The organism is Pseudomonas moraviensis subsp. stanleyae (genome assembly GCF_036283065.1).
Classification (GTDB): Bacteria; Pseudomonadota; Gammaproteobacteria; order Pseudomonadales; family Pseudomonadaceae; genus Aquipseudomonas; species Aquipseudomonas stanleyae.
Genome location: NZ_JAADJI010000001.1, coordinates 345,233 through 460,575, shown reverse-complemented (window position 1 = coordinate 460,575; position 115,343 = coordinate 345,233). Strand labels below are relative to the sequence as shown.

Below are 115,343 nucleotides of genomic sequence, written 5' to 3'. Positions count from 1 at the left end.
GCCAACGCATCGTCCAGCGCCGGTTGCAGGGCAACGCTTTCCGGTGCGTGGCGATCGCGGCGGGCGAAGGCGCGCAGGTGGGCGATGATCGAGGCCATGCGCCCGGTCAGTTCGCTGATCAGCTTGAGGTTGCCGCGCGCATCCTCGGTGCGCTGATGATCGAGCAGCACTTCGGCGTTTTCCGCATAGCTGCGAATCGCCGCCAGCGGCTGGTTGAGTTCATGGCTGATGCTCGCCGACATGGTGCCCAGCGCCGACAGTTTGCCGGCCTGAACCAGATCGTCCTGGGCGCGCACCAGCTCCTGCTGCGCGTGCTCGCGCTCAAGCACTTCCTGTTTCAAACGGCGGTTGAGGCCTTCCAGATCGCTGGTGCGCTCGGCAACCCGGCCTTCCAGCTCGCGGCGGGCCTTGGCCTCGAAGGCGATGCGCTCCAGATAATGCCGGCGACGCTGCATCATCAAACCCACCAGCAGCATGACCACCAACAGCGTGGCGCCACCGATCGCGACCACCGTGCGCACCGGGCGGTCGATCAACGTGCGCGGGGCGAGGATGCTCACGCTCCAGCCGGTTTCGGCGATGTCGTGGGTCTGCGTGAGCCAGGCGTCGGGACTGAGATTCAGCGGTCGGGGTTCGCGGGTTGGGTAGGGCTGGATCGCGGTGATCGCGGCGCGCTCCGTTTCGCTCAGCTCACGGGTGGCGCGAAAACGCCATTCCGGGCGCGAAGTCAGGATGACCACGCCGTTATGGTCGGTCACCAGCAGTTGTTCCGGGGTTTTGCCCCACAGGCTTTCGGTGTGGTCGAGATCGACCTTGATTACCAGCACGCCGATGATTTTTTCGCCGTTGCGCACAGCCGCGGCGAAGAAGTAACCGCGTTTGGCCGAAGTGGTGCCGAGGCCGAAGAAGCGTCCGAGGCGTCCGGCCATGGCTTCGCTGAAATACGGACGGAAAGCGAAATTGCGGCCGACGAAACTGTCGCGTTTGTCCCAGTTCGACGCTGCCAGAGTCTGGCCGGACGTGTCCATCAGGTACATGACTTCGGCGCCGGTCTGCGCGGCGATGTTTTTCAGCAGGCGATTGGCGTTGCCTTGGGTGACGCCGTCGTCCGGCGCGCCAAGTACCGCACGCAGGGCCGGCAGGTCACCGAGGATCTGCGGCAACACCTCATAACGATGCAGAGTGCCGAGCAGGTTGGCGACGTAGAGGTCGAGGGTCTGGCGATTCTGCCCGGCAAGTTCGCTGCGGTAATAGCGTTCGGCGAGATGTTCCAGCGGCCACAGCAGCGGCGCCAGGCACAGGGCCAACAGCGCGAGGCTGCGCCAGCGAGGTCTGCGGGGAAGTGTTGGTTTCATAAGCCGAATGCGCCTGTAGAGACAGGCGCATTATGCCCGGCCTCAGTCGAAGACGTCAGCGTCCTTGAGCAGCGCGGCGGTCTGATCCTTGGCCGACAGTTTCGGTGCTTCGTCCAGTTGCCAGTCGATGCCCAGCGCCGGGTCGTCCCAGCGAATGCTGCGCTCGGAAGACGGGTCGTAGTAGTTGGTGGTCTTGTAGAGAAATTCGGCGAACTCGCTCATCACCACGAAACCGTGGGCGAAACCTTCCGGTACCCACAACTGACGATGGTTTTCCGCCGACAGGCGCACCGCCACCGATTTGCCGAAATGCGGCGAACTGCGACGGATGTCCACCGCCACATCGAGCACTTCACCAACGGTCACGCGAACCAGTTTGCCCTGGGTGTTCTGCAACTGGTAATGCAGGCCACGCAGCACGCCTTTTTGCGAGCGCGAATGGTTGTCCTGCACAAACTGCGTTTCCAGACCGGTGGCGTCCTTAAACGCCTTGGCATTGAAACTCTCGTAGAAAAAACCGCGCTCGTCGCCGAACACCTTGGGTTCGATGATCAGAACACCGGGCAGATCGGTGGTGATGACATTCATGAGGATTTCCATAGACAGGTGTGAATGGCCGACATTCTTGCGCAAAGCGCTGCGGGGCGCGAGTGTTCGGTTGGAATTGGGCCATTCAGTGGCGCTGGGGCTTGCGTAACCGCCAAGGCAATGGCGATATAAGTGCCTAATAAAATTTCAGGGGTCGTTTCATGCCGCTCGCCACGTTGATTCATCGCGCCAGTTTGCCCGGTCCGCAGGTTTCAGAGGCGCAGGCGCTGCAATGGCTGGCCGAATATTACGGGCTTGTCGGCACGTTGCAGGCGCTGGGCAGCCAGCAGGATCTGAATTATCGCGTCGACAGCGAGCGTGGGCGCTTCGTATTGAAAGTCTGTCGTGGCGACTACGCGCTTGTGGAGCTGCAAGCCCAGCACGCCGGCCTCAAGTATCTGGCCGAGCACTCGGCGATCAAAGTGCCTCGCGTGATCGCTGCCAATAACGGTGAAGACCTGTTGTCGCTGCAAGCCAATGGCGAAGCGGTACATGTTCGGTTGCTGGAGTACATCGACGGGCAGCCACTGACTGATTTCGATCATCTTGGTCAGGACGTGGTCGCCGGTTTTGGCCGGCTCTGTGGCGAGATGGATCTGGCGCTGGCAGGCTTCGATCACTCGGGCCTTGAGCGCACCTTGCAATGGGATGCGCGTCACGCCAACGCTTTGATCGGTCATCTGTTGCCGGTGATCAGAGACGAGCAGCAGCGTGCGGCGATCAGCGTGGCTGCCGAGCAGGCCGAGCGCCGTTTGCGGCCGTTGCTGGACACGCTGCCAATGCAGGCGATTCACATGGATATCACCGATGACAACGTCGTCTGGGCGCGCGACGCCCAGCGCCATTGGCAGTTGCAGGGCGTGATCGATTTCGGGGATCTCGTACGCACCTGGCGCATCACCGATCTGTCGGTAACCTGTGCGGCTTTGCTGCATCACGCCGATGGCGATCCGTTTGTCATCCTGCCGGCCATCAAGGCTTATCACGCGGTCAATCCGTTGCACTACGCAGAACTGCAAGCGCTGTGGCCGTTGATCGTCGCGCGAGCGGCGGTGCTGGTGCTCAGTGGCGAGCAGCAAGTGAGCATCGATCCGGGCAATACCTACAGCCGCGACAACCTCAGTCATGAGTGGGAAATCTTCCGCGTCGCTACCTCGGTGCCACTGGCGCTGATGGAGGCGGCAATTATCACCGCCGTGGGCCAGACCTTGGCGAAGGACGAACAGGCAGAATTTGCGCCGCTGTTGCCCGGACTGGTCGGGCGCGAATTTGCCCTGATCGACTTGGGCGTGTTGAGCCCGCACTTCGAGGCGGGCAACTGGGAGCAGCAGGGCATCGATCAACGCTTGCTGTCAGAAGCCGCAGCGGTGCATGGGCTGGCGGCGACGCGTTATGGCCAATACCGCTTGTCACGCACGCGGCCGGACAGCGCGACTGAACCGGATACGTTGCCGTTGCATGTCGAATTACGCGTGCCGACTGGAAGCGAAGTGCAAGCACCGTTCGCGGGCGTCCTGAGTCAAACGGCGGACGGTGCGCTGCAACTCTGTGGCCCGCTGTTCAATGTTCGTCTCTGGGGCGTGACGGCAATCCTTGAGCATGGCGCGACACTGGATAAAGGCCAGAAACTCGGTGGAGTCACTGGGCCGCTGATTGTGCAATTGTGCCGAGGAGCAGAACTCGACGCGCCGCTGTTCTGCACGCCGTGCCGTGCACCGGCCTGGCAGGCGTTATGCCCGTCGCCGGCGACGTTGCTCGGGCTGGCCTGCGACGCCGAACCGGAGCTGGACTCGCAAACCCTGCTCGAACGCCGCGATGCCAGTTTCGCCCGCACGCAAAAACACTACTACGTCGACCCGCCGCGCATTGAACGCGGCTGGCGCAATCACCTGATCGACATGCAGGGCCGTTCGTATCTGGACATGCTCAATAACGTCGCCGTGCTTGGCCACGGCCACCCTCGGATGGCGGCGGTCGCAGCACGGCAGTGGTCGCTGCTCAATACCAACTCGCGCTTCAACTATGCGGCGGTCGCTGAGTTTTCCGAGCGCTTGCTCAAGCTCGCACCGAAGGGCATGGATCGAGTGTTTCTGGTCAACAGCGGCAGCGAGGCCAATGACCTGGCGATTCGCCTGGCCTGGGCCTACAGCGGCGGGCGCGACATGATCAGCGTGCTCGAGGCCTATCACGGCTGGACGGTCGGCGCCGATGCGGTGTCGACGTCGATTGCCGACAACCCGAAGGCCTTGGAAAGTCGCCCGGACTGGGTGCATCCAGTGACCGCACCGAACACCTATCGCGGCGAATTCCGCGGCCCCGATTCGGCGCCGGATTACGTGCGCAGCGTCGAACATCATCTGCAAAAACTGGCCGAGCAGAAGCGCCAACTGGCCGGCTTCATCTGCGAGCCGGTGTATGGCAATGCCGGTGGTATTTCTTTGCCGCCGGGTTATCTGCAACAGGTGTATGCACGGGTGCGCGCGCAGGGCGGGCTGTGCATCGCTGACGAAGTGCAGGTCGGTTACGGGCGCATGGGCCATTTTTTCTGGGGTTTCGAGGATCAGGGCGTGGTGCCGGACATCATCACCATGGCCAAAGGCATGGGCAACGGTCAGCCACTTGGCGCGGTGATCACCCGCCGGGAGATCGCCGAGGCGCTGGAGGCCGAGGGCTATTTCTTTTCCTCAGCGGGCGGCAGCCCGGTGAGTTGTCAGATCGGCATGGCAGTGCTCGATGTCATGGAAGAAGAAAAGCTATGGGGAAACGCGCAGGTGGTCGGAGGCCACTTCAAGGCGCGGCTTGAAGCGTTGATCGATAAACATCCGCTGGTAGGCGCGGTGCACGGCTCCGGGTTTTATCTGGGGCTTGAGTTGATCCGCAATCGGCAGAAGCTGGAGCCGGCGACCGCCGAGACTGCGTTGCTGTGTGATCGTCTGCGTGATCTGGGGATCTTCATGCAGCCGACCGGTGATTACCTGAATATTCTCAAGATCAAGCCACCGATGGTGACGTCGCGCCAGAGTGTGGATTTCTTCGTCGACATGCTGGATCGGGTGCTTACCGAAGGCGTGTAAGCAAGGCACATCCCCTGTGGGAGCGAGCCTGCTCGCGAAAGCTGTGTATCAGTCACCACATGCCGTGACTGACACAGCGCATTCGCGAGCAGGCTCGCTCCCACATTTGTTTTCGGCCTTAAATTCGATTTGTATCGGTTTACTAAACGTTTAAATAGAATATTTCCGGATCTATAGCTTTTAAAGTCGATATTTATCGGCTATAAAGTCGCCATTGCCCCGGCATGGCGATCTCTTGTCCGGTGCGCGCGTTTTCTTTTCGGTCGAATTTCTTGACCGTCAAAGCACAAGCCCGGAGATGATTCATGAGCCGTATCGTTACCGTCGCCGCCACGCAGATGGCCTGTTCGTGGGACCTTGAAGCCAACCTCGAAACCGCTGAAAGGCTGGTGCGCGAAGCCGCCGCCAAAGGCGCGCAGATCATCCTCATCCAGGAACTGTTCGAGGCGCCGTACTTTTGCCAGAAGCCGAATCCGGATTACCTGCAACTGGCGACGACGGTTGAAGAGAACGTGGCCATCAAGCATTTCCAGAAAATCGCCAAAGAGTTGCAAGTAGTGCTGCCGGTTAGCGTCTACGAACTGGCCGGCCGGGCGCGTTTCAACAGCATCGCGATCATCGACGCCGACGGCAGCAACCTCGGGATTTACCGCAAGAGCCACATCCCCGACGGCCCGGGCTATCACGAAAAGTATTACTTCAACCCGGGCGACACTGGCTTCAAGGTGTGGAACACCCGTTACGCGAAAATCGGCGTCGGCATCTGCTGGGATCAGTGGTTCCCGGAAGCGTCGCGCAGCATGGCCCTGCAAGGTGCGGAGATTCTCTTTTATCCAACCGCGATCGGCAGCGAGCCGCACGACAAGAGCATTTCTTCGCGCGATCACTGGCAACGTGTGCAGCAGGGCCATGCCGGCGCCAACCTGATGCCACTGATCGCCAGTAACCGCATCGGCAACGAAGAACAGGACGGCTACGACATCACCTTCTATGGGTCTTCGTTCATCGCCAACCAGTTCGGCGAAAAAGTGCAGGAGCTGAATAAAACCGAAGAAGGTATTCTTGTGCACACGTTCAACCTCGACGAGCTGGAACATATTCGCAGCGCGTGGGGTTCATTTCGCGACCGCCGGCCGAATCTGTACGGCGCGTTGAAAACCCTCGACGGTTCCCTGGAGTCCTGATGACCACATTGAAAAGTACCCCACGCGCCGACGGCTTCTACATGCCGGCCGAGTGGGCGCCTCAAACCCAGACCTGGATGATCTGGCCCGAGCGCCCGGACAACTGGCGTCTGGGTGGCAAACCGGCGCAGGCCGCGCACGTCGCGGTAGCCAAAGCCATCGCCCGTTTCGAGCCAGTGACCGTTGCGGTCTCCGCCGGCCAATACGAAAACGCCCGCGCGCGCCTCGATGTGCCGAATATCCGCGTGGTGGAAATGTCCAGTGACGACGCCTGGGTTCGCGACAGCGGCCCGACCTTCGTCATCAACAACCAAGGCGAAGTGCGCGGTGTGAACTGGGATTTCAACGCCTGGGGTGGTTTCGATGGCGGCCTGTATGCACCGTGGAACCGTGATTCGCAGGTCGGCGGCAAGATCCTCGAGATCGAGCGCAGCCCGCGTTACCGCACCCAAGGTTTCGTGCTCGAAGGCGGCTCGATTCATGTCGACGGCGAAGGCACGCTGATCACCACCGAAGAATGCCTGCTCAACCGCAATCGCAACCCGCACCTGAGCCGCGAAGAAATCGAAGCGGTGCTCAGCGACAAACTGTCCGTGGACAAAGTCATCTGGCTGCCGGATGGCTTGTTCAACGACGAAACCGACGGCCATGTGGATAACTTCTGTTGCTACGTGCGTCCGGGCGAAGTGTTGCTGGCGTGGACCGATGATCCGCAGGATCCGAACTACCCGCGCTGTCAGGCCGCGATGCAAGTGCTGCAAAACAGCACCGACGCCAAGGGCCGCCCGTTCACGGTGCACAAAATGCCGATTCCGGGGCCGCTGTATGCGACCGAAGAAGAATGCGCCGGAGTTGATCCGGTGGACGGTTCGCAGGAGCGCAACCCTTCCGTGCGTCTGGCCGGTTCCTACGTAAACTTCCTGATCGTCAACGGCGGCATCATCGCGCCAAGTTTCGACGACCCGATGGATGCCCCAGCCAGGGAAATCCTGCAGAAGCTGTTCCCACAACACGAAGTGGTGATGGTGCCGGGGCGCGAACTGTTACTGGGTGGCGGCAATATTCACTGCCTTACCCAACAACAGCCAGCGCCGCACAAAGAGTGAGTTGAGTCGTAACAGCTTGAGTTGGTTAGCAAAACAACCAGGCAATGATTAGCTCGCTACGCATGAAAGCAAGCCCGCGGCCCGTCAGGACCGCGGGCTTGTTTGTATCCGCCGGTCGACATTCAAATCGCTTTGGCATAGCTCTTGTATTGCTCCTGATGCACTAGGGAGGGAGGGGAACTTCAACAGTTCTGTCACAAACCTTGGATAACGTAGCCGCTCATGAACGGGGGAGAGCGCTGAAATGAACGCCGAAGTGAACGTAGTCAGCGAGCGGACTGTGCATCCCATGGCCGTCAACGGCGAATCGCTCCAGCTTGTCGCGCACTGGTTGAAGTCCAATGGAACGCGTCAGATCAGAGAACCTGATCCGCGCCGGATGATGATCGAGCGCTACCCCGCTGGCCTGTTCAGCGAGGCCGAGCTGGAAGCCTTGTGGGATGTGATGGAAGGATAAGAACAATAGGGATTGGTAAAAGCGCTGCCGGGATGGCGGCGCTTTTTTTTGCACTGACATTTGTACACTTCGGTTCAATGTGGGAGCGAGCCTGCTCGCGAAGGCGTCAGCACTTTCACTGCCTTGTTGACTGGCCACCGCTTTCGCGAGCAGGCTCGCTCCCACAGACCAAAACTCCCTGCTCAACTCCATTTTTCTGCAATCCGCCCGCTAGGAATTTACGTTTCTTAGACGTTTTTCGCCTATTTAAAGACGATTCTTGAAATTGACACACTGTTCAGGGCGCGGCTACGATTCGGCCCAGCGCCTGTGGCTAACCGCCATGACTCAAAACAAGGAGCAGGCCCGCCATGACGTTTTCGTTGGCGGGTCTTTTTGTTTCGGGGTGAATACAAGAGTGCAAAAGCGCCGTTTCAGCCGTTCGACACAGCGCGTTTCAACCCGTAATAAGGAAAACAAAATGTTGAACAAGCGAATCAGTCTGATCGCACTGGGGATGTTGAGTGCTACACAGGGCATGGCTAACGACCAGGCCGAATCCAAGGGTTTCGTTGAAGACAGCAGCCTGAAAGTGCTGTTGCGCAACGCCTACATCAATCGTGATTACAAAGACGGTCGCCCGGACAAAGCCGAGTGGGGCCAAGCGGCGATCGGCACGTTCTCGTCCGGCTTCACCCAGGGCACCGTCGGTGTCGGTGTTGACGCCTTTGGTCTATACGCGCTGCGTCTGGACGGCGGCAAGGGTCGTACCGGCGCGCAGGGCATCGACTTCTTCAAGCAGGAAAACGACGGTCGCGCGAACCACGACATCGCCAAGGGCGGCGCTGCGGTCAAGTTCCGTGTGTCCAACACCGTACTGACCTACGGCGACCAGATGCCGGCCCTGCCGGTGCTGAGCTACGACAACGTACGTCTGCTGCCGGAAAGCTATACCGGGACTTTGATCACCTCCCGTGAGATCGAAGGCCTGGAATTGAACGCCGGTCGTTTCACCGCCGAGTCGCGCAAGAGCGATGAAGGCCGTGACAGCGGCGGCCTGAAGTCGATCAACGTGCTGGGCGGCAGCTATCAGTTCACCGAACACTTCAAAGGCGCACTGTACGCGTCCGACGTTGAAGACGTCTTGAAGAAACAATACGTGAACGCCAACTACGTGATCCCGTTCAACAAGGACCAGTCGCTTACCCTGGACTTCAATGGCTACCGCACCAAGCTCGACAGCTCGTACGTGCGCGAAAACACCATACCGGGCGAAAGCATCGTCACTGGTCGCGACAACAAGATCTGGAGCCTGGCAGCCACCTTCGCCACCGGCCCGCACTCGTTCACCGTGGCGCACCAGCGTTCCACTGGCGACAGCAACCTTGGTTACGCCTATGGCGGTTATCAGAAAGACCAGCACCGCGTCGGCGACGGTGGCAACTCCATCTACCTGGCCAACTCCTACTGGTCCGACTTCAACGCCGAAGACGAACGCAGCTGGCAGCTGGGCTACGGCCTGGACTTCGGCTCGTTCGGCGTACCGGGTCTGAGCTACAACTTCGCTTACGTGCGTGGCGACAACATCACCACGTCCACCAGCGAAGGCGGCACCGAGCGCGAGATCTTCAACCAGTTCAAGTACGTGGTGCAAAGTGGCCCGGCCAAAGATCTGAGCGTGAAGCTGCGCAGTTCGATCCTGCGTGTCTCGCAGAAATCCAGCGAGTACAACGTCAGCGGTAACGAAGTGCGAGTATTCGTGGACTATCCGATCAATATCTTCTGATGATCGAAATGCTGTAAGAAAAATGAGAAAACCCCGATTCGTTCGGGGTTTTTTTTCGACGGTTTCTCAGCCGAAACCGGAAAAAACCCGTGTTTTTGTCATGTAAAAGTTGCTTTCGATGCCCTGCAGGTTTCGTTTCAAACAACACTTCAAATGCCTGAAATTCTTTCTCATGGACGCAAATTCTCCACCTAATAGATTAGGGCGTTCAACGCAGCGGAGAATCTGGTAATGATCGTTTTGAACAGAGAAGTGGGCGAATCGCTTCGGCGCGACAAGTTTGTCAACGTCCAGGGTGGTGACTTCAATCTCTACGGTCATTTTGCCGACTTCGTCAGACTGACCAAGAGTTGGGAAAACATGGAGCCTGACAGCTACTACGGTCAGGCCGAAGCCGGCATGCGCTACCGTCGTTACAGCGACTTTGAATACAACCCGAAAACCCGTGAGCTCAAGCAACTTGAGCATCGCGCCTACGTGCAATCGAAACAGAACAACGCCTATGTCGGCGGCGTGGTACGGCACTTTCAGGACTTTTCCGAGGAAGTGATTACATCGCCGGTGATGCGCAGCCTGATCGACACCGATTTCGAAGTGTACAAAAGCGTGCTGCCGGAAGAGTTGCATGATGAAATCTGGCAGTGCCAGATCCATCAGATCCGCATCGAGATCAAACCCGGCAAGCAGCTGGAAATCACCCCTGAAGGCATTCACTGCGACGGCTATCCGTTCAGCGGCGTGCACTTCTGGGGGCGCAATAACGTCGAGGGCGCGGAGAGTCGTCTGTACGACATCCATAAGCAGCAACTGGCGGCGACCACCTACGAGGAAATTCTCGACACCACATACTTCCTGGATCGCGACATGCGCCATTACGTGACCCCGGCGCGCAATACTCACACCCATGCCATGGCATACCGGCAGATTCTGGCAATTTCCTTCTCGCGGCCCGGGACCGCTTTCGACATTGTTCGCTAATCAGATCACCCCAATCGACGGCGTCGAGTGCTCGACGCCAGTGGTATTGCGCCGCGCCACCGCCAAGGATGCGCAACGCATGGAACGCTTCTTTCGCCAGTTCGACGAAGTGTCGTTCTGCGAATGGCAGGACGCCAAGTGCCTGCGCGGCGTGTTGATCCAGAAAACCACCACGGCGTACCTGGCGTTCGATGTCGATGGCGAGATCGTCGGCGCGGTGCTCGGCGGCATGCTCGGCAGTCGCGGCACGATCAACCATCTGGCGGTCAGTCCGCGCTACCGCAGCCAGGGCGTTGGCCAGCGCCTGGTCGAAGCGGCATCGTCCGACATGAAACGGGTCGGGGTGCTGCGGATGTTTCTATTCGTCGACGATGCTAACCTCGCGGGCAAGCGATTCTGGACCGCCCAGGGTTTTTGCGAACCTCACGGCGAACGGACATTTGAGAGGGATCTATGAATGAAAGGTCCGGCAGTGCACCGCTGATGGCGACTCATCAGCCGTCGCGCACGTTTGCCGAAGCCAGCCCGGTGGTCGCCGGGTATTTCACTGTGTCGTTTGTCTTCGGGCTGATGGCGGTCAATGCCGGCCTGCCGATGTGGCTGCCGGTGGCGATGTGCTTGTTCGTCTATGCCGGCGCTTCGCAGTTCGCCGCGCTGGCGCTGATCTCCAGCGGCGCGTCGCTGACCACCATTGTGCTGACCACTTTCCTGATCAATGCGCGGCACATGCTCATGTCGGTGTACATGGCCAAGGCCTTGCGCGCGCTGGGTTTGAGCCGCATGGAGCGTTGGGCTTACGCCGGTGGCCTGACCGATGAGTCCTTCGCGTTCCACAGCGTCAAGCTCGGCACGGGCGCACCGGTCAATGTGCGTTATCTGATCGGTTTCAACCTGTTCTGCCACACCTCGTGGGTACTCGGCGGTCTACTCGGCGCGGTCTGCGCGCAGTACGCGGCGCACCTGATCAAATATCAGCTCGACTACGCACTGACGGCGATGATGCTCTACGTGCTGGTCTCGCTGTGCAACACGCGCAACAAGCTGATCGCCGCCGCTGCCGCCGTGATCTGCATGGGCGCGCTGAGCCTGATCGGCAGTTCACCCTTCAATGTCTTTATCGCCACGTTTGTGGGCTGCGGAGTGGGTGTATGCCTGACCAAACGTTCCTGATTCTGGTGGTGGTGCTGATGATGGCCGTGACCTTCCTGCCACGCGCCTTGCCATTGCAGATCAACACCGAACACTGGCCGCCGTTCGTAGCGCGGGCGCTGGAATATCTGCCGGTGGCGATCGTCGCTGCGATCAGCCTCACGCCCTTGTTGATCAAGGATCGGCAGATTCAGCTCGATCGCCCGGAATTCTATGCCGCGATTCCGACGTTGCTATGTGCGTATTTCAGCAAAAACCTCTTTCTCAGTGTGGCGGTGGGGACGGCTGCGTACATTGCGCTCGGCTCGCTCATGTAACGGCAGATCGACAACATCGCTCAGGGCCTGGTGCGACAACTCCGGATTGTTCACCGCCAGGCGCACTTCGAGAAAATCCTCGAAACCGGGGAAGATCGTCAGGCCGTTCTTCTGCGCCGCTTCACGCGAGACCATACCGACCGCATCCATCTGTGTGATCAGCGACAGCGTCAACGTTTCACTGCACGAATAGACCATGCGCTGGCCGTTCTCGTGATTGCCCAGTCCGGCGTCGAGAAAACGCAAAAAGCTGTGGGAATACGGACAGTCTTCCGCAGGACGCACCTGAAACTTGTTGCCCAGCAATGTCAGCGGATCATTCTCCTGACCGCAATGCGCACCGACCACCTGCACCTGCACATCCGGCAACACGATGCTCGGCAAGCCGGGACGCTGCGGGCCGATCAGCACGGCGAGATCGAAATCTTCGTTCTTCAACTTGCTGAGATTTTCCATCGACTCGGCGTAGCTGAATTCCATCTGATAATCGGGAAACACCTCGATCAGGCGTCCGATCATTCGCCGGTTGAAGTCAGGCGACAGCGTATTGTTCAACGCCACCTTCAACGTCCGCTGCCCGGGCACTTTCAGCGCTTCGACCTTTTCCTCCATCTGTCGCGTGGCGATCAACACTTTGTCGATGTAGGGCGTGAGCTCCGTGCCTTGTGGCGTCAGCGTCAGGCCCTTGTTGGAACGGCGAAACAAGCGGAAACCGAACTGCTCTTCGACCTTGTTCAACTGTGCAGCCAACGCCTGCACGGTCAGGCACGAATGCTCGGCTGCAGCCGACAACGAGCCGGTCTGCACGATGCGCATGAGGTTGCGTAAGGTTCTGCTATCCATGGGTAATGCCCTCTGAAGTGGGCTGGGTATTGTTGTTTACGAGACGACCGAAACGGCGCCATATGCCGGCTATATTCCTGCACCTGAGCATAGTTGTCGCGGATTTAGTAGCGAATTGATTTCCCCGCCGATGGCTGGAGGCTGACAGAGGATCGGGGTTTTTGCTGGGGTGGGGATGATGGAGATCAAAAAATGCGTGCGAGAAGCATGGATTTTTAAGTCTGCACGGTTGTTCATCAGTGTATTAATTTTGATTAAATGTACAGATATGTACTAACCTCAAAGCATGATGATTTCTCTGGAGGCGGCCACATGCCAACTTCATCTACTGCGTTAAACCCACGCGAACAACTCGACGCCCCCGAAGCCGGCCGCGTTGCGCTGAAGTTCTTCTTCAGCCTCATGGAGCATTGGGGCTGTAGCGCCGAGCAACAACGCACCCTGCTCGGTGGAGTCGGCAACACCACGTTCTATAAATACAAACACCTGCCAAACATACGCCTGCCCCATGACACCCTCGAGCGCATCTCTTATCTGATGGGCATTCACAAGGCGTTGAGCATCATCTTCAGCAACAGCCGCGACCGCGCCTACGCTTGGGTCAGCAGCCCGAACACCGCGGCACCGTTCAATGGCAAGACTGCGCTGGATTACATGCTGGCGGGCAGGGTGGTCGATATCGCCGATGTGCGCCGCTATCTCGACGGAGTCCGCGGTTGAAAGTGCCGGCGCTGGTCGATGTGCAATGGCCGCGCGCCTATCGCATCGTCAACAGCAGCTTCCCGCCGATTGCGCTATTTGAAGATGTCCTCGACCCCGAAGACCTCGAAGTTGCGTACGCCATCGAAGCGCTGACCAATGATCGCCTGATCGAACAGGCCGGTGTACTCGCCCGCGTACGTCCCGAAGATCGCCTGTCTGGCCCCGGTTCCAGTCCGGTTATGGCCGCGTTCACTCACGTCGGCAAACGCAGCCGTTTCAGTGACGGCACCTTCGGCGTCTATTACGCCGCCAGCAGCCAGGCTGCGGCCATCGCCGAGACCTGTTATCACCAAGAGCGATTCCTCGCTGCGACTCAGGAAGCGGATCTTGAGCTGACCATGCGCACTTACGTCAATCGTGTGGTTAAACCGCTGCACGATATTCGTCACCATCACCCCGAGCTGCACAATCCGGATCCGGAGGCTTATGGGCCGTCTCAGGTTTTCGCCCGGCAACTGCGCGAAACCGAGTCGTGGGGACTGCTCTACAACAGCGTTCGCCTGCCGGGCCATGAATGCGTCGCCGCGTTTCGACCTCCAGCGGTATCGATTCCGAAGCAGGGCAAGCATTTGCGCTATGTGTGGAGTGCGAGTCAGCAGAAGATTTCGTTTGTACTTGAGATCAGTCAGGTCTGAAACGCAAAAGGCCTCGCATCAACGAGGGCCTCACGTGGCTGATTACATCAACGGCTTGTCCGGCGGCGTATCCATCACTTTCACGACATCATCGATCAGCGCTTTGCTCAATTCCTGCAAATACTGCGAGGCATAAGCGTGAAGATCAGGATCGCGCGCGACTGAAGAGTCCGCAGTGAGCAGTCGTGAAATGTGAAGCAAGTGTGAGGCATGGGAAAGGGCGGCGATTACGGGCACACCACGATTGGTGCGGAACAGCGCTTGATTGGCCTGGAAGGAAAAGTGCGTGAGGCCTGGGGTTCTCAGATCGAGGTAGTTGGTCATTTCGCTTCACCTGCCGTGGTTAAGGAAGTGGAGTGAGGTGACCGGTGCCACTGCGAGGCGGATTACGGATGGATCATTGGCATTCATTTGTGAACTCCCTGTATCAAATGAGAGCTGCCGATTCGTTATCAGGCGAATAGGTGGCAGCTATGCGCGGGCTGATAAACCGGAGATACAGGAACCCGGCAGACCCGAAGGTCTCCCACGCACAGCCGCCATTGCACGGTAATGCAGACACAAAAAAGCGCCGGCAAACGAGAATTGGGGCGCTGGTGCGCCTGTATCTTACCCGGGTTATCAGGCCCGGTCGCTGAATTGGCAGCGACGGGTTTGACGGTAGCTTGCGGAAGAGCCGATGCACAATCGTGGCCAGTAGTGGCTTTGTGTGGCTTCTCGTTACAGCAAATTTCTCAGCATTTCCCGCTACACGTTTCGTCGCATTTTCCTGGAAAACGTTTATCGTTTGTTTATACGGCATGGCCGTATATTGCGGTTCATGTATACAATTATCGAAACGGACATTTTCAAGCGCTATGCCGACGCCATATGGGGCGATGGTGAGCGCGATGAATTCATAAATTGGCTTGCTGCAAATCCGTTGGATGGTGATGTCGTGCCTGGCAGTGGTGGTATGCGCAAGGTGCGCTGGACTCGTAGCGGCATGGGTAAACGAGGTGGCACACGGATCATCTATTACAATACGCTTTCTGAAGGCTCGATCTGGTTACTCATTGCCTACACCAAGGCAAAGTTTGACGATTTGCCCTTAGCCTTCCTTAAGCAACTGAAGGAGGAAATCAGCGATGGTCGATGAACTGGAGCAATTCCAGCAGGACTTGCTGGAATCTGTACGTCAGATGAAGGCTGGAAAGGCTGCGCGCGTGACTCAAGTGCCGCTCTCTGCGGCAGCAGAAGCGCGTGCCAAAGTGGGCGTTTCTCAAAGTGCGTTTGCCAAACTGATCGGTGTGAGTCTGCGGACTTTGCAGGATTGGGAGCAGGGGCGTAGGCAGCCGACGGGTGCGGCTCAAACTCTCCTTAGGGTCGCCAGCCAGCATCCGGAAGCGTTGCGGGATCTGCATCCTGCTTGATACCACTTAAAACCTTTGGGCTGACTTCTGCTACAGAAAACAACGAAGCCCCTGCATTTCTGCAGAGGCTTCGTTTTGTATGGCGTCGGCACTAAAATCGTAAAAAAGAATTCAGGTTACGACTCTCTATTAACTGAAAAACGTGGTCTGTCTACAATTCTCCTCAGCTGTACCCATGAGAGGAATCGTGATGTTCGAATATGCGTTGGAAGTTCACGAAGAGCCGGACAGTGTCTGGTTGTCCTGCGCAGAAATTCCAGAGATGCACGCTGTTGGCGACACCTTTGAACAGGCGCTCGACAGTGCTATCGATGCCATCGAGACCGCCCTGTCGATATACGTCGATGATCGTCGATTGATTCCGACGGGGCAGGCGGGGTAGGCGGGAGAACAGCAAAGTGACGTCGTGTTGCGTCTGCCTGCGCTGACCGCAGCGAAGGTTGCGCTTTGGAATACGCTCTTGGAGTCCGGTGTGAGCAAAGCCGAACTGGCGCGTCGTCTCGGCGTGCAACGGCCGCAGGTAGATCGATTGGTGGATTTTCTGCACCACTCCAAGATCGAGAATGTTGAGCGTGCGCTGCAGCAACCTGGGCGAAGGATTTCGCTTTCGGTTGAAGCAGCGTAGGTTCCGCATTTAACGTTGGGAAACGCCGCAATAGCCTCAGCTTCAGAGAATCTGTTCGGAAAACGAGGTGTCCGGTGTTTTTTTACAGCAGACTCATTAATGTTCAATTTGGTAGCCGACCGCTTTTACTTAGGCAAAGTCAGCAACCTGTCCGTAGCCTTCCTTAAGCAATTGAAGAAGGAAATCAGCGATGGTCAATGAAGTCGTCTCGTGTCTCGTCTAGACTTCGCAACCCGCTTTCGGCGTCTTCAAAGCTCTTCATGCAGGTTTTGCCATAGGCCGACAAGGCCAATTTGCTGCGTTGGGTGAGTTGAACGTCGGATGTACACAAGTCGATGAATAACGAGAGTGAGTGCCCGGCCTCCTCAAATGCTTTGCGGATTTCCGTGGCGTTTTTTCGTTTTGACATCACTTGCTCCCTAGGCGACGTTGTCCGTGGCGAGTTTATGCGTAAATTTCCACGTCAAAACCAACTTCGCGTATCAACTTGTAACCCAGCAAGCTTGAATACTGGCGGTGGGACAGTTCGAGGTCTCAACGGCTGACAAGGGACTGAGTGGAGTCTCTTCATGTTTTCGTTGTTGCTCTATGGGCGAGGATTTTTGCAGGATGATGAAGTCATGCGGTCCTGTGGTGGATTGCCGATCTACTCCAAAGATCTTTTTAGATCTTGAGGGGGGCACCGCTCACAGGCTGAGGGACAAAGCAGTAACCACTCGGCTATTGCACTTCCATATTCAAACGCCAGAAACAACGAAGCCCCTGCATTTCTGCAGGGGCTTCGTTTTGTATGGTGCCGGCACCAGGAGTCGAACCCGGGACCTACTGATTACAAGTCAGTTGCTCTACCAACTGAGCTATACCGGCGTGTGGGCGACGATTATAGCGATTGGGCTGGTTCTGTAAACCCCTGAATTCAGACTATTTTTGAGCAAACATCAAATTGGCTTTTACGCGGGTTGCGATGCCAGGGGTTATACCGTGGAAATCGATGAGTCCGATCCCTTGCGCTGTTGGAAATGTCGCGCTGCAGGGCTCGGAAATCATGGAATTTGCCCCTTATTCCTTTTTCACAAGGAGGTTATGCACAACGCGGTACCCCCAGGCGACGTTGCAATCCATTTCCATAGACCGGTTCTCATGTTGTACGCAAATCGCTGTTCTCGCAGTTCTTTATTAGCGTGAACAAAAAATGACCAATAGTGATAAATGCTTGAAACAGGCGCGGGGATTGGATCCATAAAGATTTCATCAACAGAGTTATCCACAGGCTGCTGCGCGTTTTCACCGCTCGGCCAGCAGTAGCAGGTTGCGTGGCGTGAGCGGTGATTCGCAGAACGTGCCGAGACGCACGCTGTAGCCTCGCTCGACAAGAAACAGCGCCCGATCCAGATTCAGCCGAAGCTCGAGCGGTCGACGGAAGAGTCCACGCAGTAATTCCAGGTTGCGAACTTCGGCCAACCGCTGCCAACCGGCGGCTTCCAACGCCTGCCAATCGGGCGTGCCGGTTGTGGATAACTCTTTAAACGCTGCCAGATCGCGACAATAGTCAGCGAAGGATTTTTCCAGCCAAGCGCTAGGCAGTGATGGGGTTGGCAAGTATTCGTCGACGCCGCGCACTTGCCGTTGCAGCAGGTCGAAGGCCAGACGACGGGCCATGGAAGTATCACGCTGGCGTCGGACCCGTGCACCGGCGGTGACGGTTTCGCTCATTGGTAGCGCCAGATCTTCCAGCGATAGCTGTAGGACCGATCGCGAACCAGCCGATGACAACGCCTGATACTCGCTGCGACTGATGCGGTTGTAGCAGCAGGGGGCGATCGCCATCTGCCGGCATCCAGCAGCGCTGGCCAGTTGCATCAGGCGCACGTGCAGCTCACCGCAGGCATGGAGGGCAACGGGGGTATGCTGAGCGCCTAAAACGATCGCAGCGTCCGCCGCCAGCACATCCTGTTCAATGTGTAGTGCATGCAAGTGGTGACGCTGACTCAACGCCTGACCGCTGGCGACCAATAAAGGATCGTATTCAACGCAAGTCAGTTGTTGCCCCGAGCCCAACAAGCGCCGCCCCAAATGTCCCTTGCCCGAGCACCAGTCCAACCAATGCGTCGGTTGCGCGGTGAAGGACAAACGGCTGGCAAACGCCTCGATCTGCTGCCACTTGCGCCCCGGAACATCGACATTCAATCGATGGCCCGCAGGTTCCAGCGCATGCTCCGGCAACTCACCGACCGCGCTCAACTCAGCCGATAACTTCGCCAATGAAGCGAACGGCTCAGGCGCGTCGACAAGATCAGCGGGATGGTTATGTGCGCGTTCTGCATCTTCCAGCGGCCGTCCGCGTAGCCACGAAGCCAATTCCGGCCAGGACGCTTCCCAGTCCAGCGAAAGATGGGTGAACGGTCGAGGCTTCCATAGCGCCTGATGCTCAATCAGAAAGGCATCCAGCGCGGTGAAGCGGGCGAGTAGGTTCTCGCCCGTCAGCACGTCGGAAATTTCAGCGGCCTTGGCAGGCATCGACGCGCAGCCAGCGCTCCAGCAGCTTGAAGCCGCGTACCAGCACGTAAGCCATGACCAGATAGAACACACCGGCGGCGAAGAAGATCTCAACCGGCAGATAAGTGCGGGCGATGATCGTACGAGCCATGCCAGTCAGTTCCAGCAGAGTCACGGTGCTGGCCAGCGCGCTGGCCTTGAGCATCAGGATCACTTCGTTGCTGTAGGCCGGCAGGCCGATGCGCGCTGCCCGGGGCAGGATGATGTAGAACATCGTTTTGGGCTTGGACATGCCCAACGCCCGCGCCGCTTCGATTTCGCCGGGTGGAATCGCCTGAATCGCCCCGCGCAAGATCTCGGCGATGTACGCCGCCGTGTGCAGTGTCATGGTCACCGTGGCACACCAGAACGGATCGCGCAGGTACGGCCACAAAGCGCTTTCACGCACCGCATCGAACTGCGCAAGGCCGTAGTAGACCAGGAACAGCTGAACCAGCAACGGCGTGCCACGGAAAAAGAAGATGTAAGCGTAGGGCAGCGAACGCACGTACCACAGCTTCGACGAGCGGGCGATGCCCAGCGGAATTGCCAGCAGCAGGCCAGCGATTACCGCGATGGCTACCAGTTCCAGAGTCAGGGTCGCGCCCTGCGCCAGTTTCGGCAGCCACTTGATAATGACTTCCCAGTTCATCAGGCGCTCCTCGCAAAGCCGCGGGCGGCGCGTTTTTCCAGGAAGTGCATGCCGGTCATCGCCAGCACCGTCAGGGCGAGGTACATGACCGCCGCGACCATATAGAAGGTGAACGGCTGTTTCGACACGGTCACGCCGATCTGCGCGTGACGCATGATTTCTTCCAGACCGATGACCGATACCAGCGCGGTGTCTTTCATCAGGATCATGAACAGGTTGCCCAGGCCGGGCAGGGCGATGCGCCACATCTGCGGCATGATCAACCGGGTAAAAATCCGCCACTTCGACAGGCCCAGGGCCTGGCCGGCCTCACGGTGCCCCTTGGGAATGGCAAGCAGGGCGCCCCGAAACACTTCCGTGGCGTAGGCGCCGAAGCACAGGCCCAGTGCGATCACACCGGCGGCGAAGGCGTTGAGTTGCAGGTCGGGATTGCCGAAATACTCACCGAGTGCGCGCATGAGGTTGACCGTACCGAAGTAGATCAACAGCACCCAGAGCAATTCCGGAACGCCGCGCACCAGCGTCGAATAGGTACCGCCAAGCCATTGCAGCGGCTTGTACGGGGAAGTCTTGGCCAAGGCGCCAAGCAGGCCGAGCACCAGGCCCAGGCACAGGGCGGTAAGAGCCAGTTGGACGGTCATCAGCGCACCGGCGGCAAGCGCCGGGCCGAATCCGTAGAGGTCGATAATCATGGGTTTCTGTTCAAATTGCGGCAGGCAAAGTCGGGAGCCGGCGCCGCTCGATCACGGCGCCGGTCCCACAGGTCAGATCAATAGATGCTGAACGGGAAGTACTTGTCGTTGATTTTCTTGTAGGTGCCGTCAGCGACTATTTCCTTCAGTGCGGCGTTCAGCTTGTTGCGCAGTTCGTTGTCACCCTTGCGCACGGCGATGCCGATCTTGTCGCTTTCCACCACCGGGTCGCCTTTGAACTCGTAGTTCTTGCCGGCGTCGGTTTTCAGCCAGTCATAGTTGGCGTACTTGTCGGCGAGGATCGCGTCGACACGACCGGAGGTCAGGTCGAGGTAGGCGTTTTCCTGGGTGTCGTAGAGGCTCACCGAGATGTCATCACCGTAGGTGTCTTCCAGCCAGGTGCCGGCCAGAGTTGCGCGCTGAGTGCCGATCTTCTTGCCTTTCAGTGAGTCCTTGTCGGTTTTGAAGTCGACGTTTTTTGGCGCGATGAACTGCAGCTTGTTCGAGTAGTACGGGTTGGTGAAGTCCACCGCGGCTTTGCGCTCTTCGGTGATCGACAGCGAGGAGATCAGGAAGTCGAACTTCTTCGCGTTCAGCGCCGGAATGATGCCGTCCCAGTCAGAGGTGACGACCGAGCATTCAGCTTTCATCTTCGCGCACAGGGCGTCGCCGATTTCCTTGTCGAAGCCGACCACCTGGCCGCTGGCGTCTTTATTGTTGAACGGCGGGTAAGCGGCTTCGATGCCCATTTTCAGGGTTTCAGCCATGGCACCGGCGCTGAACGCGAGGGTGACGGCGGCGGCCAGGAAGATCTTCTTGAAATTCTGCATGCATGTTGCTCCGTTAGCGGTTGCTGGACATGAATTGTTTGCAGCGCGCCGAAAGCGGGTTGTCGAACACCTGCTGTGGCGATCCTTGCTCTTCTATGAGGCCCTGGTGAAGGAACACCACTTCGCTGGAGACCTGACGGGCGAAGCCCATTTCGTGGGTCACGAGCAGCATGGTGCGGCCTTCTTCGGCCAATGCGCGGATGACACTAAGTACTTCCTGAACCATTTCCGGGTCAAGCGCGGAGGTGGGCTCGTCGAACAGAATCACTTTCGGCTGCATCGCCAGTGTGCGGGCGATCGCTGCGCGTTGTTGCTGGCCGCCGGACAGTTGCGCCGGGTAGGCGTGGCGCTTGTCGGCGATGCCGACCTTGGCCAGCAGGGCTTCGGCGACTTCGATGGCCTCGGCCTTGCTCTGGCCGAGCACCCGGCGCGGGGCTTCGATGATGTTGTCGAGCACGCTCATGTGCGGCCACAGATTAAAGTTTTGAAATACAAAACCAATCTCCGAGCGCAGGCGATTGATCTGCTTGCCGTCGGCGGCAACCAGTTCGCCATTCTTGGCGGCTTTGAGCTTGAGTTCTTCACCGGCCACCAGGATCTGGCCCTGATGCGGGTTCTCCAACAGGTTGATGCAACGCAGGAACGTGGACTTGCCGGAACCGGAAGAGCCGAGGATCGAGATCACGTCGCCGTCGCGGGCGGTCAGCGAGATGCCTTTGAGCACCTCCAGCTGTCCGTAGCGTTTGTGCAAGTTGCGGATTTCAAGCGCGGGCGTGGCCTCAGCCATGTGCGTTCCTCATATATGTTGCGCTCCTGCTGTTGGCGGGCCTTCCTGGCGAGGCGGCCAAGCTAGCATAGCGTTTCTATGGCAGCCAACAGCGCTACGAGCGGTAAACGGGTGGCCTGTGGCGGGTTGTCGCATCGGCGCAGCAGACTGTCGCCCCATCAACAACCGAACGGGTGTTTGATCATGCAGACCCGTAGGTGTCGCGTAAAAAAAGGCGCGATGTTGCCAGCTTTGGCGGGGTGTTGGAAGCGCTATCCGGCCGAACGTTCCTTATTCGCCCTTTTTCTGTGCGTCGCACACTTTTTCTGTGTGTTTCTGGTGCGCGGATTCGTCTTCAAAGTGAGTCGCAGGGTAACGTTCTGGCGAATAGCCAGTAAACTCAAGGACTTGCATCGGATGCCAGAGCCCGCGGCCTTCAAGGACTTGAAACATTTTGGCGCAAATATTGCGTGCAGAATAAGGAACAGGCCGTTGGATTCTTTTTACGAGAAAGAATTTTCAGATGTGCCGGATGCACTCGCTTTCCTTGCAAAGGTAGTCTCTATGAGCAGTACCCCAAGCTCCACAGGCCTCGAACAGGGGCTCAAACCGCGTCATGTGACCATGTTGTCGATCGCCGGTGTGATCGGTGCCGGTCTGTTTGTCGGCTCCGGCCACGCCATTGCTGCCGCCGGCCCGGCCGTGCTGCTGGCCTACGCCGCTGCCGGTACCCTGGTGGTGCTGGTGATGCGCATGCTCGGCGAGATGGCCGTGGCTTCGCCGGACACCGGTTCGTTTTCGACGTATGCCGACCGCGCGATCGGTCACTGGGCCGGTTTCACCATCGGCTGGTTGTACTGGTGGTTCTGGGTGCTGGTGATTCCGCTGGAAGCCAACGCCGCCGCGACCATCCTGCATGCCTGGTTCCCCGGCGTGGACATCTGGGCCTTCGCGCTGGTCATCACCATGCTGCTGACAGTAACCAACCTGTTCAGCGTAAAGAACTACGGCGAGTTCGAGTTCTGGTTCGCCCTGATCAAAGTGCTGGCGATCATCGGCTTTATCGGTTTGGGTCTTGCGGCGATTTTCGGCTTTCTGCCGACCAGTCAGGTCAGCGGTGTCTCGCACTTGTTCGACAGCGGCGGCTTCCTGCCCAATGGCATGGGCGCCGTGCTGGGCGCAATCCTGACTACCATGTTCTCGTTCATGGGCACCGAAATCGTCACCATCGCGGCGGCGGAATCGAAAGACCCGGGCAAGCAGATTTCCAAGGCGACCAATTCGGTGATCTGGCGGATCGGCCTGTTCTATCTGGTTTCGATCTTCATCGTCGTGGCGCTGGTGCCGTGGAACGATCCTACCCTGGCCAACCTTGGTTCCTACCAGACCGTGCTGGAGCGCATGGGCATTCCCAATGCCAAGATGATCGTCGACATCGTCGTTCTGGTCGCAGTGACCAGTTGCCTGAACTCGGCGCTCTACACCTCGTCGCGCATGCTGTTCTCCCTCGGCAAGCGCGGCGACGCCCCGGCCATGTCGACCCGCACCAACAAAAGCGGCACGCCTTACTGGGCAGTGATGCTGTCCACCGGCGCCGCGTTCCTCTGCACCTTCGCCAACTACGTGGCTCCGGCGGCGGTGTTCGAATTCCTGTTGGCCAGCTCCGGCGCCATCGCCCTGCTGGTGTATCTGGTGATCGCGTTCTCGCAACTGCGTATGCGTAAACAGCGCATGGCACGCGGCGAGAAGATTGTCTTCAGCGTGTGGCTGTTCCCCGGCCTGACCTGGGCGGTGATCATCTTCATCGTCGCCGCGCTGACCATCATGCTGTTCCAGGAAGCCCACCGCGTGGAAATCCTTGCCACGGGCCTGCTGAGTCTGATGGTGGTAGCCGCTGGTTTGCTGGTGTCGCGCCGTCGCAAGCTGGAGAAGCGTGGTGCGGTGGTGTTGAACTGATCCGCAACCAGTAATGCAAAACGGCCGCTGTCAGGGATGACTAGCGGCCGTTTTTTGTTTCTGAGCTGCTCAGTCAGGTTGAACCCAGTCCTCGATTCGCAAACCGGAAACGCGTTCAAACTCCCGTACGTTGTTCGTCACTACAATGAGTCCAAGTGACCGCGCGTGGCCAGCGATCATTTGGTCGTATGGCCCGATCGGCGTTCCAGCCTGCGCAAGTTCAGATCGAACCATCCCGGCCTGTGCGGCTGCGTCGTTATCGAAAGGCAAGACATCCAGTCGCGCGACAAACCCTTCGACAATCGCCAGATTCTTCTCCGGGACCGCTGACTTTTCAGCACCGTAAATAAGCTCCATGAGCGTGATAGCGCTGATGCACAACTGCCCGGAATGTCGATTGAAGGCTTCCCGGACAATTTGTGGTTTGTTCTTGATGGTGAAGATGCAGATGTTTGTATCCAGCATGTATTTGATCATCAGAACGACTCGCGCTCCTGATCAGTGGGTTGCTCACGGTCAGCCATGAAATCAGGGCTGACGCTGTCGCCATCAAACCAGCTATCCCAGCTTTCTCCAGCAGGCGTAATGACGCGTGTTCTGCCAATCGCGATAACTTCCACGCGTTTAACGTCGCCGGGCATCGCAACTGCCTTTGGCAGGCGGACTGCCTGACTTCTATTGCTCATGAAAATTGTGGTCTGCTCCATATCCGACCTCCGGGCCTGATCCTGTGATTGGTTCAGGATAGGTTGTGCTGGGGATATGTCAACGGGATATACATTGTCATTGGGCAAAGAGTGCTAGGCCATCCAAACAAAAAAACGGCCGCTGTCAGGGATGACTAGCGGCCGTTTTTTGTTTCTGAGAAGGGCTTATTCGCTCTTGTCTTCCTGGGTGTCTACCGACTTCCCATAAGCATCCAGCGCCACCCCGAAATCGGTGATGAACTGCGGCTCGCTCAGCCAGGCCTGGGCTTCTTCAATGGTCATGCCGTCGGCCCACATGCGGTAGTCGATGAGCATGTCGGCGGCCAGGTGGGTGGCGGCCATGCCTTCGTTGTCGGCGTTTTCCATGTCGAGCAGTTCAGGATGGTCGACGATGATGAAGGCCAGTTCGCGCAGCAGGGTCAGCAGCATTTCGTTGCGGCTGACGGCTTCGGCGTCGCGCATTTTGCTGAACATTGCCAGGGTGTATTCCGGGATCGGCTCGGCGAGGGGGCCGAGGTCTTCATCCTGATCCAACGGTTTGCGCCCGACCATGCGGATCTGCTTGGCCTTGGCCTTGGCGCGTTTGGCGCGTTTCTGTTGCTTGTTCAGGGATGCCATGGGAGCTCAGTTCTTCTGTTGGGTTTGTGCAGCGATCGCGTCGGATGCCGCTACATAATCAGCCTGGAACGCCGGGGATTCGATCCACGCCAGCGCGCCAGCCTCGTCGGTTTCCTGCGACCACTGGCGATATTCGATCAGCGCGGCGAGGATGAAATCCATCGCGCCTTCTTCGCCTTCCTGCTCATAGACCAGTTCCAGCAGCGGGTCTTCGAGGAACGCCGTGCACATGGCTTGCTGGCTGATCTTCTCGGCGTCGATCATTTTCTTGAACAGCTCGGTCAGGTCCACCGATTCGAAATCGATGCGGTCGTCGTTCGGGTCCAGCTCGACCGGCGCTTCGGTGCGCTTGGTGCGGTTCTGCTTGGCCTTGGCTTTGGCCCGGGTGGCGCGTTTCTGCTGCTTGTTGGCGGAGGCCATGATGTGTTCCGTCGTGCGTGGAAAAGGGCTCAACTGCGCGGGACTGGCCGGCCGGGTGTGTCGTGGGCCAGTGCACCGGTTTGCAGCCAAGTCAGAGCGATGGGCCATAGTGTGGCTTGGTATGCGCTGCGAAAAAAGCCGAAATGTCCGACTTGTCGTTCGCCGATGTCCTGCGGCTCGATGCGCAGGTGAGTTTTTGCCGCGTTGCTGAAGTAGCCGAGCAGGCGTTCGATCGCCGGGATCGTGCCGTATGGATCGTCCCTGAGGCTGATGGCCAGAGTCTGGGCGCGGACGTTGGCGAAGGGCAGGGCGCCCGCTTTTTTCATCAGCGCGCGACCGCTTGGACGATCCTCGTACCGTGCAGTGGGTGTGCACCAGTCGCAGACAACGCCGGTTGGCGTGTCCTCCAGCCAGCCAATTCGCTTGCCTGGAAAATAGCCGTAGAGCAGCGCCATCAAAGGCATGACCACATGCCACTTGCCGAACATCCGCCAGCGCTGTTCAGGCGCGTAATCGCGCCAGTAAGCGAACTGCGCACCGACGGTTACCAATCGTCGGATCACCTTGCCCGACTCGGCCAGACCCGCCGCGCAGCCGCCGAAACTGTGGCCGACCACATCGATTGGCTGACCAGGAAACTCCCGCTGCGCCCGTTTGAGCATCGCTTCGAAATCCAGCGCGCCCCAGTCGCTCCACGAGGCGCGCAGCCCTCTGATCGACTCACCGCGCGATTCGCCGATACCCCGATAGTCGTAGGTCATCACGTCGAAGCCGTGGCGGAACAGATAGGCTGCGAACCTTGAGTAATGGCGACAGCGCACGGAGGTGGCGGCATTGATGATGACCACCGGGCGCTGTGGATCCTGCGCACTATGGCGCCAGGTGAAGCCGCCGAGTGCGTAGCCGTCGGCTGCGTCCTCTATGAACGGTTCGCCAATGGTTACCGGGTCGGTCGAAAAGCATTTGTTCATGAGGGTTCGGCCTTTGCGAGGCTGGGTCGAGAATGAGCCTGAAATTAGCGACGAGCAACGATTCGAGGCGCAGTGCGTCTCGAATTGGGAGTGAACGATACTTTGATGATTCGTGACGCACTGCGTCACGAATCACGTACCCCCTTCCCTGCCAGTGGATGCCGCCGTGGATACAATCTTGTTGCCCGTCGATTACATCAACACCCTGTGAAGTTGGAATGCACTATCGACCTGTGCGCTTGCCCTTCGGCCTCTGCTCACGAACCCGCCCTTTGCGATAAACCCACAGCCCGAACACACCGATGGCCAACATGAACGAGGTCCAGAAGCTCTGCCACACGAACTCGAACCAATATCGCCGAGGTTGCAGTGCCAAGGTGTAGGTGCTGCGCGGCCCGCGATTGCTGGTGGTAATGGAACCGCTGATCCAGCTTTCGATGAGCATGTAGATCGAAAGACACACGGCAAAGGCGATCAGCACGCCAGCGAGCACCGTCAGCCAGAATGTCCAGCGGCTCGGCCTGTACGGCGGGGGATGCGGCAAGCGAATACGGGTTCTTTTCTGATTCATGAAGCGGGACTCGCGCAAGCCGGTCAGGAAACTGCCGGCTCTTGAAGTTGCTCAATCGGCATCGGCTGCAGGCTGGTTGGGCATGCGGCAAGGTGGGCGCATTCGGCAATCACCTTGAGAATCCCGATCACCGCCGGGGTCAGTGCGGTGCCGAGGCAGATGCGCACGCCTGTGGAAGCCTGGCCGTCAGCGAAAAAGATCCCGCTGCCAGCCACGTGGCAACCGCGCTCCGCGGCCAGTTGCTGCAATGCCGGCATGTCGGTGTTTGCGGGCATTTCGATCCAGTGGATGAAGCCACCGCGCGGTGGCACATAGCGGGTCCCGGTGGGAAAATCCGTGCGCACCAGCGCTTCGACGAAACTCGCCAGCGAGGACAGTTGCGATCTCAATCTGGCGCAGTGTTCTTCCATGTAGCCACGGCCGATGAATTCATTGAGGACATTTTGCGCAAGGCTGGACACGGCCAGGTTGCGCGAAAACATCTGCGCGAGGATGGCATTGCGGTAGTTTCCGGCCAGACACCAGCCGACGCGATAACCCGGCGCGATGGTTTTGGAAAAGGACGAGCAGTAGATCGTCTGGCCGCTGGTGTCGTAGCTCTTGATGGCTCGCGGCCGATCAGCTTCGGGTACCAGGTCGAAGAAGATGTCGTCTTCGATGATCGGCACATCCGCTTCGCGGGCGATCCGTGAAAGTCGCGCGCGCGCTTCGTCGGGCATGATGAAGCCACGCGGATTCTGCAACGTCGGGTTGAGAAAAATCACCGCGACTTTTTTCTGTTTCAGTGCTTCTTCCAGATGATCGACATCCAGGCCGGTCCGGCCGTGGGTGCGGATCGGCAGGGCGCGCATGCCCAGGCGTTCGATGGTCTGCAAAATGCCGTAATAGGTCGGGGCTTCGATGGCGACTGTAGCGCCTTTCGACGCGACGGCTTCGAGGGCCAGTTCGAGAGCGATAGTGTCGCCCGATGTCACCAGAATGTCGTCCGGCCCGCATACCACTCCGCGAGTCAGCATCAGGCCGGCAATACGCCTTCGCAGGGCGGGAAGGCCGGGTGGCGCGACCAGGCCGCTCAGCGCGTTGTCAGTCTTGGCGGCCAACACCGAGAGGCATTTGTTGAGCAACACGTTGGGCGTGAGATCGCCGTGCAGCACGGCCGAATTCAGCGATGCGGTGGTGCGCGAGGCCGCTTCGGAGAGCATCGCGACCACCGCATGATTGACGTTGACGGTGACACTGGAAAAATCGAAGGCGCCGGACGGTTTTGTCCGCCCTGATGCCGAGACGAAGTAGCCGACGCGCGGCACCGTCGAGACGTAGGCGTCGGCCTCGAGGTCGGCCAGCGCCCGTTGCACCGTGGTAATGCTGGTCTCGAACATCCGCGCCAGCACCCGAATCGACGGCAGTTTCGCTCCGGCCGCCCAATCGCCACTGTCGATCTGGCGAATAATCCAGTCCTTGACTATCCGCCAGCGCTTGTCCGGCAAATCAAACCTGTCCATAAGTTCTCTGTGATGATTCGAAACAATTCACAGAAAGTAGAGCAAAACGATCCCCGTTGCAGCAACTATGACGATGTTCAGCGCCACCAGACCGAAAGCGAAGCGGATCAGGCTGTTTTCTTCCTGGCGGTTGGCACCGGCAAGACCGGTGATCAACGACAGGATCGACAGCGAGCCAAGTGCGCCATGCCCGGCGGCGCTGTTGACCATTGCCGCCAGCCATGCCCCGTGTTCGCTGCTCAGCGCGGCAATGGACGGCATCACCAGCGTGTTGCCGCCGACGTTGGAGCCGGTGACATAACCGGCAATCCCTGCGAGCAGGGCGATCGTCGGCGCCAGCGAAATACCCGACATGGATTGCAACGCGCTTTGCGCCTCGACGAGGAATCCGGCGTTGACCATCACCTGGGACAGGAGCAGGAACAGGAAGATTGTCGTGACCGGAAACTTCGCCCGGTTGAACAGCGTTTGCCAAGGGAAACCGGCGCCTGCGGTTTGCCTGAACGCCATCAGCAACGTCACGATCAGCAGCGCCAGCCCGGGAGACGCCAGCGGCTTCCACGAAACGTGTTCGCCCCGCACCACCCACAGGCCATCCCAGCCAGACAGCACGAACAATCCGCGCGAAGCCACAATCACTCCCAGCAAGGCCAGATAAGGCCATGCCGCGCTCGGCCAGCGCACCAGTTTTTTTCGTTGCGCCCAGGAGATGCCCAGACCGACGCAAGCTACGGCCAGCCCGGCCAGCACACCGGAAACTTCCGGGCCGAGCCACAGGTTGACGCCAAACAGCACGGCAACGAACAGGGCGGTCACGACGATCAGCCCCAGCCAGGGTGCAATCCGGCGGATGCCGGCCTGCCACAGGGCCAGCGACGCCAGGCAGAGGAATACCGGCGCGCTGATCAGCGCCGAATGGCTGCCGAGGGTTTGCGCCGGCAAATGTGCCAGCAAGGCACCAATCACCGTGGCCAGTCCCAGCGTGCCCCACGGCATGATAACCATGCCGGCGAGAGCGATTTTCATCCCCGACTGACGGGTGAAAAGCCCCATCAGCAGCGGCACCGTGGCGATCAGCGAAACGCCGAAGCCGGTCATCGCTTCCAGCAGCGGTGCCAGCCCCAGCACGATGAAAATCACCTGCGCCGGCGGTGTCCAGCCGAGTTCCTTGACCCACGCGCCGATGGCCTGTGGCGCGCCGCCGCGCTCGACCAGAATTACGAAGGCCAGCCCCGGGACGATTACGCACGTAGTGCTGAGAAACAGGATCGTGGTGTCTTGAAAAATCGCCGAGGAGATCGCCGCCGACACCGGCCCGGCAGCGCCCAGTGCCCACAGCACCAGCACCAACACCACACCGGCCAGCGCCGCCTGTACCGGCGGACGCCGGACGATCAGAATCAACGCGATCACCAGCGCGATCGGTGACATTTGCAGCAAGAGAGAGCTCATAGCGATTTCCTTGGCTTAATCGTGCGTCTGTCCGCTGTACTCGGTGGCCCGCATGGACGCGCGCTGGCAGAACGTTTGATACCACTCGCTCAGGCGTGCCTGCGCTGAGAAGTCCGACAGTTGACGGAAAGCGATCCAGTCCAGCGCCGTCGCCAGGGCGATGTGGCCGACGGTGATCGGGCCATTGAGGTCGACGTGTTCTTCGATGAAGCGGTACGCCTCCTTGAGTTTGTACGCCTGCCCCTCGGCATACGCCGGATAGCGCAAAGCCTCGGGACGGCGCTCGACTTCCCAGCGCAGCTTGATGCCGACGTCGCACATGCCCTGCGCCAATGCCTGCAGGCGCAGCGCCTGGTAGCGCTCGGGGCCGCTGGCCGGGATGAATTTGCGGCCGTCGCTCAGGTCATCGAGGTATTCGCAAATCACGATTGAATCAAACAGTGCGGTGTCGTCGGGCAGCATCAGCACCGGCACTTTGCCCAGCGGATTGGCCTGGTAGATGGTCGCGTTTGGCGAAGTCGGACTGGTCTCGTGATGAATCACCTCAAGGCTTGAGGCGATGCCGAGTTCGTGAGCCAGAACCAACACCTTGCGGGCATAGGGCGAATGCGTCTGGTAGTAAAGTTTCATGCGTGAGCTCCTGTCTCAAGGATTGCGCTAGCGACTCGATGGGCGTCCATGAATAGCCGCGAAGGTGCGCCCGCCGAGGTGACGTAGTGGTTGTAGTAGCAAGAGCCTTCAGCGAGCGGACCCAGTACCCAGATGTCACGCACCGTTTCGTCGCCGGTCGATTTCGGGTGGCAGGCCGCGTCGACATCGATGCCGTCGATGCCCGGCACATCGGTGCGCGGGCGCACAAGGCCCAGGCGCGCGAGGTCGCGCACAGGTGCGCAGTCGCTGTGGCTGACGCCGCTGCTCTGGACGTAACCGGCGACTCGCTTGAAGTGTTCGATCGCGGGGCGTGAGCCGGGCTTGAGGAAGGTCAGCAGGCCGGCATCACACAGCGCGAGCAGATCGGCGTGGCGCTCCTTCTGCGGGCCGGCGACCAGACGATTGATCGCTTTGTGCCAACGGCCATAGAACTGCCGATGCGAATCTTCGCTGAGTCCGTCGAAATCGACCGCCTCGCGCAGCCGGTCACGCAAATCGCGCCAGACTTCGATAGCGGCTTTGATCGGCGACGCGCCGCGTCCCAGACGCGCTTCCAGCAAGTCGGCTTCGAGGGTGTCGTAAATCCATGCGTGATAGTTGTAAGGCGTGACGCTGTCGGGCAGTTTGTGGCTGATCAGCTCCAGCGGACTGATTGCGCTGGCAATCGCTTCGAACTCGCGCAGCAAGGCTTCACAAGCAGCCACACCCGCAGGGCCGGCAACGCTGACGGTTCTGAGCTGCTCAAGCAGCTGTTGTGGCGCTGAGGGTTTATGCAGGACGGCGACCGCAGCGGCACGCATCTCCAGCAGCATCAGCGGCAGAATGTCCCGTTCGAAATCCAGCCGGCGGTTGTGGGCGTTGACCCGCAACGATTCGATGCGCTCGCTGGTCAGCAGCACGGCGGTGTGGCGCGGGCAGCCGATCAAACCGTTGGGCCGAGTACGAAACGGCAGCCCGTCCCGCGACTGGATGAAAATAACCGGCTCCTGACCTGACGGCTGATAAGTGTGACTGCCATCGGCCATGCGCTTGTAGATCCCGCCCCTGCCAGCAGTCAGCGCCGCCAAAGTGTCCATGGCGCCCAGGCCCAGCCCTTCGATCAACACCGTTTCGCCGGGCTCGACAGCCGCGAGGCTGCCGGGCAGTGGATAGACGTTGTCGACGCGGTTTTGCCCTGCCAGGCGCAAGCGCCCGGTGTGGCCGACGGTCAGCACCAGACGATCCACCGTCACCGCAGCGCCGTCGGCGGTTTGCAGAATGTATTGCAGATTCTCGTTGCGCTCGACCGCCGTAACCTCATGCCGATGCAGATGCACCGTGACCCAGTCGGGTGCGCTCGCGAGTATTTGCGCAAAAGCGTCAGCCAGATAAGCGCCAAGCAGATGCCGCGGCAGAAAATCCTCCGGCTCGACATCGCGACCTTTGGCTGCGAGCAGGCCACTGTCGGGGTCAACCTTGACGTGCTGTGCTTGGCACCACGCGAGAAAGTCCGGCCCTGGCCGCTCCCGGGCGTCGCTCAGATCCCCGAACGCTGCTGCGTCTGGAAATACCCCGAGCTGACCGGCGACGGTATTGAGCAACAGGTAATCCGGTTGATCGGGCCAGTGCGCGCCGCTGCCAAATCCGTTGCGGTCAAAGATGTCGATGACGACCGCTTGTTCCGGGCGTTCCTCGGCGCGGCTCAACAGGCGCTCGAAAATCGACAATCCGCGCGAACCGCAGCCGACCAGGCCGATGTGCACAGGCGCCTTCACCATCTGCGCTCCTCGCCAAAAAATGACGGGATGGCAATTGCCGTACCGGCCGCGACCGCAATGTCGTGAATCATCCGGCCAATCGCGAGATCGAGAATGCCCATGCCGAATGGCGAATAGATCAGCGGTTTGTCTTGGGCGACATGCAGGTCGCCGCGAATCAGCTGCGCCACTGTGCCAGTGACAAAGTCGCGATGGCCGTATTGCTGCTCGGCCAGATGCGGTGAAGTATTGGCCTTCAGGCAATGGGTGATGTCGTCGAAGTAGTTGTAACTTTCCTCGATGATTTCGGCGCCGATATCCCGCAGCGAGATGTTCAGAACAATCTGCCCCGGGCGGAACGTACTTTGGCCTTTTACGTACGGCTCGCCCGCGCTGGTGGCGAACACCACGATGTCGGCAGTCAGTGCTTCTTCGAGCGACAGCAGGCGCACATCCGGCAGGCCGAGTTGTTCGCCAAATTCCGCGAGGGCCTGCGCCGACTCGGCGTTGAGATCGTGAATACCCACGCTGTCGAAGGACCAGTCGTCGGCGATAAATGTCTCGAGGATATTCCTCGAAATCACCCCGCCACCGATGATCGATAGCTTCGGCGCATGCCGGTTCCGGCCATTCAGCCACCAGGCGCCCAGCACTGCCGACGCTGCCGTGCGCACCGCGCTGATCAGTGCACCTTCGAGCAAGGCGTAGGGGTAACCGGTCTCGGGATCGTTGAGAATCAGCACGGCAGATGCGCGCGGAATGCCTGACTTGATGTTGTCGGGATAACTGGCAATCCACTTGATCCCGGAGACGGATTGATCGCCCTCGCTGTCGACGATGGCCGCCGGCAGCGCAATAATCCGGTTCGCCGGTTGCGCAGGGAAACGCAAAAAGTAACTGTCGGGGTTAACGGTTTCGCCACGCTCGTGGGTCAGGTAGGTCTGCGCGACCATGTCGATGGTTGCATGCCGCAGCCCGTTGAGAATGTCTTTGACGACAGCGCCGGGGATGACGTGGAACGGTTGGATCGGATTCTGCTTGGTCATGAGGGTTACGCCGAGAGTGCCAGAGCGATTTCAGGGAAAAGGGGCTGCAGTGCGGTTGCGCCGATCCGCTGGGTGACCCAGTCGTCGCAATAGATGGTTTCCAGGTAGCGCTCACCCATGTCCGGGGAGATCGCCACCACGACATCGTCGGGCCGGATATGCGGCGCCCACTGGCGGATGCCGGCGAGCACAGTGCCGGTGGAACCGCCGAAGAGCAGGCCGTAGCGTTGCGCCAGCCAACGGCAGACTTTGATCGTCTGTTCCTCGGGAATCGACAGGAAGTCGTGAATGCCCGACGACTCGAATATCTCCGGCAGGCGGCTGGTGCCGAGCCCCGGAATATGGCGCGTGCCGCCCGGCAGGCCGAACGTCACCGAGCCAACGGTATCGACGGCAATGACTTTGGTCTGCGGATGATGTTCGGCGAAGTAGTTCTTGCAGCCCATCAGCGTGCCGGTGGTACCCGCGCCGACGAACAGGTAATCCACTTGGGGAAACTTGTGCGCGATGGACTTGGCAGTCGCTTGATAGTGGGCGAGAGGGTTGGTCGGATTCTTGTACTGGTTGAGCCAGATGTAGTCGGCATTGTCAGCGACCAGTTGTTCGATCAGGCGAATCCGCGAATTCAGGTATCCGCCATTCTCGTCACGCTGATCGACCGTGAGCATTTGCGCCCCGAGGGCGTGGATAAGCTTGCGGTTCGGCGCGGAAATATTCGGGTCGATTACGCAAACGAACTTGTAACCCTTGGCGGCGCAGACCATGGCCAGCGCAACGCCCAGATTCCCCGATGAGGATTCGATAAGGCGGGTCTTGTGATTGATCAGGCCGCGGACTTCAAGATCAGTGATCAGCGCGTGCGCGGTCTTCAGCTTGATCGAGCCGGCGGGGTTCAGTCCTTCGATTTTCAGCTGGATCGTTGCGCTGCAAAGATCGCCGATCTGCACATAACTGTCTTCATTGATGAGTTGCTTGATCATACGTCGTCCGTTTCGCTCTTTTGCCGGGCGCACGGGGGCGCCAGCATTCATCCTGGAGTGTTTGAAAAGCAGTAACTGCAGTTCGCCTGTGGGTTGGGTTTCGGATTTTTTGCTGGACAGGAAGTGACCTTGCAGGCGACGCCGATCGATTCAAAAAATCAGGTTTTGCGCTCTGAGGGCTACAGGAACCCAGAGTGTTGCGGGGGCGCAAAGTAGAGCCAGTCATTGGCTCGCCAAGGCTTGCTTGAAGTATTGGCGAAACGCCATCTGCGCGGAGAGATACAGATTTCCGGTTTTTTCCAGTACAGCTGGAATCCGGGTGTATCGAAGGGCGAAGAGAGGAGGGGGATCAAATCGCAGGCATAAAAAACCCTGAATCTTGCGATTCAGGGTTTTCGCATTGTTGACCGATTGCTTCTATGGCGGTGTTCAGACTCCAGCACGCATTTCCATCGCCGTAGCGCAGTGAATGGCAAGATGATGCGGTCGAACTTGGCTGCTTGAAATCGCCGCGCAGTACGTCGGCAACGCTCAAGCAGGCCAGATTCTGCTGATTAAAAGGCTTTCTCTCAATGCTGCGGCCGCAGGCAGCGAGAGTAAGGCGACGTTACTCAGTTGGCGAACGATCATCCCTATGCAGAAAGGCCCTGCAAATGACGGGCGCCATCTGAAGACTTGATGGGCGCTAGGATGCCAGTAAATGGAGGGTGAGGCATCTCCTCAGGGCATATGTGTTGTGCCTGGGTCAGATGCGGGGGGATAAAGAAGCCAGGGGCTTAGGTTCGGGTGAAGCTTTCGGCACAAAGATCCTTGTAGAAAGGATTGAGCTGCTGGGGATTTTTACCTTCAGCTCTTGATTCGCAAATTGCCACTTCATCACAGTGGTACTGCCCATCGACCAGATCACGTGCACGTCATTCAATGCGCAATTGCTTTTGATGCCATAGCCTTCAATGGCTTTGTATTTTTCGCAAAGGTCATTACTCAGCAAAACCTGTTCAGCTTGGTAGTTACCTAGACCCAGCAATCGGACGATTTTTTCTGGTAGCACTCCCCACGTGTTGCTCCATAGCATTAAAACGATTGCTACCAACGGGCCAACAATCAATACATAGCGATGGTTGCTTCTGATGATCGCAGCGACAAGGGCGAACAAGAACAGTGAGGCTGTGAAGCAGAATGCTCTGAGTACAAATTCCCACGGGGTTCGAGAAGCCTCAGGGAGTTGCTTGACTAATTCCTGAGCAGTAAAAAATGCGATCAAATTACCGATAGAAAAAACCACGAACGCCGTAAGGGTAAATTTCAGCCAGCTGTAGCTTGGAAGCGCGTACTTTCGCTGCAGCTGTGAGCCGAATAACAAACCGACTATCAACGGGCCAAGCAGCAATCCGGCCATGAACATGTCGAAACCTTTGCCCAAGTAGAGTGCAGTCCAAAAAAAAGCGAGGCAGCAGAATCCCGGGGCAAAGAAGTAGTGGTTTATCAGCCTACGATCTAAGTCTTCCTTCGAGGCTTTGCTGCAAAATGCTGCCTCCAAAACTGTGCATACTGGTTTGTCCCTAAAGAATGATTGTGACCAGATCCAGCCAGGTGCTGAAAAACCGAAGCCGATCAGCAATACAATCAGGCCGCCAAATAACGCTGCTGCAGTCAGAAGCGAAAGGAAGCTGAAAAGGTCGAAATCGGGGTAGAAGCGGTTTTGGCAAAAATAGATGAGGAATATCAAAAAACCGAATGCGAGTGAGGCTATCCGGAAAAGCTTCCAGTTGTGCGTTTGGATGAATTCGAAAGCTTTGTCCAGTAGCGGTATTTGAAAGTCGCTACCTGGAGCATCGGAATCTTCTGCAGGTTTACTTGGGGTCTGCGTGTCCATAGGCTTGATTCATCCTTGCAAGAAACAGGGCCCGCGTTTGGGTGGTGTGAGAGCCCTCACTTTCCCGCAGGCATAAAAAAACCCTGAATCTTGCGATTCAGGGTTTTCGGTATTTGGTGCCCAGAGACGGAATCGAACCGCCGACACGGGGATTTTCAATCCCCTGCTCTACCGACTGAGCTATCTGGGCAACGGGGCGCATTAAAAGGGTTTTTCGAATTTACGTCAACGACTTTTTGAAAATTTCTTAAATTAATTCCGTCGCTTACGAAATATGCAGGTTATTCGGCTGGCGGCACGTAGCCTTCGGCCTTGGCGTATTCCTCGCCGGAGAAGTACTTGTCCATTTCGCCCTGCAGGTATTTGCGATCTTCGGCGTTCATCATGTTCAGACGCTTCTCGTTGATCAGCAGGGTCTGGTGCTTCTGCCAGTCCGCCCAGGCCTTGGCCGAGACATTATCGAAAATATCCTGGCCCTTGGCGCCCGGGAACGGGGCGCGTTCCAGGCCTTCGAGTTGTTCTTTGTATTTGCGGCACATTACGGTGCGGGTCATGGCGACTCTCCTGCATTCAAGACGGCGGCCGCGCGTTCGAGCAAGGTCTTGACCGGGGCAGCAAGGCCCAGGCGCGGCGGGGTGGCGAGGTTATACCAGAGCCAGTCGGCCTCGGCCACGTGATGGCTGGCTTCCTGCACCTGAACCAGCCACGGTTCGATGGACAACTGGAAATGGCTGAACGTATGGACGAGGCTCGGCAGCGCCTGCTGTTGGCCCATGGTCAGCGAGTGCTGATCGGCCAGATGTTGCAGATCTTCGAGGTCGTCCAGTTCCGGCAGGCTCCACAAACCGCCCCACAGTCCCGTCGACGGGCGGCGATAAAGCAGAATCGCACCTTCGCCGTTGGCCAGCATTGGCATCAGCGTGCGTTTCTGCGGGATGGCCTTGCGCGGCTTGGGAATCGGATAACGGGTTTCCAGGCCCAGCATGTGCGCTTCACAGCCACGCTTGAGCGGGCACAGCAGACAGCTCGGCTTGCTGCGCGTGCAGAGTGTGGCGCCAAGATCCATCATCGCCTGGGTGTAGGCGTTGACCCGATCATGTGGAGTGAAGCGCTCGGCGTTGGCCCATAGCTGTTTGGCCACCTTCGGTTCGCCGGGGTAGCCCTCTTGCGCGGTGAAGCGCGCCAGTACGCGTTTGACGTTGCCGTCGAGGATCGGCGCGCGCAGGCCCATGCTGATGCTGGCAATCGCGCCGGCGGTGGACAGACCGATCCCCGGCAACTCGGTGAGCTTCTCCACGTCACGCGGGAATTCGCCACCGTACTGGCTGACGACGATCTTCGCGGTCTTCTGCAGATTGCGCGCGCGAGTGTAGTAACCCAGCCCGGTCCACAGGTGCAGCACCTCGTCTTCCGGCGCTTCAGCCAGCGCTTCGACCGTCGGCAGCGCTGCCATGAAACGCTCGAAGTAATTGAGCACGGTGCTGACCTGAGTCTGCTGCAACATGATCTCGGACACCCAGACCCGGTACGGATTGATGTCCTGCTGCCACGGCAAATCGTGACGGCCATGGCGGTCGAACCATTCCAGCACCGCCGTGGAAAATTGCTCCGCTGTCATCGCTTGAACAGCCCCTTCAACGCGTCTTTTAATTCCGGGCTGACTTTGTCGCCGAGTTTTTCGTCGATTTTCTCGCTGAGCTTGTTGCCAGCCATTTTGCTGGCGACCTGACCGAGACGGTCATTGTCGACGCGGCAGGCCTTGGCGCCCAGTTCCAGCGGGCCACGGCAGCGCAGCGGCCACTCGATGCCGACGAATTTGTCGCCGACCTGACAGGCCGGATCAGGCATGGCGCTGGTGTCGCCCTCGACGATGATGCCGACGCGGTAATCCATGCCCAAAACGCGCAGGTCGATGTCGCCGTCACCGTTGACGGTCATGCCAGGGATGCGCACTTTCAGGTCGGGGTTGCTGGCGACGCCGTTGCGCACGGTCAGGTTGCCCTTGAGCTCCTCGAACGGTGTGTCCTTGCCGCGCGGCTCGCCGCTGAGGGGCTTGCGGTTGAGCGTGGCGATGCCTTTGCACAATTGCTGTTCAAGATTGGCGTTGAGCAGCACGCCGTTGTTGATGACGAAACTGGCGTTGCCGTTGAGCGTATCGATCAGCGCCTGTTGGCTGTTGCCGCTGCCGGTGAGGCTGCTGGTCAGCGTCACCAGGCCTTTGACCGGCGGGTTCTTGCCCTGGCTTTCGATGATTTTTTCCGCCGGGACGCGATTGAGGCGGGTCTGCAGGTTCAGCACCGGCGCGCTCGGGCGCACGTCTAGGGTGCCGTTGGCGACGAAGCCGCCGTTGTACAGATCACCGCTCAGGTTAGTCAGCGTCAGCAAGCCGCCCTGGCCGGTGGCTTTGAGCGCGGCGTTCTGGATCGGCAGTTTGTCGAGAGTCAGCTGGCCGAAAGTCAGGTCGGCATCTACGTCCAGTTTCGCCAGGCGCTCGACCGGCAGCAGGCGCTCAGTGCTCCAGGCGGTTTTGCTCGGTTTGTCCGGCAGCGGCGTGCTGCCTGCGACGGCGCCGGCCTCGGTGCTGGCGACTTCGGCCTGACGCGTTTGCGTGGCGCTGTTGGCCTGGGCCGATTTCGGTGGCAGGTAACGGTCGGCGTTGAACGTGTCGGCCTTGAGGATTGCGCGCAGCGATTGTTTGGCGAAGTCCTCGATGGCGATTCGGCCGCTGAAGCTGCTGTCATCGAGTTTCAGGTTGATGTTGTCGAACGACAGACTGGTCGGCGTGGCGGCGACGCGGCTGACCAGTTCGACTTTGCTCAGGCTGCCTTCGCCCATCGCCGGCAATGTCTGGCCGATGCTGTCGACGAATTTCGCCAGATCGAACTGGGCGATGGAAATGCCACCGCTGATCTGCGGCGTCTTGTCGAGGTCGTTGGCTTTCAGCTCACCCAAGGCACGCAACTGGTTGGCGGAGATCTTGATGCCGGTCCATTCGGCGACGTTCGCTGCCTTGTCCAGCAACAACTGGCCCTGGGCCGAAAAAGTCATGGTCTTGCCTTGCAGCGGATCGCCAGCGAGTTCGCCGGTCAGCTTCAGGTCTTCGAACTTGTAGCGTTGCAGGGCGCGCTCGAAGCGCAACTCGCCGTTGAGCTCGGTACGCACGCGCAGCACCGGTTGGTTGGTGCCGAGGAACGCGGTGGCTTTCACCGGGATATTGGTCGAGTCGTGCACCGGGCCGGTGCTCAGCTGAATGCTTTCGGCGCTGAACTGCTTGCCGGTCAGCTCATCGGTGTATTCAACACGGGCGTTGTTGACGGTCAGGCTGTCGATATCGAGGCGGATCGGTTGCGCCGGTTTTTCCACGGCGACGGTCGGCTCGCTGGCAGTCGCGCCCGGTGTGGCGGGTGGCGTCGAGCCGGGCGCCACAGGCACCTTGCCGATATCTTCCCAGTTGCCGTGGCCGTTCTTGTCACGGTTCAGGCGCAGGTTGAGGCCTTCGACGCGCACATCGCTCATCTGCACTTCACGGCGCAACAACGGCAGCACGCGCACGGACAGGCCGAGCATCTGCAGATCGGCAAACGGTTCGGCAGGCTTGGCCAAGGTGGCGACGCTGGCTTCGTGCAGTTCCAGGCCGAGCCACGGGAACAGGCTCCAGCCGATATCGCCATTGAGCGTCAGCTCGATGTGGGCCTTGTCGCGGGCTATCTGGCGGATCTCGTCTTTGTAGTCGTTGGGATCGAAGAGGTGGGTCAGGGCAAAACCTGCCGCCACAATGATCAGCAACAGCCCGAGAAGTACCAGACCCAGGATTTTGCCGAACGCTTTCATGGGCGAGTCCTTTGTAGTTAGTCGAATTCGTCATTTGGCCGGGGAGTATAGCGCTGCAAGCACCCGGTTCGGTGTGGCGTCATCTGCCGAGGGTCGGCAACAGCACCTGCAACTACGCCACCGGTGCCTGCGCTTGAGGATGCCCGGCGGGAGCGAGCAGGCGCAATTCGGCCCCCGTTTGCGACGTCATTTTCTGCGCTTGGTTCACCAGTCGTTCAGTCACGCCAGGCGCCGGGTAACTTTTCGCACGCATAAATGGGACAAGCACCAGATGTACATATCTGTCGTCAGGCACCTGAACAACGCCCCGCATGCTAACCCCGTTGAAATGCCGACTGTAGAAGCTGCGGAACGCTGCGATCTTTTGATTTTGGCACGTTCAAAAAGATCAAAAGATCGCAGCGTTCCGCAGCTCCTACAGGGGGCGAACACAGCTGACAGAAAAAAGGTGATATCAGTTTGGTTTTTCTGTCACCTGAGAATGGTAACCTTCGCCAGTTCGTCCGCCCGTCTGCGACTTAACGTCGCGCCATCAAGGAGCTTCACCTGAAAAAACGGTCATGCCTGCGTGCATAAGGCCGAGGGTGAGCAGTGGCTGGCGAACCATACTGACAATTGGGGGATACACAATGAGCACGAGCATCACGGCGGACGGCCTCAAGGCCGACCAGCCTGCGTTCCTGTCCAAGGAACGCATCATCGCCAAGCCCGGTTTCAACCGCTGGCTGGTTCCACCGGCCGCTTTGGCCATTCACTTGTGCATCGGCATGGCCTACGGCTTCTCGGTGTTCTGGTTGCCGCTGTCCAAGGCACTCGGCGTTACCGCGCCAGTGGCTTGCGCACCGGACATGAGCTTCATCGCACAGGTATTTTCGTCGAACTGCGACTGGCCGATCTCCATGCTCGGCTGGATCTACACGCTGTTCTTCATCTTCCTCGGCTGCTCGGCAGCGATCTGGGGTGGCTGGCTGGAACATGCTGGCCCGCGCAAGGCTGGCGTTGTTTCGGCGCTGTGCTGGTGCGGCGGTCTGCTGATTTCCGCGCTGGGTATCTATACCCACCAGATCTGGCTGATGTGGATCGGCTCGGGCGTGATCGGCGGCATCGGTCTGGGCCTGGGCTATATCTCGCCGGTGTCGACCCTGATCAAGTGGTTCCCGGACAAGCGCGGCATGGCGACCGGCATGGCAATCATGGGCTTCGGTGGCGGCGCGATGGTCGGTGCACCGTTGGCGACTGCGCTGATGAGCCACTTCGCTTCGCCAGAAGGCGTGGGCGTATGGCAGAGCTTCGTCGCCATGGCGGCCATCTACTTCGTGTTCATGATCGGTGGCGCATTGTCCTACCGCGTGCCGCCAACCGGCTGGAAGCCTGAAGGCTGGACCGCTCCGGCGAAGAAAGCTTCGAACGCGATGATCACCAACCGTCACGTTCACGTGAACGTAGCGTGGAAAACTCCGCAATTCCGTCTGGTCTGGCTGGTGCTGTGCCTGAACGTTTCGGCGGGTATCGGCATCCTCGGCATGGCTTCGCCACTGTTGCAGGAAGTGTTCGGCGGCAAGCTGCTGGGCGTTGATGTGCCGTTCGGTCAACTCGACGCTGGCCAACTGGCCTCGATCGCCGCGATCGCAGCGGGCTTCACCGGTCTGCTGAGCCTGTTCAACATCGGTGGCCGCTTCTTCTGGGCCTCGTTCTCTGATTACCTGGGCCGCAAAAACACCTACTTCGTGTTCTTCGCTCTGGGTTTTGCCCTGTACGCGCTGATTCCGAACCTCGGTCACTTGGGCAACGTTGCGCTGTTCGTGGCGGCGTTCTGCATCATTCTGTCGATGTACGGCGGTGGCTTTGCCACGGTGCCGGCCTATCTGGCCGACCTGTTCGGTACGCAGATGGTCGGTGCGATCCACGGTCGTCTGCTGACTGCCTGGGCTGCTGCCGGTGTGCTTGGTCCGGTGCTGGTGAACTACCTGCGTGAATATCAGTTGAGTATCGGCGTGGAACGCGCAGCTGCTTACGACATCACCTTGTACATCCTTGCCGGCCTGCTGGTGCTGGGTTTCCTGTGCAACCTGATGGTGCGCCCGGTGGCCGACAAATACTTCATGACCGACGCTGAACTGGCTGCCGAACAGGCGCTGGGCCACGACAAGGGGGCTGATGCCAGCACCGTTCTGGAGTGGAAAGCGGCGCCCGGCAGCAAGCCTTTGGCGATCGCGGCATGGCTGGTGGTGGGTATTCCGTTGGCGTGGGGTGTGTGGGTGACCCTGCAGAAGACGGCGGTATTGTTTCACTAAGCATTGGTGCACCTGAGAGTTAGTGTCAGGTGCATTGGATTCAAGCCGAAAAGATCGCAGCCTTCGGCAGCTCCTACATTCAGTGTTCCCATGCTGAAACAGTAGGTGCTGCCGGAGGCTGCGATCTTTTTGCTTGTATGGACATGTCTACCCGCGACAGCCGGGCGTTCTATCCGTCAGGCATCTCACCTCTCGTGTTTCTGTTTACGCCCCGCGTGCCTATAATGGCTGCCTTTTTCGCCCAATGATTTTGCGGAGCTGGTGATGGCCGAACGTAAGGCGTCTGTCGAGCGCGACACTCTGGAAACCCAGATCAAAGCCTCGATCAACCTTGATGGCACCGGAAAGGCCCGATTCGATATCGGCGTTCCTTTTCTTGAGCACATGCTGGACCAGATCGCCCGTCACGGGTTGATCGACCTGGATATCGAATGCAAGGGCGATCTGCATATCGACGACCACCATACGGTGGAAGACGTCGGTATCACCCTCGGCCAGGCCTTCGCCAAAGCCATCGGCGACAAGAAAGGCATCCGTCGCTACGGCCATGCCTACGTGCCGCTCGATGAAGCGCTGTCGCGCGTGGTGATCGATTTCTCCGGTCGTCCGGGCCTGCAGATGCACGTGCCGTACACCCGCGCCACCGTTGGTGGCTTCGACGTTGACCTGTTCCAGGAATTTTTCCAGGGCTTCGTCAATCACGCGCTGGTCAGCGTGCACATCGATAACCTGCGCGGCACCAATACTCACCACCAGATCGAAACCGTGTTCAAGGCTTTCGGCCGCGCGCTGCGCATGGCCGTCGAGCTGGACGAGCGCATGGCCGGGCAAATGCCATCGACCAAAGGCGTCCTGTAATGCAGACGGTTGCAGTTATCGACTACGGCATGGGCAACCTGCACTCGGTGGCCAAGGCCCTGGAGCACGTCGGCGCCGGTAAAGTGCTGATCACCAGCGATGCTGCGGTGATCCGCGAAGCCGACCGCGTGGTGTTCCCAGGGGTTGGCGCGATTCGCGATTGCATGGCGGAGATCCGTCGCCTCGGCTTCGATTCGCTGGTCCGTGAGGTCAGCCAGGATCGGCCGTTCCTCGGCATCTGCGTCGGCATGCAAGCGTTGCTCGACACCAGCGAAGAGAACGATGGCGTCGACTGCATCGGCCTGTTTCCGGGCGCGGTGAAGTTCTTCGGCAAGGATCTGCACGAAGACGGCGAACACCTGAAGGTCCCACACATGGGCTGGAACGAGGTGAAGCAGAACATCAGTCACCCGCTGTGGCATGACATCCCTGATCTGGCGCGTTTCTACTTCGTGCACAGCTATTACATCGCCGCCGCCAATGCGCGTCAGGTGGTGGGCAGCGGTCATTACGGTGTCGATTTCGCCGCCGCGCTGGCCGATGGCTCGCGTTTCGCCGTGCAGTTCCACCCGGAGAAAAGCCATACCCATGGCCTGCAATTGCTGCAGAATTTCGCCGCATGGGACGGTCGCTGGTAAATGGCTGTCAAGAAGTCCAAGCCGCCGATTCTGACCCTCACTCCCGAGCAGGAGAGCGAGGCCAATCGCAAGATTCAGCGGTTCATGGAGGATCGTTTCGAACTGGACCTGGGTTCGTTCGAGGCGGCGGAAATTCTTGAGCTGTTTACCCGCGAAATTGCTCCGCACTATTACAACAGGGCGATTTTCGATGTGCAGACCCACCTCAAGGAGCGGTTTGAAAGCATCGAAAGCGACCTGTGGGCGCTCGAAAAAAGCAGCTGAAAGCTACAAGCTTCAAGCTGCCAGAGTAAAACGAACACACGCATGCTTGCAGCTTGTGGCTTGCAGCTTGCAGCTCTTTTGACGAAGGAAAAAGCATGCTGATTATTCCCGCTATCGATCTCAAGGACGGTGCCTGCGTACGTCTGCGCCAGGGCCGCATGGAAGATTCCACGGTGTTCTCCGATGACCCGGTGAGCATGGCTGCCAAGTGGGTGGAGGGCGGTTGCCGCCGTCTGCATCTGGTCGACCTGAACGGCGCGTTCGAAGGCCAGCCGGTCAACGGCGAAGTGGTCACGGCGATCGCCAAGCGTTACCCGACCCTGCCGATCCAGATCGGTGGCGGCATCCGCTCGCTGGAAACCATCGAGCACTACGTGAAGGCCGGCGTGAGCTACGTGATCATCGGCACCAAAGCCGTAAAGGATCCGGCTTTCGTCGCTGAAGCCTGCCGCGCATTCCCGGGCAAGATCATTGTCGGTCTGGATGCCAAGGACGGGTTCGTCGCTACCGATGGCTGGGCGGAAATCAGCACCGTGCAGGTCATCGACCTGGCCAAGCAGTTTGAAGCCGACGGCGTGTCGTCGATCGTTTATACCGACATCGCCAAAGACGGCATGATGCAGGGCTGCAACGTGCCGTTCACCGCGGCGCTGGCCGCAGCGACGAAGATTCCGGTGATCGCTTCCGGCGGTATCCATAACCTCGGTGATATCAAGTCGCTGCTCGACGCCAGGGCGCCGGGCATCATCGGCGCCATCACGGGCCGCGCGATCTATGAGGGCACGCTGGATGTGGCAGAAGCCCAGGCTTTCTGCGATAGCTACCCGGCCAGATAAAAGCAGCTTCAAGTTGCAAGCTGCGAGCTGCAAGTTAGAAGCGCGACCGCAATCCGCCCTTTCTTGCAGCTTGAAGCTTGAAGCTTCTTAATCGGAGATTAAGTCTTATGGCGTTAGCCAAGCGCATCATCCCTTGCCTGGACGTGGACAACGGCCGGGTCGTCAAAGGCGTGAAGTTCGAGAACATCCGTGACGCCGGTGACCCGGTGGAAATCGCCCGTCGCTACGACGAGCAGGGTGCCGACGAGATTACCTTCCTCGACATCACCGCCAGCGTCGATGGCCGCGACACCACGCTGCATACCGTCGAGCGCATGGCCAGTCAGGTGTTCATCCCGCTGACCGTTGGTGGTGGTGTGCGCACCGTGCAGGACATCCGCAATCTGCTCAATGCTGGCGCGGACAAGGTCTCGATCAACACCGCTGCCGTGTTCAACCCGGAATTTGTCGGCGAAGCCGCGCAGCATTTCGGCTCGCAGTGCATCGTCGTTGCGATCGACGCCAAGAAAGTCTCCGGCCCCGGCGAAGCGCCGCGTTGGGAGATCTTTACCCACGGCGGGCGCAAGCCGACCGGCCTCGACGCAGTCGAGTGGGCGAAGAAAATGGAAGGCCTCGGTGCTGGCGAGATCCTGCTGACCAGCATGGATCAGGACGGCATGAAAAACGGTTTCGACCTCGGCGTGACCCGCGCGATCAGCGATGCGCTGGGCATTCCGGTCATTGCTTCCGGCGGCGTCGGCAACCTGCAGCACCTGGCCGACGGCATTCTCGAAGGGCACGCCAGCGCGGTGCTGGCGGCGAGCATTTTCCACTTCGGCGAATACACCGTGCAGGAAGCCAAGGCCTACATGGCGCATCGCGGCATCGTCATGCGCTAAAGCGTACAGGCCAGTGGACAGCATGGCGCGCCCAAGGCACTCTTGGGCACGCCATGGATTCCGGTAGCCCGACATGATCAAACGCCTGCTTGTTGTTCTCGCCAGCGCCTCATTGTTGTTCATCAGCAATGCCCGGGCACAAACCAGTCCCGACACCGATCTGGTGCTGCTCACGGAAAACTTCCCGCCGTACAACATGGCGAAGAACGGCAAGAATTTCGCCCAAGGCGAAAACATCAACGGCATTGCCACCGACATCGTTCGCGAGATGTTCCAGCGCGCCGGCCTCACTTACAGTCTGACCCTGCGGTTCCCCTGGGAACGTGTCTACAAGCTCGCCCTGGAAAATCCCGGCTACGGCGCCTTCGTCATGGCGCGCCTGCCGGATCGCGAAAGACTGTTCAAATGGGTCGGTCCGATCGGACCCGATGACTGGATCCTGTTGGCCAAGGCTGACAGCAAGATCACCCTGGAAACCCTCAATGATGCACGCAAATACAAGATCGGCGCCTACAAGGGCGACGCGATTGCCGAAACACTGACCAAGCAAGGCCTCAAACCGGTGGTGGTGCTGCGCGATCAGGACAACGCGAAAAAACTGCTCAACGGCCAGATCGACCTGTGGGCCACCGGCGATCCTGCCGGCCGTTATCTGGCGCGGCAGGATGGCGTGACCGGTCTGAAGACTGTGCTGCGCTTCAACAGCGCCGAGTTGTACCTGGCGCTGAACAAGGACGTTTCCGATGACGTCGTCGCCAGGTTGCAAACCGCACTGGATCAGTTGCGCAAGGAAGGCGTGGTCGATGAAATCATGGCGCGTTATCTGTAGCTGCTGTCTCGTCGGGCTCTGGCGGCGGGGCGCTGATTTCGCCCTCGGTCGCAGACGCAAGCACCGTCTGATCTTCGACCGCCTCCGGCTCCGACGCGACGATGATTTCAGGCTCGGTTGGCGCGTACTGACTGATGTGCAGGCTGTTGCCATCGGTGTAGCTGAAACCTTCCGTCACTGAGGTGCCGTCTGCACGTACCAGACGGTAGTCGCTCTGCACCAGATAGGCGGCCACGGACCTGTTTTTGTCCACCACCGCAACCACTTCGATGGTCGCCGTATTGAGCCATTCATTCGAATGCAGTTCGCATTGGGTGAAATCATGGCCCAGCCGTGCGGAAAACATTAGCGAGTTGTGCTGATTGGTTTGCCATTGGGCGCCGAATTCGACGCAAGTGGTCTGGGTGAACGTCCGCAAGCCGGCAGTACGCTGAGCACGAGGCGCAGTCCATCTGAATATCTGACTGTCGTTGCCACTGTTGCGTGCATGCCCGACGAGGATGTACTGATCCGTGCGCTCCAGCAGATAAAAGGGTGAATGACGCAATTGTTCAGATGCGGTGTAGCCCGGATCCTTGATCGTGAACCACGGAAGAATTGCGGTGTAACAAGGAACCTCCGCGGTGTCTGAAGGCGTCGGCGTTTCCCCGCACAGTACGGGGGGCGATGGGCGTGTGTACAACTGCAGGCCAATCTGCAAGCGCAAGCAGTAGACCGGAAAACTGGCCGGTCGGGTGTAGTCACTCAAGCTGAAAAAACTGCCCGAAGCCAGGTAGACCTCGCCCGGCAAAGCGGCTGGAGGAACGGCGCTCCAGGTGCTGACGCGCTGTCGGGCCTTGCTTCCCTTGTCGTCCCAGATAAGATCGGTGGTATTCGACGCGATCACCAAATCTGCGCGAACGCAGCGCACCGCGTTGAGCGACGGTTTGTCATGATCGTTCGAGCACACCGACCCCAGCGCTACGTAGCCTGCGGGAGCCAGCGGTCGCCAGATCGAAAGATCTCTTTTTGAGCCTGAACCGGAATCCTTCCAGACCAGCTCGTAATCATCGGGACGTCGCAGTGCCCTGCCTTTGGTGGGATCTGTGCTGGCAATGTCTGCCTCGCAAACAACCGCCACCACGCGTTCGCCGTTGACGTTGCCCAGGCCTCTGGTGACGATATCGCCCAAGGGGAAATAACCGGGCAGCGCGTCAGGGGCGGGAGTCGGGCGCCAGAACGACGCAGATTTTGCCGACAGACCGTCGGTATCCCAGATGCGCAGAAATTCTGTTGTGAAGTTGATCAGCAGGTTATCGATGCGGATCGGTTCAGTCCGCCCAACGGGCGGGATAATCGGGGTGTTGTTTGTCATGGGCACTCCTGATAGTTGAAAGCGACTCAAAGGAGCCGCGACCTGTAGCAGGTCTCACTATCCGGAACGGGGTGAGGCGTTCGGTGGTAACTGTGCATTGCAACGTGACCGGATGTTACCGGTAAACGCCGTCCTTGCCATGCCCGGCCATGGCGCGATTGCTGCGCACGCTGATCATCTGGCGGATATCGATCCAGTCGATGCCCTGCGCTTTCAGCTTGGGTAACTCGCGCTCCAGCACCGCCAGGGTCTGCGGATACGGATGGCCGATCATCACCGCTGAGCCCTGTTTGTGGGCCAAGGCGATCGCGGTCTGTAGCTGGGTGGCAATCGCCGCTTCGGTGCGCTCATCATCAAGAAATACGTCCCGCGAAACGCTGGCCAGGTCGATTTTCTGCGCCTGCTGCGCAGCGACCGTTTGGGCGCTGGTGCGGCTGTCGACGAAGAACTTGTGCCGACGCTGCAACTCAGCCATCAACCACGCCATCGCCGCAGGCTGCGCGGTCATGCGACTGCCCATGTGGTTATTGATGCCAGCGGTGAAAGGGACTTTTTCGAACGCGGCATTCAGGCGTTTCTGCAGTTCTTCGATGGGCAGTTCGGGGTGCCAGGCATACGGCCCGGTGGCCGGGTCCATCGGCATGTGCAGGATGACGATCTTGCCGGCGCGATGGGCTTCGCGGGCAAAGTCGGTGGCGTGTGGGGTGTCGGGCATGATCGCCGCCGTGACCGGGCCGGGCAGGGCAAGCACGCGACGATCCCGGGGCAGGTTCTGCCCCAGGTCGTCGATGATCAGTGTCAGGTAGGCTCTGTGCGGCGCAGAGCTGACGGGCTCTGCATGAGCAGCACCCGCCAGACAGCACAACAGGACGCAGACGAAACGCAGAGACATCCTCAACGGCCGGACGTAATGCTCAGCCCTTTGAGCAGGCTCAGGGCCTGGGCCAACTGGTAATCGTCATCCTGTGGCATCGCTTTGGCCTTGCCGGCCGAACCACTTGGCTTGTCGGCGCCGCCGTTGCCGTTGCCCAAGTGGCCTTGCAGGTCCGCTTCCTTGAAGTACTCACTGTCGGCTTCATTGGTGATCTTCGCGCGGCGCACTTCGATGTCCGGCACGATGCCCTGGGCCTGAATCGAGCGGCCATTCGGCGTGAAGTACAGCGCGGTAGTGATCTTCAGTGCGCGATCGTTGTTCAGCGGCAGCACGGTCTGCACCGAGCCCTTGCCGAAACTGGTGGTGCCCATGACCACGGCGCGTTTCTGATCCTGCAGGGCGCCGGCAACGATTTCCGAGGCCGAGGCACTGCCACCGTTGATCAGCACGACCATCGGCACCGCTTCGCTTTCGTCCTTGCCGGTGGCGGAGAAGCGCAACTCGGAATTGGCGATACGGCCCTTGGTGTAGACGATCAGGCCTTTGGTGATGAAATGGTCGACCACTTCCACCGCCGATTGCAGCACGCCACCCGGGTTGTTGCGCAGGTCGAGAATGATGCCGTTGAGCTTCTTGCCGTTGTCCTTGCGCAGTTTGGCCAGGGCCTTGGAGACTTCTTCGCCGGTCTTGACCTGGAACTGGGTGATGCGGATATAGCCGTAGCCCGATTCCAGCAGCTGTGCCTTGACGCTTTTCACCTGAATCACTGCACGGGCCAGGGTCACGTCGAACGGCGTGCCGCCGTCGCGAACCAGGGTCAGGGTGATTTTCTGGCCGATCTTGCCACGCATCTTGTCGACGGCTTCGGTCATGGTCTGGCCGCGGGTTGGCTGGCCGTTGATCTTGACGATGAAGTCGCCGGCCTGGATGCCAGCCTTCGACGCCGGGGTGTCATCGATCGGCGAGACGACCTTGATGAAGCCGTCTTCGGCGCCGACTTCGATGCCCAGACCGCCGAATTCACCGCTGGTGCTTTCCTGCAGCTCGGTAAAATCTTCCGGGCCAAGGTAGGCCGAATGCGGATCGAGGTTGCTCAGCATGCCCTTGATCGCGTTTTCCAGCAGGGTCTTGTCGTCCACAGGCTCGACGTACGCGGCTTTGATCCGGTCCATGACCTCGGCGAAGGTGCGCAGCTCTTCCAGCGGCAACGGCGCCTTGGCGGTCGCAGTAGTGCCTGCCGGAGCGACGGTCGGGGCCGGTTGCGCGGCGAACGCCAGAGGCGCGCCGATCACCAGGGCGATCGTCAGGGCCAGCGAGGTAAGGCGGGACAAATGCAGCATGTCGAACGAACTCCTGAATTAGGTGGTGCGCTTATCCTTGCGCACGACACCATTGCGCCGGATCACTCGGGTGACCCTGCTGACGAATTGCGAAATACAGCGCCGGCGTGTCCTGACCGCCACTGTTACCGACAGTGGAAATCGACTCGCCAGCCTTGACCACATCACCCGCCGACTTGAGCAGCGTCTGGTTGTGGCCGTAAAGACTCAGAAAACCGTTGCCGTGATCGAGAATCACCAGCAGCCCGGCACCGCGCAGCCAATCGGCAAACACCACGCGCCCGCCATGTACGGCGTGCACCTGACTGCCGGCGGAGGCGCTGATCATCACGCCATCCCACTTGGTGCGGGCGTCATCGCCACGGCTTTCACCGAAGCGCGCGAGTAATCGACCATCAACCGGCCACGGAAGTTTTCCCCGGGTTGCAGCAAAAGGCCCGCCAAACGTTTCGCCGCTGCTCGAGACCAGCGCGCCGGGGCTTGATCTGACGGGTTTTCGTGGGGCGTCGCTGTTTTCAGCCTGCGCCTCACGCAAACGCTTTTTTTCTGCTTCCTGCTGGGCGATCAGCGCTTTTTGCCGCGCCTCTTCTGCCTCACGAGCCTGGCGGGCCAGGGTTTCTTCAATGGTTTTAAGGACTTTAGACAGGTCTGCCTGATCCTGCTCGCGGGCGGCCAGTTTCTGGTCGCGGGCCTTCACGTCGTCATTGAGTCTGGCGAGAACCTGCTGGCGCTCCTTGCGGACTTTCTCGAGTGCTTCGCGCTGCGTGTCGAGGTCGCTTTTCTGTACCAGCAATTGCGCTTGCTGCAGGCCGATGTCTTTTTCGACATTGGCCAGTTGGCGCAGGGTTTCGTTGAAGTTCTTCAACTGCTCCAGGCGTGCCTGGCTCAGGTAGTCGTAATAGGTAAGGGTGCGGGCGAATTTCTCTGGGTTCTGCTGGTTGAGCAGCAACTTGAGGTATTCCTGGCGACCGTTCTGATAGGCCGCGCGGGCCTGAATGGCGATCAGTCGCTGCTGTTCAGTGCGCGCGCTCTGGAGTTTTTTTTTCTCTGCATCGAGCCGTTGCAGCTCGGATTCGCTCTTCTGCAGTTCTTTCTGCAGCGCGTCGACCTGCTTCTGCAGCTTGCCCATCTCGGTTTCAGTGCCCTTGAGCTCTTTCTGCACGCCGGATTTTTCTTCCTGCAGCTTGCCCAGGAGCTTCTTCAGCTCGGCAATATCCTGACGCGTGGCGTCCAACTGCTGTTGGGTTTGCGCGCGCTCGTCGGCGAAGGCCGGCTGGAGCAGACAGGTCAGAGCAAGGGCGATCAGGACGCGAAGCATAGGGGCGGGCGGCACCAGGGTAAGGGACGGCCTAGTATGCCCGCCCGAGGCTGCAAAAAAAACGCCCAATTGGGGCTGTGTGATAACTGGACAGAAAAACCCCGCAAACCCAATGTGGGAGCGAGCCTGCTCGCGAAAGCAGTGTTTCAGGCGACATCGCTGTCGACTGATCCACCGTATTCGCGAGCAGGCTCGCTCCCACAAGGTTAGGTGTGGTTTACACGAGGATCGAAGTCCCGGTCATCTCCGCCGGTTTTTCCAGACCCAGCAGCATCAGCATGGTCGGTGCCACGTCCGCCAGCACGCCGCCTTCGCGCACTTTCAGGTCGCGCTTGCCGACGTAGATGAACGGTACCGGCTCGGTGGTGTGCGCGGTGTGCGCCTGGCCAGTAGATTCGTCGGCCATTTGCTCGACGTTGCCGTGGTCGGCGGTAATCAGCGCTTCGCCGCCGACTTTTTCCAGCGCCTCAACGATGCGCCCGACGCAGGTGTCCAGACACTCGACCGCTTTCACTGCGGCGTCGAACACACCGCTATGTCCGACCATGTCGCCGTTGGCGTAGTTGACCACGATCACGTCGTAACGCTGGTTTTCAATGGCGTCGACGATGCGGTCGGTGACTTCCGGCGCGCTCATTTCCGGCTGCAAATCGTAAGTAGCGACTTTCGGCGACGGGATCAGGATGCGCTCTTCGCCCGGGAAGGGTTCTTCACGACCACCGGAAAAGAAAAAGGTCACGTGGGCGTATTTCTCGGTTTCAGCGATGCGCAGTTGGGTCTTGCCGTTTTTCGCCAGGTAATCGCCGAGAACGTTTTCCAGGCTGCCGGCGGCGAAGGCCGATGGTGCCGGAATGCTGGCAGCGTACTGGGTCAGCATGACGAAACCGGCCAGTTGCGGCTGGCGGGCGCGCTCGAATTCCTTGAAATCGTCTTCGACGAACACCCGAGTCAGCTCGCGGGCGCGGTCGGCACGGAAGTTCATGAACACCACGGCATCGCCGTCCTCGACTTTCACCGGCTCGCCGATGGAAGTGGCTTTGACGAATTCGTCGCTCTCACCACGGGCGTAGGCGGCTTCGAGGCCTTCCTGAGCAGTGGCAGCGTTGAATTCGCCGTTGCCGTCGACGATCAGGTTATAGGCCTGGGCAACACGGTCCCAACGATTGTCGCGGTCCATGGCGAAGTAGCGGCCGATGATGCTGGCGATACGGCCCTTGCCGAGGGCCTGGAAAGTCGCGTCGAGCAGTTCGATCGACGAAGCAGCGCTTTTTGGCGGTGTGTCGCGGCCATCAAGGAAGGCGTGCAGATAGATTTTTTCAGCGCCGCGCTTGAAGGCCAGTTCGGCCATGGCGATCAAGTGGTCCTGGTGGCTGTGCACGCCGCCATCGGACAACAGGCCCATGAAGTGCACGGCTTTGCCGGCGGCCACGGCTTTATCGACAGCGGCGCAGATGGTCGGGTTTTCGAAGAATTCGCCGTCGCGGATGGCTTTGGTCACGCGGGTGAAGTCCTGATACACCACGCGCCCGGCGCCGAGGTTCATGTGGCCGACTTCGGAGTTGCCCATCTGGCCGTCCGGCAGGCCGACGTCCATGCCGCTGCCCGAGATCAAGCCGTTCGGCACGGTGGCCCACAGACGATCCAGCACAGGTTTGTTCGCCGCAAACACGGCATTGGATTCAGGGCTGTCGCTGTGACCGAAGCCGTCGAGAATCATCAGGACCAAAGGTTTGGGCGTAGTCGTCATGGAATCCACTCGTGGCTGATAAAGAAGAGGGCGATGGAAAACGGAGTTGGAGTTTAAAGCGAAGTTCCGACCGCGTCACCGCCGGACGGGGTTTGGCCGACCATAGTGGCTGTGTATACTGGCCGACATTTTAACGCCCTGGAACCTCCTTCGATGGTTGCTCACCTGATTGAATTTGCCACTAACCACTACATTCTTGTCGGTATCTTCGTCGTATTGCTGGCTCTGTTGCTGGCGCATACGATGCAGGGCGGCGGTAAAAGCCTGAGCACCGGCGAGCTGACCGCACTGGTCAACAAAGATGCAGGCGTGGTGGTGGACATCCGTCCGGCCAAGGATTACGCCGCTGGCCACATCGTTGGCGCGGTGAACATTCCCCAGGACAAACTGGCCGCCCGCGTCGGTGAGCTGGAAAAGCACAAGGCCAAGACCATCATTCTGGTCGATGCCCTCGGTCAGACCGCCGGCACCCACGCCCGCGAACTGATGAAATCCGGCTTCACCGCCGCCAAGCTGTCCGGCGGGATTTCCAGCTGGAAGGGCGATAACCTGCCGCTGGTGAAATGACATGAACAAGGTCATCGTCTACTCCAGCGATTACTGCCCTTACTGCTCGCGCGCCAAGTACCTGCTCGAGAACAAAGGCGTGGCCTTCGAAGAGATCAAGGTCGATGGCAAGCCGCAGCTGCGTGCCGAAATGACCAAAAAGGCCGGGCGTACGTCCGTGCCGCAGATCTGGATCGGCGAAAAGCACGTCGGCGGTTGTGATGATTTATACGCCCTGGAGCGCGCCGGCAAACTCGACGCACTGCTCAAGGGCTGAACGGCTGCACCCACGTACAGCACTCCCTAAAAGACCCAAGATCGATAAGGATCTGAGATGACTGACCAACAGAACACTGCAGCCAGCGAAGAAGAAACCGCACCGCAATTCTCCTTGCAGCGCATCTACGTACGCGACCTGTCCTTCGAAGCCCCGAAAAGCCCGGCGATCTTCCGCCAGCAGTGGGATCCGGCGGTCGGTCTGGATCTGAACACCCGTCAGACAGCCCTGGAAGGCGACTTCTACGAAGTCGTGCTGACCCTGTCGGTGACCGTGAAGAACGGTGAAGAAGTCGCGTTCATTGCTGAAGTGCAACAGGCCGGTATCTTCCTGATCAAAAACCTGGATGCGGCTTCGATGAGCCACACCCTCGGCGCGTTCTGCCCGAACATCCTGTTCCCGTACGCTCGCGAAACCCTCGACAGCCTGGTCACCCGTGGCTCGTTCCCGGCGCTGATGCTGGCCCCGGTGAACTTCGACGCCCTGTACGCGCAAGAGCTGCAGCGCATGCAGGAAAGCGGCGAGACCCCGACCGTTCAATAACGGTTCAGCCTCACCCATGTGGGAGCGAGCCTGCTCGCGAAAGCGCTGTATCAGTCGACAAATCCGTCCTCTGATACGCTCTCTTCGCGAGCAGGCTCGCTCCCACATTTGTTTTGCGGCGTTATTTGAAGTCGTTCTGCCGCCACGCTTCGTATACAGCAACGGCCACGGTGTTGGACAGGTTCAGGCTGCGGCAGCCTTCGCGCATCGGCAGGCGCAGGCGCTGTTCGCCAGGCAGGGCGTCGAGCACGTCTGCCGGCAGGCCACGGCTTTCCGGGCCGAACAGAAACGCATCGCCGGGCACGAATGCGGCATCATGGAACGGCCGTGAGCCCTTGGTGGTGAAGGCGAACACGCGCGGGTTGCCCAGGCTTTGCAGGCAACTGGCCAGGTCCGCGTGACGTTGCAACGTGGCATATTCGTGATAGTCGAGACCGGCACGGCGCAGGCGCTTGTCGTCCATCTCGAAACCCAGCGGTTCGATCAAATGCAGGTGGCAGCCACTGTTGGCGCACAGCCTGATAACGTTGCCGGTGTTCGGCGGAATTTCTGGTTGAAAAAGGATGACGTGAAACATGCACGGCTCCGAAGGTAAAGATGAGCGGCATTCTACGCCGCCTGTGGACAACCGTTCGAAACTATTCCCGCGAGTCATCGGCTCGCTGGCGATTGTCGGCTTGATGATCGGCTTGATGATCGGCCGTCTGACCACGCCGGACCCGAGCGTGCTGGAGCGGGTCGAGGTCACTGATGGTGGCCTGGTGGTGTGGTTCAACAACGAGCCGAAGCTGCACGGCGAGATCATCGACGGCACCGTCGCGCTGTTGTTTCAGGCCGAAGGTCGGCCGCAGAAAGGCCAGCTCAAGCTCAACGGCAAAGATGTGAATTGGCGCACGCGCAAGAGTGACGGCGGATTGTTGCTGACGGTGCTGGCGGCGCGCCCGTTGCAGGGCGACTGGGTCGGCAGCGAGGTTGATGACCGCTGGCGACTGGAGATCCGTTTGAGCGAGCCCTAGCGGATCGTCATCATTCCCGCTGTTCCCTCCGACACTGTTTGAGGTCGTTTCCCACTGCGACCGTGCCCCTTTCCCATCTCCATCCAGTGCCTGTCCACGCTATCGTTCGCCCTTTCAAACGGCAGGATGCCGAAACCCTTCGTCCCTTGCGTGAATGCGAGGGGCACCGCTTTCAAGGATGAAGATATGCCAGTAAAACCACCTCGCGGCGGCAGTACCCACGTGGACGCTCCGGGCAGCCCGCATCGGACTGCGGACGTGGACACTTCGCTTCCCGGCCATTTGGGTCGCACAGGCGTCGATGTGAGTATCGCTCAGGACATTTCGCAGCCGCGCGCCGGATCATCCAGTGACGCGACCCTGGGTGCCGTCCCCCCCGCCGCGGCCGTTGTGGTTCGGGCAATCCAGGAGGGTATTGGCCCTCCCGAAACCCAACCTTCGCTGGACAATTACGTCACCAACGCCCGAGCGATACTTCCACAGGTCAACGGCGAAGGTTTACGGGTGATCAGTCGGCGAACATACGCTGACCTGGCCAACGGTGACCTGGTGCCTGTCGCAGTGGATCCAGCCACGGGTTTGTATCGAGCCGGTCGGCCAAGCGAGTTGTTCCCATCAGGTCCGGTGATGCTGCGCGATGTAGACAGCGGACTCTGGTATGCGCGCGAAGTCGTGGAGCCAACTACCCGGGAGCAGATCCGCAAATACCTTCCGGGCACGACTGATGACGACGCGGATGCCTTCATCGCCCGGTTTGATGACAAGGATGTGGCAGAGCTTGAGCTCAAGAACATTCAGCTTGGGCTTGCGCAACTGAACTCGACGCGTTTCAGCATGCCATTCAGTCCAGCCCGCATTACATCTGACCAGGAGTTCCGTGACGCGGCAAAGGCGTGGACGACGCTAGGCCAGTTGTACAAATGGCAGGGCCAGCCTGATCAGCGGGTTTACAGTGGTGGGCGGCTTTTGGGCTTCAAGCTGGAAATCGATCTCACGATATGGCCAGTTGAAAAGCCGCTTTCGTTGAAATTCAACTCAGTCGTTTCTCTGACGCTAAGAGGTGGTGGTCCGGTAGCTCCGGACGTGTTTTGCGCGCAATTTCCCAACCTTGAAAGTCTGACGATTACCAGTCAGGAAATTAGAGTAAAAGGCCGGTTCCAGGGGTGGGACGTAATAGAAAACGTTCATTCAAAATTAAGTATGGATTCGCGCTTTGCCGAGCAATTGAAAAAATTTCCGCGCTTGCGGAAGCTGCACCTGCAGGACTGTGAATTAACGGCTGACTTTTCGCTGCGAGGCCTTACCAGACTTCATGAATTATGGCTTTGCAATACATTCGAGGCCCCGGTGCATAGCCTGGACATGCAGATGCGGCATCAGGAGCAAGTCAACCTTTTGCAAGTGGCAGCTGACGTCAGAGGAATGACTGAACTGCGGGTGCTGGATCTGAGCCGCACCGGAATACACCTGTTGCCTTCCGGGCTTGATGCCATCGACGTGGCGTCGACGCTGGAAGTGTTAAGGCTTGCTGGCAACCCGCTTTCGATCAGCCCCTCACTCAAAAACATGACCGCACTGCAGGAATTGGATCTTTCCAATACACGATTGCAAAGTTTTCCCGAGGGCATTACCGACACGATTCCCGCCAAAGAACTGAATCTTGCGAACAATCACATCAGGTCGATCCCCGAATCCGTCGAACTCAGAGCGGGCTTCAATCTCATCGGCAATCCGATAATGGACCCGGCCTCTCTACGGCGGTTGATACGAGCACGTGTAGAGACAGGCAACGATATCTGGCTTGGGCAGGAAAGCAGCGATGTCTCTGTCGATCTCTGGTTACGCAATGTGCCGCAGGAACAGATAGCGGAAAAACAAGCACTGTGGGACAGGCATAGCACCGGAATGCCACCAGTGACCGGAGTCCTTCGTAAGCTGAGTCGAACGCCTGAGTTCCACGTTGAACGCCCGCTCCTGCAGCGGCGCGTGTGGTGGTTTCTGGAAATGTATGACAGGGCCGAAGTCAACGAGCGGACCAGGCTCGACGCCATTCTTCATACGGAAACGAGTCCCGGGAAGATGCTGGACAGGCTGGAAGAAGAAATTCGCAAGTATGACGCAGGGCGCCAGAATCAGCCGGTGCCTCCACTGCCCAAGCGCCCCAGATTCGAGTAACTCGCAGGAGCAGGCAATGCCAATGTAGAAAACGGCAAAGCTCGGCCTGCCTGTATCCGCAAATGCCAACCTCCATCGTCTCTGGCATTTATGCCAGGGGCGATTTTCAAGGATGAAAAATATGCCAGTAAAACCACCCCGCGGCAGCACTCGCATGGACACGGATGTGCACACGGCTACGACCCGACATCTGGACAAGGATTTCCCACAGGTGCGCATTGCCGACCTCGATGGCATCGCGCTCCGGGTTCGTGGCGATGATCCGAAGCTTCGAAGCACCTTGCCCGGCGATGATATCGGCGCGGACATGACCTTGCCGGCGCCGATGGTCGAGGTTCGCTCTGCGCCGCACACGGCTCAAAACCCTGTCGTCATCCACAGCTCGCTGGAGAGTTACGCAATGCAGTCACCGGCCGGGCTGCCGGAGGCTGACAGTGATGGCTTCAGGCTGTACAAAAATCGCCAGTATGTGGATGTGACTGATGGTGGCATCGTTCTGGTAGGGGTGGATCCGGACAGCGGATTTCATCGTGCTCGCCGCACCAGCGAATTGCTGCCCTCCGGCCCATGGATGTTGCGGGATATCCCGAGCGGCCTCTGGCACCCGCACAACGACTTCAATGCGCGCACCGACCCTCTGACCGATGCGAGTTTGCAGGCATTTCGCAGCGGGCTGGATCTCAGCGGCGTAGAACCTGGCAGCGACGGCGTGTTTCGCCACGACGGCAGGCTCTACGTGGTGATTGATGAACAGGCGTATCAGGTCCTGCAGGATCTGGATGCCTCGCGCCCGGAATACAAGATCTGGCGTCTGGTTGATCCCAGGGTTCCCGTCGCCAGCGACAGCGCAAACATTTATCGCGCCAGCCTCGGCGGTGAGACTCTGGCCATTACCCGCAACGAGCAGAATGACTGGGTTTCCATCCTCCCCGGTTTGCGCGGCGGCATGGAGCGCAATGATCCGGCACATGCCAACCCTTTCAACTTTCATCGACCCTGGCTTATCGGCGCTGGCCCTTCGGCAAGGCAGGCACCGGTCGTAGTCGCAACCACACGGGCGCAGGTGAAACGCTATTTCGCAGACGCTACCGATCAGCATGCCGATGATTTCATTGCCCTGTTTGCTGACGCAGGTGCAGCAGAGGTCGAGCTCAGACGGCTGCAGCTTGAGTATCCTCAACTGAACCGTGAGGTCACTGCGTGGGAGACGGCCTACAGGGGCGACAACAGTGCCGAGCGCGGTCGGCGACTGGCAGTCGGTGCCAGCGTGCGTCGACTGTTCAAGTGGCAGGGCGAGAGCTCCGAGAAGGTCTACCGGAATGGGCTGCTGATCGGCTTCAAGTTGAAACTGAATTTGGGAGAGCGCGGGAATTTCGCCCTGCCGGCTTTCTCGACTCGACTCAGATCTGTTGTTTCTCTTGGCCTGGAGGGGAGAACCTCAAAAAATCTGGGAGATCTGTTTTCGATGTTTCCCCGTATGGACACCCTCGAAACACGAAGAATCAACGGGCACAACCTGCTTGTCGAGCTCGACAAGCTGCCGCAGCTGAGAGTGCTGGAAATCCGTGAAAGCAGTCTTTTGCTGTCGTCGATCGGCCTCGAACATTTCGCCAAATTGACCGGGCTGCAAGAGTTGAGCCTGTTGAACTGTGGTATCTGGCCGGATCTTTCAGTGCGAGGGATGACCGGGCTACGGGTATTGCGCGCCCGCTCCTGTGCTTTACTCCGTCTGCCTCTCGGACTGGATGATTTGCCCGTGGCGTCACAGTTGCAGGTGCTTGATCTGTACCACAATCCTGAACTGCGAAATCCGCCTGATGTGAGCCTCATGTCCCAATTGCGAGTATTGGATCTGTCCCATACCCGCATACCAGCGCCGCCGCTCGGGCTTGGTTTGCAGAGTGGACCTTCGCGGCTTCAGGTATTGAATTTATCCAATACGCCACTGGCTGTGGCGCCGTCGCTCAGGGGAATGCCAGCGTTGCTGGAGGTCGATCTCAGCCACACTTGTGTAACAACTTTCCCGGCCGGCGTGACTTTCGAAACGCCCAAAACACGTTTGGACCTGAGCTATACCTGGATCAATTCAATTCCCGAAGCAGTTGAACTCAGAAAAGGCTTCAACTTGTCCGGCACACTGATCTCCGACCCCGCCTCCTTTCGGCGGTTGATTGCTGCCCGTCGGCAAACAGGTACGGACGTCTGGTTGGCACGCGCCTCAAACCATTTGGTAATAGACCACTGGATGCACAATGTCCCACAGGCGCAACGCGCCGCGAGAACTTCCCTTTGGGACTCGTTAACCGATCAGACGAACATTGCCATGATGGCGAAAATCAGAGAACTGGTTCGCACGCCCGAGTTTCAGGTGGAGCGTGCACTTTTGCAGCGTCGGGTCTGGTCGTTTCTGGAACATTTCCACAAGTCGAGTCTGGGAGAGCAGGACGCGTTGCGAGATATCGCGTTAACGGAGCCCAGTCCCGGAAGGATGCTGGAAAGGCTCGAGGAGGAAATCAAGAACTTCGACTCCAGCTGGCAGCACCAGCCCTCGCATCATTTACCCAAGCGGCCGCGGCTTGCCTAGGGTGATATAAACAACAGACGGCAGGATGCCGAACACCATCAGCCCTTGCGCAAATGCAGGGGCAACTATTCAAGGATGACAACATGCCAGTAAAACCAACGCGCGGTCGCGGCACCCACGTAGATGTCACCACCAGCCCGCCGCGTTCGCTGGATGCAGACGCGTCTCAGCCCGGCCCGTCGGGCCGCAGAGACTCCGATTGGGCAACCCCTGTCGATAATTCGGCGCAGCAGACCGGGATCTTCGCCTCGCCAGAGGTTATTGCCCCGGTCCAGCTGCCCGCCGTCGTCATACGTGCGGCTACCGTTGATCATCGGTCTCCTGCATCAGAACCGTCGCTGGATCATTACGTAACTGAAGCGCCCGTAAAATTTTCACAGGCCAATAACGAAGGTTTGCGTGTAATAAAGCAGCGAACCTACGCTGAGCTGTCCGATGGGCGGGTGGTGCTCGTCGCGCTTGATCCCGATACAGGCTTTTATCGGGCCAGACTGCCCAGTGAGTTATTACCCTCCGGACCGGCGCTGGCCCGCGACAGCAAAAGCGGCTTCTGGAACCTGCATGAGCTTTCAGGCTCAACTACTCGAGCGCAGATCAGACAGTATTTGCCGGATGCGAGCGATCAACACGCGGACGATTTTATTTCCCGCTTTGGCGACAGCCAGGTCGCTGAGGCGGAGCTAAAGCGCATCGAGCTGGGATACCCGCAGCTGGATCGAGAGGTCGGTGCCTGGGAGGCGCTTCATAATGACGAGAGTGATAAAAACCAGCGTCTGGCAACCGGGGCCAGGCTTCGTCACCTGTACAAATGGCAAGGTGACCCCTCGGAAAAAATCTATCGTGATGGCCAGTTTCTCGGTTTCGAGTTGAAATTGCATCTTGGAAGTCGACAGGCTCAGTTGCCTGGCGAATTCCTGGCTTCGACGCGGCTCGATTCTGTCGTTTCTCTTCACCTTGAAGGGCAAGTGGAAACCATTGGCAATCTGCTGCTCAGTTTCCCCCGTGTTGAAAAACTTGCGTTTCATATGCGCAGGGCGGCGCATTTACCTGTTGGACTCGAGACGCTTGCTCATTTGAGAGTCCTGCAAATACAAGGCACCCATTTATCGGCGGAAGATGCAGGCGTGCTCGGACGACTGACCCGGTTGCAGGAATTGGACATCTCCTTCTGTACGCTGGCGATTGCTCCATCAGTGCGTGCAATGGCTGACCTGGAAACGCTCAGGATTGCATCGTCGGAATTGACCGCATTGCCCGCCGGACTGGCTGAGGCGGACGGGCCGACTCGCTTGCGGGTGCTGAGCCTGGAGCAAAACCGTCGTTTACGTGTCGCTCCCTCCGTGGCGGGGATGTCCGAGTTACAAGTGCTGAACCTGTCCCTTACGGGAATTACGCAGTTGCCGGCAGGGCTTGGCACTGAAAACGGACCTTCGCGAATGCAGATATTGATGCTTTCGAATAACTCGCTGCGCGAAGCGCCCTCTCTCGAAGCAATGCCCGACTTGCATGTGGTCTTTCTGCAAAACAATCAGATTTCCAGATTTCCGGAAGGGGTCACTTCTCGAATTCCCAGATTCCATCTGGGCCTGGAATCGAACAGGATCGAGTCGATCCCTGAAACGCTTGAGCTCAGAGAAGCATTCCATCTTTCACGTAATCCGATTAACGACCCTGCGTCTCTGAGGCGGCTGCTCGCTGCCCGGCGACAAACCGGTACTGATATCTGGCTGGGAGATAACGAAACGAATCTGGGTATCAATCATTGGCTGAACAACATTCCACAAGAGCAGCAGCAGCCAAGGAATGTCCTGTGGACCACGCTGGCGACGGATCAAGCAAACGCCTCGCTCATGGCAAAAATCCAGAATCTGGTCCGCACGCCGGAATTCAGGGTTGAGCGTCACATCCTGCAGCGTCGGGTCTGGAGTTTTCTCGAGCATTTGCGAGCAGCCAGCCCGGACGAACAAAGCACGCTACGGGAGATCGCTGCCTCTGAGTCCAGTCCCGGAAAAATGTTGGACAGGCTGGAAGAAGAGACAAGAAAGTTCGATCCTGCCTGGCAAAATGATCCGCGGCATGATCCGCCGAAGCGACGTCGGCTCGAATGACGGGATGTCGGGCGTGGCTTGAAAGCGGCGGTTGATGGCTTTCAGCCTGCCTGGCCAGTCCTACCCCGGCTAGCGTCATTTCCCACCTGAGCCGTTTGCTTTTCCGCTCTGCGTCAACGTTTGCGCAGGCTATCGTTGACTTCCCCAAATACCCGGCACGATGCCGAAACCCCGCCTGAATGAGTGGCGGGCAACTATTCAAGGATGAAAAAACATGCCAGTAAAACCACCGCGCGGTGGCAGCACCCACGTGGACGCTGCGGGCAGCCCGCATCGGACTGCAGACGTGGACACTTCGCTTCCCGGCCATTTGGGTCGCACAGGCGTCGATGTGAGTATCGCTCAGGACATTTCGCAGCCGCGCGCCGGATCATCCAGCGATACAACTATCGGCGGCGTACTCCCTTCTGCGGCCGTTGTGGTTCATGCGATGCCGGAGAGCGCCCGCCCTTCCGAGTCCCAGGCTTCGCTCGACAATTACGTCACCAACGCCCGAGCGATACTTCCACAGGTCAACAGTGATGGTTTGCGGATGATCGGGAAGCGAATGTACGCTGACCTGGCCAACGGCGATCTTGTGCCTGTCGCAACGGATCCGGTCACAGGTTTGTATCGTGCCCGGCGTCCAAGCGAGTTGCTTGCGTCCGGACCGGTGCTTCTGCGCAACCCCGATACCGGTTACTGGTACCCGCGCGCGGTCGTTGAACCAACCACCTTGGTGCACATCCGGAAATACCTACCGGAAATCAACGAACAGGCCGCGGATGCTTTCACCGCCCGATTCGATGACAAGGACGTGGCAGAGCTTGAACTCAAGCACATTCAGCTTGGGCTTCCTCAACTGGGCAGCAAACACGTCAGCATCCCGGAACATCAGAATCACACTGTACAGACCCATGAGGTAATTGAGGCGTTTGCCATGTGGGACACGCTACGCCGAGTGTACAAGTGGCAAGGTGAGCCTGATCAGCAGGTTTATAGTAATGGGCGGCTATCGGGTTACAAACTGGATATTAATCTCACGCTATGGCCAGTCGATAGGCTGCTTTCATTGAAATTCAAGTCAGTGGTTTCTCTTACGTTAAGAGGTCATGCACCGCTGGACCCCCAAGTGTTTTTTGCGCAATTTCCCAATATTGAAAGTTTGACGGTAACAAGTCAGTTAATTACCAGAAGAACCTTCGGGGTCCCTATGTATGAGGATGTTTACTCAAGATTCGATATGGGTTCGCGCTTTGCCGAGCAATTAGCGCAGCTCCCCCGTTTACGAGAATTGAACCTGCCGGATTGTGATTTTCAGGATGATTTTTCGCTGAGGGGCATGACCAGATTGCAGGTGTTGAGGCTAGGTAAAATACAGGCGGCAAGTCTGAATTATTATCCCGACGACTTGCGCGCTCGGTTGTCTCTTCAACACCCGAGCGTTGTTTTGCTAACGGATCCTGACATCTCCGGGATGACCGAGTTACGCGTGCTGGATCTGACAGGAGCCGGAATACAGCGAATTCCTATCGGGCTTGATGCCGACAACGGGCCGTCAAGACTGGAGGTGTTAAGACTGGGTGACAACGCGCTTTCTGTTGGACCTTCACTCAAAGGAATGACTGCACTGCAGGAGCTGGATCTTTCCAATGCAAGGCTAGACAGATTTCCGGAGGGCATCACCGACGAGATTCCCGGGAAAGTGTTGAACTTGGCGAACAACCGCATTACGTTGATTCCCGAATCCGTTGAACTCAGAACAGGTTTCAACCTTGCTGGTAATCCGATAGCGGATCCGGTTTCCCTTCGGCGGTTGATTGCTGCTCGTCGGGAAACAGGCACCGATATCTGGCTGGATGCAGTCTCGGCTGATCAGGGGTTAAATCATTGGATGCACGATGTTCCAGAGGCGCAGCGCCCTGAAAAGACTGCTCTTTGGGAAGCATTGGCTGTTCAGGAAAACGCCACGATGCTGGAACAAATCAGAAACCTGGTCCGCACGCCCGAATTTCAGGTTGAGCGTCAACTTTTGCAGCGTCGGGTCTGGTCGTTTCTTGAGTTTTTCCAAAAGACCCACGCGGCCGAGCAAGAGCATTTGCGCAACATTGCGGCCGCTGAAACCAGTCCCGGGAAAATGCTGGAAAGACTGGAAGAGGAGATAAACAAGTCTGATCCCCGGTGGCAGAATCCGCCGCTTCATCATTTGCCCAAGCGCCCGAGGTTGGAATAACACTGAAGTGCGCAATGATGTAAAAGCGGGAATCCCTGACCTGCCTGTATCAGGGTTCCCAAAACGGGGTGGACCTCGCTTGAGCGGCGATCCGGTATAAAGAGGGAACCCCCGGCCTGCCTGTACCAAGGATCCCAAAAGGGTGGGCTCGCCGCGTTGCGCCGTGAGCCCGATGTAAAGAGGGGAATCCCCGGCCTGCCTGTACCAAGGTCCCCGAAACGGGTGGTGAAACGAATCACCTGTCAGAGGTGTTGCAGGGGGCGTGCCAGGTTTTAATCTATTGAAACAAAAAAGCGCCTGAGAGACGTGAAAGCCCCGGGACTCGGGGCTTTCGCGTTTTTGAATAAAGGGTTCTTCAGTGTTTTCAGGAGTGATTGTGGCGATACGGTTGTGCGCGATCGCGGGTCATTGTGCATTGATGCGGTGCACCGTAGCCCTCACCCTAACCCTCTCCCAGAGGGAGAGGGGACTGACCGAGTTGCCCGGTCAAGTTACGCCGACCTGAGATACCGAGCCGAACTCAGGCATCGAAACCACCCGAGATCCGCTCCCTCTCCCCCTTGGGGGAGAGGGGGAGCTCCTGACTACACAATTCTTAAGCGTTAACCCTCATCCCCCTCATCATCATCGCCACCATCCACCTTCATCCCCAGTTCCTTGATCTTGCGCGTCAGGGTGTTCCGCCCCCAGCCCAGCAACACGGCCGCATCACGTCGACGGCCCGCCGTGTGCTTGAGCGCCGTCTCGATCATGATCCGCTCGAACGCCGGCACCGCGCTGTCGAGCAGGCTCGACTGGCCTCGGGCCAAAGCCTGATCCGCCCATTGGCGCAGGGCCTGTTCCCAATTGGTCACGGGCGCCGAATCCTGCGGCAGGTTGAGCAGTTCCGGCGGCAAATCGCTGATGTGCACTTCACGGCCGGAGGCCATGACGGTGATCCAGCGGCAGGTATTTTCCAACTGACGCACGTTGCCCGGCCACGGCAGGTTTTTCAGGTATTCCTCGGTCTCGCTTTTCAGCAGCTTCGGTTCGACTGCCAATTCCTGCGCGGCGCGGCTGAGGAAGTGCCGGGCCAGGGTCGGGATGTCTTCGCGACGATCCGACAGGCGCGGTATGTGGATACGGATCACGTTGAGGCGGTGGAACAGGTCCTCACGGAATTTGCCGGCGTGGACCAGGGTTTCCAGATTCTGGTGCGTCGCGGCGATGATGCGCACATCGACCTTGACCGGCACATGCCCACCGACGCGATAGAACTCGCCATCGGCCAATACGCGCAAGAGGCGGGTCTGGGTATCCGCCGGCATATCGCCGATCTCATCGAGGAACAGCGTGCCGCCATCAGCCTGCTCGAAGCGGCCGCGACGCAAATTCGCCGCGCCGGTGAACGCGCCTTTCTCGTGGCCGAACAGTTCCGATTCCATCAGATCCTTGGGGATCGCCGCCATGTTCAGCGCGATGAACGGCGAAGCTGCACGCGGGCTGTGGCGGTGCAGGGCGTGGGCGACCAGCTCTTTACCGGTACCGGATTCGCCGTTGATCAGCACGGTGATGTTGGAGTGGCTCAGGCGACCGATGGCGCGAAAAACTTCCTGCATCGCCGGCGCTTCGCCGATGATTTCCGGGGTGCGCGTCAGCGCCGGAACGACTTCCAGGCCTTGCTGTTCCTGGGCGTGCTGATTGGCGCGCTTGACCAGCGACACCGCTTCATCGACGTCGAAAGGCTTGGGCAGATACTCGAAAGCGCCGCCCTGATACGAGGCGACAGCGCTGTCCAGATCGGAGTGAGCAGTCATGATGATGACCGGCAGCCGAGGGTGCTGTTCACGAATCCGCGCCAGCAGATCCAGGCCACTGGCACCGGGCATGCGGATATCGGAAATGATCACGTCCGGCTGCTGCCGGGCCAGACGACTCATCACGCCATCGGCGCTGTCGAAGCTCTGGGTGGTCATGCCTTCCTGCTGCAAGGCCTTTTCCAGAACCCAACGGATAGAACGGTCGTCATCGACGATCCACACGGTTTCACTACGGCTCATGTCGATGTGGCTCCTTGTTCCAGTGGCAGGAAGATCGAGAACGTGGTGTGGCCTGGATGGCTCTCACACTCGATCAGGCCCTGGTGCTGACTGATGATGTTCTGGGTAATGGCCAGGCCCAACCCGGTACCGTCCGGGCGACCGCTGACCATCGGAAAGAAAATGGTTTCCTGCAGTTCCGCCGGGATGCCCGGGCCGTTGTCGATGATCTCGATCTTGGTCACCAGACGATGGCGGATGTGGCCGATGGTGAACTGGCGCATGGCGCGGGTGCGCAGGCTGATGCGGCCCAGGCGCAGCTCGTTCTGGCTGCTGATCGCCTGCATCGCGTTGCGCACGATGTTCAACACCGCCTGGATCATTTGTTCGCGGTCGATCAACACATCGGGAATGCTTGGATCGTAATCGCGCACCAGAGTGATGCAGCCCTGGCTTTCGGCTTCGACCAGATGGCAGACGCGTTCGAGCACCTCGTGAACGTTGCACATCGCCAGCGACGGCAATTTGTTCGAGCCGAGCATGCGATCGACCAGATTGCGCAGGCGATCAGCCTCTTCGATGATCACATTGGTGTAGTCACGCAGGCTTTCTTCCGGCAGCTCGCGCGCCAGCAACTGTGCCGCACCGCGAATGCCACCGAGGGGATTCTTGATCTCGTGGGCGAGGCCGCGCACCAGCATCTTGCTGGTTTCCTGTTTGGACAGTTGCGCCTCTTCCTTGGTGATCCGCAGCAGGCGATCCCGCGGATGCACTTCGAGCAAAAGCAAAGTCGCACCGTTACTGAGGATCGGCGTCACTGCGTAATCCACGGTCAGGGTCTGGCCGGTGAGGGCGGTGAGCATCGCTTCGCGCTTGGTAAAAGGGTGCGCCTGCTCGACCGCCTGACGCAGGGAGTTGAGCGCCTCGGGGGATTCGGTGAACAGCTCGCTGATGAACTGGCCATGGCTGCGCTGACCGCTGACGGCCAACAGCATTTCCGCCGCCGGGTTCATGTACTCGAGGCGCAACTCGGCGTCGAGCAGGATGGTCGCCGTGGTCAGGTTGTCGAGCAGCAAACGGTGAATAGCGTCGCTTATGGTCATCTGGACCCCTTTTGGAGCAAGGCGTGCGCGAGAACAAAGCGCTGATAACGGGAAAATGCAAAAACCAAACCAAGGCTCCGAAAAGAAGCGTTCAAGCCCTGAAACAGGCGTTTGACGCGCGTTTGTATGGCACGAAGCCAGCTCAAACGGGAAGTTTCGAACCAAAATGGGATGGGTTGTGGGCGAGATGCAGTTTAGTGCACCAATAGAGTGCGCGCGGCTGGCCGGCGTTAAAAGAAGCGCAGGAAGGGATTTTTCGGCTCTGCAGGTTTGTCCTTGAGCGGGCATTCCGGGCGCACGCCATAGTCGTCGGCGACACAGGGTTTGACCTGGCGTTTCTGCGCCAGGGAAATGCGCAGCATGTGGAACGGCTGATTGGCGGTGCGCTCCACGGTACGCCCGGCGGCGTCGAGTATCTCGATCGAAAGGCTGTGGCTGCCGCGATCGATATTGTTCAGCGCAAATACCGGACTGACGCCGGGCTCACCAGTGGCCTTGCCATCGAGCAGCAGGCGATAACGATGGCCACTTTGCAGGCCGGGCTCGCTGGTGACACTGACGATCAGCTCGCCAGCGCTGCTGCGCAGAGTCGCGTCGGGCTCCGGGATCAGGATGCGCAGCATGTCGTAACGGAAGGGCGCTGGTTCGACGGATTTTTTCGCCGTGGTGATAGGCGCGGCGCTGCTGGCAGGGACGGCCATGCGATTGCTCTTCGCGATCGGCACTCGCTTGGCGTTGGCGCGTGGCTGGTCGGTGTAGACGCGGTTGCCCTGTGCGTCGATATAGGTGAAGACCTCAGCCGTGGCGGGCAGCGCCATCAGCGCCAGGATCAGCAGCAGTCCGCGGCGGATCATGGTTTGTGCACCCGTTGCAGGTTGAGCACGGCGGGCGGGCTCTGCTGGATGACGGTCTGACCGTCGATCACTTGCACGGCCAGGCGATGCTCGCCGCGATCGATGTTGACCAGTTGCAGAACTGGCACGTTGCTTGGCTGGCCATAGGGCTCATCGTCCAGCACCAGTCTCAGTTGATGGGGCGGTTGCAGGCGCGGCTTGATCAGGACGTTGACCGTGAAGGTGCCGTTGTTGGCGCGCAGGGCCTCGTCAGTGGGCAGGCCGGCGAGCTCGAGGATTTCGTAGGCGTTGCGCGGCGGTTGCGATGCTTCGGCGCTGGGTGCTTGCGGCGCGCTCGGCGCTTGCGGCTCGACCCGATTGAGTGGCGGCAAATCGACCGGTTGCGCCTGCACGCCATCCGGCGGCTGATTGCTGTACGCGGTGTTGCCGTTGGCGTCGGTGTACTTGTAGATCTGCGCGGCGGCGGGCAGGGCGATCAGCAGCAGAATGTAGAGGAGCGTGCGACCCATGAAATCGACCGGGGTTGGAAACTGTGGGTAGCAGCATAGGACAGGTGGGGCGGTTGGCCCAGCCCGGTGCAAGTTCCCAAAGCGCCCTCACCCTAACCCTCTCCCAGAGGGAGAGGGAACCGACCTTGTTGTTTGCATGAGTTACAGCGACCTGAAATTCCCCCGTGAACTCAGGTTTTGAAGAGCATAAGATCAGTTCCCTCTCCCTCTGGGAGAGGGTTAGGGTGAGGGGCTTTTGATCTGCAATAAAAAAAGGCCTTCCGAAGAAGGCCTCTTTTGTCACGCCACTTTACGCAGCGCTACCGGATCAGCAGCTGTAGTACAGCTCATATTCCAGTGGGTGCACGAAGGTGCGAACCTTGATTTCCTCTTCCGATTTCAGCGCGATGTAAGCGTCGATGAAGTCGTCGGAGAACACGCCGCCCTTGGTCAGGAACGCGCGGCCCTTGTCCAGCTCTTCCAGGGCTTCTTTCAGGCTGCCGCAAACCTGCGGGATCTCTTTCGCCTCTTCAGGCGGCAGGTCGTACAGGTTCTTGTCGGCGGCGTCGCCTGGGTGGATCTTGTTCTGGATACCGTCCAGACCGGCCATCAGCAGTGCTGCGAAAGCCAGGTACGGGTTGGCAGCCGGATCCGGGAAGCGTGCTTCGATACGGCGGGCTTTCGGGCTCGACACGTAAGGAATACGGATCGAAGCGGAACGGTTGCGAGCCGAGTAGGCCAGCATTACCGGAGCTTCGAAGCCTGGCACCAGACGCTTGTAGGAGTTGGTCGCCGGGTTGGTGAAGCCGTTCAGGGCCTTACCGTGCTTGATGATGCCGCCGATGAAGTACAGAGCGGTATCGGACAGGCCGGCATAGCCTTCACCTGCGAAGGTGTTCTTGCCGTCTTTCCAGATCGACATGTGTACGTGCATGCCCGAACCGTTGTCGCCGTACAGTGGCTTCGGCATGAAGGTCGCGGTGCGGCCGTAGGCGTCAGCAACGTTGTGCACAACGTATTTCAGGGTTTGAACTTCGTCGGCCTTCTTCACCAGGGTGTTGAACTTGACGCCGATTTCGTTCTGGCCGGCAGTTGCCACTTCGTGGTGGTGAACTTCAACCGACTGACCCATTTCTTCCAGTGCGTTGCACATGGCGGTACGGATTTCGTGGTCGTGGTCGAACGGTGGCACCGGGAAGTAGCCGCCTTTCACGCCTGGACGGTGACCCTTGTTGCCGCCTTCGATGTCCTGGTCGGACATCCACGAACCTTGCTCGGAGTAGATCTTGAACATCGAGCCGGAGATGTCCGACTTGAACTTCACCGAGTCGAAGATGAAGAATTCTGGCTCTGGACCGGCGAATACGGTGTCACCGATACCGGTGGCTTTCAGGTGCTCTTCGGCGCGCTTGGCGATCGCACGTGGGTCGCGGTCGTAGCCCTGCATGCTCGAAGGCTCGATGATATCGCACACCAGAATCAGGGTTGGGTCTTCGGTGAACGGATCGAGCACGGCAGTTTCGTCGACCGGCATCAGGATCATGTCGGAGGCTTCGATGCCTTTCCAGCCGGAAATGGAGGAACCGTCGAACATCTTGCCGACTTCGAAGAAGTCGTCATCCAGCGCATCGCGAGCCGGCATGGTCACGTGGTGCTGAGTGCCTTTGGTGTCCGTGAAGCGCAGATCAATCCACTTGACGTCATGATCTTTGATGAGTTGAACCGACTTCGACATAGTGTCCTCCGGGTGAATTAGGGCGGGTAGTGGATGCCCTTAATAATGGTGATGCCGGCGCGAATACTCTGCCAAGGCAACCTGCCTCACAAGGGAGCAAATTGCATGCCAGTGCCCCAGCATGGGTTTTTTGCCCCAAATTCACGCTTATTAAGGTGCGCGAGATACAGAATCGACAAATCTCGCCCCGTAATGTTGCGTTTGAATTCACAAATGACCTGTTTTGGTGCGCGCAAAACCTTCTGCACATTAACTGGTTAAACCTTGAGCAATTTCCGCTATAATCCGCGCCCCCCTTTTTCGGCTGGCCGTTCGCGCGCTGTTTTCATGAAACTTATCGTAAAAGTCTTCCCCGAGATCACCATCAAAAGCCGACCTGTCCGGACGAAATTCATCCGCCAGTTGGCCAAGAACATCCGCACCGTGCTCCGTGACCTGGACCCGGCCGTGGTGGTGAATGGCGTGTGGGACAACCTCGAACTGGAAACCCGCGTTACCGACCCGAAAGCCTTGAAAGAGATGGGCGAGCGTCTGACCTGCATGCCGGGCATCGCGCACTTTCTGCAGATCGACGAGTACCCGCTGGGCGACTTCGACGACATCACCGAAAAGTGCAAACAGCACTACGGCGATGCGCTGGCCGGGAAGATTTTCTCGGTGCGCTGCAAGCGTGCGGGCAAGCACGCGTTCAGCTCGATGGACGTGGAAAAATACGTCGGCAGCAAGCTGCGTCGCGAGTGCGGTGCAGCCGGAATCGACCTGAAAGCACCGGAAATCGAAGTCCGTATCGAAGTTCGCGACAAACGGTTGTTCGTGATTCACAGCCAGCACAACGGCATCGGCGGCTACCCGCTGGGTGCGCTGGAGCAGACGTTGGTATTGATGTCCGGCGGCTTCGATTCGACCGTGGCGGCTTACCAGATCATGCGCCGCGGCCTGATGGCGCATTTCTGCTTCTTCAATCTCGGCGGGCGTGCCCACGAATTGGGCGTGATGGAAGTCGCGCACTTCATCTGGAAGAAGTACGGCAGCTCGCAACGCGTGCTATTTGTCAGTGTGCCGTTCGAGGAAGTGCTGGGCGAAATTCTCGGCAAAGTCGATAACAGTCATATGGGCGTGGTTTTGAAGCGTATGATGTTGCGCGCCTCGTCCGAGATCGCCGAACGCCTGCACATCGATGCGCTGGTGACCGGTGAAGCGATCTCCCAGGTGTCGAGCCAGACGCTGCCAAACCTGTCGGTGATCGACTGCGTCACCGACAAGCTGGTGCTGCGGCCGCTGATCGTCGCGCACAAGCAAGACATCATCGACACCGCCAACGAGATCGGCACCGCCGATTTCGCCCGGCACATGCCGGAGTACTGCGGGGTGATTTCGGTCAACCCGAAGACCGCCGCCAAGCGTGGCCGGGTTGAGCACGAAGAGAAAGAATTCGACATGGCGGTCCTCGAGCGTGCGCTCGCCAACGCCAAACTGGTGCCGATCGATCGGGTGATCGACGAATTGGGCCAGGATTTGCAGATTGAAGAAGTCAGCGAAGCGCTGGCCGGTCAGATCGTCATCGACATCCGCCACCCGGATGCCGCCGAGGATGACCCGCTGGAACTCGCCGGCATAGAGGTACAGACGATGCCGTTCTATGCAGTGAACGCACGTTTCAAGGAACTGGACCCTACTCGCCAGTACCTGCTGTATTGCGACAAAGGCGTGATGAGTCGCCTGCATGCCCACCATTTGCTCAGTGAGGGGCATGCCAATGTGCGCGTTTATCGACCGAGCTAAGTGCCCGGGGCTGTTTGCCTGTGGCCTGCGTCACCGGCCCCCCGACACCGCCGTCAAGCTGTAACGGCCATGCCGGACACTACTGCTAATCGCTGCCATGACTTGTCAGCAAACCGAATCCTCTGATCGAGATACACAAGTGATCGAAAATCTACGCAACATCGCCATCATTGCCCACGTTGACCACGGTAAAACCACCCTGGTAGACAAACTCCTGCGTCAATCCGGCACCCTGGAGCGCAACGAGCTCAACGACGAGCGCGTGATGGACTCCAACGACCAGGAAAAAGAGCGCGGTATTACCATTCTGGCGAAGAACACCGCCATTAACTGGAACGGCTACCACATCAACATCGTGGACACCCCGGGCCACGCCGACTTCGGCGGCGAAGTTGAACGCGTAATGTCGATGGTCGACTCCGTTCTGCTGCTGGTTGACGCTCAAGACGGCCCTATGCCGCAAACCCGTTTCGTGACCAAGAAGGCTTTCGAAGCCGGCCTGCGTCCAATCGTGGTGATCAACAAGGTTGACCGTCCGGGCGCGCGTCCGGACTGGGTTCTGGACCAGATCTTCGACCTGTTCGACAACCTCGGTGCTACCGAAGAACAACTGGACTTCCAGGTTGTTTACGCTTCGGCCCTGAACGGCATTGCCGGTCTGGACCACACCGCCATGGGCGAAGACATGACCGCGCTGTACCAAGCGGTAGTCGACCACGTTCCGCCTCCGGCCGTTGACCGTGACGGTCCGTTCCAGATGCAGATCTCCGCTCTGGACTACAACAGCTTCCTGGGTGTTATCGGTGTTGGCCGTATCGCTCGTGGTCGCGTCAAGCCGAACACTCCGGTTGTCGCGATCGGTGCCGATGGCAAGCGTCGCAACGGCCGTATCCTGAAACTGATGGGTCACCACGGTCTGCACCGCGTTGACGTTGAAGAAGCTGCTGCCGGCGACATCGTCTGCATCAGCGGTATGGATTCGCTGTTCATCTCCGACACCCTGTGCCACCCGGACACTGTCGAGGCGATGAAGCCGCTGACCGTTGACGAGCCAACCGTTTCCATGACCTTCCAGGTAAACGACTCGCCATTCTGCGGTAAAGAAGGCAAGTTCGTGACCTCCCGTAACATCAAGGACCGTCTGGACAAAGAGCTGCTCTACAACGTTGCACTGCGCGTTGAAGAAGGCGACTCGGCTGACAAATTCAAGGTTTCCGGCCGCGGTGAGCTGCACCTCTCGGTACTGATCGAAACCATGCGTCGCGAAGGCTTCGAACTGGCCCTGGGCCGTCCTGAAGTGATCATCCGTGAAGTTGACGGCGTGAAGCAGGAACCGTTTGAAAACGTGACCATCGACATCCCTGAAGAATCCCAGGGCAAGGTCATGGAAGAGATGGGCCTGCGTAAGGGCGACCTGAGCAACATGGTGCCGGATGGCAAGGGCCGTGTACGTCTGGAATACAATATCCCTGCTCGCGGTCTGATCGGTTTCCGTAACCAGTTCCTGACCCTGACCAACGGTGCTGGCATCCTGACCTCGATCTTCGATCGTTACGACACCGTCAAGTCGGGCCACATGTCCGGCCGTCAGAACGGCGTTCTGGTTTCGGTTGAAACCGGCAAGGCACTGACCTACTCGCTGGAAACCCTGCAGGCTCGCGGCAAGCTGTTCGTAGAACACGGCCAGGAGATCTACAACGGTCAAATCGTTGGTCAGAACAGCCGTGACAACGACCTGGGCGTCAACCCAACCAAAGGCAAGAAGCTCGACAACATGCGTGCTTCGGGTAAAGACGAAACCATCGCTCTGGTACCACCGGTGAAGTTCACCCTGGAACAGGCTCTGGAATACATCCAGGAAGACGAGCTGTGCGAAGTTACTCCTAAGTCGATCCGTCTTCGCAAGAAGATCCTCGACGAAAGCGAGCGTACCCGCGCTGCGAAGAAAGCCAAGGCGTAATTCAGCCCTGGAATAGAAAACGCCCCCGGTCGCGAGACCGGGGGCGTTTTTGTTTGTCTGGGGGGAAGGAAATGTGTGAAGCCTGAAAAGCCCCTCACCCTAGCCCTCTCCCAGAGGGAGAGGGGACTGATTGGGGGACGCTCAGGAGATGCATCGACCTGAGTGAATTCTGCCGAATCCAGAATCGATTTGGCGGGCTTCACCGAATCCATAATCGACTGGTTTTTTCAGGTCGGTGTATGGCGCCAGACACCTCGGTCGGCTCCCTCTCCCTCTGGGAGGGGACTGATTGGGGGACGCTCAGGAGATGCATCGACCTGAGTGAATCCTGCCAAATGCAGAATCGATTTGGCGGGCTTCACCGAATCCATAATCGACTGGTTTTTTCAGGTCGGTGTATGGCGCCAGACACCTCGGTCGGCTCCCTCTCCCTCTGGGAGAGGGCTGGGGTGAGGGTTTGCTGTTAAAACTTCTCAATCGCCCGGGAATTCTGCACCCGCTCGACTTCTTTCGGCTTGTACGCGCAATACCCCGGCCGCGGGCCGATTTTCGGGTGGTTGCGGCAGGTATCCGGGCGCTTGTCATAAATGGTGCACAGGCGGCTTTTACGATCGAGGTAATAGCAGTCGTTGTTGCTCATGCGCTGCAGGGTGAAGATCCCCGACTTCTGATTGAAGCGCTCGACCAGACCTTCCTTTTGCAGGCGCTTGGCGATGTTCTTCGGCGGATCGCCCAGTTCGAACTCGTCGACCACACCGATGCGCACCAGGTCCTTGATCTTGACCTCGACCGGCAGCGTGCAGCAGCTGGACATGCACGAGCCGCACATCGGCGCCGAGTATTTGGCCCACGTATCGAGACGGTCTATCTCGGCGGCGGCGATCAGGTTGGGCTTCATCATCGGGAGTTACCAGGCGTGTGTGCATCAGGGCGCGCGATCATACCGGGAGCGGTGGAATTTTGAACAACCTTTCGCCGGATATTTTCGCAGCGACCGCATTTTGCCCGAGAGGACGGCACGGCCCCTGCATTCATTGGCTCATCCGCCAAGGTTATGTCGCACCGGCGCACAGTCCGGGCAAATACTGCCGAACCAGAGCCGTAACCGCCGGTCAGACCGTCTAGGCTCAGAAAATTCCCGCTCGCTTGAGGTCCTGTTGATGACTCAAGAACCACTAGTTCGCGAAGCAGAGGTGGCCGCATTCCGCGACGCCGTCCTGACCAAACTCACCTATGCCGTGGGCAAAGACCCCGATCATGCCTTCGACCATGACTGGTTCGAAGCCATTGCCCTGGCGGCGCGTGATCACATGGTCGAACACTGGATGGACCACACCCGGCAGATCTACCGCAAAGGCCAGAAGCGCGTTTATTACCTCTCGCTGGAATTTCTCATCGGCCGCCTGCTCTACGACAGCCTGAGCAACCTCGGCCTGCTCGACGTCGCCCGTGAAGCGCTGACCGAACTGGGCGTCGATCTGGAGCGCATCCGCCTGCTGGAGCCTGACGCGGCGCTTGGTAACGGCGGCCTCGGTCGTCTGGCGGCGTGCTTCATGGAAAGCATGTCGACCCTCGGCATCGCCGGCCATGGCTATGGCATCCGTTATGAGCACGGCTTGTTCCGTCAGGCGATTGTCGATGGCTGGCAACAGGAACAGACCGAACACTGGCTGGATTTCGGCAACCCATGGGAGTTCGAGCGGCCGGAAGTGGTGTACCCGATCGGTTTCGGCGGCAGCGTCGAAACCGTCACCGATGCCAATGGCAAAACCCGTCAGGTCTGGTCGCCGGCGGAAACCGTGCGTGCGATTGCCTACGACACGCCAGTGGTCGGCTGGCGCGGGGCGAGCGTCAACACCCTGCGTCTGTGGCGTGCCCGCGCCATGGAAGACCTGCACCTGGAGCGCTTCAACGCCGGTGACCACTTGGGCGCCGTGGCGGAAGTGGCCCGCGCCGAAAGTATCTCCCGCGTCCTCTATCCGGCCGACAGCACCGAAGCCGGGCAAGAGCTGCGCCTGCGCCAGGAATACTTCTTCGTCGCCGCCTCGCTGCAGGATCTGCTGCGCCGTCACCGCAACATGCACACCTCGGTGCTGACCCTCGGTGATCACGCGGCGATCCAGCTCAACGACACTCACCCGTCGATCGCCGTGGCCGAACTGATGCGCCAACTCGTCGACGTCTATGACGTGGCGTGGGACGCAGCGTGGCAAGTCACCGTCGATACACTGTCGTACACCAACCACACGCTCCTGCCGGAAGCGCTGGAAACCTGGCCGGTGGGGCTGATGGAGCGCATGCTGCCGCGGCACATGCAGATCATTTATCTGATCAACGCCCAGCACATCGATTCGTTGCGGGCCAAGGGCATTCACGACTTCGATGTATTGCGCGCCGTGTCGCTGATCGAAGAAGACAACGGCCGCCGGGTGCGTATGGGCAACCTCGCGTTCCTCGGCTCGCATAGCGTTAACGGCGTGTCCGGTCTGCATACGCAGCTGATGCGCAAAACCGTGTTCGCCGAACTGCACAAGCTCTATCCGGAGCGGATCAACAACAAAACCAACGGTATTACCTTCCGCCGCTGGCTGTATCAGGCCAACCCGGAACTGACCTCGATGCTGGTCGATGCCCTCGGCCCGGACGTGCTCGACCATCCCGAGGAGCGCCTGCTCGACCTCGAACCGTTCGCCGAGAAAACCGCGTTCCGCAAAGCCTTCGCCGAGCAGCGTTTGCACAGCAAGAAGGCGCTGGCCTATCTGATTCACGAGCGCCTGGGGATCGCAGTCAACCCGGCGGCGATGTTCGACGTGCAGGTCAAACGTATCCACGAATACAAACGCCAGTTGCTCAACCTGCTGCACACCGTGGCGTTGTACCAGGCGATTCGTGCCGAGCCGGAAGTCGACTGGGTGCCACGGGTGAAGATCTTCGCCGGTAAAGCGGCGGCGAGTTATCACCAGGCCAAACTGATCATCAAACTGACCAACGACATCGCTCGGGTGGTGAACAACGACCCGACCGTGCGCGGCCTGCTGAAAGTGGTGTTCCTGCCCAATTACAACGTCAGCCTGGCTGAGAGCATCATCCCGGCGGCAGACTTGTCCGAGCAGATTTCCACCGCCGGTTTCGAGGCGTCAGGCACCAGTAACATGAAGTTCGGCCTCAACGGCGCGCTGACCATCGGCACCCTCGACGGTGCCAACGTGGAAATGTGTGAGCGTATCGGTGCCGAGCACATGTTCATTTTCGGCCTCAGCGCGCAACAGGTTGAAGCGCGCAAGCAGAACCACGAGTTCAGCGCCGTGCCCGATATCGCCGCCTCGCATCGGTTGAACGATGTGCTGCAAGCGATTCGCAGCGGTGTGTTCTCGCCGGATGACACCTCGCGTTACACCGGCCTGATCGACTCGTTGATCGACTATGACCGCTTCCTGGTCTGCGCCGACTTCGACTCCTACTGGGAAGCGCAGAAGCGCGTCGATGCGCACTGGCATGACTCGCAGAACTGGTGGCGCTCGGCAGTGCTCAACACTTCTCGGATGGGCTGGTTCTCCTCGGACCGGACTATTCGCGAGTACGCCACGGATATCTGGAAGGCGTTGGAGTAACTTTCCCCGACAAATCTGCGCAAGGCCCAACGTTTGTTGGGCCGGATCGATATACTGAGCGCCGGTTAAAAGGCATCAATCACCGCCGTACCCTGTGGGAGCGAGCCTGCTCGCGAAGCGATCGTCGACTTAAACAGAAATGTCGGCTGACAATCCGCCTTCGCGAGCAGGCTCGCTCCCACACGGTTTGTGCCTAGACTGAAGCCATCGCCGGACTCGCCCCGCCCCGGGGCTGCTTAGGGATATCGACCATGCAATGGATGTTCATGTTGATCGGGCTGGTGCTCGGTGGACTGCTCGACGAGTCGTTCAGTGGTGCGTTGTTGGGCGCGCTGCTGGGGCTGGTCATCGGCCAAATGCTGCGCATCGCGCGCCTTGGCTCGCAGGCGGCGGAGCAGCAGCGCCAGCTCGAGCAGGTGCGCGAAGCTCTGCAGGGCGTGGCTCAGCGACTGTTTGTGCTGGAGGGGTCGCCCTCGCACGCGTCGACACCATCCAGCGTCGAACCTGTGCCTGAGCCAATCGTTGAGCCGGTCGATACCGCCGAACAAGCTTCTGCGCCAGATCTGATCTGGGAACTGCCTCCCGAGCTCGAACCGATCTCCGCCGCCGCCCGCGAAACCAGTCAGCCGCTGCCGGCCGATGTCTGGCGCGCCGAGCCGGCTCCTGTTGCGTCTCCACAACAACCAGCCGAACCCCGTGGCCCGAACCTGATCGAACGCGGCATCAGCGCGGCGCGCAACTGGCTGTTCGGCGGCAATACCGTGCTGCGCGTCGGCGTGGTGCTGCTGTTTTTCGGTCTGGCGTTTTTGCTGCGTTACGCCACCGAAGGCATGGTGGTGCCGATCGAGTTGCGTTACGCCGGTGTCGCGGCAGCGGCATTGGCCCTGCTGGCGCTGGGCTGGTGGCTGCGCCGGCGCAACAGCAATTATGCGTTGATGTTGCAAGGCACCGGGATCGCGGTGTTGTACCTGACGGTGTTTGCGGCGATGCGTCTGCATCCGTTGCTCGATCCTTCTGCTGCACTCGGCCTGCTGGTGGCCGTCACGGTGTTCTCCGCGATTCTGGCGATCACTCAGGATGCGCTGGGGTTGGCGGCAGCGGCGGCACTCGGTGGTTTCGCCGCGCCGATCCTGACTTCTACCGGCGAAGGCAATCACGTCGCGCTGTTCAGCTATTTCGCCTTGCTCAATGCCGGTATTCTCGCCATCGCCTGGTTCAAGGCCTGGCGCCTGCTCAACCTGATTGGTTTCGTCGGCACCTTCGGTATTGGTTTCGCCTGGGGCCTGCGTTCGTACACCCCGGAACTGCTGTGGAGCACCGAGCCGTTCCTGATTGTGTTTTTCCTCATGTACCTCGCCATCGGCCTGCTGTTCGCCCGGCGCAAATTGCGCGAGATGCCGGACGCTCCGGCTGAGGCTGATCGCGAGGCGCTGCTGCAGTGGTCGGCGCGCAAGGGCGATTACGTCGACGGCACCATGCTGTTCGGCCCGCCGATCATTGGCTTCGGTTTGCAGTTCGCGCTGGTCCAGCATCTCGAATTCGCAGCGGCGTTCAGTGCTCTGGCGCTGGGCATGATCTATATGGCGCTGGCCAAAATGCTGATGGGTGGGCGGGCGATGCTGCTGGGCGAAACCTGCCTGGCGCTGGGGGTGATTTTTGCCAGCCTGGCAATTCCGCTGGGGCTGGATGCGCGCTGGACGTCAGCGGCGTGGGCCGTGGAGGGCGCAGGGATTTTCTGGCTGGGGTTGCGTCAGCATCGACCGTTCGCTCGGGCCTTTGCGCTGTTGCTGCAACTGGGTTCGGCGCTGGCCTTTCTCAGCCAATTGCAGCCCGGCGAGAGCAGCCTGCTAGACGGCGCACCGTTGGGCGCGCTGATGCTAGGGGTTGCGCTGCTGTTCAGCTTCTATCAATTGCGCAAAGCAACGCCGGAACAGACTTCGCCCTGGGAAAGGCAAGGACTGCCGCTGCTGGCGTGTCTGGGCCTGACTTTCCTGTATCTGTTGGCACCGTTGTTCCTGTACATCCAGGGCACGGCGATCAGTTGGGCCTTGGCCGGACTGGCGACTCTGTTCGTGGGGCTGCGGATTCAATCGCGCACATTCCTGTTTACCGCGTTCGCTGTGCAGTTGCTGGGCGGGGCATTGTTCCTGTTGCGCCTGCAAGGTGCCGGTGACAATTCGGCGGCGGTGCTCAGCGCTGGCTGGAGCGGCTTGCTCAGTGCGTCCTTGATCGGTCTGGCCTTGATCGGCGGAATGTTGCTCGCGGCTCGCGATGAGATGGTGCGCGGCGATGTCCGTCTGCTGCGTGGCTTGTCCGTGGTGTTGCTGGCCGGGCTGGTGCTGATCAATCTGGCGGTGCTCTTCGTCTTGCCGTGGCAGACCGCGAGTGCGGTGTGGGCGGCCAGCGGCTTGCTGATCATCTGGCTGAGCCTGTACCTGCAACAGCGTCTGAGTTTCGTTTTCGGGCTGCTGTTGCAGGTGATCGGCGGCGCCGCGTTTTTGCTCGCCGGTCCTGAATGGCTCGGGCCGTTGTCCAGCGAGGGACTGCGGCCTCTGGGCCATGGCGGCTTCTGGACGCCGCTGGTGCTCGGGCTGGCCGCGCTGGTCGGCGCGTGGCGCTTGCAACTGGGCAATCACGCCTCGGCGTTTGATGCCTGGAGTTTGCAGCGCTTGTCGCACGTGCTGCTGGTCTGGGGTGCTGGGTGGTGGACGCTGGCGTGGGTCAGTGAAGTGCTGCGGTTCGCTTCGCCGAACCTGCAAGGCACATTGTTGCTGCTGGTCGCGGCGATCAGTGTGGCGATTTGGACGTTGTTGTCGCTGCGTCTGAAATGGCCGGCCCTGGGTTTGCTCTGCACCTTGCTGATTCCGGCGGCGGCGCTGATTTTGCTCGGTGCATGGCATGCGCGTTACCACCCGGCCGCCGACTTCGGCTGGCTGGCGTGGCCAGTGCTGTTCGCGGTGCATTTCTTCAGCCTGCGGCGCTTGGCGTCAATGTTGCCGACGCGCGCGCTGAGCGCGGCACATGTGCTCGGTTGCTGGCTGTTGATTGGCGTGCTGGCGCTGGAGTTACGTTACGGCCTGCTGTTGTTGTCCGAGCAATACAATGCCTGGCGCTGGTTGGGCTGGGCGATTCTGCCGAGCGTTTATCTGCTGCTTATGGCTGCACCGCGCAACTGGCCGTGGCCGGTCGCTGCGTTCACCCGCGAGTACCGCTTGTATGCGGCGGCACCGCTGGCGGTGTTGATGCTGGCGTGGTTCTGGCTGGCCAATGGCGTCAGCGACGGCAATGCCGAACCGTTGCCTTACGTGCCGCTGCTCAACCCATTGGAGTTGGGTCTGTTGTTCGCGTTGTTCGGCGTTTATGTTTGGTCGCGCAGTGCGGTTGCGCGGCTGTCGATCCGTCAGGATCATGCTGACACCGCCACGCAACTGATCGCCGGGGTCTCGCTGTTCGCTTTCTGTACCGCGCTGGTCACTCGCGCTGCGCATCACTGGGCCGGCATTCCGTTCGAGCTTGATCAACTGCTCGCTTCGATGTTGGTGCAGGCCGGTCTGTCGATCGTCTGGACGTTGATGGCGCTGGGGCTGATGATCGGTGGCCATCTGCGCCATCGCCGCGAAGTGTGGCTGATCGGCGCGGCCCTGATTGCGCTGGTGGTGGCCAAACTGATTTTTGTCGAACTGAGCAACCGCGGCGGCCTCGCCCGGATCGTCTCGTTTATCGGCGTTGGTGTGTTGCTGCTGGTGGTCGGCTACTTTGCGCCGCTGCCACCGAAACGCGTCGAGGCTGAACCGGCGGCGGACAAACCCGCGCCGGAAACCGAAGGAGTTGCATCTTGAGTCGCATGCTGAATCTGGGGTGGTTGGCGCTGGGCGTGGTGATGGTGGCCGGCGCTCAGGAGAAACCGGCGGACTTCGCCACGCAGGTGCCATTGTCGGTGAGCGGCAATGGCCCGTGGTATCGACTCGACCTGCCGCTGAGCGCGCAATTGCAGGCGCGCCAGACCGATCTCAGCGACCTGCGCATATTCAACGCTGCCGGCGAAGCGCAGGCTTACGCCTTGGCTCGCGAGTCGGCGCAGACCCGCGACGACGGCAAGCTGCACGAGGTCAAGTGGTTCCCGCTGTACAACGCCGCCGACGCCAGCGAGCGTGCGCCGAATGTGCGCGTGCAGTCGACCACCAACGGCACGCTGGTGGAAGTGCAGCCGTCCTCGCAACTGGAAGCGGGCGAAGAAGTGCTGCGCGGCTGGCTGCTCGATGCCAGCGCGATCAAGGCGCCGTTGCAGCAACTGATCCTCGACTGGACCAGCGAACGCGACGGTTTCCAGCGTTTCAGCATCGAGGCCAGCGACGATCTGCAGCACTGGCAGTCCTGGGGCGAAGGCCAAGTGGCGCGGCTGACCTTCTCCGATGAGCGCATCGAACAGCACGAAGTGACCCTTCCGCGACAGACCGCGCGCTATGTGCGCCTGCTGTGGGAGTCGCCGGGCTCGGCACCGATCCTCACCTCGGCGCAACTGAAAAGCAGCGACCCACGCAACCTGCCGCTGCCCTTGGTCTGGTCGCCGAGCGTGGCCGGCACCAGCAGCAAATCCGGGGAATACATCTGGCAGCTGCCGATGGGGCTGAATGTCGAGCGGGTGCAGGTGGAGCTGAAACAGCCGAACAGTCTTGCGCCAGTGACGCTTGCGGGCCGGCGCGAGAATAACTTGCCTTGGCAAACAATGAGCAGCGGGTTGCTCTATCGCCTGACCCAGAACAATCAGGATGTGGTGCAGAACCAGATCCCGCTGTCCGGGCAGACCGTGCAGCAACTCAAGCTGACCGTGGATGAGCGTGGCGGCGGGTTGGGTGAGCAGGCGCCGGACCTGAAATACGCGGTGCGCGCCACCCAGGTGATTTTCCTTGCCCGCGGCGAAGGCCCGTACAGCCTGGCGTTGGGTAATCCGACAGTGAAAACGGCGAACCTGCCGCTGGCAACGTTGATTCCGGATTTCAAGCCCGAAAAACTGGCGAGCCTGGGCAAGGCAACGGTGCAGGGCGAAGCGCTGGCCACGCAAACCTCGACGGCGACGACGGCCGCGGTGGCCGGGACCAACTGGAAGAAGTTCGGCTTGTGGGCGGTGTTGCTGCTCAGTGTGGTGTTTCTCGGGGCGATGGCGTTCAGCCTGTTGCGCAAGCCGCCTGCCAATACCTGAGCATGGCGGCGCTTTGCGCCATTCGCGAGCAGGCTCGCTCCCACAGGGCAATGCATTCCATTGTGGAGCGAGCCTGCTCGCGAAAGCGCCCAGGCAGACACCGAAAATCCTCAACCGGTCATGCCGAACCGAACTACGCTCAATCCGACACCTGAACTCTCCACCGACAATCACGTCTCATACAGGCAAATACACCCAGGCGCACGTTAGCCGGCGTCTTCGCTCGCTAGGTTTTCAGACTCCCTGTAAACTGCGCGGGTTTTCCGCCCCCCCATTCCACCGGAGCCGTCCATGTCCCGCGTTACCTTGAGTCGCTATTTGATTGAGCAGACCCGCAGCAACAACACTCCTGCCGATCTGCGCTTTTTGATCGAAGTGGTGGCGCGTGCCTGCAAGGAGATCAGCCACGCCGTGTCCAAAGGCGCCCTGGGTGGTGTTCTGGGCAGCATGGGCACCGAGAACGTGCAAGGCGAAGTGCAGAAGAAGCTCGACGTGCTGTCGAACGAGATCCTGCTCGAAGCCAACGAATGGGGCGGTCACCTGGCCGGCATGGCGTCCGAAGAAATGGACAACGCCTACCAGATCCCCGGCAAGTACCCGAAAGGCGCGTATCTGCTGGTGTTCGACCCACTGGACGGCTCGTCGAACATCGACATCAACGCCCCGGTCGGCACGATCTTCTCGGTACTGCGTTGCCCGAACGAATACCTCAGCCAGAACGAACCGCTGAACGAAAAAGCCTTCCTGCAGCCAGGCACCCAGCAAGTGGCCGCCGGTTATGCAATCTACGGCCCGCAGACCATGCTGGTGCTGACCTTGGGCGACGGCGTCAAAGGCTTCACCCTTGACCGTGAAATGGGCAGCTTCGTCCTGACTCACGAAGACATCACCATTCCTGAAACCACCCAGGAATTCGCCATCAACATGTCCAACCAGCGTCACTGGGAAGCCCCGGTGCAGCGCTATGTCGGCGAGCTGCTGGCCGGTGAAGAAGGCCCGTTGAAGAAAAACTACAACATGCGTTGGGTCGCGGCGATGGTTGCCGACGTACACCGCATCCTGACCCGTGGTGGCCTGTTCATGTACCCGCGCGACAGCCGCGAGCCGTCCAAACCGGGCAAGCTGCGCCTGATGTACGAAGCCAACCCGATGTCGTTCCTCGTCGAACAGGCCGGCGGCGCGTCCACCGATGGTCACCAGCGCATTCTCGACATCCAGCCTGACGGCCTGCACCAGCGCGTTGCGGTATTCCTTGGCTCGAAAGAAGAAGTCGCCCGCGCCACGGCCTACCACAAGGAATAAACCATGCACGTGCCCTGGCAGCCGTTGCTCGACTGGTGGTTCGGACACGCCGAATCACCGGACGAGATATCGGCTGACAAGGGCAAGTTGTGGTTCGGTAAGCGAAAAAGCCAGGACCTCGAAGCGCGCGAGCGTTTCGGGGTCTTTGTCGATCAGGCCCTGGCCGGTGAACTGACCGAGTGGACGCAACGTCCCGAAGGTTGGCTGGCGCTGGTGCTGTTGCTCGATCAACTGCCGCGCATGATCTATCGCGACACTCCCAAAGCATTTTCCGGCGATTTACGGGCGCAGAAGCTTGTCGCGCAGGGCGTTGCGGCAGATTTTGATCGGCAGTTGAAGCCGATTCAGCGCGTGTTCATTTATCTGGTGTTCGAACACTGCGAAAACCTCGCGGTGCAGAACGAGGCGGTTTCCAGATTTATCGAATTGGTGTCTGAACAGCCGGAGGCGGAGCGGGCGGTGTTTGCCGACAACCTGGATTATGCCGAGCGGCATCAGAAGGTGATTGCGCAGTTTGGAAGATTTCCGCACCGCAATGCGGTGTTGGGGCGGGAGTCTACGGCTGAGGAGTTGGAGTTTCTGTCCAGGCCCGGTTCAAGATTCTGAATCTTCAGTGCGGCTTATGCCGCTTTCGCGAGCAGGCTCGCTCCCACAATTCAATTGCATTCCACTGTGGGAGCGAGCCTGCTCGCGAAGAGGTCTGAGGCCGCAGCTTAAATCCTGAAGCTGCCGACCAACTGCTTCAACCGCGCCGCCTGCTGCTCAAGATCCGAACACGCGCGCAACGTCGCCTGCAAGTTCTCCACGCCTTCCTGATTCAGCGTGTTGATCTCGTTGATATCGACATTGATCGATTCGACCACGGCGGTCTGCTCTTCAGTGGCGGTCGCCACCGACTGGTTCATGCCGTCGATCTCGCCGATGCGCTGGGTCACGCTGCCCAGGCGCTCGCCGGCCTGGTTGGCGATGCCGACGCTGCTTTCGCTCTCGCGCTGGCTCTCGGTCATGATGGTCACTGCCTGGCGTGCGCCGACCTGCAGTTCTTCGATCATCTTCTGCACTTGCTGCGCCGAATCCTGGGTGCGATGCGCCAGATTGCGCACTTCGTCGGCGACCACGGCGAAACCGCGTCCGGCTTCACCGGCGCGCGCGGCTTCGATGGCGGCGTTGAGTGCGAGCAGGTTGGTCTGCTGGGAAATGCTGGTGATCACTTCCAGAATCTGGCCGATGTTCACCGTGTTGCTGTTCAGCGTTTCGATGTTGCCACAGGAGTCGCTGATCTTCGCCGACAGTTGCTGCATGGCCTGAATGGTTTTATCCACCACCTGCTGGCCATCGACCGCGAGGCTGCGCGCATCGCTGGAATGCTGCGAGGCGAGGGCGGCGTTCTGGGCGATTTCCTGGGCGGCGGCGCCGAGCTGATTGATCGCGGCGGCGACGCTGTTGGTGCGGCTGGCCTGCTGGTCGGAGTTGTACATCGACGAGTTCGAGGCGGCAACTACACGCAGGGCGACTTCGTTGACCTGGCCGGTGGCCGAAGACACTTCGCGGATCGACGTATGAATGCGCTCGACGAAGCGGTTGAACGAAGTGCCCAGTGCGCCGAATTCATCGTTGCCGTGGATCACCAGACGTTTGGTCAGGTCGCCTTCGCCTTCAGCGATGTCATGCATCGCGCGGCCCATGGTCAGCAGCGGCTGCATCAGCACGCGGATGAGCATGCCCAGCAGGCCGATGATGATCAGCACGGCGATGACCATGGCGATCAGCGCCGAGGTGCGGAATTCGCTGAGCATCGAGAACGCGGTGTCCTTGTCGAGCACCAGCGCCACGTACCAGTCCGCCGACGGCACGCCGTTGACGCGGGTGAAGGAAATCAACTGGGTCTTGCCGTCGAACTCGACTTCCTTCAGGCCCGGGCTGACTTTGGGCGCACCGTTCGGATAAGCCTCGGCGAGGGACTTGAGCACCAGTTTGCTGTCCGGGTGAATCAGGATCTTGCCTTCAGCGCTGACGATGAACGCGTGCCCGTGGCCGCCGAAATTCAGCGAGTTGATGATCGCGCTGACACTGGTCAGGTCGATATCGGCACCGGCGACGCCAAGCATCTGGCCTTGACGCTGCACCGGGGTGGCCACAGTGATCACCAGTTTGCCCGACGAAGCGGCGATGTACGGTTCGGTGACGATAGTCTGTTGCGCGCTGTTGGCCGCTTTGTACCAGCCGCGGGCACGCGGGTCATAGTCCGGCGCGCGGTTGCCGGCGGGCACGGAAAACATCACGCCGTCAGCGCCACCGAAGTAGCTGAGCTGGAAATTGCCGGTGTAGGCGGGCAGGTCGATGATGCGTTTGAGGCTGGCGGGTGCGTTGCCGTCGACGGCGACTTGCTGCGACAGCGATTGCAGCAGTTGGATGCGGCTTTCCAGCCAGGTCTGAATGTTGCTGGTGGTCAGGCTGCCGAGCTCCTGCATGGTCGCTTCGGTGCTGCTGCTCAATGCCTGACGCTGGCGATAGTCGTTGAAGAAGATGAAACAGGCGAACGCAACGGCCACCACAAGGGCAGCAGCCAGCAAGATTTTGTGGCTGAATTTCATGTTTCTGGTCATCGAATGAACTACCGCGAAGGGGCTGGTCAGGAAAGGGCGGCAATTTGCCATATTCGGCAGCGTTGCGCTGCTCTTATTTCGACAGCGGCGCGCCAAAGATTAGGCGCTTGCGTGGAAAGTCGACGAAATGCTCGACAGCTTCACAAAGTTTTTGATTTACCGAAAAAAGCCGGACGGGCGGGCTGATAAATAGGCGTTCGGCCACGGAACCAGATGACACTTTTCTCTTCTAAGCTTCTGGTTGGCACCATGCCATCCCCCCTCGTTCCAGGAGTTTCACCATGTCGCTGCGATCTATCGCCCTGCTATCGTTTTGCGTGCTGTTGGCCGCATGCAGCAAGGTCAATCAGGAAAACTACTCCAAGCTCTCGGCCGGCATGGCCAAGTCCGAAGTGGAAACCCTCCTCGGCAAGCCCACGGATTGCTCGGGCGCGCTCGGTATGTCCAGCTGCACCTGGGGCGACAAGAACAGCTTTATCAGCGTGCAATACGCCGGTGACAAAGTGCTGATGTTTTCCGGCCAAGGCCTGAAGTAAACCGGGGCTTCGCGCCCACGGAGAAAAAAATGAAGCGGTTATTGCTGATCCTTTTTGCTGGCCTGGTACTGGCTGGCTGCGCCACTTCCGGCGTCGACCCGTTGGCGCCCAAAACCGTCAACAGCGTCAATCTCAAGCGTTATCAGGGCACCTGGTATGAACTGGCGCGCTTGCCGATGTACTTCCAGCGCCACTGCGCGCAATCCGAAGCCCATTACACCCTCAAGCCGGACGGTAACGTCGGCGTGCTCAACCGTTGCCTGACCCCGCAGTGGCAGTGGGAAGAAGCCAAAGGCACGGCTTATCCACAGGTGCCGGGCAAGACCGACAAGCTCTGGGTCGAATTCGATAACTGGTTCTCGCGCCTGGTGCCGGGTGTGGCGAAGGGCGAGTACTGGGTGTTGTACGTCAGCGACGATTACAAGACCGCCATCGTCGGCGATCCGAGTCGCAAGTACCTGTGGCTGCTGTCACGCACGCCGACCGTTAACGGCGTAGTACGCGAAGAGCTGCTGAGCAAGGCGCGGCAGCAGGGTTACGACACCACACGCCTGATCTGGCGCGCGTCGGATCGGCAGATGGCCAAGACCTCCAATTAACCCCAAATGTGGGAGCGAGCCTGCTCGCGAAGAGGGCGTGTCAGTCGATATGAATGTTGACTGATACACCGCTTTCGCGAGCAGGTTCGCTCCCACAGTTTGTTTTGCGTCAGCCCAAGAGATCACGCAGTACCTGGGTGAACGCTCGGGCGCTTTGCTCTTCGCCAGCATGCCGGCCATCGCGCACCACCCACTGACCATTGACCAGCACATCGCGCACCTGGCGATCGCCGCCGGCAAACAACCAGCGATTCAGAATCCCGTCACCGCTGGCCGTCGCCAGATACGGATCGTTGCCATCCAGGACAATCCAGTCCGCGCGCTTGCCTACTTCCAGTGCACCAATCGGCTGCCCCAACGCCTGCGCGCCGCCATCCAGCGCTGCGTCGTACAACGTACGTCCGACCATCGGCTGATCCGCGCCATACAAGCGATTGCGCCGCTGATCACGCAGGCGCTGGCCATATTCCAGCCAGCGCAATTCTTCCACCACGCTCAGCGACACATGGCTGTCGGAGCCGATGCCCATGCGCCCGCCCTGGGCGAGAAAATCCACTGCCGGGAAAATCCCGTCACCCAGATTCGCTTCAGTGGTCAGACACAGCCCGGCGATCGCGCGACTGTTGGCCATCAACGTGACTTCTTCCGGATTGGCGTGGGTGGCGTGGACCAGGCACCAGCGCTGATCGACTTCGGTATGTTCATACAGCCATTGCAGCGGCCGCCGACCGCTCCAGCTCAGGCAGTCGTCGACTTCTTTCTGCTGTTCGGCGATGTGGATGTGCACCGGGATCTGCTTGTCACTGGCAGCCAACACTTCGCTGATCTGCTGCGGCGTCACCGCGCGCAGCGAGTGGAAACACAGGCCCAGCGATTGCCCCTTTTGCTGTGCCAGTAACGGCTGCAGACGCGCTTGCAGATTCAGATAGTTCTCGGTGCTGTTGATAAACCGGCGCTGGCCATCGTTCGGTATTTGGCCACCGAAACCGGAATGGCTGTAAAGCACCGGCAGCAGGGTCAGACCGATACCGCTTTCGCTGGCGGCCTGGCTGATGCGCGAGGCCAGTTCGGCCGGATCGGCATACGGCTGGCCGTTGCTGTCGTGGTGTACGTAGTGGAATTCAGCGACCGAGGTGTAACCGGCCTTGAGCATTTCGATGTACAGCTGACGGGCGATGATGCCGAGCTGATCCGGGCTGATTTTTCCGACGAGGCGATACATCAGATCGCGCCACGTCCAGAAACTGTCGTTAGGATTGCCAGCCACCTCGGCCAATCCAGCCATTGCGCGCTGGAAAGCATGGGAGTGCAGATTGGGCATCCCCGGCAGCAACGGCCCGTTCAGCCGTTCGGCGCCGTCTGCGCTGGAATCGGCCTGGATTCGGGTCAACATGCCATCGGCGCTGACCTCGAGACGTACATTGTTGGCCCATCCGTTAGGCTGCAGTGCGCGTTCGGCAAAGAAGGCGGACATCGTTCGGCACCCCTCGTGTGTTATTTGTATATACATATACAGACGTTTGCCTGCCCGGTAAACTCCGGCAAGCTAGTCACTTTCATCCAATGAACAGGGATCAACCGTGCCGACTCCGCCTCCAGTCTCTCCGTTGGCCGCGAACATGGGCGACAGTCCGGCGCCCTTGTACGCCCGCGTCAAACAGATGATCACCCAGCAGATCGACAGCGGTAACTGGCCGCCGCACTACCGCGTGCCGTCCGAAAGCGAACTGGTCAGCCAGCTCGGCTTCAGCCGCATGACCATCAACCGCGCCCTGCGCGAGATGACCGCCGATGGTCTGCTGGTGCGCATGCAAGGCGTCGGCACCTTTGTCGCCGAACCGAAGAGCCAGTCCGCGCTGTTCGAAGTGCACAACATCGCCGACGAAATCGCCTCGCGCGGCCATCGCCACACCTGCCAGGTCATCACCCTCGAGGAAGAGGCCGCCGGCTCCGAGCGCGCGCTGGCGCTGGACATGCGCGAAGGGCAGAAAGTCTTCCATTCCTTGATCGTGCATTACGAAAACGACATTCCGGTGCAAATCGAAGACCGTTTCGTCAACGCCCTGGTCGCCCCGGAATACCTCAAGCAGGATTTCACCCTGCAAACACCTTATGCCTATCTCAACCAGGTCGCGCCGCTGACCGAAGGCGAGCACGTGGTCGAAGCGATACTCGCCGAGCCGTCCGAATGCAAGTTGCTGCAGATCGAAAAGGGCGAGCCATGCTTGCTGATCCGTCGGCGGACCTGGTCGGGGCGTCAGCCGGTGACCGCTGCGCGTTTGATCCATCCGGGTTCCCGTCATCGCTTGGAAGGGCGTTTCCATAAATGAATGCAATCAAGGTTTTACGCGCCGAAGGTTACCCGCGCATGCCGTGGAAAAACGGCGGCGGCAGCACCGAGGAAATTACTCGTGATGCGGGCGCTGGCCTGGACGGTTTCGGCTGGCGTCTGTCGATTGCCGACATCGCCGAGTCGGGCGGTTTTTCGACATTCGCCGGTTACCAGCGAGTGATTACGGTGTTGCAGGGTGATGGCATGACCCTGTGCGTTGACGGTGACGATACCCGCCCACTGTTACCCCTCGACCCGTTTGCCTTCAGCGGCGAGAGTCAGGTGTCCTGCACGTTGCTCGGCGGTGCGATTCGCGACTTCAATCTCATCTACGCGCCACAACGTTACAGCGCGCGATTGCAGTGGCTGGACGGTGAACAGCGGTTTTTCAGCTCGGCATCGACGGTGCTGGTGTTCAGTGTCAGTGAGTTGCTGCAAGTGCAAGTCGGTGAAACCGCATATCAACTCGGTCGCCATGATTGTCTGCAACTGGACGGTAACGCCGGACTGGTTGAAGTCGCCACCAATGCCGCTTGCTGCGTCATCGAACTCCTCCAGAACTGAACACAATCCCCCTGTGGCGAGGGAGCTTGCTCCCGCTGGAGGCCGAAGGACTCCCAATTCCGGTAAATACCGATTTGGGGCCGCTTCGCAGCCCAGCGGGAGCAAGCTCCCTCGCCACAATTGCATTCACACTTCCTGTTTCCATCCTCGCACCAACTTGTTACCGAACGCCCCAGTGTGGCGCAAAACCTCGCTTTCGCAACAATCCCCAACCGCTTCCATTGATACCCTCGAAATATTTCATCCACGCCAGAACCCTTGTTTCTGGCGCTCTCCAGCCTCGCCCATGGTTTTTCTTGAACACCGCTCCAACAAGTTGGCCGTTTGATTGCATATGCTTGTATGTACAAGTAAAGACGTATGCGTATGAGTCGTCCGAGACTCTCCGCAGCGTCCACTGATTCGCTTGTCGCGCAGAAAAGCGCGCAGGCTGCTGCCCACTGCCAGGGTTGGTTTGAATTGATCGCTGAGGAGTCTTTTTCGTGACTGACAATACCCAGAACAGCAACAAGTTTCGTGACGTGCAGATTCGCGCCGCCCGCGGTAACACACTGACCGCCAAGAGCTGGCTGACCGAAGCGCCGCTGCGCATGTTGATGAACAACCTCGATCCGGAAGTCGCCGAGAACCCGAAAGAACTGGTGGTCTACGGTGGCATCGGTCGCGCCGCGCGCAACTGGGAGTGCTACGACAAGATCGTCGAGAGCCTGACCAACCTGAATGACGACGAAACCCTGCTGGTGCAATCGGGTAAGCCGGTCGGCGTATTCAAGACTCATAGCAATGCGCCGCGCGTGCTGATCGCCAACTCCAACCTGGTGCCGCACTGGGCGAGCTGGGAACACTTCAACGAACTCGACGCCAAAGGCCTGGCCATGTACGGCCAGATGACCGCCGGCAGCTGGATCTACATCGGCAGCCAGGGCATCGTTCAGGGCACCTACGAAACCTTCGTTGAAGCCGGTCGCCAGCATTACAACGCTGACCTCAAGGGGCGCTGGGTGTTGACCGCAGGCCTCGGTGGCATGGGTGGCGCACAACCGCTGGCCGCCACCCTGGCCGGTGCCTGCTCGCTGAACATCGAATGCCAGCAGGTCAGCATCGATTTCCGCCTGAAAAGCCGTTACGTCGATGAGCAAGCCAAGGACCTCGACGACGCTCTGGCGCGCATCGACAAGTACACCAGGGAAGGCAAGGCAATCTCCATCGCCCTGCTCGGCAATGCTGCCGAAATTCTCCCGGAACTGGTCAAGCGTGGCGTGCGCCCGGACATGGTCACCGACCAGACCAGCGCCCACGACCCGCTCAACGGCTACTTGCCGGCCGGCTGGAGCTGGGACGAATACCGCGCCCGCGCCAAGACCGAACCGGCAGCCGTGATCAAAGCCGCCAAGCAGTCGATGGCAGTGCATGTCAAAGCCATGCTGGAATTCCAGAAGCAGGGCATCCCGACCTTCGACTACGGCAACAATATCCGTCAGATGGCGCAGGAAGAAGGCGTCGAAAACGCTTTCGATTTCCCGGGCTTCGTACCGGCCTACATCCGTCCGCTGTTCTGCCGTGGCATCGGCCCGTTCCGTTGGGCGGCGCTGTCGGGTGATCCGCAGGACATCTATAAAACCGACGCCAAGGTCAAAGAGCTGATCCCGGATGACGCGCATCTGCACAACTGGCTGGACATGGCCCGCGAGCGCATCAGCTTCCAGGGTCTGCCGGCACGTATCTGCTGGGTCGGTCTGGGCCAACGCGCCAGGCTCGGTCTGGCGTTCAACGAAATGGTCCGTAGCGGTGAGCTGTCGGCACCGGTGGTGATCGGTCGCGACCACCTCGATTCCGGCTCGGTCGCCAGTCCCAACCGCGAAACCGAATCGATGCAGGACGGTTCCGACGCCGTGTCCGACTGGCCACTGCTCAACGCACTGCTGAACACCGCGAGCGGCGCGACCTGGGTCTCCTTGCACCATGGCGGCGGTGTCGGCATGGGCTTCTCGCAGCATTCGGGGATGGTGATCGTCTGCGACGGTACCGACGAAGCCGCCGAGCGCATCGCCCGCGTGCTGCACAACGACCCGGCCACCGGCGTCATGCGCCATGCCGATGCCGGTTACCAGATCGCGATCGACTGCGCGAAAGAGCAGGGGCTGAATCTGCCGATGGTCACCGGTAAATAACGCAAAGCACTGTAGGAGCTGCCGAAGGCTGCGATCTTTTTATGTTGATTTTTAAGATCAAGAGATCGCAGCCTCGTTTCACTCGACAGCTCCTACAAGTGTGCGAACCAACCCAAATAACAATCCACAGAGGTTGAATCATGGCGGTTAACAACGAACGTGCAGGCAGTACTCCGTTGATCGAAAGGCGTTCGATCGACTACATCCCGGAAGCGGAAAGACACGGTCGTCTGTTCAGTCAGTTCACCCTGTGGATGGGCGCCAACCTGCAGATTACTGCGATCGTCACCGGGGCCTTGGCCGTGGTGCTCGGCGGTGATGTGTTCTGGTCGTTGATCGGTTTGTTGATCGGTCAGTTGCTCGGCGGTGGCGTGATGGCGCTGCATGCCGCGCAAGGCCCGAAACTGGGCCTGCCGCAGATGATCTCCAGTCGCGTGCAGTTCGGCGTTTACGGCGCGGCGATTCCGATCGTCCTGGTGTGCCTGATGTACCTCGGCTTCACCGCCACCGGGACGGTGCTGTCCGGGCAGGCGCTGGGGCAGCTGTTCAACGTCAGCGACAGCGTTGGCATTCTGATTTTCGCCAGTGTCATCGTGCTGGTTACGGTGCTTGGCTATCGGGTGATTCACTGGATTGGCCGCGTCGCCAGTGCCATTGGCGTGATCGCTTTCGTGTTCCTGTTCTGGCGGCTGATGAGCCAGACCGACGTCGGCGCACTCCTGCAAATCCGTCACTTCAGCTGGAGCAGTTTTCTCCTCGCGGTGTCGCTGGCAGCGTCCTGGCAGATCGCCTTCGGCCCGTACGTGGCGGACTACTCGCGCTACCTGCCGAGCGCTACTTCATCGGTGAAAACCTTTTTCGCCGCTGGCGCAGGCTCGGTGATCGGCGCGCAAGTGGCGATGATCCTCGGCGTGTTCGCCGCCGCTTCGGCCAACGGTCAATTCGCTGGTCATGAAGTCGCCTACATCGTCGGCCTCGGCGGCACCGGCGCTACCGCCGCGCTGCTGTATTTCAGCATTGCGTTCGGCAAGGTGACTATTTCGACGCTGAACTCCTACGGCAGCTTCATGTGCATTGCGACCATCATCAGTGGCTTCAAAGGACACCTGACGGTTACCCGTATGCAGCGGCTGGTGTTCGTGCTGTTCATCGTCGGCGCGGCGACGCTGATTGCCCTGCTCGGGCAGCACTCGTTCCTCGGTGCGTTCAAGTCGTTCATCCTGTTTCTGCTCGCCTTCTTCACCCCGTGGAGCGCGATCAATCTGGTCGACTATTACTGCATCACCCGCGAGCGTTACGACGTACCGGCGCTGGCCGATCCGAACGGTCGCTACGGCCGTTGGAACCTGCTCGGCATCAGCGTCTATGTATTCGGCGTGCTGGTGCAGCTGCCATTCATCTCGACCAAGTTCTATACCGGGCCGCTGGTGGCCGCTCTGGGTGATGTCGACATTTCCTGGATCATTGGCCTGGTGCTGCCGGCCGCCGTCTATTACTTCTGCGCGAAAAAATGGCACAGCGCAGTGCCCGATCAGCTGATTCTGCCGGTCGAGCAGAACAGCGTCGTACAAGCAAAAACCAGCGGGACCGGTCGCGCTGCGGCGCAGGCCTGATCTGGACGTGGACCAGGCTGGATGCCTCTTGAACTGCCGTAAGCCCATTCATGATTAGGAGCGTCACGACAATGAAATCGAACAAGACCCTGCTGACCACATTGCTGTCCATGGGCCTGTTGGCCAGTGCCGGTGCGACGCAAGCCGCCGGCTGGTGCGAATCGGGCAAACCGGTGAAATTCGCCGGGCTGAACTGGGAAAGCGGCATGCTTCTGACCGACGTGCTGCAAGTGGTGCTGGAGAAAGGTTACGGCTGCAAGACCGACAGCCTGCCGGGCAATTCCATCACCATGGAAAACGCCCTGAGCAGCAACGACATTCAAGTGTTCGCCGAAGAGTGGGTCGGCCGCAGCGAGGTCTGGAACAAGGCCGAGAAGGCCGGCAAGGTCGTCGGTGTCGGCGCGCCGGTAGTGGGCGCTGTCGAAGGCTGGTACGTGCCGCGTTACGTGATCGAAGGCGATGCCAAGCGCAAGCTCGAGGCGAAAGCCCCGGACCTGAAAAACATCGCTGATCTGGGCAAGTATTCCGCCGTGTTCAAGGATGCCGAAGAGCCGTCCAAGGGCCGCTTCTACAATTGCCCGGCCGGCTGGACCTGCGAGCTCGACAACAGCGAGATGCTCAAGAGCTACGGCCTGGAAAACAGCTACACCAACTTCCGCCCGGGCACCGGCCCTGCGCTGGATGCGGCGGTGCTGTCGAGCTACAAGCGGGGCGAGCCGATCCTCTTCTACTACTGGTCGCCAACGCCGCTGATGGGCCAGATCGACGCGGTCAAACTCGAAGAGAAACCGGGCGTCGACAAGACCGTGACCATCAAGGTCGGCCTGTCGAAAACTTTCCACGACGAAGCCCCGGAACTGGTCGCCGTGCTGGAGAAGGTCAACCTGCCGATCGAGCTGCTCAACCAGAACCTCGGGCGCATGGCCAAGGAACGCATCGAGTCGGCAAAACTGGCGAAAATCTTCCTCAAGGAACATCCTGAAGTCTGGCACGCATGGGTGAGCGACGACGCAGCCAGGAAAATCGACGCGGCCTTGTAGGTCAGGTTTCCCCGGCTGCCAGCCACGGCAGCCGGACGCTTGATCGCAACCCCTTGATTGAGAGTCCCTTATGTTTCCCGAAAGCTTTACTTTTTCCATCGCCGACTGGGTCAACGGTTGGGTCGATTCGCTGGTCACCAACTACGGCGACGTGTTCCGTCACATCTCCGACACGCTGCTGTGGGCCATCGTCAGTCTCGAAGGTCTGCTGCGTGCGGCGCCGTGGTGGCTGATGCTGGCAATCGTCGGCGTAATCGCCTGGCACGCCACGCGTAAAGTGGTAACCACCGCAGTGATTGTCGGTTTGTTATTTCTGGTGGGCGCGGTTGGCCTCTGGGACAAACTCATGCAGACCCTGGCGCTGATGATGGTCGCGACGATCATTTCGGTGCTGATCGGCATCCCGCTGGGGATTCTCTCGGCGCGCAGCAATCGCCTGCGTTCGGTGCTGATGCCGCTGCTCGACATCATGCAGACCATGCCGAGTTTCGTGTACCTGATTCCGGTGCTGATGCTGTTCGGCCTGGGCAAGGTGCCGGCGATTTTCGCCACGGTGATCTACGCCGCGCCACCGCTGATTCGCCTGACTGATCTGGGCATTCGCCAGGTCGACGGCGAAGTCATGGAGGCGATCAACGCCTTCGGCGCCAACCGCTGGCAGCAACTGTTCGGCGTGCAACTGCCGCTGGCGCTGCCGAGCATCATGGCTGGCATCAACCAGACCACGATGATGGCCCTGTCGATGGTGGTCATCGCTTCGATGATCGGCGCCCGTGGCCTCGGTGAAGACGTGCTGGTGGGCATTCAGACCCTCAACGTCGGTCGTGGCCTCGAAGCCGGGCTGGCGATCGTGATTCTCGCGGTGGTCATCGACCGCATCACTCAAGCGTACGGTCGGCCACGCCACGAGGTGAGCAAATGAGCAACGCAAGCGTGAGCAAGATCGAAGTGCGCAACGTCTTCAAGATTTTCGGCAACCGCGCCAAGGATGCGCTGGCCATGGTCGGCCAGGGCAAGAGCAAGGATCAGGTGCTGAGCGAAACCGGTTGCGTGGTCGGCGTGAATGACTTGTCCCTGAGCATCGGTACCGGCGAGATCTTCGTGATCATGGGCCTGTCCGGCTCGGGCAAATCCACCCTGGTGCGCCACTTCAATCGCCTGATCGATCCGACCAGCGGGGCGATTCTGGTCGATGGCGAGGACATCCTGCAGTACGACATGGAAGCGCTGCGCGAATTTCGCCGGCACAAGATCAGCATGGTGTTCCAGAGCTTCGGCCTGCTGCCGCACAAGACCGTGCTCGATAACGTCGCCTACGGTCTGAAAGTGCGTGGCGAGAGCAAGCAGGTCTGCGCCGAACGCGCGCTGCACTGGATCAACACCGTCGGCCTCAAAGGCTACGAAAACAAATACCCGCACCAGCTCTCCGGCGGCATGCGTCAGCGCGTCGGCCTCGCCCGGGCGTTGGCGGCGGACACCGACATCATCCTCATGGACGAAGCGTTCAGTGCGCTGGACCCGCTGATCCGCGCCGAGATGCAGGACCAGTTGCTCGAACTGCAGAAGACCCTGCACAAGACCATCGTCTTCATCACCCACGACCTCGACGAAGCCGTGCGCATCGGCAATCGCATCGCGATTCTCAAGGATGGCCGGTTGATTCAGGTCGGTACGCCACGGGAAATCCTGCATTCGCCGGCCGATGAGTATGTCGACCGGTTCGTGCAGCGGCGGGCGGCGGTGGTTTAGAGAGATTCGCGGTGAGACAGCTTTTGTGGCGAGGGAGCTTGCTCCCGCTCGAGCGCGCAGCGGTCGCAGACTTTTGGGCCTGCTTCGCAGTCCAGCGGGAGCAAGCTCCCTCGCCACAGGAATTCATGCAGCAACAGAATTTGTATGAGGCTTCAGATGTACCAGGCTGAAAAAATCATCATCACCGGCGCGCCTCTGCGTTGGCAGGACGTGGTCGCGGTCGCCCGTCACGGCGCGCCGCTGGAACTGTCCAGCGAGACCTGGGCGCGCATCGACAACGCTCAGGCCATCGTCCAGCGCATCGTCGCCAGCGGCGAGCGCGCCTATGGCGTCAACACCGGTCTCGGCGGTCTGTCCAACGTCTCGCTGCAGGACGAACAGCTCAGCCAGCTCTCGCGCAACACCTTGCTCAGCCACGCTTGCGGTGTCGGCCCGGTGCTCGGCGATGAGCAGACCCGCGCCATCATCTGCGCCGCGATCCACAACTACAGCCACGGCAAATCCGGCCTGCATCGGCGCGTGGTCGAGGGCCTGCTGGCGCTGCTCAATCGCGGCATCACCCCGCAAGTGCCGTCGCAGGGTTCGGTGGGGTACCTGACGCACATGGCGCACGTCGGCATCGCGCTGCTTGGCGTTGGCAATGTCAGCTATCGCGGGCAGATCATGCCGGCACAGCAGGCGTTGGCTGCAGAGGATTTGAAGCCTGTGCAATTGGGCGCGAAGGACGGTTTGTGTCTGGTCAACGGCACGCCGTGCATGACCGGCCTCAGCTGTCTGGCGATCGCCGATGCCACGCGCCTGCTGCAATGGGCCGATGTCATCGGTGCGATGAGTTTCGAAGCCCAGCGTGGCCAGATCGATGCCTTCGATGCCGAGATCATCGCGCTCAAGCCGCATCCGGGCATGCAGCAGGTCGGCAACAATCTGCGTGCATTGCTCGATGGCAGTGAAGTAATTGCGTCGAGCAAAGGCATTCGTACTCAGGACGCGCTGAGCATCCGTTCGATCCCACAAGTGCACGGCGCTGCGCGTGATCAACTTGAGCACGCAATCAAACAGGTCGAAGCCGAACTCAACGGCTGCACCGACAATCCGCTGCTGCTGGGCACGCCGGACGATTTCCGGGTGATGTCGCAGGCCAACCCGCACGGCCAGTCGGTGGCGATGGCCGCCGATCTGCTGGCGATTGCCATGGCTGAAATCGGCTCGATTGCCGAGCGTCGTCTCGACCGTTTGGTGAATCCGCACGTCAGCGGCTTGCCGGCGTTTCTGGTGGCCAATCCCGGGGTCAACTCGGGGATGATGATCGTGCAATACGTCGCCGCTTCGCTGTGTGCGGAAAACCGCCAGTTGGCGCAACCGGCGGTGCTGGACAACTACATCACCTCGGGCCTGCAGGAAGATCACCTGAGCATGGGCACCAACGCCGCGCTGAAGCTGCACCGCGCCCTGGAAAACTGCACGCAGATCCTCGCGATTGAATATCTGCTGGCGGCGCAGGCGTTTGAATTCCTCAAGGAACAGCGCTTTGGCGTGGGCACTGACCGCGCGTGGAAACTGCTGCGCGAAACGGTCCCCGCCTACGATCAGGATCGCTGGCTGGCGCCGGATATCGCTGCCGCTGCGACCGTATTGAAAGACCCGAATCTGCCGCACAACGTTCTACCGAATTTGCACTGACAACTACCCATACCAGCGTGCCAAGGCGTGGATCGTTCACAAGACGAGAAACGACGGATAACGGAATGCTCCGGAGCGACTGGTAGTTAATAACAATGCCTAACAGGAGCATTTTAATGACTGCGCTGAACCTGATCCCCGGCCAGCTGAGCCTGGCCCAACTGCGTGACGTCTACCAGCATCCGGTCACCTTGACCCTCGACAACAGCGCCAGCGCGCAGATCGAGGCCAGCGTCGCCTGCGTCGAGCAGATCCTCGCCGAGAACCGCACCGCCTATGGCATCAACACCGGTTTCGGCCTGCTGGCCTCGACGCGCATCGCCAGCGAAGACCTGGAAAACCTCCAGCGTTCGCTGGTGCTTTCCCACGCTGCCGGCGTCGGCCAGCCGATCAGCGACGACCTTGTGCGACTGATCATGGTGCTCAAGGTCAACAGCCTCAGCCGCGGTTTCTCTGGCGTTCGCCGGCAGGTGATCGATGCGCTGATTGCGCTGATCAATGCCGAGGTCTATCCGCACATTCCGCTGAAAGGTTCGGTCGGCGCATCGGGCGATCTGGCGCCGTTGGCGCACATGTCGCTGGTGCTGCTCGGCGAGGGCAAGGCGCGCTACAAGGGCGAATGGCTGGAGGCGACCGAGGCGCTGAAAGTCGCCGGCCTGACGCCGCTGACGTTAGCGGCGAAAGAAGGTCTGGCGCTGCTCAACGGCACTCAGGTTTCCACAGCGTTCGCGCTGCGCGGTCTGTTCGAAGGTGAAGACTTGTTCGCCGGTGCCTTGGCGCTGGGCAGTCTCACCGTAGAAGCCGTGCTCGGTTCGCGCTCGCCGTTCGACGCACGCATTCATGCCGCGCGTGGGCAGAAAGGGCAGATCGACGCCGCTGCGGCTTATCGCGATTTGCTCGGTGAGCGCAGCGAAGTCTCCGCCTCGCACCAGAACTGCGACAAGGTTCAGGACCCGTACTCGCTGCGTTGCCAGCCGCAAGTCATGGGCGCCTGCCTGACCCAGTTCCGGCAGGCCGCTGAAGTACTGGCGGTGGAAGCCAACGCGGTTTCCGACAATCCTTTGGTGTTCGCTGCTGAAGGCGACGTGATTTCCGGCGGCAATTTCCACGCCGAACCGGTGGCCATGGCCGCTGACAACATGGCCCTGGCCATCGCTGAAATCGGCTCGCTGAGCGAGCGCCGCATCTCGCTGATGATGGACAAGCACATGTCGCAACTGCCGCCGTTCCTCGTCGCCAACGGCGGGGTGAATTCCGGTTTCATGATCGCCCAGGTCACCGCTGCGGCTCTGGCCAGCGAGAACAAGGCGTTGTCCCACCCGCATTCGGTGGACAGCCTGCCGACCTCGGCCAACCAGGAAGACCACGTGTCGATGGCCCCGGCCGCCGGCAAGCGTCTGTGGGAAATGGCCGAGAACACCCGCGGGATTCTCGCCGTGGAATGGCTGGCGGCGGTGCAGGGCCTGGATCTGCGCAACGGCCTGAAGACCTCGCCGAAGCTGGAACAGGCGCGGGCGATCCTGCGCAGGGAAGTGCCGTTTTATGAGAAGGACCGGTTTTTTGCGCCGGATATCAATGCGGCGACTGAATTGCTGGCTTCGCGGTGTTTGACCGAGCTGGTTTCGGCGAAATTGCTGCCTAGTTTGTAAGTGGGTTTTCAGGGGGAGCTTTGTTGTGACTGACATCGATCCCCCTCACCCCAGCCCTCTCCCCCAAGGGGGAGAGGGGGAAGGGAGCCGATCTTCATTCTTTTCGCAATGTGAGTTCGGCTCAGAAATTTCAGGTCGGCGTATCTCGAAAGAACAACCCGGTCAGTCCCCTCTCCCTCCGGGAGAGGGCTAGGGTGAGGGGCTTTTGAGGCGGCTCACCATACCAATCCAAACGGAGGCCAACAGTGAAAACCCTCTGGCAACACTGCCACGTCGCAACCATGGCCAACGGCGTCTATTCGATCATCGAGGATGCCGCGATCGTGACGTCCGGCACGCTGATCGAGTGGATCGGCCCGCGCACTCAACTGCCGTCCGGCGAATACCCGGCGGTCAATGACCTGCAAGACGCGTGGGTCACGCCCGGGCTGATCGATTGCCACACCCATACCGTGTTCGGCGGCAATCGCAGCGGCGAGTTCGAGCAGCGTCTGCAAGGCGTCAGCTACGCCGAGATCGCCGCGCAGGGCGGCGGCATCGCCAGCACCGTGCGCGCCACTCGCGAGGCCACTGAGGACGAGTTGTTCGCCAGCGCCGCCAAACGCCTGAAAAGCCTGATGCGCGACGGCGTGACCACGGTCGAAATGAAGTCCGGCTACGGTCTCGATCTGGCCAACGAGCGCAAGCTTCTGCGAGTCATCCGGCGCCTGGCCGAAGAGCTGCCGATCAGCGTGCGCAGCACTTGCCTGGCGGCGCACGCGTTGCCGCCGGAGTACAAGGATCGCGCCGACGATTACATCGATCTGGTCTGCAGCGAGATGCTCCCGGCGCTCGCCGCCGAAGGTCTGGTGGATGCCGTGGATGCGTTCTGCGAATACCTGGCGTTCTCGCCGGAACAGGTCGAGCGGGTGTTCGTCGCCGCGCAGCAGCTCGGCCTGCCGGTAAAGCTGCACGCCGAGCAATTGTCCTCGCTGCACGGCTCGAGCCTCGCCGCACGCTATAAGGCGTTGTCCGCCGATCACCTGGAATTCATGGACGAGGAGGACGCCATCGCCATGGCCGCCGCCGGCACCGTCGCGGTCCTGCTGCCTGGCGCGTTCTACTTCCTGCGCGAGACCCAATTGCCGCCGATGGAAGCGCTGCGCAAGCACAAGGTGAAGATCGCCATCGCCAGTGACCTCAACCCCGGCACCTCGCCGGCACTGTCGTTGCGCCTGATGCTGAACATGGCCTGCACCTGTTTCCGCATGACACCGGAAGAAGCCCTGGCCGGGGCAACCATTCATGCCGCGCAGGCGCTGGGCATGGCTGACACCCACGGCTCGCTGGAAGTCGGCAAGGTCGCCGACTTTGTCGCATGGGACATCGAGCGTCCGGCGGATCTGGCCTATTGGCTCGGGGGCGATCTGGACAAGCGCGTCGTGCGTCACGGCGTTGAATCGAATTTTTAGGAGGGCGGTTGTGGACAAGGTTCTGAATTTCAAACAAGGCCGCGTGCCGTTGCTGATCAGCATGCCCCACGCCGGTGTGCGTCTGACCCCGGCGGTCGAAGCCGGGTTGATCCCCGCCGCGAGAAGCCTGCCGGACACCGACTGGCATATCCCGCTGCTCTATGATTTTGCCGAAGAACTGGGCGCCAGCACTCTGGCCGCCGAGTATTCGCGCTTCGTCATCGACCTCAACCGGCCGTCCGACGACAAGCCGTTGTACGCAGGGGCGACCACGGGGTTGTATCCGGCGACGTTGTTCGACGGCATTGCGTTGTTTCAGGAGGGGCTGGAGCCTTCGCAGCAAGAACGCGCGACTTATTTGCAGCAGATCTGGACGCCATACCATCGCACTTTGCAGGAAGAGCTGGCGCGGCTGAAGGCTGAATTTGGCTACGCACTGCTGTTCGATGCGCACTCGATCCGTTCGATCATCCCGCACCTGTTCGACGGCAAACTGCCGGACTTCAACCTCGGCACGTTCAATGGCGCCAGTTGTGATCCGCAACTGGCGAGTCAACTGGAAGCGATCTGCGCCGGCCACGAGCAGTTCACTCACGTGCTCAACGGTCGCTTCAAGGGCGGCCACATCACCCGCCAGTACGGCGACCCGGCGCAGGACATCCACGCCGTGCAGCTGGAATTGTGCCAGTCCACCTACATGGAAGAGTTCGAACCGTTCCGCTACCGCGCCGATCTGGCCGAGCCGACGCGGGTGGTGCTCAGGGAATTGCTGCAGGGCTATCTGGCCTGGGCAAAATCTCACTACAGCGCATAACCCCTGTGGGAGCGAGCCTGCTCGCGAAGACCTCCGTTCAGCCGACAACTCGGCCGAATGACACACCGCGTTCGCGAGCGGGCTCGCTCCCACAGGATTGCGTTCAGCCCGTGAGGGTGATGGCTGACAAACGGTGACAGCGCACAGGCATGCTCATTGACGCAAATCGGGTTTATGATGCCCAACGGCAGAATAATACGAGTCCCCCCAGGGATGACCTCGACCCCTTACGGAGCGCGCAATGCAGACTTTGTTTCCGCAGATCAAACCCCACGCCCGGCACGATCTGGCTGTCGATGACACCCATACGCTGTACGTCGATGAAAGCGGCTCGCCGGAGGGTTTGCCGGTGGTGTTCATCCACGGTGGCCCCGGCGCCGGTTGCGACGCCCAGAGCCGGCGCTATTTCGATCCCAATCTGTATCGCATCGTCACCTTCGACCAGCGCGGCTGCGGTCGCTCCACGCCGCATGCCAGCCTGGAAAACAACACCACCTGGGATCTGGTCGAGGATCTGGAGCGCATCCGCAAACACCTGGGCATCGAGAAATGGGTGCTGTTTGGCGGCTCCTGGGGCTCGACCCTGGCACTGGCCTACGCGCAAACCCACCCGGAGCGGGTGCATGGTCTGATTCTGCGCGGGATCTTTCTCTGCCGTCCGCAGGAAATCGAATGGTTCTACCAGGCCGGCGCCAGCCGTCTGTTTCCCGATTACTGGCAGGACTACATCGCGCCGATCCCGCTGGACGAGCGCGACGACCTGCTCAACGCTTTCCACAAACGCCTGATCGGCAACGACCAGATCGCCCAGATGCACGCGGCAAAGGCGTGGTCGACCTGGGAAGGGCGCACCGCGACCCTGCGGCCGAATCCGCTGGTGGTCGATCGTTTCTCCGAGCCGCAGCGCGCACTGTCGATCGCGCGGATCGAATGCCACTACTTCACCAACAACGCCTTCCTTGAACCTAACCAGCTGATCCGCGACATGGGCAAGATTGCCCATCTGCCCGGGGTGATCATTCACGGTCGCTACGACGTGATCTGCCCGCTCGACAATGCCTGGGAGTTGCACCAGGCGTGGCCGAACAGCGAATTGCAGGTGATCCGCGATGCCGGCCACGCCGCGTCCGAGCCGGGCATCACCGATGCGCTGGTGCGCGCGGCAAGCAAAATGGCCCAGCGCCTGCTCGACCTGCCGCTCGAAGAAGCATGAAGGCGCTGCTACAGCGCGTACGCGGTGCGCGGGTGGAAGTCGCCGGCGAAATAGTCGGCGCGGTCGATCAGGGTTTGCTTGTGCTGGTGGCGGTAGAACCCGACGACACGCGTACCAGCGCCGACAAACTTCTGCATAAGCTGCTTAACTATCGGGTATTCAGTGACGCCGAGGGCAAGATGAATCTGTCATTGGCGGATGTGGGCGGCGGGTTGCTGCTGGTCTCGCAGTTCACCCTCGCCGCCGACACCAAAAGCGGCCTGCGTCCGAGCTTTTCCACGGCCGCACCGCCGGCACTGGGTGAGGAATTGTTCGACTATTTATTGAGCCAGGCGAAACAGGTGCATGGCACTGTGGCATCAGGTAGATTCGGCGCCGATATGCAGGTGCACCTGGTCAACGATGGCCCGGTTACCTTTTTGTTACAGACCTGACGGTGCCTGAAACACCTTTTTCGGTAATTTCGGCTGTTTTTAGGCTGTTTTCGCGATAAATACTTTGTTACCCCTGATGCGTTGTCATCCGGGCTACTAGATAATCGCGCGCTGCGGGGATCGACATTCGTTGATCCGTTTTGACTTAGGTAGAGACTTGTCTGGATCCGATTGGGGAATCATTTTGCCCCGGCGGAGTCGGAACAATGCTCGCCAACTTGGCAAGGGTGCCCTGAAAGGTCGGTTTTTTACTGCCGAAAACCCTACAGGCACTTCATCTGGCCGTTGGTTTATTGATCTGTTTTCGGCGAGGGTTGCTCGTGATTGTTAGTCCCTGTAATGCAGCAAAAATGTCTGCCAAACGCATGCGAAGTGCTCTGGTAGCGGGTTCGGCGCTCCTGTGCCTGCTCAGCGCCGGTCAGCTTTGGGCGTTCAATCTTGACGACGTATCGGCCAAGGCCAAAGAGCTGGCCGGGCAGAAGTTCGAAGCCCCGCGCAGCAACCTGCCGAACGAATTCCGCGAAATGAAGTTCGCGGACTACCAGAAGATCCGCTTCCTCACCGAAAAGGCTGAGTGGGCCGATCAGAAGACGCCGTTCAAACTCTCCTTCTATCACCAGGGTATGCACTTCGATACGCCGGTGAAAATCAACGAAATCACCGCGAACACCGTCTCGGAGATCAAATACGATCCGAGCCGCTTCGATTTCGGCGACCTTAAATTCGATCCGAAAGCCACCGAAAAACTGGGCTATGCCGGTTTCCGTGTGCTGTACCCGATCAACAAGGCCGACAAGCAAGACGAGATCATGACCATGCTCGGCGCGAGCTACTTCCGCGTCGTCGGCAAGGGCCACACCTATGGTCTCTCGGCCCGTGGTCTGGCGATCGATACCGCGCTGCCGTCCGGCGAGGAATTCCCGCGTTTCCGCGAGTTCTGGATTCAGCAGCCCAAGCCCGGTGACAAGCACCTGGTGATCTTCGCTCTGCTCGATTCGCCGCGCGCCACCGGTGCCTATCGGCTGATCCTGCGTCCGGGCAGCGACACCATTGTCGACGTCAAGGCGCAGATGTTCCTGCGTGACAAGGTCGGCAAACTGGGCATCGCGCCGCTGACCAGCATGTTCCTGTTCGGCGCCAACCAGCCGTCGAAAGTCCTCAACTACCGTCGTGAACTGCACGATTCCAGCGGTCTGTCGATCCATGCCGGCAACGGCGAGTGGATCTGGCGCCCACTGAACAACCCGAAACACCTCGCCGTGAGCAACTTCAGCGTCGAGAACCCGCGTGGTTTCGGTCTGCTGCAGCGTGGCCGCGACTTCAGTCACTACGAAGACCTCGACGATCGCTACGACAAGCGCCCAAGCGCCTGGATCGAGCCGAAGGGCGAGTGGGGCAAGGGCACCGTCGATCTGGTAGAGATTCCGACCGCTGACGAAACCAACGACAACATCGTTGCGTTCTGGAGCCCGGAAAAAATGCCGGAGCCAGGCCAGCCGCTGGACTTCGCCTACCGCATGCACTGGACCATGGACGAAGCAGCGATCCACGCGCCGGACAGCGCCTGGGTAGCGCAGACCCTGCGTTCGACCGGTGACGTCAAGCAATCGAACCTGATCCGTCAGCCGGATGGCAGCGTTGCCTATCTGGTCGACTTCGAAGGCCCGTCGCTGGCAGCCCTGACGCCGGACGCCGACGTGCGCAGTCAGGTCAGCGTCGGCGACAACGCCGAACTGGTCGAGAACAGCGTGCGCTACAACCCGGAAACCAAGGGCTGGCGCTTGACCCTGCGGATGAAGATCAAGGACGCCAGCAAGGCGACCGAGATGCGCGCCGCACTAGTTCAGCCAGTGGTCACCGCGGATCTGGCCAAATCGGTACCGGCCTCCAATTCGTCGGTCGCCAAGGCTGACAAGGTTGCCGCCAAGCAACAGGAAAAACTCGACAAGGAAGCCAAGGCCGCCGAAGCCAAACAGGCTGAAGCCAAGCCTGCAGCCGATGCCAAGGACAAGGCCAACAAAGACGCCAAGCAGCCAGTCGCTGCCGACGCGGCCCCAGCCACACCGGAATCGGCGCCGACTGAAGAAGTCCTGACCGAGACCTGGAGCTATCAGTTGCCTGCCGATGAGTAACTCACAAGTACAGCCAGAGACTCTGTCCGAGTACCTGGCGCATCTGCCGATGACCGACGAGCAACGCGCGGAACTCGCGGGTTGCCGGTCGTTCAGCGAGCTGCATGAACGTCTGTCGTCCTCGACATTCGACGCCCCTGCCGAAGCCGCCCAGGCTTCGGTGGGCAAGCGCCTGACCCTGAGCACTGCCGAAGAACTGGCCGAAGCGGAAATGCTGGTGCTGGACGCCAGCGGCCGGGTCAGCCTCAAGGCGACCCCGCCGATCCGCCGTACCAAGGTCGTGCCGGAGCCGTGGCGCACCAATATCCTGGTGCGTGGCTGGCGTCGCCTGACCGGGCGCACCAACCCGCCGCAGCCGCCGAAGGACGCCAATGTCCTGCCGGCCGCGCGCTGGCGCACCGTCGGCTCGATCCGTCGCTACATTCTATTGCTGCTGATGCTCGGCCAGACCATCGTCGCCGGCTGGTACATGAAAGGCATCATGCCGTACCAGGGCTGGTCGTTCGTCGATCTCGATGAAGTCCTGCATCAACCGTTGCTGCAAACCGCCACCCAAGTGCTGCCGTATGCGCTGCAAACCAGCATCCTGATTCTGTTCGGGATTTTGTTCTGCTGGGTTTCGGCCGGTTTCTGGACCGCGCTGATGGGCTTCCTCGAGCTGCTCACCGGTCACGACAAATACCGTATCTCCGGGAAAAGCGCCGGTAACGAGCCGATTCCGAAAGATGCGCGTACTGCGCTGGTAATGCCGATCTGCAACGAAGACGTGCCGCGTGTATTCGCCGGTCTGCGTGCCACGTTCGAATCGGTCGCCGCCACCGGTGACCTGGATCGCTTCGACTTCTTCGTCCTCAGCGACAGTAACGACACCGATATCTGCGTCGCCGAGCAGCAGGCCTGGCTGGACGTCTGCCGCGAAGCCAAGGGCTTCGGCAAGATCTTCTATCGCCGCCGTCGCCGCCGTGTGAAGCGCAAGAGCGGCAACCTCGACGACTTCTGCCGTCGTTGGGGCGGTGACTACAAGTACATGGTCGTGCTCGACGCCGACTCGGTGATGAGCGGCGAGTGCCTGACCAGTCTGGTGCGCTTGATGGAAGCCACGCCGGACGCCGGGATCATCCAGACCGCGCCGCGTGCGTCGGGCATGGACACTCTGTATGCGCGCATGCAGCAGTTCGCTACCCGCGTGTACGGTCCACTGTTTACTGCCGGCCTGCACTTCTGGCAGTTGGGTGAATCCCACTACTGGGGTCACAACGCGATCATCCGCATGAAGCCGTTCATCGACCACTGCGCCCTGGCGCCGTTGCCGGGCAAGGGCGCGTTTTCCGGTGCGATCCTTTCCCACGACTTCGTCGAAGCTGCGCTGATGCGCCGTGCCGGCTGGGGCGTGTGGATTGCCTACGACCTGCCGGGCAGTTACGAAGAGTTGCCGCCGAACCTGCTCGACGAACTCAAGCGTGACCGTCGCTGGTGCCACGGCAACCTGATGAACTTCCGCCTGTTCCTGGTCAAGGGCATGCACCCGGTGCACCGCGCGGTGTTCCTCACTGGCGTGATGTCCTACCTGTCGGCGCCGTTGTGGTTCTTCTTCCTCGTGTTGTCGACCGCGCTGCTGGCGGTGAACACGTTGATGGAGCCGCAGTACTTCCTCGAACCGCGCCAGCTCTATCCGTTGTGGCCTCAATGGCACCCGGACAAAGCCATCGCGCTGTTCTCGACGACCATCGTGCTGCTGTTCCTGCCGAAGCTGTTGAGCATCATCCTGATCTGGGCCAAGGGTGCGAAAGAGTTCGGCGGCAAGTTCAAGGTGACCCTGTCGATGCTGCTGGAGATGCTGTTCTCCATGCTGCTGGCGCCGGTGCGGATGATTTTCCACACGCGTTTCGTCCTCGCCGCGTTCCTCGGCTGGGCCGCGACCTGGAACTCGCCGCAGCGTGACGACGACTCGACGCCGTGGAGCGAAGCGGTCAAGCGCCACGGCCCGCAGACCTTGCTGGGCTTCTTCTGGGCGCTGCTGGTGATCTGGCTGAATCCGAGCTTCCTCTGGTGGCTGGTGCCGATCGTCGGTTCGCTGATGCTGTCGATCCCGGTGTCGGTGATCTCCAGCCGTGTTGGTCTGGGCCTGAAATCCCGTGACGAGAGCCTGTTCCTCATCCCCGAGGAATACAATCCGCCACAGGCGCTGCTGGCGACCGATCAGTACACCCACGAGAACCGTTACCACGCTCTCAACGACGGCTTCGTCCGCGCCGTGGTCGATCCGCAGCAGAACGCTTTGGCGTGCTCGCTGGCGACCTCGCGCCACGGCCAGGCCGAACCGATCGAGTGGCTGCGTCAGGAGCGTGTGCGTCACGCGATCAAGGTTGGCCCGGCCGGGCTGAACAACCATGATCGTCTGCAACTGCTCAGCGACCCTGTCGCACTGGCACGCCTGCATGAGCAGGTCTGGGCCGAAGGTCTCGCCGAGTGGCTGGACGCCTGGCGCGCCTCGGTGAAAGCCGATCCGCATGCGCCGTTGCTGCCGTTGCGACCGGTGAGTTTGCAGGCTCAGCCGGCTTGATAAAAGGAACCCCGCTATATATGGCGGGGTTTTTTTGGCCTGCTGAAAAGCCCCTCACCCTAGCCCTCTCCCAGAGGGAGAGGGGACCGACCGCGTTGAATATTCGAGTTACACCGAACTGAAATATCCGGTCGAACTCGAGTTTTGAACATTCCCCGATCTGCTCCCTTCCCCCCCTCGCCCCCTTGGGGGAGAGGGTTGGGGTGAGGGGGTAACTCTTGATTGTTAAAAACAAATCGTCCATTAAACCTTGTGCAAAAAAACGAGTGCGTTAGCATCCGTCCCCGAATTGGCGCGCCCGGGCTTTTTGCCCGTTTCTGTCGGTTTTCGCGCCGCACACGCAATGGTTTTGGGGACTTGAAGATGAAGAAGTATCTGGCGATGCTGCTGGTCGGCGTCACGGCACTGGTTGCAGTCAATGCGGCGCAGGCCGGCGCTATCGATGACGCGGTCAAGCGCGGCTCGCTGAAAGTCGGCATGGACCCGACCTACATGCCGTTCGAGATGACCAACAAACGCGGCGAAATCATCGGTTTCGAAGTCGATATCCTCAAAGCCATGACCAAGGCCATGGGCGTCAAGCTCGAGCTGGTCTCCACCGGTTACGACGGCATCATCCCGGCGCTGATGACCGACAAGTTCGACATGATCGGCAGCGGCATGACCCTGACCCAGGAGCGCAATCTGCGCTTGAACTTCAGCGATCCGTTCATCGTCGTCGGCCAGACCCTGCTGATCCGCAAGGAGCTGGAAGGCGCCATCAAGTCCTACAAGGACCTGAACACCGCCGACTACCGCATCACCTCCAAGCTCGGCACGACTGGCGAAATGGTCGCCAAGAAACTGATCTCCAAAGCCAAGTACCACGGCTACGACAACGAGCAGGAGGCTGTGCTCGACGTGGTCAACGGCAAGGCTGACGCCTTTATCTACGACGCGCCGTACAACGTCGTCGCGCTGAACAAGGTGGGCGCCGGCAAACTGGTGTTCCTCGACAAGCCGTTCACCTACGAGCCGCTGGCCTTCGGTCTGAAGAAGGGCGACTTCGACAGCCTCAACTTCATCAACAACTTCCTGCACCAGATCCACGAAGACGGCACCTACGATCGCATCCATGACAAGTGGTTCAAGAGCACCGAGTGGCTCAAGGACATGGAATAACGCCGGTCGCCTGTGGCGAGGGAGCTTGCTCCCGCTCGGCTGCGAAGCAGTCGTAAACCGGTTGACTCGTTTTTGCCCGACGTTGCGCGGTGGCTGATTTCAGGGCTGCTTCGCAACCCAGCGGGAGCAAGCTCCCTCGCCACAGAGGCAGCGGGCACCCTGATCGTTATGGATTTAGCTCTTGATGAAACAGAAAAAAGCCCAATGGCCCTGGCACCTTCTCACCGTGCTGGTGCTGGTCGGCCTGGCGGGCGCGTTGTATTACGCGACGTCGCTGATGTCCTACGAATGGCGCTGGAACCGCGTGCCGCAGTACTTCGCCTATCAGGCTGAAGAAACCCAGCGCGCAGCGGATATTTCCACCATCACCGAACTGGTGCGCAAGGGCGGCAGTGCCGAGGTCACGCTACGCAACGACGCCGGTGACGAGCAGCGCCTGACCGTCGACGAGAACAGCCTGCAATTCGCGCAGGGCGACGATGTCGCTGAAGGCGATGTCATCGGCGTGACTCGGCATTGGGCGGCAGGGCCGCTGTTGTGGGGCCTGTGGACGACGTTGTGGCTGTCGCTGGTGTCCGGCGTCCTCGGCTTGCTGATCGGTCTGGTCACCGGCCTGTGCCGGCTGTCGAACAACCCGACCCTGCGCGACCTCTCGACGATCTACGTCGAACTGGTCCGGGGCACGCCGCTGCTGGTGCAGATCTTCATTTTCTACTTCTTCATCGGCACGGTGATGAACCTGTCCCGCGAATTCGCGGGTATCGCTGCGTTGTCGCTGTTCACCGGCGCTTACGTGGCCGAGATCATCCGTTCCGGCGTGCAATCGATCGCCCGTGGTCAGAACGAGGCGGCGCGCTCGCTCGGTCTGAGCGCCGGCCAGTCGATGCGCCACGTGGTCCTGCCGCAGGCGTTCAAGCGGGTGCTGCCGCCGCTGGCCGGGCAGTTCATCAGTCTGGTCAAGGACACGTCGCTGGTGTCGGTGATCGCCATCACCGAGCTGCTGAAAAGCGGTCGGGAAGTTATCACCACCTCGTTCTCGCCGTTCGAAATCCTGTTCTGCGTCGCCGGTCTGTACCTGTTGATCAACCTGCCGCTGTCGAAAATCGCCAGCCGGCTAGAGCGGAGGCTCGCGCAAAGTGATTGAAGTCCGCGATCTGGTAAAAGTCTTCGACACCCGCGGGCAAGTAGTGCGCGCGGTGGACAACGTCAGCACCACGGTGGCCAAGGGCGAAGTGCTGGTGGTGATCGGCCCGTCCGGTTCCGGCAAGTCGACCTTCCTGCGTTGCCTCAACGGTCTGGAAGAATTCGACTCGGGCTCGGTGAGCATCGACGGCCTGCAACTGGCCGACGCGAAAACCGACGTCAATGCTTATCGCCGCGAAGTCGGCATGGTTTTCCAGCATTTCAACCTGTTCCCGCACATGACCGTGCTGGAAAACCTCTGTCTGGCGCAGAAAGTCGTGCGCAAGCGCGGCAAGAAAGAGCGCGAGGCCAAGGCGATGGCGTTGCTGGATAAGGTCGGCATTGCGCAGAAGGCTCACGAGTTTCCGTCACGCCTGTCCGGTGGTCAGCAGCAACGGGTGGCGATTGCCCGGGCGCTGGCGATGGAACCGAAAGTCATGCTGTTCGACGAACCGACCTCGGCCCTCGACCCGGAAATGGTCGGCGAAGTGCTCGACGTGATGAAAAACCTGGCCGTGGAAGGCATGACCATGGTCTGCGTTACCCATGAGATGGGCTTCGCCCGGGAAGTGGCGGATCGGGTGCTGTTCTTCGATCACGGCAAATTGCTCGAAGATGCCGCGCCAGCGGAGTTCTTCGATGCACCGAAGGATCCGCGGGCTCAGGCCTTTCTGCGCCAGGTCCTGTAACTGCGGCGTCTCTCAGGACGCCTTCGCGAGCAGGCTCGCTCCCACAGTTGACCGAGTTGTCCAAGCGGACGCGATCCAATGTGGGAGCGAGCCTGCTCGCGAATGGCATCACCTCGGTCTCAAGCGAACCGAGGCGGATGAGTTACCTCAAACCTTGAAGCGCCCCACCAGCATCTGCAGATGCGTGCCCAGCCGCGCCAGCTCAACGCTGGAGGCCGCGGTCTCTTCACTCGCCGCCGAGGTCTGATCCGACACATCGCGCACATTAAGCACGCTGCGGTTGATCTCTTCGGCCACGGCGCTCTGCTGCTCGGCAGCGGCGGCGATCTGCTGGTTCATCGCCTGGATCGCCGAGACGGTGCGGGTGATGCTTTCCAGTGAGCCGCCGGCACGCCGGGTCAGTTCGACGCTGCTGTCGGTGAGGCTGCGGCTGTTGTCCATGATCGTCGCCACTTGCTGGGTGCCGTTTTGCAGGCCGACGATCAGCTCTTCGATCTCTTCGGTGGACTTCTGAGTGCGCTGGGCGAGGCTGCGCACCTCGTCGGCAACCACGGCGAAACCACGACCCGCTTCACCGGCACGGGCCGCTTCGATGGCGGCGTTGAGGGCCAGCAGGTTGGTTTGCTGGGCCACCGACTTGATCACGTCGAGCACGCTGCCGATCTTGTCGCTCTCGCGCTTGAGGTCGCCCATGGCTTCGGTGGAATGCCCCACCTCGATCGCCAGACGCTCGATCTGTGCGATGGCTTCGCCGACAACCTTGTCGCCTTCACGGGCCTGTTGGTCGGCGGCGACAGCGGCTTCCGAAGCTTCTTCAGCGTTGCGCGCCACTTCCTGCACGGTGGCGGCCATTTCGTTCATGGCGGTGGCAACCTGGTCGGTTTCAACCTTTTGATTGTTGACCCCGGCGCTGGTCTGCTCGGTCACAGCCGAGAGCTCTTCAGCGGCGCTGGCAATCTGCGTGACGCCGTCACTGATGCCGCCGATCAACTCGCGCAGGCCTTGAGTCATGCTCTGCATCGAGCGCTGCAATTGACCGAGTTCGTCGCGACGCAGGGAAACCAGGTTGTGGGTCAGGTCGCCAGCGGCCACGCGTTCGGCCACTTTCAGGGTCTGGGTCAGCGGAATGATGATTTGCCGAGTGATGATCCACGCTGCCAGCAAACCGAACACCAGCGCCAGCACGGTCGCGATCAGCAGCATGTTCTTGGCGTGGGCAGCGTCAGTGTCGCGCACCACGGTTTGCGATTCGGTGAGCTTCTTGCTGACCGCCATGAGGATGTCGCCCTGAGCCGACATGTTGGCCAGTGCGGCAGTGTTTTTCACCTGCGAGTCACGGAACTGAGCCACGGCTGCACGATAAGCCTTGAGCGAGTCGGTGGCTTGCTGCAGGTTGGCAATGTGCTGCTCCGGCACGCGGGTCGGCAGGCTTTCGAGGTTTTTCAGGGCGTTGTCGATGGCGGTCAGCGCCGGTTGCTCGGCGTCGGCCTTGCCGCTGTAGGTGTAGCCGCGCACCTGATAGCGCGCTTGCTGGAGCAATTTGCTCAGCTCAATTACCGCGTTGTATTGCGCGACGCTGTCGCCTTGTAGCAGTGCACTTTCGACTTCGCCGACCCTGGCCACGGCATTGTCGGCGTTGGCGCCCAGCTTGCTGCGCGCATCTTCACGCTGCACGGTGGCCTGGGTCATTTCGCCGAAAGCGCGTTTGTATTCGGCAACGGCAGCCAATTGCTGGTCGACCATCGCCACATCGGACGGCTGCTCGATCATGCCACGTGCCGATTGCAGGCCGCTTTCAAGTTGGTTGAGGTATCCATTGACCGCGCCCGGGCCCTGTTCGCCACGGCGCATGTCGTAGTCCATGCGCGCCAGGCGCAGGTCTTTGGTCAGCTCATTGAGGCTCGAGATGAAGCCGAGCTTGTCGCCACGGCTGATGATGCCGCTCATGCCGGTCCAGCCGGTGAAAGTGATCAACAGCGTCAGCAACAGCACCAGGCCGAAACCGATGCCCAGCTTGCGTTTGACGCTGACGTTTCCAAGACTCTCGGCTAACCAACGGTACATGCGACCACTCCCTTCGGACCACTAAATTGGACTTATAGGGGCTGTATCGGCTTGGTGATGGCAATCTGTAACGCCACTTGTCCGCGATTGTGGGAGCTTGTAGGAGCTGACGAGTGCAACGAGGCTGCGATCTCTTGATCTTGCTTTTAAAAACAAGATCAAAAGATCGCAGCCTTCGGCAGCTCCTACAGGGACCGGTGCCACATTCAGAACAGGCGTGCGAGCAGGGCGGTGACGGCGGTTTCGACGCGCAGGATGCGCTCGCCCAGTTGCACCGGTTGCAGGCCGGATTTGGCCAGCAGGTCGATTTCGTAG

At 59.9% G+C, this 115,343-nt stretch carries 98 protein-coding genes, 2 tRNA genes and 3 pseudogenes (2 of these 103 running past the window's edge); 57 read left to right on the top strand and 46 right to left on the bottom strand.

What is annotated here, in order from left to right:
- Positions 1-1,355 carry the 5' portion of a sensor histidine kinase gene (locus tag GXB78_RS01920; protein WP_329513924.1) on the bottom strand. 454 nt of this gene lie to the left of the window's left edge, so only the first 1,355 of its 1,809 coding nucleotides appear in the window; it begins with the start codon at positions 1,353-1,355; the stop codon falls past the left edge of the window.
- 42 nt (positions 1,356-1,397) lie between these two features.
- Positions 1,398-1,943, bottom strand: coding sequence for a dTDP-4-dehydrorhamnose 3,5-epimerase (gene rfbC, locus GXB78_RS01915; RefSeq protein WP_329513923.1), 546 nt, complete (start codon positions 1,941-1,943; stop codon positions 1,398-1,400).
- Between the two features lie 161 nt (positions 1,944-2,104).
- Here rfbC and GXB78_RS01910 point away from each other — a divergent pair, with 161 nt between their 5' ends.
- The 9 genes from GXB78_RS01910 (at position 2,105) to GXB78_RS01870 (ending at position 11,973) form a co-directional block, all read left to right on the top strand.
- Entirely contained in the window at positions 2,105-5,017 is a 2,913-nt protein-coding gene (locus GXB78_RS01910) for an aminotransferase (RefSeq protein WP_329513922.1), read from the top strand.
- Between the two features lie 305 nt (positions 5,018-5,322).
- Complete coding sequence (aguB, locus tag GXB78_RS01905) at positions 5,323-6,201, top strand: N-carbamoylputrescine amidase (protein WP_329513921.1); 879 nt, start codon at positions 5,323-5,325, stop codon at positions 6,199-6,201.
- A complete protein-coding gene (aguA, locus tag GXB78_RS01900) occupies positions 6,201-7,307 on the top strand; it encodes an agmatine deiminase (protein ID WP_329513920.1) in 1,107 nt (368 codons plus the stop codon). Before aguB ends, aguA begins: the two co-directional genes overlap by 1 nt.
- A gap of 244 nt (positions 7,308-7,551) precedes the next feature.
- Positions 7,552-7,764, top strand: coding sequence for a hypothetical protein (locus GXB78_RS01895; protein ID WP_150637940.1), 213 nt, complete (start codon positions 7,552-7,554; stop codon positions 7,762-7,764).
- Positions 7,765-8,224: 460 nt separating this feature from the next.
- Positions 8,225-9,529, top strand: coding sequence for an OprD family porin (locus tag GXB78_RS01890; protein ID WP_329513919.1), 1,305 nt, complete (start codon positions 8,225-8,227; stop codon positions 9,527-9,529).
- Positions 9,530-9,760: 231 nt separating this feature from the next.
- Positions 9,761-10,507 carry a 2OG-Fe dioxygenase family protein gene (locus GXB78_RS01885; protein ID WP_329513918.1) on the top strand — a complete coding sequence of 249 codons (747 nt, stop codon included), beginning with the start codon at positions 9,761-9,763 and terminating at the stop codon, positions 10,505-10,507.
- 79 nt (positions 10,508-10,586) lie between these two features.
- Complete coding sequence (locus GXB78_RS01880) at positions 10,587-10,964, top strand: GNAT family N-acetyltransferase (protein WP_042608609.1); 378 nt, start codon at positions 10,587-10,589, stop codon at positions 10,962-10,964.
- A complete protein-coding gene (locus GXB78_RS01875) occupies positions 10,961-11,677 on the top strand; it encodes an AzlC family ABC transporter permease (protein ID WP_039756466.1) in 717 nt (238 codons plus the stop codon). Before GXB78_RS01880 ends, GXB78_RS01875 begins: the two co-directional genes overlap by 4 nt.
- On the top strand, positions 11,656-11,973 hold the full coding sequence (locus GXB78_RS01870) for an AzlD domain-containing protein (RefSeq protein ID WP_329513917.1): 318 nt from the start codon (positions 11,656-11,658) through the stop codon (positions 11,971-11,973). Before GXB78_RS01875 ends, GXB78_RS01870 begins: the two co-directional genes overlap by 22 nt.
- Here GXB78_RS01870 and GXB78_RS01865 read toward each other — a convergent pair.
- Positions 11,890-12,816, bottom strand: coding sequence for a LysR family transcriptional regulator (locus GXB78_RS01865; RefSeq protein ID WP_329513916.1), 927 nt, complete (start codon positions 12,814-12,816; stop codon positions 11,890-11,892). The two genes, GXB78_RS01870 and GXB78_RS01865, sit on opposite strands and share 84 nt — an antisense overlap.
- Positions 12,817-13,128: 312 nt before the next feature.
- Between GXB78_RS01865 and GXB78_RS01860 the strand changes: the two genes are divergently transcribed.
- Positions 13,129-13,536 carry an MbcA/ParS/Xre antitoxin family protein gene (locus GXB78_RS01860; RefSeq protein ID WP_329513915.1) on the top strand — a complete coding sequence of 136 codons (408 nt, stop codon included), beginning with the start codon at positions 13,129-13,131 and terminating at the stop codon, positions 13,534-13,536.
- Between the two features lie 11 nt (positions 13,537-13,547).
- Positions 13,548-14,213 carry an RES family NAD+ phosphorylase gene (locus GXB78_RS01855; RefSeq protein WP_408005100.1) on the top strand — a complete coding sequence of 222 codons (666 nt, stop codon included), beginning with the start codon at positions 13,548-13,550 and terminating at the stop codon, positions 14,211-14,213.
- Positions 14,214-14,255: 42 nt separating this feature from the next.
- Here GXB78_RS01855 and GXB78_RS01850 read toward each other — a convergent pair whose 3' ends face one another.
- Entirely contained in the window at positions 14,256-14,537 is a 282-nt protein-coding gene (locus GXB78_RS01850; RefSeq protein WP_329513913.1) for a DUF3077 domain-containing protein, read from the bottom strand.
- Between the two features lie 496 nt (positions 14,538-15,033).
- On the opposite strand from GXB78_RS01850, the gene GXB78_RS01845 reads away from it, so the two are divergent.
- The 3 genes and pseudogenes from GXB78_RS01845 to GXB78_RS01835 all read left to right on the top strand — a co-directional run bounded on the left by GXB78_RS01845 (position 15,034) and on the right by GXB78_RS01835 (position 16,250).
- Positions 15,034-15,351, top strand: coding sequence for a transcriptional regulator (locus GXB78_RS01845; protein WP_329514025.1), 318 nt, complete (start codon positions 15,034-15,036; stop codon positions 15,349-15,351).
- A complete protein-coding gene (locus tag GXB78_RS01840) occupies positions 15,341-15,625 on the top strand; it encodes a helix-turn-helix domain-containing protein (protein WP_016986316.1) in 285 nt (94 codons plus the stop codon). The genes GXB78_RS01845 and GXB78_RS01840 overlap by 11 nt, the downstream gene beginning before the upstream one ends.
- 190 nt (positions 15,626-15,815) lie before the next feature.
- Positions 15,816-16,250, top strand: a pseudogene (locus GXB78_RS01835) (type II toxin-antitoxin system HicB family antitoxin).
- Between the two features lie 184 nt (positions 16,251-16,434).
- Here the strand turns inward: GXB78_RS01835 and GXB78_RS01830 are convergent.
- The 7 genes from GXB78_RS01830 to GXB78_RS01800 all read right to left on the bottom strand — a co-directional run bounded on the left by GXB78_RS01830 (position 16,435) and on the right by GXB78_RS01800 (position 21,746).
- On the bottom strand, positions 16,435-16,659 hold the full coding sequence (locus GXB78_RS01830; protein WP_329513912.1) for a hypothetical protein: 225 nt from the start codon (positions 16,657-16,659) through the stop codon (positions 16,435-16,437).
- A 382-nt stretch (positions 16,660-17,041) separates the two neighbouring features.
- Positions 17,042-17,117 (bottom strand) — tRNA-Thr (locus tag GXB78_RS01825).
- Between the two features lie 417 nt (positions 17,118-17,534).
- Positions 17,535-18,767: a methyltransferase gene (locus GXB78_RS01820; RefSeq protein ID WP_329513911.1), complete on the bottom strand. Its 1,233-nt coding sequence runs from the start codon at positions 18,765-18,767 to the stop codon at positions 17,535-17,537.
- Positions 18,748-19,437 carry an ABC transporter permease gene (locus tag GXB78_RS01815; RefSeq protein WP_329513910.1) on the bottom strand — a complete coding sequence of 230 codons (690 nt, stop codon included), beginning with the start codon at positions 19,435-19,437 and terminating at the stop codon, positions 18,748-18,750. Before GXB78_RS01815 ends, GXB78_RS01820 begins: the two co-directional genes overlap by 20 nt.
- Positions 19,437-20,129, bottom strand: coding sequence for an ABC transporter permease (locus GXB78_RS01810; RefSeq protein WP_329513909.1), 693 nt, complete (start codon positions 20,127-20,129; stop codon positions 19,437-19,439). Before GXB78_RS01810 ends, GXB78_RS01815 begins: the two co-directional genes overlap by 1 nt.
- A gap of 77 nt (positions 20,130-20,206) precedes the next feature.
- A complete protein-coding gene (locus GXB78_RS01805; RefSeq protein WP_329513908.1) occupies positions 20,207-20,959 on the bottom strand; it encodes an ABC transporter substrate-binding protein in 753 nt (250 codons plus the stop codon).
- 13 nt (positions 20,960-20,972) lie between these two features.
- Complete coding sequence (locus GXB78_RS01800; protein WP_064363370.1) at positions 20,973-21,746, bottom strand: ABC transporter ATP-binding protein; 774 nt, start codon at positions 21,744-21,746, stop codon at positions 20,973-20,975.
- A 543-nt stretch (positions 21,747-22,289) separates the two neighbouring features.
- Here GXB78_RS01800 and gabP point away from each other — a divergent pair.
- Positions 22,290-23,681 carry a GABA permease gene (gene gabP, locus GXB78_RS01795; protein WP_329513907.1) on the top strand — a complete coding sequence of 464 codons (1,392 nt, stop codon included), beginning with the start codon at positions 22,290-22,292 and terminating at the stop codon, positions 23,679-23,681.
- A gap of 69 nt (positions 23,682-23,750) precedes the next feature.
- Here the strand turns inward: gabP and vapC are convergent, their stop codons facing one another.
- The 18 genes and pseudogenes from vapC to GXB78_RS01705 all read right to left on the bottom strand — a co-directional run.
- Entirely contained in the window at positions 23,751-24,158 is a 408-nt protein-coding gene (gene vapC / locus GXB78_RS01790; protein WP_329513906.1) for a type II toxin-antitoxin system tRNA(fMet)-specific endonuclease VapC, read from the bottom strand.
- The gene (gene vapB, locus GXB78_RS01785) at positions 24,158-24,388 is read right to left on the bottom strand and encodes a type II toxin-antitoxin system VapB family antitoxin (RefSeq protein ID WP_039756568.1); all 231 of its coding nucleotides are present in this window, start codon (positions 24,386-24,388) and stop codon (positions 24,158-24,160) included. Before vapB ends, vapC begins: the two co-directional genes overlap by 1 nt.
- A 165-nt stretch (positions 24,389-24,553) precedes the next feature.
- Positions 24,554-25,006, bottom strand: a complete 453-nt coding sequence (locus GXB78_RS01780; RefSeq protein WP_329513905.1) for a hypothetical protein — start codon at positions 25,004-25,006, stop codon at positions 24,554-24,556.
- A 6-nt stretch (positions 25,007-25,012) separates the two neighbouring features.
- Positions 25,013-25,426 (bottom strand): hypothetical protein, encoded by a 414-nt coding sequence (locus GXB78_RS01775; protein WP_329513904.1) that lies wholly within the window; start codon positions 25,424-25,426, stop codon positions 25,013-25,015.
- A gap of 29 nt (positions 25,427-25,455) precedes the next feature.
- The gene (locus GXB78_RS01770) at positions 25,456-26,397 is read right to left on the bottom strand and encodes an alpha/beta hydrolase family protein (protein ID WP_329513903.1); all 942 of its coding nucleotides are present in this window, start codon (positions 26,395-26,397) and stop codon (positions 25,456-25,458) included.
- Positions 26,398-26,620: 223 nt separating this feature from the next.
- Complete coding sequence (locus GXB78_RS01765) at positions 26,621-26,968, bottom strand: hypothetical protein (RefSeq protein ID WP_329513902.1); 348 nt, start codon at positions 26,966-26,968, stop codon at positions 26,621-26,623.
- A gap of 23 nt (positions 26,969-26,991) precedes the next feature.
- Positions 26,992-28,470: an aminotransferase-like domain-containing protein gene (locus tag GXB78_RS01760; RefSeq protein ID WP_329513901.1), complete on the bottom strand. Its 1,479-nt coding sequence runs from the start codon at positions 28,468-28,470 to the stop codon at positions 26,992-26,994.
- A gap of 27 nt (positions 28,471-28,497) precedes the next feature.
- Positions 28,498-29,922 (bottom strand): L-lactate permease, encoded by a 1,425-nt coding sequence (locus GXB78_RS01755; protein WP_329513900.1) that lies wholly within the window; start codon positions 29,920-29,922, stop codon positions 28,498-28,500.
- Between the two features lie 15 nt (positions 29,923-29,937).
- Positions 29,938-30,552, bottom strand: coding sequence for a glutathione S-transferase family protein (locus GXB78_RS01750; protein ID WP_329513899.1), 615 nt, complete (start codon positions 30,550-30,552; stop codon positions 29,938-29,940).
- Positions 30,549-32,330 (bottom strand): FAD/NAD(P)-binding protein, encoded by a 1,782-nt coding sequence (locus GXB78_RS01745; RefSeq protein ID WP_329513898.1) that lies wholly within the window; start codon positions 32,328-32,330, stop codon positions 30,549-30,551. The genes GXB78_RS01750 and GXB78_RS01745 overlap by 4 nt, the downstream gene beginning before the upstream one ends.
- A complete protein-coding gene (sbnB, locus tag GXB78_RS01740) occupies positions 32,324-33,355 on the bottom strand; it encodes a 2,3-diaminopropionate biosynthesis protein SbnB (RefSeq protein ID WP_329513897.1) in 1,032 nt (343 codons plus the stop codon). Before sbnB ends, GXB78_RS01745 begins: the two co-directional genes overlap by 7 nt.
- Positions 33,356-33,360: 5 nt before the next feature.
- On the bottom strand, positions 33,361-34,335 hold the full coding sequence (gene sbnA, locus GXB78_RS01735) for a 2,3-diaminopropionate biosynthesis protein SbnA (protein WP_329513896.1): 975 nt from the start codon (positions 34,333-34,335) through the stop codon (positions 33,361-33,363).
- A gap of 745 nt (positions 34,336-35,080) precedes the next feature.
- On the bottom strand, positions 35,081-36,211 hold the full coding sequence (locus GXB78_RS01730; protein WP_329513895.1) for a hypothetical protein: 1,131 nt from the start codon (positions 36,209-36,211) through the stop codon (positions 35,081-35,083).
- Positions 36,212-36,325: 114 nt separating this feature from the next.
- Positions 36,326-36,401: transfer RNA gene (locus tag GXB78_RS01725), tRNA-Phe, on the bottom strand.
- A gap of 91 nt (positions 36,402-36,492) precedes the next feature.
- The gene (locus tag GXB78_RS01720) at positions 36,493-36,765 is read right to left on the bottom strand and encodes an oxidative damage protection protein (protein ID WP_329513894.1); all 273 of its coding nucleotides are present in this window, start codon (positions 36,763-36,765) and stop codon (positions 36,493-36,495) included.
- Positions 36,762-37,829, bottom strand: coding sequence for an A/G-specific adenine glycosylase (gene mutY / locus GXB78_RS01715; protein ID WP_329513893.1), 1,068 nt, complete (start codon positions 37,827-37,829; stop codon positions 36,762-36,764). Before mutY ends, GXB78_RS01720 begins: the two co-directional genes overlap by 4 nt.
- The gene (locus tag GXB78_RS01710; protein WP_329513892.1) at positions 37,826-40,042 is read right to left on the bottom strand and encodes an AsmA family protein; all 2,217 of its coding nucleotides are present in this window, start codon (positions 40,040-40,042) and stop codon (positions 37,826-37,828) included. The genes mutY and GXB78_RS01710 overlap by 4 nt, the downstream gene beginning before the upstream one ends.
- A 112-nt stretch (positions 40,043-40,154) precedes the next feature.
- A pseudogene (locus GXB78_RS01705) lies at positions 40,155-40,315 on the bottom strand (acetyl-CoA sensor PanZ family protein); the annotation flags it as partial.
- A 356-nt stretch (positions 40,316-40,671) separates the two neighbouring features.
- On the opposite strand from GXB78_RS01705, the gene GXB78_RS01700 reads away from it, so the two are divergent.
- From GXB78_RS01700 to GXB78_RS01670, 7 genes are all read left to right on the top strand, one after another.
- Positions 40,672-42,336 carry an OFA family MFS transporter gene (locus tag GXB78_RS01700; RefSeq protein WP_253498073.1) on the top strand — a complete coding sequence of 555 codons (1,665 nt, stop codon included), beginning with the start codon at positions 40,672-40,674 and terminating at the stop codon, positions 42,334-42,336.
- A gap of 264 nt (positions 42,337-42,600) precedes the next feature.
- A complete protein-coding gene (gene hisB / locus GXB78_RS01695; protein ID WP_016772125.1) occupies positions 42,601-43,194 on the top strand; it encodes an imidazoleglycerol-phosphate dehydratase HisB in 594 nt (197 codons plus the stop codon).
- A complete protein-coding gene (gene hisH / locus GXB78_RS01690) occupies positions 43,194-43,832 on the top strand; it encodes an imidazole glycerol phosphate synthase subunit HisH (RefSeq protein ID WP_329513891.1) in 639 nt (212 codons plus the stop codon). Before hisB ends, hisH begins: the two co-directional genes overlap by 1 nt.
- Positions 43,833-44,096: a DUF2164 domain-containing protein gene (locus GXB78_RS01685; protein ID WP_273528540.1), complete on the top strand. Its 264-nt coding sequence runs from the start codon at positions 43,833-43,835 to the stop codon at positions 44,094-44,096.
- Positions 44,097-44,191: 95 nt separating this feature from the next.
- Positions 44,192-44,932: a 1-(5-phosphoribosyl)-5-[(5-phosphoribosylamino)methylideneamino]imidazole-4-carboxamide isomerase gene (gene hisA / locus GXB78_RS01680; protein ID WP_329513890.1), complete on the top strand. Its 741-nt coding sequence runs from the start codon at positions 44,192-44,194 to the stop codon at positions 44,930-44,932.
- Between the two features lie 107 nt (positions 44,933-45,039).
- Entirely contained in the window at positions 45,040-45,810 is a 771-nt protein-coding gene (gene hisF / locus GXB78_RS01675) for an imidazole glycerol phosphate synthase subunit HisF (RefSeq protein WP_329513889.1), read from the top strand.
- A gap of 73 nt (positions 45,811-45,883) precedes the next feature.
- Positions 45,884-46,639, top strand: a complete 756-nt coding sequence (locus GXB78_RS01670; RefSeq protein WP_329513888.1) for a substrate-binding periplasmic protein — start codon at positions 45,884-45,886, stop codon at positions 46,637-46,639.
- Here the strand turns inward: GXB78_RS01670 and GXB78_RS01665 are convergent.
- From GXB78_RS01665 to gpmI, 5 genes are all read right to left on the bottom strand, one after another.
- Positions 46,620-47,993 carry a Vps62-related protein gene (locus GXB78_RS01665; RefSeq protein ID WP_329513887.1) on the bottom strand — a complete coding sequence of 458 codons (1,374 nt, stop codon included), beginning with the start codon at positions 47,991-47,993 and terminating at the stop codon, positions 46,620-46,622. The two genes, GXB78_RS01670 and GXB78_RS01665, sit on opposite strands and share 20 nt — an antisense overlap.
- A gap of 115 nt (positions 47,994-48,108) precedes the next feature.
- Entirely contained in the window at positions 48,109-48,885 is a 777-nt protein-coding gene (locus GXB78_RS01660; RefSeq protein ID WP_329513886.1) for a divergent polysaccharide deacetylase family protein, read from the bottom strand.
- Between the two features lie 2 nt (positions 48,886-48,887).
- A complete protein-coding gene (locus GXB78_RS01655) occupies positions 48,888-50,207 on the bottom strand; it encodes a S41 family peptidase (protein ID WP_329513885.1) in 1,320 nt (439 codons plus the stop codon).
- A 31-nt stretch (positions 50,208-50,238) separates the two neighbouring features.
- A complete protein-coding gene (locus GXB78_RS01650; protein WP_064363352.1) occupies positions 50,239-51,525 on the bottom strand; it encodes a murein hydrolase activator EnvC family protein in 1,287 nt (428 codons plus the stop codon).
- A gap of 217 nt (positions 51,526-51,742) precedes the next feature.
- Positions 51,743-53,272, bottom strand: a complete 1,530-nt coding sequence (gene gpmI, locus GXB78_RS01645; RefSeq protein WP_329513884.1) for a 2,3-bisphosphoglycerate-independent phosphoglycerate mutase — start codon at positions 53,270-53,272, stop codon at positions 51,743-51,745.
- A gap of 153 nt (positions 53,273-53,425) precedes the next feature.
- Here gpmI and GXB78_RS01640 point away from each other — a divergent pair, with 153 nt between their 5' ends.
- The 3 genes from GXB78_RS01640 to secB are packed head-to-tail and all read left to right on the top strand — an operon-like array spanning position 53,426 to position 54,638.
- The gene (locus GXB78_RS01640) at positions 53,426-53,839 is read left to right on the top strand and encodes a rhodanese-like domain-containing protein (RefSeq protein WP_016772116.1); all 414 of its coding nucleotides are present in this window, start codon (positions 53,426-53,428) and stop codon (positions 53,837-53,839) included.
- A gap of 1 nt (position 53,840) precedes the next feature.
- Positions 53,841-54,095: a glutaredoxin 3 gene (grxC, locus tag GXB78_RS01635; protein WP_329513883.1), complete on the top strand. Its 255-nt coding sequence runs from the start codon at positions 53,841-53,843 to the stop codon at positions 54,093-54,095.
- A 57-nt stretch (positions 54,096-54,152) separates the two neighbouring features.
- Entirely contained in the window at positions 54,153-54,638 is a 486-nt protein-coding gene (secB, locus tag GXB78_RS01630; protein WP_329513882.1) for a protein-export chaperone SecB, read from the top strand.
- Positions 54,639-54,759: 121 nt separating this feature from the next.
- Here the strand turns inward: secB and GXB78_RS01625 are convergent, their stop codons facing one another.
- Positions 54,760-55,215: a tRNA (cytidine(34)-2'-O)-methyltransferase gene (locus GXB78_RS01625; protein ID WP_329513881.1), complete on the bottom strand. Its 456-nt coding sequence runs from the start codon at positions 55,213-55,215 to the stop codon at positions 54,760-54,762.
- Between GXB78_RS01625 and GXB78_RS01620 the strand changes: the two genes are divergently transcribed.
- From GXB78_RS01620 to GXB78_RS01600, 5 genes are all read left to right on the top strand, one after another.
- On the top strand, positions 55,214-55,654 hold the full coding sequence (locus tag GXB78_RS01620; RefSeq protein ID WP_329513880.1) for a hypothetical protein: 441 nt from the start codon (positions 55,214-55,216) through the stop codon (positions 55,652-55,654). The two genes, GXB78_RS01625 and GXB78_RS01620, sit on opposite strands and share 2 nt — an antisense overlap.
- Positions 55,655-55,840: 186 nt before the next feature.
- Complete coding sequence (locus tag GXB78_RS01615) at positions 55,841-57,829, top strand: leucine-rich repeat domain-containing protein (RefSeq protein WP_329513879.1); 1,989 nt, start codon at positions 55,841-55,843, stop codon at positions 57,827-57,829.
- A gap of 121 nt (positions 57,830-57,950) precedes the next feature.
- A complete protein-coding gene (locus tag GXB78_RS01610) occupies positions 57,951-60,413 on the top strand; it encodes a leucine-rich repeat domain-containing protein (RefSeq protein ID WP_329513878.1) in 2,463 nt (820 codons plus the stop codon).
- Positions 60,414-60,496: 83 nt separating this feature from the next.
- Positions 60,497-62,521 (top strand): leucine-rich repeat domain-containing protein, encoded by a 2,025-nt coding sequence (locus GXB78_RS01605; protein ID WP_329513877.1) that lies wholly within the window; start codon positions 60,497-60,499, stop codon positions 62,519-62,521.
- A gap of 214 nt (positions 62,522-62,735) precedes the next feature.
- Positions 62,736-64,733 (top strand): leucine-rich repeat domain-containing protein, encoded by a 1,998-nt coding sequence (locus GXB78_RS01600; protein ID WP_329513876.1) that lies wholly within the window; start codon positions 62,736-62,738, stop codon positions 64,731-64,733.
- A gap of 602 nt (positions 64,734-65,335) precedes the next feature.
- Here GXB78_RS01600 and ntrC read toward each other — a convergent pair.
- The 5 genes from ntrC to glnA form a co-directional block, all read right to left on the bottom strand.
- On the bottom strand, positions 65,336-66,772 hold the full coding sequence (ntrC, locus tag GXB78_RS01595; RefSeq protein ID WP_065615412.1) for a nitrogen regulation protein NR(I): 1,437 nt from the start codon (positions 66,770-66,772) through the stop codon (positions 65,336-65,338).
- Positions 66,769-67,854: a nitrogen regulation protein NR(II) gene (glnL, locus tag GXB78_RS01590; protein WP_186552131.1), complete on the bottom strand. Its 1,086-nt coding sequence runs from the start codon at positions 67,852-67,854 to the stop codon at positions 66,769-66,771. Before glnL ends, ntrC begins: the two co-directional genes overlap by 4 nt.
- Positions 67,855-68,084: 230 nt before the next feature.
- Positions 68,085-68,708 carry a DUF4124 domain-containing protein gene (locus tag GXB78_RS01585; protein WP_329513875.1) on the bottom strand — a complete coding sequence of 208 codons (624 nt, stop codon included), beginning with the start codon at positions 68,706-68,708 and terminating at the stop codon, positions 68,085-68,087.
- Positions 68,705-69,217 (bottom strand): DUF4124 domain-containing protein, encoded by a 513-nt coding sequence (locus tag GXB78_RS01580; RefSeq protein WP_329513874.1) that lies wholly within the window; start codon positions 69,215-69,217, stop codon positions 68,705-68,707. The genes GXB78_RS01585 and GXB78_RS01580 overlap by 4 nt, the downstream gene beginning before the upstream one ends.
- Before the next feature lie 307 nt (positions 69,218-69,524).
- Positions 69,525-70,931: a type I glutamate--ammonia ligase gene (gene glnA / locus GXB78_RS01575; protein WP_016772104.1), complete on the bottom strand. Its 1,407-nt coding sequence runs from the start codon at positions 70,929-70,931 to the stop codon at positions 69,525-69,527.
- Between the two features lie 327 nt (positions 70,932-71,258).
- Here glnA and thiI point away from each other — a divergent pair, with 327 nt between their 5' ends.
- A complete protein-coding gene (gene thiI / locus GXB78_RS01570) occupies positions 71,259-72,713 on the top strand; it encodes a tRNA uracil 4-sulfurtransferase ThiI (RefSeq protein ID WP_042608651.1) in 1,455 nt (484 codons plus the stop codon).
- 139 nt (positions 72,714-72,852) lie between these two features.
- Positions 72,853-74,673, top strand: a complete 1,821-nt coding sequence (typA, locus tag GXB78_RS01565; RefSeq protein WP_090280259.1) for a translational GTPase TypA — start codon at positions 72,853-72,855, stop codon at positions 74,671-74,673.
- A 463-nt stretch (positions 74,674-75,136) separates the two neighbouring features.
- Here typA and GXB78_RS01560 read toward each other — a convergent pair whose 3' ends face one another.
- Positions 75,137-75,574 (bottom strand): YkgJ family cysteine cluster protein, encoded by a 438-nt coding sequence (locus GXB78_RS01560; protein ID WP_042608652.1) that lies wholly within the window; start codon positions 75,572-75,574, stop codon positions 75,137-75,139.
- Between the two features lie 259 nt (positions 75,575-75,833).
- On the opposite strand from GXB78_RS01560, the gene GXB78_RS01555 reads away from it, so the two are divergent.
- The 5 genes from GXB78_RS01555 (at position 75,834) to GXB78_RS01535 (ending at position 85,392) form a co-directional block, all read left to right on the top strand.
- Positions 75,834-78,284, top strand: coding sequence for a glycogen/starch/alpha-glucan phosphorylase (locus GXB78_RS01555; protein WP_329513873.1), 2,451 nt, complete (start codon positions 75,834-75,836; stop codon positions 78,282-78,284).
- A 251-nt stretch (positions 78,285-78,535) separates the two neighbouring features.
- Complete coding sequence (locus tag GXB78_RS01550) at positions 78,536-82,123, top strand: DUF2339 domain-containing protein (RefSeq protein ID WP_329513872.1); 3,588 nt, start codon at positions 78,536-78,538, stop codon at positions 82,121-82,123.
- Positions 82,120-83,484 carry a DUF3999 domain-containing protein gene (locus tag GXB78_RS01545; protein WP_329513871.1) on the top strand — a complete coding sequence of 455 codons (1,365 nt, stop codon included), beginning with the start codon at positions 82,120-82,122 and terminating at the stop codon, positions 83,482-83,484. The genes GXB78_RS01550 and GXB78_RS01545 overlap by 4 nt, the downstream gene beginning before the upstream one ends.
- A 291-nt stretch (positions 83,485-83,775) precedes the next feature.
- On the top strand, positions 83,776-84,786 hold the full coding sequence (locus GXB78_RS01540) for a class 1 fructose-bisphosphatase (protein WP_329513870.1): 1,011 nt from the start codon (positions 83,776-83,778) through the stop codon (positions 84,784-84,786).
- 3 nt (positions 84,787-84,789) lie between these two features.
- Positions 84,790-85,392, top strand: coding sequence for a DUF924 family protein (locus GXB78_RS01535; protein WP_329513869.1), 603 nt, complete (start codon positions 84,790-84,792; stop codon positions 85,390-85,392).
- 107 nt (positions 85,393-85,499) lie between these two features.
- Here GXB78_RS01535 and GXB78_RS01530 read toward each other — a convergent pair whose 3' ends face one another.
- Positions 85,500-87,392 (bottom strand): methyl-accepting chemotaxis protein, encoded by a 1,893-nt coding sequence (locus tag GXB78_RS01530; RefSeq protein WP_329513868.1) that lies wholly within the window; start codon positions 87,390-87,392, stop codon positions 85,500-85,502.
- Between the two features lie 281 nt (positions 87,393-87,673).
- On the opposite strand from GXB78_RS01530, the gene GXB78_RS01525 reads away from it, so the two are divergent.
- Together GXB78_RS01525 and GXB78_RS01520 are read left to right on the top strand one after the other, a co-directional pair.
- A complete protein-coding gene (locus tag GXB78_RS01525) occupies positions 87,674-87,928 on the top strand; it encodes a hypothetical protein (protein WP_016772095.1) in 255 nt (84 codons plus the stop codon).
- Between the two features lie 29 nt (positions 87,929-87,957).
- A complete protein-coding gene (locus tag GXB78_RS01520; RefSeq protein WP_329513867.1) occupies positions 87,958-88,527 on the top strand; it encodes a lipocalin family protein in 570 nt (189 codons plus the stop codon).
- 109 nt (positions 88,528-88,636) lie between these two features.
- Here the strand turns inward: GXB78_RS01520 and GXB78_RS01515 are convergent, their stop codons facing one another.
- Positions 88,637-90,001, bottom strand: coding sequence for a formimidoylglutamate deiminase (locus GXB78_RS01515; protein ID WP_329513866.1), 1,365 nt, complete (start codon positions 89,999-90,001; stop codon positions 88,637-88,639).
- A 145-nt stretch (positions 90,002-90,146) separates the two neighbouring features.
- Between GXB78_RS01515 and hutC the strand changes: the two genes are divergently transcribed.
- The 18 genes from hutC to GXB78_RS01425 all read left to right on the top strand — a co-directional run bounded on the left by hutC (position 90,147) and on the right by GXB78_RS01425 (position 112,964).
- On the top strand, positions 90,147-90,857 hold the full coding sequence (hutC, locus tag GXB78_RS01510; protein WP_162803449.1) for a histidine utilization repressor: 711 nt from the start codon (positions 90,147-90,149) through the stop codon (positions 90,855-90,857).
- The gene (locus tag GXB78_RS01505; RefSeq protein WP_329513865.1) at positions 90,854-91,423 is read left to right on the top strand and encodes a HutD/Ves family protein; all 570 of its coding nucleotides are present in this window, start codon (positions 90,854-90,856) and stop codon (positions 91,421-91,423) included. The genes hutC and GXB78_RS01505 overlap by 4 nt, the downstream gene beginning before the upstream one ends.
- A 482-nt stretch (positions 91,424-91,905) precedes the next feature.
- Positions 91,906-93,594 (top strand): urocanate hydratase, encoded by a 1,689-nt coding sequence (hutU, locus tag GXB78_RS01500; protein ID WP_329513864.1) that lies wholly within the window; start codon positions 91,906-91,908, stop codon positions 93,592-93,594.
- Positions 93,595-93,734: 140 nt separating this feature from the next.
- Complete coding sequence (locus tag GXB78_RS01495; protein ID WP_329513863.1) at positions 93,735-95,207, top strand: purine-cytosine permease family protein; 1,473 nt, start codon at positions 93,735-93,737, stop codon at positions 95,205-95,207.
- A 71-nt stretch (positions 95,208-95,278) separates the two neighbouring features.
- Positions 95,279-96,247, top strand: a complete 969-nt coding sequence (locus GXB78_RS01490) for an ABC transporter substrate-binding protein (protein WP_329513862.1) — start codon at positions 95,279-95,281, stop codon at positions 96,245-96,247.
- Positions 96,248-96,317: 70 nt separating this feature from the next.
- Positions 96,318-97,169: an ABC transporter permease gene (locus GXB78_RS01485; RefSeq protein ID WP_016772087.1), complete on the top strand. Its 852-nt coding sequence runs from the start codon at positions 96,318-96,320 to the stop codon at positions 97,167-97,169.
- The gene (locus GXB78_RS01480) at positions 97,166-97,996 is read left to right on the top strand and encodes a quaternary amine ABC transporter ATP-binding protein (RefSeq protein ID WP_329513861.1); all 831 of its coding nucleotides are present in this window, start codon (positions 97,166-97,168) and stop codon (positions 97,994-97,996) included. Before GXB78_RS01485 ends, GXB78_RS01480 begins: the two co-directional genes overlap by 4 nt.
- 156 nt (positions 97,997-98,152) lie before the next feature.
- Positions 98,153-99,676, top strand: coding sequence for a histidine ammonia-lyase (hutH, locus tag GXB78_RS01475; protein ID WP_329513860.1), 1,524 nt, complete (start codon positions 98,153-98,155; stop codon positions 99,674-99,676).
- Positions 99,677-99,792: 116 nt separating this feature from the next.
- The gene (gene hutH / locus GXB78_RS01470) at positions 99,793-101,325 is read left to right on the top strand and encodes a histidine ammonia-lyase (protein ID WP_329513859.1); all 1,533 of its coding nucleotides are present in this window, start codon (positions 99,793-99,795) and stop codon (positions 101,323-101,325) included.
- 245 nt (positions 101,326-101,570) lie between these two features.
- Positions 101,571-102,776, top strand: a complete 1,206-nt coding sequence (hutI, locus tag GXB78_RS01465) for an imidazolonepropionase (protein WP_329513858.1) — start codon at positions 101,571-101,573, stop codon at positions 102,774-102,776.
- Positions 102,777-102,786: 10 nt separating this feature from the next.
- Positions 102,787-103,590: an N-formylglutamate deformylase gene (hutG, locus tag GXB78_RS01460; protein ID WP_329513857.1), complete on the top strand. Its 804-nt coding sequence runs from the start codon at positions 102,787-102,789 to the stop codon at positions 103,588-103,590.
- Between the two features lie 241 nt (positions 103,591-103,831).
- Positions 103,832-104,803, top strand: a complete 972-nt coding sequence (pip, locus tag GXB78_RS01455) for a prolyl aminopeptidase (RefSeq protein WP_024011249.1) — start codon at positions 103,832-103,834, stop codon at positions 104,801-104,803.
- Positions 104,800-105,237, top strand: a complete 438-nt coding sequence (dtd, locus tag GXB78_RS01450; protein WP_329513856.1) for a D-aminoacyl-tRNA deacylase — start codon at positions 104,800-104,802, stop codon at positions 105,235-105,237. The genes pip and dtd overlap by 4 nt, the downstream gene beginning before the upstream one ends.
- Before the next feature lie 350 nt (positions 105,238-105,587).
- Positions 105,588-107,369, top strand: a complete 1,782-nt coding sequence (locus GXB78_RS01445; RefSeq protein ID WP_329513855.1) for a glucan biosynthesis protein G — start codon at positions 105,588-105,590, stop codon at positions 107,367-107,369.
- Positions 107,362-109,932, top strand: coding sequence for a glucans biosynthesis glucosyltransferase MdoH (gene mdoH / locus GXB78_RS01440; protein ID WP_329513854.1), 2,571 nt, complete (start codon positions 107,362-107,364; stop codon positions 109,930-109,932). The genes GXB78_RS01445 and mdoH overlap by 8 nt, the downstream gene beginning before the upstream one ends.
- 363 nt (positions 109,933-110,295) lie before the next feature.
- The gene (locus tag GXB78_RS01435) at positions 110,296-111,093 is read left to right on the top strand and encodes a transporter substrate-binding domain-containing protein (RefSeq protein ID WP_329513853.1); all 798 of its coding nucleotides are present in this window, start codon (positions 110,296-110,298) and stop codon (positions 111,091-111,093) included.
- Positions 111,094-111,277: 184 nt separating this feature from the next.
- A complete protein-coding gene (locus GXB78_RS01430; RefSeq protein WP_408005093.1) occupies positions 111,278-112,237 on the top strand; it encodes an amino acid ABC transporter permease in 960 nt (319 codons plus the stop codon).
- Positions 112,230-112,964 carry an amino acid ABC transporter ATP-binding protein gene (locus GXB78_RS01425; RefSeq protein WP_329513851.1) on the top strand — a complete coding sequence of 245 codons (735 nt, stop codon included), beginning with the start codon at positions 112,230-112,232 and terminating at the stop codon, positions 112,962-112,964. The genes GXB78_RS01430 and GXB78_RS01425 overlap by 8 nt, the downstream gene beginning before the upstream one ends.
- Positions 112,965-113,111: 147 nt before the next feature.
- On the opposite strand, the gene GXB78_RS28070 is transcribed toward GXB78_RS01425, so the two are convergent.
- The 3 genes and pseudogenes from GXB78_RS28070 to GXB78_RS01415 form a co-directional block, all read right to left on the bottom strand.
- A complete protein-coding gene (locus tag GXB78_RS28070; protein WP_408005099.1) occupies positions 113,112-113,825 on the bottom strand; it encodes a methyl-accepting chemotaxis protein in 714 nt (237 codons plus the stop codon).
- 141 nt (positions 113,826-113,966) lie between these two features.
- Positions 113,967-114,911, bottom strand: a pseudogene (locus GXB78_RS28065) (methyl-accepting chemotaxis protein); the annotation flags it as partial.
- A 323-nt stretch (positions 114,912-115,234) separates the two neighbouring features.
- Positions 115,235-115,343, bottom strand: the 3' portion of a protein-coding gene (locus GXB78_RS01415) for a 16S rRNA (uracil(1498)-N(3))-methyltransferase (RefSeq protein ID WP_329513849.1). It continues 599 nt past the right edge of the window; only the last 109 of its 708 coding nucleotides appear in the window; its start codon lies off the right edge, out of view; its stop codon occupies positions 115,235-115,237.

Coding starts and splice junctions, on each gene's coding strand:
- rfbC (WP_329513923.1), bottom strand. CDS start 1,943: ATGAATGTCATCACCACCGATCTGCCCGGTGTTCTGATCATCGAACCC.
- GXB78_RS01910 (WP_329513922.1), top strand. CDS start 2,105: ATGCCGCTCGCCACGTTGATTCATCGCGCCAGTTTGCCCGGTCCGCAG.
- aguB (WP_329513921.1), top strand. CDS start 5,323: ATGAGCCGTATCGTTACCGTCGCCGCCACGCAGATGGCCTGTTCGTGG.
- aguA (WP_329513920.1), top strand. CDS start 6,201: ATGACCACATTGAAAAGTACCCCACGCGCCGACGGCTTCTACATGCCG.
- GXB78_RS01895 (WP_150637940.1), top strand. CDS start 7,552: ATGAACGCCGAAGTGAACGTAGTCAGCGAGCGGACTGTGCATCCCATG.
- GXB78_RS01890 (WP_329513919.1), top strand. CDS start 8,225: ATGTTGAACAAGCGAATCAGTCTGATCGCACTGGGGATGTTGAGTGCT.
- GXB78_RS01885 (WP_329513918.1), top strand. CDS start 9,761: ATGATCGTTTTGAACAGAGAAGTGGGCGAATCGCTTCGGCGCGACAAG.
- GXB78_RS01880 (WP_042608609.1), top strand. CDS start 10,587: ATGGAACGCTTCTTTCGCCAGTTCGACGAAGTGTCGTTCTGCGAATGG.
- GXB78_RS01875 (WP_039756466.1), top strand. CDS start 10,961: ATGAATGAAAGGTCCGGCAGTGCACCGCTGATGGCGACTCATCAGCCG.
- GXB78_RS01870 (WP_329513917.1), top strand. CDS start 11,656: ATGCCTGACCAAACGTTCCTGATTCTGGTGGTGGTGCTGATGATGGCC.
- GXB78_RS01865 (WP_329513916.1), bottom strand. CDS start 12,816: ATGGATAGCAGAACCTTACGCAACCTCATGCGCATCGTGCAGACCGGC.
- GXB78_RS01860 (WP_329513915.1), top strand. CDS start 13,129: ATGCCAACTTCATCTACTGCGTTAAACCCACGCGAACAACTCGACGCC.
- GXB78_RS01850 (WP_329513913.1), bottom strand. CDS start 14,537: ATGACCAACTACCTCGATCTGAGAACCCCAGGCCTCACGCACTTTTCC.
- GXB78_RS01845 (WP_329514025.1), top strand. CDS start 15,034: ATGTATACAATTATCGAAACGGACATTTTCAAGCGCTATGCCGACGCC.
- GXB78_RS01840 (WP_016986316.1), top strand. CDS start 15,341: ATGGTCGATGAACTGGAGCAATTCCAGCAGGACTTGCTGGAATCTGTA.
- GXB78_RS01830 (WP_329513912.1), bottom strand. CDS start 16,659: ATGTCAAAACGAAAAAACGCCACGGAAATCCGCAAAGCATTTGAGGAG.
- GXB78_RS01820 (WP_329513911.1), bottom strand. CDS start 18,767: ATGCCTGCCAAGGCCGCTGAAATTTCCGACGTGCTGACGGGCGAGAAC.
- GXB78_RS01815 (WP_329513910.1), bottom strand. CDS start 19,437: ATGAACTGGGAAGTCATTATCAAGTGGCTGCCGAAACTGGCGCAGGGC.
- GXB78_RS01810 (WP_329513909.1), bottom strand. CDS start 20,129: ATGATTATCGACCTCTACGGATTCGGCCCGGCGCTTGCCGCCGGTGCG.
- GXB78_RS01805 (WP_329513908.1), bottom strand. CDS start 20,959: ATGCAGAATTTCAAGAAGATCTTCCTGGCCGCCGCCGTCACCCTCGCG.
- GXB78_RS01800 (WP_064363370.1), bottom strand. CDS start 21,746: ATGGCTGAGGCCACGCCCGCGCTTGAAATCCGCAACTTGCACAAACGC.
- gabP (WP_329513907.1), top strand. CDS start 22,290: ATGAGCAGTACCCCAAGCTCCACAGGCCTCGAACAGGGGCTCAAACCG.
- vapC (WP_329513906.1), bottom strand. CDS start 24,158: ATGATCAAATACATGCTGGATACAAACATCTGCATCTTCACCATCAAG.
- vapB (WP_039756568.1), bottom strand. CDS start 24,388: ATGGAGCAGACCACAATTTTCATGAGCAATAGAAGTCAGGCAGTCCGC.
- GXB78_RS01780 (WP_329513905.1), bottom strand. CDS start 25,006: ATGGCATCCCTGAACAAGCAACAGAAACGCGCCAAACGCGCCAAGGCC.
- GXB78_RS01775 (WP_329513904.1), bottom strand. CDS start 25,426: ATGGCCTCCGCCAACAAGCAGCAGAAACGCGCCACCCGGGCCAAAGCC.
- GXB78_RS01770 (WP_329513903.1), bottom strand. CDS start 26,397: ATGAACAAATGCTTTTCGACCGACCCGGTAACCATTGGCGAACCGTTC.
- GXB78_RS01765 (WP_329513902.1), bottom strand. CDS start 26,968: ATGAATCAGAAAAGAACCCGTATTCGCTTGCCGCATCCCCCGCCGTAC.
- GXB78_RS01760 (WP_329513901.1), bottom strand. CDS start 28,470: ATGGACAGGTTTGATTTGCCGGACAAGCGCTGGCGGATAGTCAAGGAC.
- GXB78_RS01755 (WP_329513900.1), bottom strand. CDS start 29,922: ATGAGCTCTCTCTTGCTGCAAATGTCACCGATCGCGCTGGTGATCGCG.
- GXB78_RS01750 (WP_329513899.1), bottom strand. CDS start 30,552: ATGAAACTTTACTACCAGACGCATTCGCCCTATGCCCGCAAGGTGTTG.
- GXB78_RS01745 (WP_329513898.1), bottom strand. CDS start 32,330: ATGGTGAAGGCGCCTGTGCACATCGGCCTGGTCGGCTGCGGTTCGCGC.
- sbnB (WP_329513897.1), bottom strand. CDS start 33,355: ATGACCAAGCAGAATCCGATCCAACCGTTCCACGTCATCCCCGGCGCT.
- sbnA (WP_329513896.1), bottom strand. CDS start 34,335: ATGATCAAGCAACTCATCAATGAAGACAGTTATGTGCAGATCGGCGAT.
- GXB78_RS01730 (WP_329513895.1), bottom strand. CDS start 36,211: ATGGACACGCAGACCCCAAGTAAACCTGCAGAAGATTCCGATGCTCCA.
- GXB78_RS01720 (WP_329513894.1), bottom strand. CDS start 36,765: ATGACCCGCACCGTAATGTGCCGCAAATACAAAGAACAACTCGAAGGC.
- mutY (WP_329513893.1), bottom strand. CDS start 37,829: ATGACAGCGGAGCAATTTTCCACGGCGGTGCTGGAATGGTTCGACCGC.
- GXB78_RS01710 (WP_329513892.1), bottom strand. CDS start 40,042: ATGAAAGCGTTCGGCAAAATCCTGGGTCTGGTACTTCTCGGGCTGTTG.
- GXB78_RS01700 (WP_253498073.1), top strand. CDS start 40,672: ATGAGCACGAGCATCACGGCGGACGGCCTCAAGGCCGACCAGCCTGCG.
- hisB (WP_016772125.1), top strand. CDS start 42,601: ATGGCCGAACGTAAGGCGTCTGTCGAGCGCGACACTCTGGAAACCCAG.
- hisH (WP_329513891.1), top strand. CDS start 43,194: ATGCAGACGGTTGCAGTTATCGACTACGGCATGGGCAACCTGCACTCG.
- GXB78_RS01685 (WP_273528540.1), top strand. CDS start 43,833: ATGGCTGTCAAGAAGTCCAAGCCGCCGATTCTGACCCTCACTCCCGAG.
- hisA (WP_329513890.1), top strand. CDS start 44,192: ATGCTGATTATTCCCGCTATCGATCTCAAGGACGGTGCCTGCGTACGT.
- hisF (WP_329513889.1), top strand. CDS start 45,040: ATGGCGTTAGCCAAGCGCATCATCCCTTGCCTGGACGTGGACAACGGC.
- GXB78_RS01670 (WP_329513888.1), top strand. CDS start 45,884: ATGATCAAACGCCTGCTTGTTGTTCTCGCCAGCGCCTCATTGTTGTTC.
- GXB78_RS01665 (WP_329513887.1), bottom strand. CDS start 47,993: ATGACAAACAACACCCCGATTATCCCGCCCGTTGGGCGGACTGAACCG.
- GXB78_RS01660 (WP_329513886.1), bottom strand. CDS start 48,885: ATGTCTCTGCGTTTCGTCTGCGTCCTGTTGTGCTGTCTGGCGGGTGCT.
- GXB78_RS01655 (WP_329513885.1), bottom strand. CDS start 50,207: ATGCTGCATTTGTCCCGCCTTACCTCGCTGGCCCTGACGATCGCCCTG.
- GXB78_RS01650 (WP_064363352.1), bottom strand. CDS start 51,525: ATGCTTCGCGTCCTGATCGCCCTTGCTCTGACCTGTCTGCTCCAGCCG.
- gpmI (WP_329513884.1), bottom strand. CDS start 53,272: ATGACGACTACGCCCAAACCTTTGGTCCTGATGATTCTCGACGGCTTC.
- GXB78_RS01640 (WP_016772116.1), top strand. CDS start 53,426: ATGGTTGCTCACCTGATTGAATTTGCCACTAACCACTACATTCTTGTC.
- grxC (WP_329513883.1), top strand. CDS start 53,841: ATGAACAAGGTCATCGTCTACTCCAGCGATTACTGCCCTTACTGCTCG.
- secB (WP_329513882.1), top strand. CDS start 54,153: ATGACTGACCAACAGAACACTGCAGCCAGCGAAGAAGAAACCGCACCG.
- GXB78_RS01620 (WP_329513880.1), top strand. CDS start 55,214: ATGCACGGCTCCGAAGGTAAAGATGAGCGGCATTCTACGCCGCCTGTG.
- GXB78_RS01625 (WP_329513881.1), bottom strand. CDS start 55,215: ATGTTTCACGTCATCCTTTTTCAACCAGAAATTCCGCCGAACACCGGC.
- GXB78_RS01615 (WP_329513879.1), top strand. CDS start 55,841: ATGCCAGTAAAACCACCTCGCGGCGGCAGTACCCACGTGGACGCTCCG.
- GXB78_RS01610 (WP_329513878.1), top strand. CDS start 57,951: ATGCCAGTAAAACCACCCCGCGGCAGCACTCGCATGGACACGGATGTG.
- GXB78_RS01605 (WP_329513877.1), top strand. CDS start 60,497: ATGCCAGTAAAACCAACGCGCGGTCGCGGCACCCACGTAGATGTCACC.
- GXB78_RS01600 (WP_329513876.1), top strand. CDS start 62,736: ATGCCAGTAAAACCACCGCGCGGTGGCAGCACCCACGTGGACGCTGCG.
- ntrC (WP_065615412.1), bottom strand. CDS start 66,772: ATGAGCCGTAGTGAAACCGTGTGGATCGTCGATGACGACCGTTCTATC.
- glnL (WP_186552131.1), bottom strand. CDS start 67,854: ATGACCATAAGCGACGCTATTCACCGTTTGCTGCTCGACAACCTGACC.
- GXB78_RS01585 (WP_329513875.1), bottom strand. CDS start 68,708: ATGATCCGCCGCGGACTGCTGCTGATCCTGGCGCTGATGGCGCTGCCC.
- GXB78_RS01580 (WP_329513874.1), bottom strand. CDS start 69,217: ATGGGTCGCACGCTCCTCTACATTCTGCTGCTGATCGCCCTGCCCGCC.
- glnA (WP_016772104.1), bottom strand. CDS start 70,931: ATGTCGAAGTCGGTTCAACTCATCAAAGATCATGACGTCAAGTGGATT.
- thiI (WP_042608651.1), top strand. CDS start 71,259: ATGAAACTTATCGTAAAAGTCTTCCCCGAGATCACCATCAAAAGCCGA.
- GXB78_RS01560 (WP_042608652.1), bottom strand. CDS start 75,574: ATGATGAAGCCCAACCTGATCGCCGCCGCCGAGATAGACCGTCTCGAT.
- GXB78_RS01555 (WP_329513873.1), top strand. CDS start 75,834: ATGACTCAAGAACCACTAGTTCGCGAAGCAGAGGTGGCCGCATTCCGC.
- GXB78_RS01550 (WP_329513872.1), top strand. CDS start 78,536: ATGCAATGGATGTTCATGTTGATCGGGCTGGTGCTCGGTGGACTGCTC.
- GXB78_RS01540 (WP_329513870.1), top strand. CDS start 83,776: ATGTCCCGCGTTACCTTGAGTCGCTATTTGATTGAGCAGACCCGCAGC.
- GXB78_RS01535 (WP_329513869.1), top strand. CDS start 84,790: ATGCACGTGCCCTGGCAGCCGTTGCTCGACTGGTGGTTCGGACACGCC.
- GXB78_RS01530 (WP_329513868.1), bottom strand. CDS start 87,392: ATGACCAGAAACATGAAATTCAGCCACAAAATCTTGCTGGCTGCTGCC.
- GXB78_RS01525 (WP_016772095.1), top strand. CDS start 87,674: ATGTCGCTGCGATCTATCGCCCTGCTATCGTTTTGCGTGCTGTTGGCC.
- GXB78_RS01520 (WP_329513867.1), top strand. CDS start 87,958: ATGAAGCGGTTATTGCTGATCCTTTTTGCTGGCCTGGTACTGGCTGGC.
- GXB78_RS01515 (WP_329513866.1), bottom strand. CDS start 90,001: ATGTCCGCCTTCTTTGCCGAACGCGCACTGCAGCCTAACGGATGGGCC.
- hutC (WP_162803449.1), top strand. CDS start 90,147: ATGGGCGACAGTCCGGCGCCCTTGTACGCCCGCGTCAAACAGATGATC.
- GXB78_RS01505 (WP_329513865.1), top strand. CDS start 90,854: ATGAATGCAATCAAGGTTTTACGCGCCGAAGGTTACCCGCGCATGCCG.
- GXB78_RS01495 (WP_329513863.1), top strand. CDS start 93,735: ATGGCGGTTAACAACGAACGTGCAGGCAGTACTCCGTTGATCGAAAGG.
- GXB78_RS01490 (WP_329513862.1), top strand. CDS start 95,279: ATGAAATCGAACAAGACCCTGCTGACCACATTGCTGTCCATGGGCCTG.
- GXB78_RS01485 (WP_016772087.1), top strand. CDS start 96,318: ATGTTTCCCGAAAGCTTTACTTTTTCCATCGCCGACTGGGTCAACGGT.
- GXB78_RS01480 (WP_329513861.1), top strand. CDS start 97,166: ATGAGCAACGCAAGCGTGAGCAAGATCGAAGTGCGCAACGTCTTCAAG.
- hutH (WP_329513860.1), top strand. CDS start 98,153: ATGTACCAGGCTGAAAAAATCATCATCACCGGCGCGCCTCTGCGTTGG.
- hutH (WP_329513859.1), top strand. CDS start 99,793: ATGACTGCGCTGAACCTGATCCCCGGCCAGCTGAGCCTGGCCCAACTG.
- pip (WP_024011249.1), top strand. CDS start 103,832: ATGCAGACTTTGTTTCCGCAGATCAAACCCCACGCCCGGCACGATCTG.
- dtd (WP_329513856.1), top strand. CDS start 104,800: ATGAAGGCGCTGCTACAGCGCGTACGCGGTGCGCGGGTGGAAGTCGCC.
- GXB78_RS01445 (WP_329513855.1), top strand. CDS start 105,588: ATGTCTGCCAAACGCATGCGAAGTGCTCTGGTAGCGGGTTCGGCGCTC.
- mdoH (WP_329513854.1), top strand. CDS start 107,362: ATGAGTAACTCACAAGTACAGCCAGAGACTCTGTCCGAGTACCTGGCG.
- GXB78_RS01435 (WP_329513853.1), top strand. CDS start 110,296: ATGAAGAAGTATCTGGCGATGCTGCTGGTCGGCGTCACGGCACTGGTT.
- GXB78_RS01430 (WP_408005093.1), top strand. CDS start 111,278: ATGAAACAGAAAAAAGCCCAATGGCCCTGGCACCTTCTCACCGTGCTG.
- GXB78_RS28070 (WP_408005099.1), bottom strand. CDS start 113,825: ATGAACGAAATGGCCGCCACCGTGCAGGAAGTGGCGCGCAACGCTGAA.